Raw genomic sequence first — 112,215 nt, 5'->3', positions numbered from 1 at the left:
ATGAAGATCTTGCAGTTGGGGTTCATGGCGCCGGAGATGAACCACTTGCGGCCGTTGATGACGTACTCGCCGCCGTCGCGGACGATCGAGGTGGCGATGTTGGTGGCGTCGGAGGAGGCCACGTCGGGCTCGGTCATCGCGAAGGCGGAACGGATCTCCCCGTCGAGCAGCGGGCGCAGCCACTCCTCGCGCTGCCACTCGCTGCCGAACATCGACAACACCTCCATGTTGCCGGTGTCGGGGGCGGCGCAGTTGGTGGCAGTGGGGGCGATGCTGGGGCTGCGGCCCATGATCTCGGCCAGCGGGGCGTACTGGAGGTTCGTCAGGCCCGCGCCGTGCGCGCCCGGCAGGAACAGGTTCCACAGGCCGCGCTTTCTCGCCTCGTCCTTGAGGTCGTCGAGCAGCGGCGGCGGGCTCCAGCCGGCGGCCGCGGCCTGCTCCTCGAAGGCGGGCTCGGCCGGGTGGACGCATTCGTCCATGAAGCGGAGCAGGCGCTCGCGCAGGTCCTCGGTGACGGTGTCGAAGGCGAAGTCCATGCCGGTGAGCCTACCGACCGGCCGGTATGGCTGTCGACAGGTGGTCTTTCGCAAAAGGGGCCAGGTGGCAGTCAACGTGCCCCGGCGGCGCGCCCTATCGTGGCGGCATGACCGCCAAGCTGCCCGCGCCCGTGGTGCTGGAGAACGACGTCGTGCGCCTCGAACCGCTCACTCTGGAACACGTTCCGGACCTGTTCGCCGCCGGCGGCGGGGACGACGAGCTCTGGCGCTGGCTGCCGAGTGCCACCCCGCGTACGGAGGACGACCTGGCGAGCACGGCCCGCGCGCTCATCGAGGACGACCGGCACATCCCGTTCGCGGTGATCCCCAAGGAGAGCGGCCGCGCGGGCGGCTGGACGACCTACATCGACGTGCCCGGCTTCGACGAGAGCGTCGAGATCGGCTGGACCTGGTACGGTCGCGCCCACTGGCGTACCGCGGTGAACACCAACTGCAAGCTGCTGCTGCTCGACCACGCCTTCGGGCTCGGCTACAACCGCGTCCTGCTCAAGACCGACGTGCTGAACCTGCGTTCCCAGGCGGCCATCCGGCGCATCGGCGGCGTGCACGAGGGCACGCTGCGCCGCCACCGCAGGAGGTCCGACGGCACCTGGCGCGACACCGTCTGTTTCGGCATCCTCGAAGAGGAGTGGCCGGAGCACCGGGCTCGACTGAACCGCTGAACGGAAGGCGGCATCTAATCCCGCATGACTGATCGGCTGGGAGGCTACTGGCTCGGCGCCCGGCTCGACGGCGGCGGGCGGACCACCGTCCGCGAAGCCTATGACGAGTCGGGGGCCCGCCATGCGCTCCACCTGCCGGGGCCGGGCGCGTACGCGCAGGTCCGGGAGGTGCGTTCGGTGCACGCCGCGCGACTGGTCGAGGCGTGCCCGCAGGGCGACCCGCCGTATCTGGTCAGCGAGTACATCGAGGGGCCGACGCTGCGCCAGGTCGTCGACCGGCACGGCCCCTTCGCCGGCGACGACCTCTACCGCCTGGCCGCCGCCACCGCCACCGCTCTGGCCGCCGTCCACGAGGCGGGGGCGGTGCACGGGTCGCTCACGCCGGGCAAGGTCATCCTGGGCGCCGAGGGGCCGCGTCTGGTGGGGCTGGGGCTCGCCGACGCGGAGGCCGACCCGGCCGGCGACGTCCAGGCGTGGGGGCGCGTCCTGCTGTTCGCCGCCTACGGGCTCACCGAACGATTAGGCAACGGGGAGCGCCTCGACCGGCTGTTACGCGGCCTGGTCGCCGCCGCGCTCCACGACGACCCCGGGCAACGGCCGGACGCCCGCCGCCTGCTCATGTCCCTTCTCGACGCCCCGCAGTCCCAGCTCGGCCGCCTGCTGCCGCCGGAGCCCGTGGACGACCCGCCGCTCGGCGCCCGCGCCGAGGCCCTCTATCTCCAGTTGTGCCGGGCAGACCAGGATCTGGTGCCCGAGGTCTTCCTGCGCCTGGTCGGCCAGGACGACGCCGGCGGCGACACCGTCGCCCCCGCCCGCAGGAACGACCTGGTCGCCGGACGCGCCCCCGACGAGGTGGCCGCGATCGACCGGGTGCTGGAGGCGTACGGGAAGGCCGGGATCCTGACGACCGGCGACCAGGGCCCTCTGACGATCACGTACGCGGCGCTGCTGCGGGCCTGGCCGCGCCTGCACGAGTGGCTGGACAGCGAGCGGGACGGCCTGGCGGTGCACCGGGAACTGGCCCGGGCGGCGCGGGCCTGGGAGGCGGGCGGGCGGCGCGAGTCGGAGTTGTACCGCGGCGAACCCCTCGACCGGGCGCTGGCCTGGGCAGCCGGCGGGCGGCGGCGGGTCACCCTGAGCGCGGACGAGCAGACCTTCCTGGACGAGGGCCTGGCGCGGGCCCGCAGGGGCACGCGCAGGCGGCGCGCGATCATGGCGGGGCTGCTGTCGGTCGCGGTGCTGGCGGCGCTGCTCGCGGTGTGGCAGCGCGGGGCCGCCGACGGGCGGCTGGAGCAGGCGATGGCCAAGGTCGCCGCGTCGCGGGCCGAGGCGCTGCGAGTGGCCGACCCGGTGACCGCCCGGCGGCTGAGCCTGGTGGCCTGGCGGCTGGCCCAGGTACCGCAGGCGCGCCGGGCGCTGGCGGCGGCGGCCGGCGACCCGGCCGTGGACGTGTTCACCGACCCGTACGCCGGGCCGCGCTCCCTGTACGCGGTCAGCGACGACGGCAGCAGGCTGGCCGCCCTGGCCGACGACACGGTACGGATCTACGACGTCCCCGGGCACCGCCAGATCGCCCAGGCGGCGGGGCCCGCGCAGAGCGTACGGGCGATGGCCTGGTCGCCGGACGGGCACACGCTGGCCTTCGTGGGCGTGGACCGGTCGTACCTGTGGGACACCGCCTCGGGGCGGGGTGTGGGGCCGCCGTTCGGCAGGGGGCTGGGGGCGCCGGGCGAGCAGTCGGCGTGGTTCAGTCCGGGCGGCGGGCTGCTGTTCGCCGCGGCCCGGCAGTCGGGCGAACGCTGGGCCTGGGACCTGCGGGCGCACCGGGCGGCCTTCGTCGGCCAGTACGCCGTCGCCGGTCCGGGCGACCGGGTGGCGCTGACGTTCGATGGCCGGCGCTCGGCGATCAGGCGGGCCGGACGCGTCACGCCCGCGCCGTGGCTGGACCGGATGCCGTGGGAGTACACCACGTTCGCGCCGGACGGCGAGCGGGTGGCCATCGCCGAGGAGACCGGCATCCAGATCTACGACCTGGACGGCGTGCCCGTGCTCGGTACCCGCCTGCGCCCCTCGCCCGGCCACCTGCGCTTCAGCCCGGACGGGCGGCTGCTGGCCGGGACGGACAACGACCGGGTGCGGGTGTGGCGCGTGCCCGATCGCACGCTGCTGGCCGAACGCCAGGTGCCGGTGGGGGGCGCGGACCGTCCGGCGCGGGCGGTGCTCGCGGCCGACGGGCGCACCGCGCGCGTGCTGGCCGCCGGCGGGACCGTGCTCACGCTGGACCTGGCCGGGCCGGCAGGGAGGCCGGCCAGAGATCCGGCGGAGGCGGTCTGCGCCCGCTACGGGGGGCTGTCGACGGCCGACTGGGCCCGCCACCTGCCCGAGGTGCCCTACCGCGCCTCGTGCCCCGGCTGATCACGACGTTACGCGAGCTTTTCTCGGCTTCGTTCCGTGGGTCCTCGGCCGATCTTGGCCCGCCCCTCTTGCCGGACGCATGACCGTAGTCATACGGTCACCGTGAGCTGTTGATCGAAGTGAAGGAGAGTCCCCCCGTATGGGCAGGCATGAGGCACCCCCCAAGGACGAGCCGCCGGAGGCCGAGGCCGGCGCGGCCGGCGGCCGTCGGGAGCCTCGCGGCAAACACGCGAGGGACGGCGAGGACGCGGGCGGCGACGAGTAGGCGACGTACAGAACATACGAACCGGCATGCGGGCGCCGGCGGTCCTATCCGCCGGCGCCTTCGTCGTGCAGCATGCCGGTCAGCAGGTCGCGCAGGGCGAGGGTGAGCTCGTCCAGGGTGGGTGTCTGGCCCGCGCCGGCGATCGCGTCGAACATCAGGCCCTCCCCGAAGGCCACGAGCTGCCGGGCGTGGCGGGCCGGGTCCTTGGAGCCGAGGGCGGCCAGCATGGCGGGCGCCGGGTCGCGGAACCGGCGGCCCGCGCGGTCGTAGATCTCGCGCAGCTCGGGACGCCTGGTGGCCTCCAGGGCCAGCTCGTAGCGGGCCAGGGTGCGCCTGCGGTCGTCGAGCTGCACGCGCAGAGCGCCGGCCAGGCGGGCGGGCAGGCCGTCGAGGGTGAGCGGCACCCGTTCGTAGGCCACGGCCATGACCTCCATCTCCAGCTCGGTGAGCCGGGACAGGGTCAGCTCCAGCAGCGCGGCACGGGTACGCGCCAGGTTGGACGTCGATCCGGACGGCAACCCGGCCTCCTCGTCGACGGCGCGATGGGTGAGGCCGCGCATGCCCCGCTCGGCCAGCAGGGTGATGGCCGCGTCCGCGACGGTCTCCGATCGTTTCACGGGCGAATACTACAGGGGTAGTGCCACCGCACTACAGGCGTAGTACGCTGACACTACAGACGTAGTAATCGAGGAGGCGGTCATGTCGAAGGCTGTGGTGATCGGCGGGGGCATCGGGGGGCTGGCCTCCGGTGTGGCGCTGCGCCGCAAGGGGTGGGAGGTGAGCGTGCTGGAACGGGCGGCGGCCATCGAGCCCGTCGGGTCCGGGCTGGCGGTGGCCGCCAACGCCCTGAAGGCGCTCGACACGCTGGGCGTGGGCGACCGGGTGCGCGAGTTGTCCGTCGTCGAGGGGCCGCTCGGGCTGCGCCGGGCGGACGGCCGCTGGCTGACCCGCACCACGGACGACAACGCCGACGCCAGGTACGGCGACTCGGTGGTCGTCCTGCTGCGGGCCACGCTGATGGACGTGCTGGCCGACGCCCTGGGCCCAGGCGTCCTGCGGCTGGACACCACCGTGACCGGTGTGGACGCCGGACGCGGGATCGTCCGGACCGCGGCGGGCGAGATCGAGGCCGACCTCGTCGTGGGCGCCGACGGCATCCACTCGGCGACCCGGCGCACGCTCTTCCCGGGGCATCCGGGGCCGGCGTACGCGGGGGTGACGGCCTGGCGCGGGCTCGTGCCGCGGAACGGGCTGACGATCCCCCGGTCGGAGAGCTGGGGCAGCGGGCAGGTGTTCGGCATCCACCAGCTCACCGACGACCTGGTCTACGTGTACGCGACCGACCTGTCACCCGCCGGCGCCGTCCACGAGGACGAGCGGGAGGAGTTGCTGCGCAGGTTCGGCGGCTGGCACGAGCCGATCCCGGCGCTGCTGCGGGCCGCCGACCCCGCCCGGATCATCCGCAACGACGTCCACTACCTGAAGACGCCGCTGCCCGCCTTCCACAGCGGCCGGGTGGCGCTGGTGGGCGACGCCGCCCACGCGATGACCCCCAACCTGGGCCAGGGGGCCTGCCAGGCGCTGGAGGACGCCGTGGTGCTCGCGCACGTCGCGGACGGCGACCTCGCCGCCTACACCGCCGCCCGGCTGGAGCGCACGTCCGGCATCGTACGGCGGTCGATGACGCTCTGCCGGATGACCATGCTGCGCAACCCGCTGGCGGTACGGCTGCGCAACCTCGGCATGACCGTGGCGAACCGGCTCAGCCCGGACCTGATGCTGCGTTCGATGGACGACGTGCTGTCCTGGCGTCCGCCGGTGGAGGCGGTCACTGACCGGTGACCGCGCCCTCCGACGCGCCCTCCGAGGCGCCCTCGGACGGGCCCGCGGACGCGGCCTCGGCGGCCACCGTGGCGGAGGTGAGCACCGGCGGCACGGGAGCGGGGGTGGGGGCAGGTGTGGAGTGGTCGGGGGTGAGGCGGCCCAGGGTGATCGTGCCGCCGATGGTGAGCGCCCCGGCCAGCAGGGCGGGAATGGCCGTGGACGGGCTGGTCGGCAGCGGCTCGCCGAGCAGGATCGCGCCCGCCAGCACCGACGTGATCGGGTCGATGACCTGCACGCCGGCGTAGGCGATGCCGAAGTAGCCGACCGCGTACGAGCGCTGGAGCAGCACCACCGCGCAGACCAGCAGCACCGGCACGGCCAGCGTGAACCAGTGGATCAGCCGCCCCCACTCCCCCTGCATGCCGCCGCCGACCACCCGGACGAACGTCGACACGCTCGCGGTCACCACGCCCGCGCCCACCGAGAGCAGCAGCGCCCGCGCGGGGCCGTGGAAGCGCCGGGCAAGCACCTGCGCGACCAGCGTGATCGTCGCGATGACGCCCAGGAAGCCGAGGGCGGCGCCGTTGCTCAGCCTGGGGGTGACGTCGTGCTGCGGCACCAGCAGCATGAGCCAGAGCAGGCCCACGGCCACGGCGATCGAGCCGAGGATCTCCGCCCGGTACGGCTTGCGGCCGTACATGAAGGCGGCCAGCGGCACCGCGAACACCAGGGTGGCCACGCTGATCGGCTGCACGGCCACCAGCGGCGCGAAGCTGAGCGCCACGGCGTGCAGGCACGCCCCGGTGAAGCCGATCACGCCGCCGATCCACCAGCGGGGGCGCCGGACCAGTTTGAGCGTGGCGCCGGCGGCCACGGCCTCGTACTGTTGGAGGGCGGCGCCGAGCGCGTACCCCAGCGCTCCGGCCAGCGCGATGAGCAGCCCGACCCAGGTCATCGGCGCCCGCGCAGGGGCAAGGATCCGTCCAGGAGCATTGCTCCAGCTTAGGAGCCAGGCGGAGCACTGCAATCATTCTTTAGGCCGATAAATCACCCAATTACGGCGTCCACCTGCACGAACATGTGGCTCATCCTTGGCCCCCCGCAGGACGGCCCGGCGCCTACGACTGCTCGGGAACCACGCAGAACAGGTGGCCCTCCGGGTCCTGAAGGACGATCCAGCGGGTGCCCTCCTCGGTGACCCCCGGCTGGAACTCCGGCTTGACCGCCCCCAGCGCGATGTACTCCTCGACCGCCTTGTCCAGGTCGGGCACGCGGAAGTCGAAGTGGAACTTCTTGTCCGGGCTGGGCCAGGTGCCCGGCTTGTAACCCGGGACGCGACCGAAGTAGATGCTGGTGGAGCCGTCGCCGATGGCCGCGTACTCCTCCTCCGAATACTGGATCTCGAAGCCGGTCACCTCGTGGTAGAACGCGGCCAGCTTCCGCGGGTCGTCGCAGTCGATGGTGAACGCGATGAGCTTGGCTTTTGTCGTCATGTGTCCATGCTCGCAGGCGTACCTGTCATCTTCTGTCAGGTACGCCCGCGAGTCAGCCGCGTCGTGTGGCGGCGGTGACGCGCTTGAGGATCCGGTCCCATTCGGTGCCGAACGGGTTGTCCTGCACCAGGTACGTCCACGTGGCCGACGGGCGCTTCAGGTCGGGCTCGGGGGACTCGAAGGACTCCAGCGAACGGCGTTCGACCTCGGCCTGGAGCGCCTTGTACTCGGCCACGGCCTCCCGCTGGAACTCGTCGACCGGGCTCATCCGGCCCAGCGCGCGCAGGTGGATGCCCTCGCGCAGGTCGTTGAGGAAGGCCAGGTGCTCGGTCCAGCAGGTGTCGATGGCGTGCAGGACGATCTGGCGGGCCGTCTCGTCCCTGGTGTCCTCGGGCAGTTCGGCCCAGCGCCCGGGGTCGGCCTCGGCCAGCGCCTTGGCGGCGGAGTCGCCGTGGAGGACCTTGTCGCGCCATTCGAGGATCAGCTCGCGCTGGTGCTCAAGGAGCCGGGTGTAGCGCCAGGTGTTGCGGTGGATCTCCAGGTTGACGCCCTCGGCCACCCGCTGGGCGTGGCCCACGATGTACGCGCCGCGGCGGTGGCGTACGAGGCCGTCGGGGTCGGCGGCGGGCGGCCGCTCGTCGGGGACGAACTGGGTGATCAGGTCGTCGGTCATGCTGACGAAGAAGACCGAGCCGCCGGGGTCGCCCTGACGGCCGGCCCGGCCGCGGAGCTGGTCGTCGAGGCGGCTGCTGGCGTGGCGGCCGGAGCCGATCACGTAGAGGCCGCCGAGCTCGGCCACGCCGTCGCCGAGCCGGATGTCGGTGCCGCGGCCGGCCATCTGGGTGGAGACGGTGATCGCGCCGCGCTCGCCCGCCCTGGCGATGATCGCGGCCTCCTCGGCGTCGTTCTTGGCGTTGAGCACGACCGGTTCCATGCCCCGGCGCTGGAGCAGCTTGGCGAGGTTCTCCGACTCGGCCACGTCGAGGGTGCCGATGAGGATCGGCCGGCCCGTCTCGTGGGCCTCCTGGATCTCCTCCACCAGCGCGGCGTCCTTGTCGGGGACGGTCGGGTAGACGCGGTCGGGCTCGTCCTTCCGCACGCACGGCCGGTTGGACGGGATGACCGCGACCTTGAGCCCGTAGAACTCGCCGAGCTGCTCGTTGACCGCGACGGCGGTGCCGGTCATGCCGCAGATCTGCGGGTAGCGGCGGATCAGCCCCTGGAGGGTGATCGAGTCGAGGATCTCGCCCTTCTCGCTCGGCGGCAGCGCCTCCTTGGCCTCCACGGCCGCCTGGAGCCCGTCGGGCCAGCGCTGGAGCAGCGCCACCCGGCCGCGCGAGGGGTTGATGAGCTGGACCCGGCCGTCGCGGACGATGTAGTCGACGTCGCGGGCGAGCAGCGCGTGGGCGTGCAGGGCCAGGTTGAGCTCGATGAGGGTGCCGGGCTCGTGCTCGTCGTAGAGCTCGACGCCGAGGATGTTCTCGACGCTGTCGGCGCCCTTGGGGGTGAGGTAGACGTTGCGCGCCTGCTCGTCGATCTCGTAGTGGTAGCCGCGGACGAGCGTGCGGACCAGCGCCGCCATCTCGGGCACGGCGCTGCCGGGGTCGGCCGCGCCGGCCATCACCAGCGGCACCCTGGCCTCGTCGACGAGCACGGAGTCGGCCTCGTCGATCAGCGCTACCTCGGGCGCGGGCACGATGATCTCGCCGGGGTCCGTACGCAGCCGGTCGCGCAGCACGTCGAACCCGATCTCGCTGACCGGCCCGTACGTGACGTCCTTGGCGTAGGCCGCGCGGCGCTCCTCCGGGCTGGAGTTCTGGTCGATCCAGCCCACGCTGACGCCGAGCGCCTCGTAGAGCGGGCCCATCCACTCGGCGTCGCGCCTGGCCAGGTAGTCGTTGACGGACATCACGTGCACCCGCTTGCCCTGCAACGCGTAGCCGGCGGCGGCCATGGCGCCCGACAGGGTCTTGCCCTCGCCGGTCGCCATCTCGGCCACCTTGCCGTCGAGCAGGGCGAGCGTGCCCAGCAACTGCACGTCGTACGGCCTGAGCCCGAGGGTCCGGTCGGCGGCCTCGCGCACGATGGCACAGAACTCGGCCAGATCGTCCATGGCCGGCTCCGGCAGCTCTTCGAGCTTTCCGATGCGACCGGCGCGCTCATCGGCCGCCTTGACAATCTTCATATAGGGGGTCAGGTTCACCCCGCCTGGACGATCCAGGAGGTTCCTGAATATTCCCTTTATCGAGGCCACAGTTCCTCCAACGCACGTTTCGTCGGCGCCGTTCCCTTATGCCGAAATGAGGGAGCGGAGCGACGATACGGCAAGCGTCGCCGTACCGGACCTTAACTCATCACGGGCCCTTGGCCTCACATCTCCGTTTCCGCTCTCAGCGCGAGCACGGCGACGGCGGCGAGCAGCAACGCGCACCCGCCCCAGGCGAGCGGCGTCAGCCGCTCGCCGAACAGCACGACGCCGATCAGCGCCGCCCCCGCGGCCTCGCCGAGCGAGATGATCGAGACCGTCGTGGCGGGCAGCGCGGTGAGCGCGCGGAAGAACAGGCTGTAGGCCAGGGCGGTGGGCACCGCGCCCAGGTAGAGCAGCAACGCCACCGACGGCACGCTCAGCTCGGGCACCACACCTGCCGGCAGGGCGAAGGGGGCCAGGCACACCGCCCCGACCGCGAAACCGCCGACGGCCGTGCCCTGGGGGTCGGTCCTGTGGTGCCGGGAGAAGAGGGTCACGCCGGCGTACCCGGCGGCCGAGAGGAGGGCGTACCCGATGCCGGCCAGGGACTCGGCCCGGACGACCGACTCCGCCGTGAGCAGGACGAGCCCGGCCGGCGCGGCGGCCAACGCGCCCCGGGCGACCGGGCCGAGCGGTTCGCGCAGCAGGAGGCGGGCGCCGAGAGCGGTGAAGATCGGCGTGGCGCCCATCGTCACGACCGTTGCGACCGCGACGCCGGAGCCGGCGATGGCCGCGAAGTACGCGGTCTGGTAGACGGCCATGCCGGCGCCGACCGGCAACACGCGCCAGGTCAGGTGCCGTACGCGCGGCGGGCGGCGGGTGAGGGCGAGGAGGAAGGCGGCGCCGAGCAGGTAGCGCCAGAACGAGACGCCGACCGGGCCGAGGTGGCCCGACTCGAACAGCAGCGCGCCCGCGGCGCCGCCGGTGCCCCAAGCGGTGGCGGCCACGGACACGTAGACGGCGCCACGACGGGCGGAGACAGGGGTCATGACTGGATCTCTCCGGATGGAGTGGTCGGAATGGGCCCGTATGCGGGCAGCAACCACCCCCGGATCGGTCAGACCCGGAAATTCCTGGAACGCCGCCGCCCGCTAGAGGGCCGGCGGCGGGGAGCAGATGAGGAGACGACGCGGCATGGGCGACACCCTAGCCGCCGCGGGCGCGGGCGGCACCGGGGTTTCACGACCGGCGCACGACACGGGGTCTCACCGGCGCCACCGGCGGGCGGGCGCTTGGTCACGGCGGCGCGGGCGGCGGGTTACGGCTTGCGGGCGACGCCGCCCAGGAGCAGTTCCTCCCAGGGGGCCGGCGGGCCGGGCAGCCGCTCGTCGGGATGCCATTCGGGGAAGTGCACGACGCCGGGCTCGACCAGCACCAGCCCGTCGAAGTACGCCTCGATGTCCGCGCGGTCGCGGAAGTAGCTGGTGCCCATGGTGGCCTGGAGCAGCGTCTCCAGGGCCTTGGCCTTGGGGTTGTCGGAGGCGAGCATGTTCGAGACGGCCAGGTGGCTGCCGGGGGCGAGTTCGGCGACGTACCGGCGGACCAGGCCGTGGGGGTCGTCGGCGTCGGGGAACAGGTGCAGGAGGCCGATGGCCAGCAGGGCCGTGGGCTGGTCGAGGTCGATCAGGCGGGTCAGCTCGGGGTGGCCGAGCACGGCCTCGACGTCGCGGGCGTCGGCGGTGATCGCGGTCGCGCGGGCGTTGCCGCCGAGGATGGCGCGGGCGTGCGGCTCGACCATGGGGTCGAGGTCGACGTAGACGACCCTGGTCCCGGGGTCGGCGAACTGGGCGACCTCGTGCGTGTTCTCGATGGTGGGCAACCCGGCGCCGAGGTCGATGATCTGCCTGATGCCCGCCTCGCGGACCAGGAAGTCGACGATCCGGCCGATGAAGGCCCGGTTGCACCAGACGAGGTCGACCACCTCGGGCACGGCGTCCTTCAGCCGGCGCGCCACCGAGCGGTCGGCGGTGAAGTTCTCCACGCCGCCGAGCAGGCAGTCGTGCACGCGGGCCATGCTGGGGCGCGTGACGTCGACGCCCGGAGGAGCCCACTCCTGCGCTTCGCCGAGAGTCATCCGACCCCTTTCCAGTCCGTGACGCGGATCGTATCCGTCGCCGCCGACGCTTTGTGGGGCGTTTACCGGAGTCTGTCCGGGTAGCAGGAGTCTTGCCCGAGAAAAGACGGAAGAAGAGAGGAAGAGAGCCCGATGGAGCTCTGGAACTATCGTCCTGACGTCTATGACCGGGGTCAGAGTCTGGATCTCGTGGGTTACCACGTCCAGGCGACCGACGGGAAGATCGGGTCCGTCGACGAGGCGACGTACGAGGTCGGCGAGAGCTACATCATCGTCGACACCGGTCCCTGGATCTTCGGCAAGAAGGTCATGCTGCCGGCGCAGGTCGTCACGCGCATCGACCCTCAGGAGCGTGACGTGCACGTCGCGCGTACCAAGGCCGAGATCAAGGACGCGCCCGAGTTCGACGAGGGCGGGTACAAGGAGATCGAGTACCGGACGCGGCTGGGCGACTACTACGGCCGCCACTCCGGGTGACCCTCATGGACTGATCTGAGCAGTCTGCCCTGACACGAAGGGCCGCGTCCGCCCCCGGACGCGGCCCTTCGCCCGTTCCCGAGCGTCCCGTTCTGGGGCGTCCCGGTCAGGGCCACTTGCTCTCGCCCGAGGCCACCACCGGCTCGCTCAGTACGCCCAGCCGCTCCAGCAGCGTGACGAACGTCGTCGCGTACGGCGAGTCGGCCGTCACCGCCACCACCCTCGGCCAGTCGACCTGCTCACGCAGCGCCCGTACCTGGGCCAGCAGCGCGCCGTAGTCGCAGGCGTGCTCCGACAGCGGCAGCAACCACGAGATGACCAGGTCGGTGGCCTCCAGCACGGGTACGATCACCGCCGACGCCTTCAGCGGCTCGGCCCGGTCCAGCAACTCCTCGGTGATCTCGTGGTCCGACACCCGGAAGATCAGGTCGACGAGACGCCCCTCGTCGTACGCCTTGACCAGCCAGTCCTCCGGCGGCTTGGCCGTCTGGAACCCCAGCCCGCGCAGCGCCTCCAGCGCGGCCGGCACGTCATGCTCGGTGAGCACGAAGTCGACGTCGTGCAGCGAGGGGGCGGCGCCTCTGGCGTAGGCCGCACAGCCACCGGCCAGCGCGAACTTCACCCCGGCGTCCTTCAGACCGGAGCTGGCGCGTTTCAACGTGTCAAGGATGGCGTCGGTGACCGCGTGACCATGGCTGCTCATGGTTCCGGGCTACCCGCACGATCGTCATGTAGGCGTTGCGGACAGCGCGTAGGGGCAGGGGCTGAGGGTAGCGCCACACCCTATGACCGAGATGCTGGAGCAGACGGAACGGGCCTACGACAACGGGCACGATCGGCCGCTCGGCGGCTATCTGGGAATCCTCGCCGCGTACGGGGCCGGGGTGGCCGGCGCGGCGGCCGCGGCCGTGCTCACCAAGAGGCGGCTGCCCGAGCGGGTCGGCGTGCTCGACCTCGCCCTCATGGCGGCCTGCACCCACAAGATCTCGCGGCGCCTGGCCAAGGATCCGGTCATGAGCCCACTGCGGGCGCCGTTCACCACGTACGAGGGCCAAGGCGGCCCTTCCGAGGTCCGCGAGGAGCCGCGCGGGCCGATGGGCGAGCTGCTGGCCTGCCCGTTCTGCCTGGCCCAGTGGGCGGCCACCGCGTACGCGGTCGGGCTGGTCTTCGCCCCCAGGGTGACCAGACTGGTCGGCGCGACGATGACGGCGGTGGCGGTCTCGGACTGGCTGCAACTCGGGTACGCCAAGCTGATGAAGGCGGCCGACTAGATGATGGCGGCCGCCCAACGACCTATCCGGAGAAATTACCTCATGTCCGTTACTGCAAAAGAAAACATGTTATGGAGTCATACGTGAGGGCAGTTGCCACCCCATGGCTACTTTGCTTTGGATCATCGCGGTAATCCTCGTCATCTCCGGGATCTACGTGATTCTGGCCCGGCGCGACCTGCTCTGGGGGATCGTTCTCATCGTCCTCGGTTTCCTGGTGGGTCCGGGCGGGGTCAGCATCTTCAATGTCTAGGGCGCACGGCGCCCCGCACACCGTCCCTCGCCTCCAATGGCACCCTCCGCTGGGCCGAACCTCGAGAACGGCCCAGCGGACCACCTAGTTTTTCCGAAATATCATCATTATCAGCCCTCAATCCCGATTGTTCGGGCATGGGGAGCGAGTGAGCAAATTTCCGCCGTTCAGCCGCTTTGAGATGAACGCGGCTTCGGCACGGGTTCGCGAGCAGCTCACTGTCCTGCGTCGGCATCTGCGTACCCAGGCCATCCTCGACGAGGCCACGGCCCGCCTGGCCACCCGGCTCAACATCCGCCCGGGCGAGGCCGCCGAGCAACTCGTCAGGATGGCCCGGCACAGCGGTCTGGAGCTGACCGAGGTCGCCCGGGGCATCGAACGGCCGATCGAGCAGGAGCTCGAACGGCCCGAGGTGCCCGAGTGGGTGAACGGCATGCTGGCGGGCGTGCACGCCTCGGCCCTCTACCTCACCCCCGTCCAGGACGACGCGGGCCGCATCGTCGACTTCCTCGTCGTGGCCGCGAACGAGCACGCCAGGACCCCCGCCGGCCGCTCGGCCGCCGACCTGACCGGATGCCGCCTCCTGACGGTCAGCCCCGGCGTGGGCGGCTCCGGCCTGCTCGACGACTACATCGCCGTGTACGAGTCCGGCGAATCCCTCTACCGCATGCCGATGGAGTTCGTGGAGGCCGCGGACTACCGGCTCTGGCCGGCCACCCTCGCCGTACGCGCCGCGCGCGTGGACCGCGGCCTGCTGGTGAGCTGGCGCATGCTCGACGACGAGGAACTGCTGGTCTCCGGCTGGGAACGCGCCCAGCGCCTGGCCGAGCTGGGCTGGGGCGAGTGGAACCTGGCGACCGAACGCACCCTGTGGACCCCGCAGATGTACGAGATGTTCGGCCGCGACCGCGCGGACGGCCCCATGTCACTGGAGGAGCTGCCCGGCGTGGTGGTCCCCGAGGACCTGCCGGTCGTGGACGAGCAGATCCGCTCCCTGCTGGAGTTCCGGGAAGCCGTGGAGAACGAGTTCCGGATCCAGCACCGGCACGGCGTACGTCACCTGTGCGTCTACAGCGAGCCGCTGCTCGACCCGGAGGGCCTGCCGCTCAAGGTGCGTTTCCTGGTCCAGGACGTGACCAAGAACCGCCGCAGGGAACGGGCGCTGGCCGTGGCGCACGAACGGGCGACCAAGGAGCAGGAGCGGGCCGAGCAGGAGCACCGGGTCACCGTCCAGCTCCAGAACACGATCCTGCCGATCCGCCGGGGCCTCATCAGCCTGCCGGGGCTCGCCGTGGGCGTGCGCTACCTGCCGGGCGGGGAGCTGACCAGGCTCGGGGGCGACTGGTTCAAGGCCCGCCTGATCACCGACGGCCGCGTGCTGCTGGCCATCGGCGACGCCATGGGCCACGGCCTGACCGCCGCGAGCATCATGTTGCAGATGCGCTCGGGGCTGGCCGGCCTGGCCTATACGGGCGCGCCCGCCGGTCAGCTCGCCACCTGGCTGAACGACCTCATCGTGCACTCCAACGAGGACGTCACCGTCACCGGCACGGCGATCATCGGCCACTTCGACCCCGAACGGCGCACGTTCGCCTGGACCAGCGCCGGGCATCCCGCCCCCGTCCTCATCAGGGACGGGACGGGGCGGCTCGTCGAGGGGCCCACCGGTACGCTGCTGGGGGCGTTCGACGCGGCCGAGTTCGACATGACGGTCACACAGCTCGAACCCGGCGACACCCTGCTGATGTACACCGACGGCGTGGTGGAACGCCGCGGCCAGGACCTGGACGCCGGCATCGCCGCGCTCGTCCACGCCTCGCACTCCTGTGTGGGGGACGATCCCGAGCAGACGATCGACTGCCTGCTGCGGCGGCTCGGCGCCGACAGCTCCACCGACGACGTGTGCGTCATCGCCGCCCGCGTGCTCTGAAGGGGGTCAGTCGTCGAACTCGTTGCCCGGGTCCTCCAGGCAGTAGACGCCGTACGCCTTGCCGAGGACGGGCAGGGCGACGTTGCGGACGCGGATGCCGCCGGGGGTCATGCCCTTCTCCGTGCCCTTGTGGGCGTGCCCGTGCAGGATGAGGTCGGCGCCCGCCGTGTCCACCGCCTCGGCCAGCAGGTAGCTGCCGAGGAAGGGGTAGATCTCCAGCGGCTCGCCCTCCAGCGTCTCCTTGATCGGGGAGTAGTGGGACAACACCACGCGCTGGTCGGCCACCAGCTCCTTGAGCCCGATCTTCCACGCCTCGGCGATGTAGCGCGTGTGGGAGATGAAGTTCTTGATCTCGCGCTCGCCGAACTCGCTCGCGCTCTTGCCGGCGAAGCCGCCGCCGAACCCCTTGCCGCCGACCACGCCCAGCTTCCGGTCACCGCAGTGGATGACCGCGCCGTCGTCGTCGAGCACGATGACGCCGGCGTCGCGCAGCTCGCCGGCCAGCTCGTACTGGAGGTCGGAGTGGTAGTCGTGGTTGCCCAGGACGGCCACGGTGGGGATGGGCAGGCCGCGCAGCTCGTCGGCGACGACGCGGCCCTCCTCCAGCGTGCCGTGCCGGGTGAGGTCGCCCGCCAGCATGAACACGTCGGCGCGCTCCTCGATGCCCTCGAGCCTGCGCCGGTACTGGCCCCTCATGTCCTCGCCCAGGTGGATGTCGCCCACCGCCGCTATCCGCAGGTCAGTCAAGGTGCTCGTCCTCCCCCGGCGCTGAGACTTCGACTATCCGGATCTCGTTGTGCAGGTGCAGCTCGGGCGCGGCCTCCCGCGCCACCTCGCCGAGCCTGTCGCGCTGCTCGGCTCCGCTCACCTGGCCACGCAGGAACAACTGGTCGCCGCGGACGTCGACCCGGATGCCGAGCTCGTGCGTGCGTCCGTCCTCGGCCAGCGCCTGTTGGACGCGGGCCGCGACGTACTGCGGAGCTTCCATCGTTCGCCTCCTTCTCTTGTCGCCGCATGCCCCGGGATTAAAGGCTCAAACGGCGCGAATCAGGTCGATAACGGCCCGTTCCACCGTCCCGTGGGTGGCGAGTTGCCGGTAATCGGCGTCCGCCCCGAGCTCTGTCAGCACCGCGCCGATCGTCCTGTCCTGGTCGTACGCCTCCACCACGCGCGGATCCACGTACGACGCCCGCGCCACGGTCGGCGTGTTGCCCAGGTACTCGGCCACCTCCCGCATCACCCGGGTCACGGCCCGCTTCCCGGCGGCGCCGCTCGCGGGGGCGCGCCTGGAGACCGCCAGGCCGACAGCGGCCAGGACGGTCGCGTGCCAGGTGCGGAAGTCCTTGGCGGTGACCTCGCACCCGACCAGTTCGCGCAGGTAGTCGTTGATGTCCTCGCTCCTGACGTCGTCCCAGCCACCTTTCGCGCGGCGGTAGCGGAGCAGCTCGCCCTCCGTGCCGAGCGCCTTGAGCGAACGCAGCGTGATCGAACTTCGCCTTGTCCTGCTGCTCGCGCCACAGGTCGTGGTAGCGGTACTGCCTGCGTCCCGCCGCGTCCGTGCCGACGGCCTGGAGGTGGCCGTACGGGGAGGGGCAGATCCAGACGTCCTTCCACGCCGGGGGGATGACGAGCGACCTGATGCGCCGCAGCGTCGTGCTGTCGCGCACCGGCCGCCCGTCCGGTCCTTCGTAGCCGAAGCCACGCCCGCGGCGACGCCTGACGATCCCCGGCTCACTCTGGTCACTGGGATGCAGCTCGGGCACAGAGGGCGGCTACCCAGGACGTTAGGCGACAAACAGGACGGGCAGGTGAGCGGCATGCCTGAGAACAACGATGACGGTAGATGGTACGAGACAGGTGACCGCAAGGGACATCCCATGGTGCCCGCCACACCGCGCGACGTGGTGCACATCAGGGTGGGCTCGTTCATCCTGGTGTTCCTCTTCGCGTTCGCGGTGCTCGGGCTGATCGCGCAGGCGCCGGTGATGACCGGGATCGCGGTCGTGTTGTTCGTGGTGACGATCGCCGACATCGCCATGGCGGTCCGGCGGCAGAAGCAACGAGGATCGGGAGAGGCAGGCTGAGCATCGACATGGCACCACTTCGAGGACGCGTGGTGGTGGTGACGGGCGCGAGCGGCGGGGTCGGCCGGGCGGTCGTCCGCGAGCTGGGTGCTCGCGGCGCGAGGGTGGCCCTGATCGCGCGTGGAACGGCGGGCCTCGGCGCGGCCGCCGTGGACGTGGGGACGGCGGGCGGCGACGCCAAGGTCTACGAGGCGGACGTGGCCGACTACGAGCAGGTGAGGGCGGCGGCCGAACGCATCGAGGCGGAGATGGGACCGATCTCGGTCTGGATCAACACCGCTTTTTCATCGGTCTTCGCGAAATTTTCCGATATTTCGGCAGATGAGTATGCTCGCACCACTTCGGTGACATACCTCGGCTACGTGTGGGGCACCAAGGTCGCCCTCGACCTCATGACCCCCCGCAACGCCGGAACGATCGTGCAGACCGGCTCCGCCCTGAGCCAGCGCGGCATCCCCCTGCAGTCGGCGTACTGCGGGGCCAAGCACGCCATCAAGGGTTTCACCGAGTCGCTCCGCACCGAACTCCTCGCCGACGGCAGCAACATCGATGTCACGCTGGTCCAGCTCCCGGCGGTCAACACCCCCCAGTTCGAATGGGTCCTGTCCAAGCTGCGCCGGCACCCCCAGCCCGTACCCCCGATCTACCAGCCGGAGGTCGCGGCGCGCGCCATCGTGTACGCCGCCGAGCACCCCGGACGCAAGGAGTACTGGGTCGGCGCCAGCACCGCCGCCACCCTCGTGGCCCAGCGCATCGCCCCCGCCCTGGTGGACCGCTACCTGGCCAGGACCGGCATCGACTCCCAGCAGACCGACGACAAGCGGCCGAGCGGCGTGTCCAACCTCTGGGAACCAGCCGACGAGGACAAGGACTACGGCGCGCACGGCACCTTCGACCGCCGTTCCCACAGCCACAGCCCCCAGGTGTGGCTCTCCCAGCACCGCCGCGCCGTACTGCTGGCCGCGGCCGGCGCGGCGGCCACCCTGACGGCCGCCCGCCGCCTCACCCGCTGACCCCCGACCTGGCCCCCGGCCCCCGGCCTCGTCCCCTACGCGGCGAGATGGCGTCAGGGCCGACTTAAGCGGCCCGCAGGGGGTAGGCGGCGTGAAACTCACTAGGGAGGGTCATGATGCCTGAACGCGATCTCCAGTACTTGACCGAACTGGCCGCACAACTGCGCGTCGACTCCGTACGCGCCGCCGCCGCGGCCGGTTCCGGGCACCCCACCTCGTCCATGTCGGCGGCGGACCTGATGGCCGTGCTGTTCTCCTGTCATCTGCGCTACGACTTCGAGCACCCCGACAACCCCGGCAACGACCATCTGATCTTCTCCAAGGGTCACGCCTCGCCCCTCCTCTACTCGCTCTACAAGGCGGCGAAGGTCATCGACGACGACGAGCTGCTGTCCTTCCGCCGCAGGGGAAGCCTTCTGGAGGGGCACCCCACCCCCCGGCTGCCCTGGGTGGACGTGGCCACCGGCTCGCTCGGGCAGGGGCTGCCGGTCGGCGTGGGCGTGGCGATGGCCGGGCGGCTGGAACGGCTGCCGTACCGGGTGTGGGTGTTGTGCGGTGACAGCGAGCTGGCCGAGGGGTCCATCTGGGAGGCGGCCGAGCACGCGGGCACCGAGGGGCTGGCCAATCTGACGGTGATCGTGGACGTGAACCGGCTGGGCCAGCGCGGCCCCACACGGCATGGATGGGACACGGGGGCGTACGCGCGCAGGTTCGGCGCGTTCGGCTGGCACACGATCGAGATCGACGGGCACGACCCCGGGCAGATCGACTTCGCGCTCGCCGACGCCGGCAACACCCGCCGCCGGCCCACCGTGATCCTGGCCAAGACCCGCAAGGGCGAAGGGGTCGTCGAGGTCGAGAACCGGGAGGGCGCGCACGGCAAGGCGCTCAAGGATCCCGACAAGGCCGTCGACGAGCTGGGCGGGCCGCGCAGCGTGCGGGTGGACGTGCAACGGCCGGAGGGCGAGGCCGAGCCGTACCACTTCGACACCAGCCCGGCGGCGGTGCCGGAGTACCAGGTGGGCGAGCGGGCGGCGACCAGGACCGCGTTCGGCGCGGCGCTGGCGGCGCTCGGCGCGGCCCGCGGCGACGTGGTGGCGCTGGACGGCGAGGTGGCCGACTCGACCAAGACCCAGGAGTTCGCCGAGGCGTTCCCCGAGCGGTTCTTCGAGATGTACATCGCCGAGCAGCAGCTCGTGGCGGCGGCCGTCGGCCTTGCGGTACGCGGCTGGATCCCGTACGCGGCGACCTTCGCGGCGTTCCTGACCAGGGCGCACGACTTCATCAGGATGGCCGGCGTGAGCCAGGCGTCGATCCGGCTGGTCGGCTCGCACGCGGGCGTGTCGATCGGCGAGGACGGCCCCTCGCAGATGGGCCTGGAGGACCTGGCCATGATGCGGTCCGTGTACGGCAGCACGGTGCTCTACCCGTGCGACGCCAACCAGGCGGCGGCACTCACCGTCGAGATGGCGGAGGTGTCAGGGGTGTCCTACCTGCGCACCACCCGAGGGGACACGCCGGTCATCTACCCGCCCGGCGAACGTTTCCCGGTGGGCGGCTCGCGGGTGCTCCGGCGCTCCGACGAGGACCGGGCCACGATCGTGGCGGCGGGGATCACGGTGCACGAGGCGCTGGCGGCGGCCGACGAGCTGAAGGACGCCGGCGTCCCGGTCGGCGTGATCGACCTGTACTCGGTCAAGCCGGTGGACGCGGCGGTGCTGGTGGAGGCGGCCACTACCACGGGCAACCTGATCACCGTCGAGGACCACCGGCTGGAGGGCGGGCTCGGCGACGCCGTGCTCGACGCCGTCAGCGAGCTCGGCCCGCGGGTGGTGAAGCTCGCGGTGACCGGGTTGCCCGGGTCGGCGACCCCGGAGGAACAGCTCGCGGACGCCCGCATAGACCGCCACGCGATCGCCGCGGCGGTCAAGCGGTTGTTGTGAAGGAACTAGCGGGCCTTCGTCGTGGCCTTCTTCGTCGTGGCCTTCGTCGTCGTGGCCTTCTTCGTCGTGGCCTTCGCCATAGCCTTCGGCGTGGCCTTCGCCATGGCCTTCGTAGCGGCCTTCGTCGTGGCCCTCCTGTTGGCCTTCTTGATGGCGTCCACCAGTTCCGTCTTGGTCATCCTGGATCGGCCGACCACCCCGAGCCTGGACGCCACGCCCTGCAAGTGCTCCTTGCTGGCGTTGGCGTCCACGCCTTCGGCGGTCCTGCCGGAGCGGGCGGCGCCCTTGTCGGACGGTCCCTTCTGCTCCTTGGGCTCCCAGTGGTCCCCGACCTTCTCGAAGGAGTGCTTGAGCGCGGCGAACGCGGTCATGTGCGCGCGCCGGCCCTCTCCGTACTCCCGGACGGCGGAGTCATGGGCTTTGACCCACGTGTTCTGTGCCTTCTTCGGCGAACGCTTGATGGTCGACGGCAGCTCGATGACAGCTGGCATGTCGATTCACCTCCTAGATCGGCGGTTCGTCGTAATGGCGGCGCTCCTCGTAGACCGTGGTCCTGCGGGTCTCCGGCTCCTCGTAGACGTCGTGCCGGTGCACCGGCTCGTCGATGGGGCCGACCGCCCTGCGGGTGACGCTGATCCGGTAGATGCCGAACAGCAGCCCCGCCAGGCCACCGAGCATGAGGATGACGCCGACGACGTTGATGTCGAGGCCGGCGAGGTCGAACTCGACGGCCCAGGTGAGGATCGCACCGAGCATGATGAGGATGATGCTTCCGGCGATGGTCATCAGATTTACCTCCTTGACACGAAGGAACCTCTATCCACATGTCGAAAAACAAACCAGTCGTGGTGATCGGGCTGATGGGATCGGGTAAGACGACCGCGGGCCGGCTCATCGCCGCCGCGCTGGGCCTCCCGTTCACCGACAGCGACCCGTTCCTGGAGAAGGAGCACGGCGGCACGGCGGCGCAGATCGCCGGCCGCGAAGGGGCCGACGCGCTCCACCGGTACGAGGCCGAGCACGTGCTGGCGGCGCTGGCGGGCGAGCCGAAGGTGATCGCGGCGGCGGCCAGCACGGTCGAGGACCCCCGGGTGCGTGCGGCGCTGCGCGAGGCGTTCGTGCTCTGGGTGGACGCCGACGACGCCCTCCTGGCCGAACGCATGGAGTCGGGCGCGCACCGCCCGGAGTTCCACCCGGCGGAGATGCGGGCCCGGCGCGAACGCTACTTCCGGCAGGTGGCGGACCTGACCTGCGACGTCGGCGTGCAGACCCCCGAGGAGGTACGCGACGAGGTGTTGCGGAAAATGAGTTTGCCCGGCGGTGACCAGGGCTGATACCCAGAAGGGATGTTCGCTGAGAAACCCACCTTGAAGGGGGAGCGCGTCACGTTGCTCCCCGTTGGCCCTGAGCACGTCGAGGGCCTGTTCACGCTGGTCAGCGATCCGGAGGTGGCCCGCCTGACAGGCTCGCACGGCGAGATCGACCACGAGGCGGCCCGCCAGTGGTACACCACGAGAGGGGACCATGCCGACCGCCTCGACCTGGCGATCATGGCCGACGACGAGTACGTGGGCGAGATCGTGCTCAACGAGCTCAACCGGCACAACCTGTCGTGCAATCTGCGCATCGCGCTGCTCGGCTCCCGGGTCTTCGGCAAGGGCTACGGCACCGAGGCGATCGAGCTGCTCCTCGACCACGCCTTCGCCACGACGCCGCTGCACCGGATCAGCCTCGGCGTCTACGCCTTCAACGACCGGGCCCGGCACGTCTACAAGAAGATCGGCTTCGTCGAGGAGGGCGTGCTGCGGGACGACCTGCTGTGGGACGGCGAGTGGCACGACGCCGTGACGATGTCGGTGCTGCGGCCGGAATGGCAGGCAAGATCCAGGAAGCTGGCATAATGATCATGACGCATGGGTCCCCCGAGGCGCGCGGGGGACCTGTGGTCATTCCCCGCAACCAACGGCCCGTCCGGCGCATCTAAGCATCAGTGACGATGCGCTTGGTGCCTGGTGATCCAGAGAGGTTGGGCGGCTTCTGGCTGGCCGCCCGCCTCGGCGCGGGCGCGCGCGGCGTCGTCTACGACGCCTACGACGACGAGGGCCGCCGTTACGCGGTCAAGGTGCCGCGGGTCGAGGTCGAGCCCGTCGAGCGGCTGACCTGCCCCCATCTGGCCGAGGTGGTCGCCTCCGGGGTCGAGCGCGGCATCCCGTACGTGGTGAGCGAGTTCGTCGACGGGCCCGACCTGCGGCAGGCGGTCGAGCGCCATGGACCGTACCAGGGCGAGGAGCTGGCGGCGCTGGCCGCGGCGCTGGCCGGGGCCCTGCGGGCGCTGCACGCGGCCGGGCTGACCCATCGTGACCTGCGGCCGGAGAGCGTGCTGCTGGCCGCGGGCGGTCCCAAGGTGATCGACCTGGGGGTGGCGGCCGGGGGGCCGCTGGAGGCGACGTGCACGTACCTCGCCCCCGAGATCCTGACCGGGAGCGGGCACGAGCCGGCGACGGACGTGTTCTCCTGGGGGGCCGTGGTGCTCTACGCGGCCACGGGCTGCGATCCGTTCGCCGGCCGGAGCCTGGGCGGGGTGCTGCACCGCCTGCTGACCGTCGACCCCGACCTGAGCGCCCTGCCCGACGGGCTGCGCGACCTGGTCGGGCGCGCGCTGGCCAAGAATCCCGCCGACCGTCCGGCGGCTGAGGAGCTGCTGGTCGAGGCCGACGCCGGCGCGCTGCGCCCGCCGCAGGGCGTGGCCGGGCGCGGGTCGCTCGGCGAGCTGGCCGAGGCGGTCTACGCCGGGCTCACGCCCCGCCAGCAGGAGGCGGTGCCGGGGCTGCTGCTGCGGCTCATGGACGGTGACGAGCCCCACGACGAGGGCGGCGTGCTGGCCCCGCTCATGGAGGCCGGGCTGCTCGTGCGCCGCAGCGTACGGGTGCCGCCGACCGAGACGCCGGTCGGCAAGCTGGTGGCCGTGCGCGACGACCGGGTGGCGCCGGCCAGCGCCGCGCTCTACCGGGCCTGGCCCCGGCTGCGCGGCTGGGTGGCCGACGAGCGCGACGGCCTGCCCGTGCACCGGGAGCTGCGCCTGGCCGCGGCCCGGTGGTCGCGGCGCCGGCGCGGGCATTCCTACCTCTACCGGGGCGACCGGCTCGACACCGTGCTCGGCTGGGCCGCGGCCAAGCGCCGCCACCTGCGCCTCAGCCAGCTCGAACGCGACTTCATCGGCGCGAGCGTGGCCCTGTCCAAGCAGCGCAGGCGGTTGTTGCGGCCCTCGCTGGCGACGCTGGCCGCGGCCCTTGCCGTCGCGGTGTCGATGTCGGCCGTGTCGCTGAGCGGCGAGCAGGAGCTGCGCGGCCGGCTGCTGGAGGCGAACGCGCGGGCCGTGGCCGCCCGCGCCGAGGCGCTGCGTTCCTCCGACCCGCGTACGGCGATGCGGCTGAGCGTGGCCGCCTGGCGGATGTCGCCGGTGTTCGAGGCGCGGGCGGCGTTGCAGGCCTCGCTCGCGCAGCCCGAGCTGGGCGTGTTCACCGACCCGGCGGCCGACGAACGGGCCCGCTACCTGCTGCGCGGCGACGAGCTGGTCAGATGGCAGGCCGGCACGCTGGTCGTCTGGGACGTCCGGAGCGGACGGCAGCTCGCCTCCCGCCCGCTCCCCGAGGGCAGCGCCGCGCTGAGCGAGGACGGCCGGTACGCCGAGGGCCCCGGCGGGCGGCCCGTCGAGGTGACCACCGGCCGGACCCCGGACGCCGGGACGTACACGATCACCGACGGCAACAGGACCAGGGTCTACCGGGGTGGCGAGGTGCTGCTCGACGTGACCGACCGCCGGGTGGCGGTGTCCCGCGACGGTGGCCGGGCCGCGATCTCCACCCTGGACGGCCGGGTCGAGTTGTGGGAGCTGCCGGGCCGTACCAAGGTGCGGGAGATCACCGTACGGCCGCCGGCCGGGCCGGACCGGTCGGCGCCGCCCGTGGCCTTCAGCCCCGACGGCCGCACCCTCGCCGTCGCGGGCCGCGACGGCGTGACCCTCCTCACGCCCGCCGGCGACGGCTCCCGGCCGGCCGCGCCCGCCGACGCCCCCGTCAGCGCGTACGCCGCCACGTCCACCGCGGAGGCGGGCGACGGCCCGAGCCTGGCGGACGCCTCCGCCGGCACGCCCGTGTTCAGCCCCGACGGCAGCCTGCTCGCCCTCCCCGGCCGGGACGAGGTGCGCGTCTGGCGAGTCGCCGACCGGCGGCTGGCCGGCTCCTACCGCTTCCGCGGCGAGCAGCACGGCGGCCTGGCCTTCTCCTCCGACGGCCGCACGCTGCGCTACCTGAGCGGCCTGGGCTCGGTCGTCTCGCTCGACGTCTCCGGCCTGCCCGCCCCCTCCCCCGGCGTCCGCACCGCCGCGTTGTCGAGCGACGGCCGGGTCGCGGCCAAGGAGGTCGGCGACGCCATCCGGCTCACGGACGTGGTGGCGCGCAAGCCCCTGGCCGAGATCGCCGCCACCGGCGACGTGGCCTTCGACGCCGACGGCAGGCTGCTGGCCGTGGCCGGCGACCCGGTCACGGTCTGGGAGGCGTCGGGCGGCAAGCGGGTGGCCGCCATCGACGCGGGCGGGGACGTGCCGGCCGTGGCCCTGTCCCCCGGCGGCGACACGCTGGCCACCGCCCGCGGCAGGCGGCTGGAGACCTGGGACGTGCGCGCGGGCCGCCGGATCAGGGCTTATGAGGGGGCCGGCGACCTGGCGATGGCCTTCAGCCCCGACGGCTCGACCCTCGCCTCGGGCACCAACCTGCTCGACCTGCGTACGGGCCAGGTCACCCCGCTCGTCCCCGGCACGGCCGAGCCCACCGCGCTCGCCTTCTCCCCCGACGGCCGCACGCTGGCCCTCGGGCTCGGCGGCGGGCGCGTGGAGTTGTGGGACGTCCGCGGGCGCCAGCGGGCCGGCGTCGTCGAGACCGGTTCGGCCCCCGTCCGCGACCTGCGGTTCTCCCCCGGTGGCGACCTGCTGGCGGTCGACGCCGAACGCACCTCCCTGTGGGACGCCGGCACGCTGCGCGAGGTCGGCCAGGTCGGATCCGGGGCCGAGGGGGTCGCCTTCAGCCCGGACGGCCGCAGGCTGCGCGGCGTGGCGGCCGACGGCACCGTACGCGAGAGCCCGGTCGATCCGGCGCTCACGGCGCAGGAGGTGTGCGCCCGCGCGGGCGGTGCGCTCAGCCAGGACGAGTGGAGCCGTCTGATCCCGGAGAGCGACTACCAGGACGCCTGCTGAGCCGGTCGGCCGGTCAGGAGGCGGGGTAGGTCTTCAGCACCCGGCCCCGGGCGTCGGCCACCAGGTAGCCCGTGCGGTAGTCGTCGCTCAGGTAGACGAGCAGCACCTGCCTGGTGCTGGTGAACACGAAGTCGGGATCGACGATGATGTAGCGCGATTTGGGCTTGCGCACACCGAGCGTGCTTTCCGCCTTCTTGAACAGGGCGGGGAGGGCGTCCCAGTTGAACTTGGCCAGGTCGACGGTGGGCGTGCGCACCGTGGAGCCGCTGCCGTCGCGGGTGGCGACGCCGTCGCGGTAGGAGTAGCGGTCGTAGACGCCGGGGTCGTTCTTGAGCGGGGCCTCGGCGGAGGCGTACGTCGGGTAGATGACCATCCGTACGACCTTGGTGCCGCCCATGACCGGCTTGAGCGCCTTGATCGCGGCGCGGGCGCCGGCGGCGGTGAGCAGGTTCTCCGGCTGGGGCTCCGGCTCGTCGGGCTGCTCCGAGCCCTGGACGTCGACGGTCTCCCTGGGGGTGACGGGCGGCTCGCCCGTCTGGACGGCCGGGCCCAGGCCGCCGCGCCCGTCCGGGAGCAGCGCCCAGACCAGCACCCCGGTCACCGCCAGCGCGCCCACGGAGGCCGTCACCGCCGCGATCGGCGAACGCCGGGGGCGGCGCGACGACATGGTCCCGGCCTGCGAGTCCGACGGCCCCCACGGCGGCACGGTCGCCCCCTGCATGGGCCCGTGCTGCATCGGCGCGTGCTGCATGGGCCCGTGCTGCACAGGCCCTTGCTGCATCGGCGCGTGCTGGACCGGCGGCCCCTGCATCGGCGCGTGCTGGACGGGTGGGGGAGGTTGCGGGGTGAAGCCGTGGGGGGCGGAGGGCGGGTCGGTGACGCCGGCGAGCATGCGGTCGAGGGTCTCGGCGTCGGGGCGGCCCGCCGGGTCGCGGCGCAGCAGGGCGTTCAGCACGAGACCGAGCGGCCCGGCCCGCTCCGCCGGCGGCACCTCCTGGTTGAGCACCGCGGCCAGCGTCGCCAGCGTGGTGCTCCTGCGCAGCGGGTGGCGGCCCTCGACGGCGACGTACAGCAGCATGCCGAGCGACCACAGGTCGGAGGCCGGGTCGCCCTCGTGGCCGTTGATGCGCTCGGGCGCCATGTACTCGGGCGAGCCGATGAACGACCCGGTCGCCGTCAGGCTGGTCGACTCGCGCACGGCGGCGATGCCGAAGTCGGTGAGCACCGAGCGGCCGTCCTCGCGCAGCAGCACGTTGGCGGGCTTGACGTCGCGGTGCTGGATGCCGACCGTGTGGGCGGCGCGCAGCGCGGACAGCACCTCGCGGCCCAGACGGGCGGCCTCCCAGGGCGACATCGGGCCGCGCGCGAGGCGGTCCTGGAGCGAGCCGCCGGTGACCAGCTCCATGACGATCCACGGGTAGCCCTCGCCGCCCGGATCGACGATGTGGTGGATGGTGGCGACGTGCGGGTGGTTGAGCCGGGCCAGCGCGCGGGCCTCGCGCAGCACCCTGGCCCGCAGCTCCCGGGCGGCCTCCGGATCGTGCTCCTCGAACGCCGGGTCGGGCGGGCGTACCTCCTTCAGCGCGACCTCGCGGTGGAGGGCGGTGTCCCAGGCGCGCCACACCAGGCCCATGCCACCGCCGCCGAGCCTCTCGGTCAGCTCGAAGCGGTTGTCGATCACGCGTCTGTGCATGAAGAGCAGCGTAGAGCCGCGCCGCCGTCGCCGTCATCCGGCAGCCGTACCCACCGCCCGGAAGCCGTTGCGGGCTGGTTAGATGGGCGCCATGAACGCAGGCGATCACCAGCTCGGCATCTACCTGGCGGGCATGCTCGAAGGCCGTACGCCCGAGCTGACCACCGACCTGGCCGCCCTGGAGAACGCGGCCAGGAAGGTGCTCTCACCCGAGGCGCTCGGCTACATCGTGCCCAGCGCGGGCAGCGGCTCGACCGCCCGCGCCAACCTGGAGGCGTTCGAGCGGCGCAGGATCGTGCCTCGGATGTTGCGCGGGGTCGAGCGGCAGCGCGACCTGTCGTGCGAGGTGCTGGGCACCCGGATGCCGGCACCGGTGCTGGTCGCGCCGATGGGCGTGCAGACGCTGGCCCACGAGGAGGGCGAGCTCGCCACCGTACGGGCCGCGGCCGCGGTCGGCGTCCCGTACGTGCACTCGACGGCGGCCGCCCACGACTTCGAGCAGGTGGCGGCGGCGGGCGGGGACGCGCCGCGCTGGTACCAGCTCTACTACCCGACCGACCGCGACGTGTGCGTGAGCTTCCTGCGCCGGGCCAGGGCGACCGGCCACTCGGTGCTGGTGGTCACGCTGGACACGACGCTGCTCGGCTGGCGTCCGGCCGACCTCGACCGCGGCTACCTGCCGTTCCTGGCCGGCACCGGCATCGCCAACTACCTGAGCGCCCCCTCCTTCGCCGGCGTGGACAACCCGGTCACGCATTGGGCGGGCATGTTCCCCAACCCGGGCCTGAGCTGGGACGACCTGCCGTTCCTGCGCGACCACTGGGACGGCCCGATCGTGCTCAAGGGCATCATGAGCACCGAGGACGCCCGCCTGGCCGCCGAGCACGGCATGGACGGGATCGTGGTGTCCAACCACGGCGGCCGCCAGGTGGACGGCGCCCTCGCCGCGCTCGACGCGCTGCCCGGCATCGCCGAGGCGGTCGGCGACCGGCTGACGGTGTTGTTCGACTCGGGCGTGCGCACCGGCGCCGACGTGGTCAAGGCGCTCGCGCTGGGCGCGAAGGCGGTGCTGGTCGGCCGTCCCGTGTTGTACGGCCTGGCCCTCGGCGGGCAGGCGGGCGTCGAGCACGTACTGCGCTGCCTGCTGGGCGAACTGGACATCACGCTCGCCCTGTCCGGCTACTCCGCCCCCGGCGAGCTCGGGCCCGGCGCGCTGGCCGGATGAGCCGCTGTCACGAGGTCATTGCGGTCTGGGACAGGCCGCAATGACCCCTACCTTTGTCCCTATGGATCCCCTCATCTCCCGTCGTGCGCTCAACCGGGCCACGCTCGACCGGCAACTTCTGCTGCGCCGCACCGGCTGGAGCGTGCCCGAGGTCGTCGAGCACGTCGGCGGCCTCCAGGCGCAGACCCCCCACACCTGGTACGTCGGGCTGTGGAACCGTGTCGAGGGGCTCAAGCCCGAGGACGCCTCCGGCCTGCTGGCCGGCCGCGAGCTCGTCCGGATCGCGTTGCAACGGTCCACCATCCACCTGGTCACCGCCCGCGACTGCCTGGCCATGCGGCCGCTGTTGCAGGTCGTCACCGAGCGCATGACCCGTACGACGTTCGGCAAGCGGCTGGCGGGCGTCGATCTTCACGAGCTGGCCGCGACCGGGCGGGCGCTGCTGGAGGAGCGTCCCATGACGTTCGCCGACCTCGGGCGGGCGCTGGCCGAGCGGTGGCCGGACAACGACCCGCACGCGCTCGGCCAGGGCGTGCGCTGGCTGCTGCCGCTGGTGCAGGTGCCGCCGCGCGGGTTGTGGGGCAGGAGCGGGCCGGTCGCGCACACCACCGCCGAGTCGTGGCTGAGCGCCGCCGAGGTGCCGCCGATGACCCCCGCCGAGCTGGTACGCCGCTATCTGGCCGCCTTCGGCCCCGCCTCGGTGCAGGACGCGCAGACCTGGTCGGGGCTGACCCGGCTGGGCGAGGTCGTCGAGTCCATGGACCTGGTCCGGTTCAGGGACGACTCGGGCCGGACGTTGTACGACCTGCCGGACGCGGTCCGGCCGCCGGAGGACGTACCGGCTCCCGTCCGGCTGATGTACGACTTCGACAACCTGTTCCTGTCGCACGCCGACCGCTCCCGGGTGATCAGCGAGCGCGGCGCGGCCGTCATGCAGGAGTCGTTCATGGGCACGAACGTGATCCCCCGGATCATCCTCGTGGACGGCGTCACCGCCGGCGACTGGACGGTGACCAGGGCCAAGGGCGTCTCCACGCTGAACGTCCACCAGTGGACGCCGTTCGGCGCGCTGGACGAGGTCGAGGAGGAGGCGCGGCGGCTGCTGGAGTTCCTGGCCCCCGGCGACAAACACGACGTCTCAGTCCTTGACCGCCCCTCCAAGCCCTGACACGAGCCGCCGCTGCACCGCCACGAAGAAGATCAGCACCGGGATCGTCATCAGCGTCGAGGCCGCCATGATCCCGCCCCAGTCGTTGCCGTCGGGCTTGAAGAAGACGAGCAGCGCCGCGGGCAGGGTCTGGTTGTCCTTGGCCGAGATGATGAACGTCCTGGCGAAGACGAAGTCGTTCCAGGCGGTGATGAAGGAGAACACGCTGGTCGCCACCAGTCCGGGCGCGACCAGCGGGAACAGGATGCGCCACAGGACGGTCGCGCGCCCGGCCCCGTCGATCATCGCCGCCTCCTCCAGCGCCTCTGGCACCCCGGCGACGAACCCGCGCAACATCCAGACCGCGAACGGCATCGTGAACGCGAGCTGCACCACGATCAGCGAGGCCAGCGTGTTGAGCAGCCCCAGGTCCCTGACCACGAAGAACAGCGGGATCGTCAGCGCCTCGACCGGCACCATCTGCGCGATCAGGAACATGATCAGCACGGTGGTCCTGAACCGGAAGGCGAACCTGGTCACGGCCACCGCCGCGAGGAAGGCGATCCCGGCCGACAACACCACCACGACGAGCGCCACGATCGCGCTGTTGAGCAGGTAGCGGGCGAAGTTCTCGCCGGTGAGCACGTGGACGAAGTTGTCCAGCGTCGGGTGCGACGTCCACGGCCTGACCTCCAGCGACTGGATCTCGCCCGCGGGCTTGAACGCCGACAGGACCATCCAGTACAGCGGGAACGCGGTGAGGAGGGCGACCACCAGCGCGACCGTGTTGGGCAGGAGTCGTCGGTTCACAGGCGTTCCCCACTGCGCCGCAGCGCCCGGATGTAGAACAGGGTGATCACGAGCAGGATCAGCGTCATGACGACCGCGATGGCCGAGCCGAGGCCGTACTCGGAGGAGCCGAAGGCGGTCTGGTAGGCGTAGACGTTGAGCACGGTGTTCTGCCCGGCCACGCCGCCGCCGTTGGTCATCACGTAGATCTGGGTGAAGACCTTGAAGTCCCAGATCACCGACTGGATGACCACGATCGTGACCAGGGGCCGCAACATCGGCACGATGATGCGCCGGAAACCCTGCCAGGCCGTGGCTCCGTCGAGCGCGGCGGCCTCCAGCACCGAGGCCGGGATGGCGCGGATGCCGGCGTACAGGGTGATCATCACCAGCGGGAACGAGTGCCACACGATCGTCGCCCCGACCACGCCGAAGGTGACCCACCGGTCGTAGAACCAGTTGAACCCGTCGATGCCGAGCACCTGGTTGACCAGGCCGAGGTCGGCGTCGAAGAGGAACATCCACACGGTCGAGCCGGTCATCGCGGGCGCCGCCCACGCGCCGAGCGCCGCCAGCGACAGGGCCGTCCTGGGCACCGGCCCGGTCCTGGTCAGCAGCACGGCCAGGGCCGCGCCGACCGCCAGCGTCGCGGCGACCAGCGCCGCCGCGAACCCCACGGTCTGGGCCAGCACCTCCCAGAACCGGCCGTCGCCGAGCAGCGCGGCGTAGTTGCCGAACCCGACGAACGTGCTCGGCTGCCCGCCGCTGACCTGCGCCTGCCGGTAGTCGAAGACCGACAGCAGGCCGAGCATGTAGACCGGGTAGCCGAACAGCGGGATCAGCACGGCCGCCGCGGGCAGCAGGTAGAGCCAGGGACGCCCGCGGCGGACGGTCGTACCTCGGCTCACGAGCGGCCGAAGGCGGTCTTGACGGCCGCGGCCGCCTCGGTGGTGGCCTGCTCGACGGTGGACTGCCCGGTCGCGACCTTCTGCAGCATGGTGGGGATGACCTTGCCGTTGTCGATCTTCACCCAGGCGGGGTCGATCGGCACGAACCTGGTGCCCTTGGCCACCGTGTCGAGGAACGGCTTGACGAACGGGTCCTTGGCCGCCAGCTCGTCGCGGGCCGAGGTGAGCGTCGGCAGGTTGCCCATGGCGTCGTACATCTTGGCCTGGTACGCCTCGCCGCCCAAGAGCTTGACGAAGTCGACGGCCAGGGTGCGGTGGCCGGCGTTCTTCAGCACGCCCAGGTTGTTGCCGCCGGCGAAGGCGGGCGCGATCGAGCCCTCGGCCGCGCCGGGCAGCGGGACGACCGCGTACTTGCCGGCGGCGGCGCCCGCGTCCACGGCCGAGCGGCTGAAGTTGCCGAGGATGCCCATCGCGGCCTTGCCACCGGCGAACAGCTCGACGGTCTTGCCACCGGTCAGCGAGACGCACGCCTGCGGCGGGCAGACATCGTCGCTCAGCAGGTCCGTGTACGCCTTGACGCCCGCGCGCGACTGCGGCGAGTCGAGCGAGGTGATGTCGCCGCCGGCGTCCCAGACGAAGGGCAGGGCGCCGAAGGTGTACTCGCCGCCGACGGCGATGCCGTACAGGTCGGGCTTCTTCTTGCGGATCGTGCGGGCGGCCTCGGTCAGGGCGGCCGTGGACGTGGGCGGCTTGAGTCCCAGCTCGTCGAAGACGTCGGTGCGGTAGTAGAGGGCGCGGATGCCGATGAACCAGGGCAGACCGTACTGCTTGCCCTGGACGGAGGCCGACTTGACCAGGTCGGGGGTCAGGTCGAGGCCCTGGAGATCGGCGGAGAGGTCGGCGAAGCCGCCGGCGGCGGCGTACTCGGCGAGGTCGGTGTTGCCGTACTCGGCGACGTCGGGGGAACTGGCCGGGTCGTTGAAGGCGCCCTTGAACTTCTCGTGCCGGGCGGGCGTGGTCGGGATGTAGGTGACCTCGACCTTGACGTCGGCGTGGGCGGCGGTGAACTCCTTGATCGCCTCGTTGACGACCTTGTCCTTGGGTGCGCGGTTGGGTTCGTCGAAGAGCCAGACGCGCAACGTCCCCGTCCTCTCGTCGCCGCCGCTGGAGGGGGGAGCGGTCGAGGGTGCGCAGGCGGCCAGCGTGAGCAGTGCCGTTCCGGCCGCGGCAAAGTAAAGAAACTTCACTATTACCTCCTGAGCGCAGACACTAGGAACCCGTCCAGGAGTCGAGAAGAGTTGTCAGGAGATGTTGTGCAATGCACAACAGCGTGCTGCATTTTGCGAAATTTCATCGAATATGGTTGCGTTCGTGCCCGAACGCAACCAGTCCGCCTCTCTCCGGCGCGCCCTGGCCGTCCTGGACCACGTACGCGGCCACGCGGGGTTGTCGCTCACCCAGCTCGCCGAGGCCGTGGGCCTGTCCAAGAGCACGGTGTTGCGGTTGACCGCCCCGCTCGTGGAGGCCAGGCTGCTCGAACGCGACCGCAGGACCGGGGCCTACCGGCTGGGGCACGGCACCCTCCAGCTCGGGCAGGCGTACCTGGCCACGCTGGATCTGCGCGCGGTCGCCGCCGAGGAGTCGCACCGGCTGATGAGCGAGGTACGCGAGACCGTCCACCTGGTCGTCTACGACCACCCCCACGTCGTCTACATCGACAAGGTGGAGAACGAGACGAACGTGCGCATGGCCTCGCGCATCGGCAGCCGCGGCCCGGTGCACGCCACGGCGGTCGGCAAGGCGATCCTGGCCTGGCAGCCGGAGGAGGCGCTGGCCGGGCTGGCGCTCGAACCGATCACCAAGCACACCATCACCCACCCCGACCGGCTGCGCGCCGAGCTCACCCACATCCGGCGGCGCGGCTACGCGGTGGACGACCGCGAGAACGAGCCCGAGGTGCGCTGCGTGGCCGCGCCGATCTTCAACCACAACGACGCCGTCGTCGCCGCCGTCTCGGTCTCCGGGCTCACCTCGCGCATCACCGCCGCGCGGGTACGGGAGCTGGGGCCGCTGGTGGCCGGCGCGGCGTCACGGATCTCCAGAAAGCTGGGCAGGCCGACCACATGACCGAACTGGTGACCTTCGGTGAGACCATGGCGCTGTTCGCCGCCCGGCGTACCGGGCCGCTGCGCTTCGCCCGCGACTTCGACCTGGGCCTCGGCGGCGCCGAGTCGAACGTGGCCATCGGCGTGGCCAGGCTCGGCCACCGGGCGACGTGGGTGGGCCGGGTGGGCGAGGACGAGTTCGGCGACCTGATCCGGGCCACGCTCACCGGCGAGGGCGTGGACACGCGCGCGATCCCCGACCCGGACGCGCCCACCGGGCTGATGATCAAGGGCAGGCGCACCGCCGACCTCGTGGACGTGCGGTACTACCGCAAGGGCAGCGCCGGGTCCCGGCTGCGGCCCGACGACCTCGACCCGGCGCTGATCTCCTCGGCCCGCGTGCTGCACGTCTCCGCGATCACCCCCGCGCTGTCGCCGTCGGCCCGCGAGAGCGTGGCCCACGCGATCGCCGCGGCGCGGGCGGCCGGCGTGCTCGTCTCGCTGGACGTCAACTACCGCCGGGCCCTGTGGACGCCGCAGGAGGCGGGCGCCTGGCTGCGGGACACGATCGGCGGCGTGGACGTGCTGTTCGCGACCGTGCCGGAGGGCCGCCTGGTCGCCGACGTCGAGGACCCGGCGGAGCTGGCCAAGGCGCTCGCCTCGCTCGGGCCCTCGTACGTGCTGGTCAAGTCGGGGTCGCAGGGTGCGCTTGAGCTGTCGGACGGCGTGCTGCGGCGGGCCCGGCCGTACCGGGTGACCGAGGTGGACCCGGTGGGGGCCGGGGACGCCTTCGCGGCCGGGTGGCTGGCGGACTGGCTGGCCGGGGCCGAGCCCGGACGGCGGCTGGACACCGCCTGCGCGGCGGGCGCGTTCGCGGTGACCTCGCAAGGCGACTGGGAGAGCCTGCCGCGCCGGGCCGACCTGGGCCTGCTGGGCCGGTCCGCCGACGACGTGAGCAGGTAGCCGCCCCGAGGACGAGGCTTTGCCCGTTTCCGATCCGGCCTTGGGGGCAGCCGGGGAAGATCTCGTCCCGGGGAGAGGAACGGTGTGATGACAGACGTTTCCGGCAAAGGTCCGCGGTCGAACGACCAGCGCGAGGTGCTCACCAACCGGCAGGGGCATCCCGTCTACGACAACCAGAACCAGCGGACGGTCGGCCCGCGCGGCCCGGCGACGCTGGAGAACTACCAGTTCCTGGAGAAGATCAGCCACTTCGACCGGGAACGTATCCCCGAACGGGTGGTGCACGCCAGGGGCACGCTCAGCTATGGCTACTTCGAGGCGTACGGCAAGATCGGCGACGAGCCGGTCGGCCGCTACACCAGGGCCAGGCTGTTCCAGGAGGCCGGCAAGCGCACCGACGTGGCGCTGCGCTTCTCCACCGTGATCGGCGGCCGGGACTCCGCCGAGACCGCCCGCGACCCGCGCGGTTTCGCGATCAAGTTCTACACCGAGGACGGCAACTGGGACCTCGTGGGCAACAACCTGGCCGTCTTCTTCATCAGGGACGCCATCAAGTTCCCCGACGTCATCCACTCGCTCAAGCCCGACCCGGTCACCTTCCGCCAGGACCCCAACCGCATCTTCGACTTCATGTCGCAGACGCCCGAGTCGATGCACATGCTGGTCAACCTGTTCAGCCCGCGCGGCATCCCGGCCGACTACCGGCACATGCAGGGATTCGGCGTGAACACCTACAAGTGGGTCAACCAGCAGGGCGAGACGTTCCTGGTGAAGTACCACTGGATGCCCAAGCAGGGCGTACGCAGCATGACCGAGGCCGACGCGGCGGTCGTCCAGGGGGGCGACCTGGGGCACGCCACGAAGGACCTGCGCGAGGCCATCGAACGCGGCGATCACCCCGAGTGGGAGCTGCTGGTCCAGCTCATGAGCGACGAAGAGCACCCCGAGCTGGACTTCGACCCGCTGGACGACACCAAGGTCTGGCCCGAGAACGAGTTCCCGGCCAGGCCGGTCGGCCGCCTGGTGCTGAACAGGAACGTCGACAACCAGTTCGCCGAGAACGAGCAGGCCGCCTTCGGCACCGGCGTACTGGTGGACGGCCTCGACTTCTCCGACGACAAGATGCTGGTCGGCCGGACGTTCTCCTACAGCGACACCCAGCGCCACCGGGTCGGCCCGAACTACCTCCAGCTCCCGGTCAACCAGGCCAGGAACGCGCCCATCAGGACGAACCAGCGCGACGGCCAGATGGCGTACTTCGTGGACACCGGCGGCGAGGACCCGCACATCAACTACGAGCCCTCGCTCCGCGGCGGCCTGCGCGAGGCCGAGTACCCGACCCTGGACGAGGAGGGCCCGGTCATCAACGGCCGGGTCATGCGCAGGCGCATCCCGAGGACCAACGACTACAAGCAGGCGGGCCAGCGCTACCTGCTCATGGAGCAGTGGGAGCGCGACGACCTGGTGCGCAACCTCGTCGACGCGCTCGGCCAGTGCGACCCCCGCGTCCAGGAGCGCATGGTCTGGCACTTCCTGCTCGTGGAGGACGACCTGGGCCTGCGCGTGGGCGAGGGCCTCGGCCTCCGCCCGGACGACGTCTCCCGGCTGGAGCCACTGACCGGCCAGGACCTCACCGACGAGGACCGGGCGCGCCTGGCCAAACTCGGGCACAACGGCCCGCGCGACGTGCAGGGCCTGAAGATGACCCACTGCGTGCCGAACGAGCGGGCCGCCCACGCCGACGGCCTCTGAGCGGCGGCTACAGCAGCCCGGCGGCGGCCAGCAGCTTGCCGATCCGGCCGATCTCGTCGTCGTTCAGCGGGATCTGCGGGAGCGCGGTGAGCGGGCAGTCGATGACGCCCCGCAGGTGCAGGGCGGCCTTGAACGCGCCGAGCCCCGCCGAGCTGCCGCCCATCCGGGCCGCGCCGACGCGGACGATCTCGAAGAGCCTGACCAGGCGTTCCTGCTCGGTCCTGGCCGCCTTCCAGTCGCCGCGGGCGGCGGCCCGGTACAGCTCGGCGTAGCCCCGCGGGTCCACGTTGCCGAGACCGGGCACGACGCCGTCGGCGCCCATCCACAACGCCGAGTCCACGGTCACCTCCGACCCGGTGAGCACGCTGAAGGGCGCGTCGCGGCCCATGATGACCTGGCGCAGCCCGCCGTCGTCGCCGCTGGAGTCCTTCACCCCGGCCAGCACGCCCTCGGCGGCCAGGCCGAGCAGCAGGTCGGCGCTCAGCTTGGTGTGCACGCTGACCGGCAGGTCGTAGGCGTAGACCGGCAGGCCGCCGCGGGCGGCGATCGTCCGGAAGTGGGTGCGGATCTCGTCGGGGTGGGTGCGCGTGTAGAACGGCGCGGTCGCCACCAGCCCGGAGACGCCGGCCTCGACCGCCACGCGGGCGTGTTCGAGCACCCGCGGCGTGGTCATGTCGATCACCCCGGCCAGCACCGGCACCTGGCCGCCCACGTGCCCGGTGACCGTGTCCAGCACCTGCCGCCGCTGCGCGTCGGTCAGGTAGGCCACCTCCGAGGAGGAGCCGAGCACGAACAGCGCGTCCACGCCGCCGTCCAGCAGGTGGTCCACCAGCCGGGTCAGGGAGGCGGCGTCCACCTCGTGGCCGGGGGTCAACGGGGTGCAGACCGGGGGGATCACGCCGGTCAAACTCATGAGTGCTCCTGGATCAGCTCTAGGTCGGTGGCTCCGGCCGCCACCGGGTGGTGGCAGTGGAAGAGATGGTCGTCCCCGGCCCGCGTGGCGGCGGGCATCTCGGCCGCGCACAGGTCGTCGGCCCGCCAGCACCGGGTGCGGAACGGGCAGCCGCTGGGCGGCCTGGTGGCCGACGGCACGGCGCCCACCAGCGGGATCGGGGTGATGGGCGAGATCAGTCCGGGCGTCGCGGAGAACAGCGCCCGCGTGTACGGATGCCTGGCCCGCGACGGCACCGACCCGGCGGGCGTCTGCTCCACGATCCTGCCCAGGTACATGGTGACCACGCGGTCGCTCATCCTGCGTACGGTCTGGATGTCGTGCGAGATGAACACCAGCGACAACCCGAGCCGTTCCTTCAGGTCGAGCAGCAGGTTGAGGATCTGGGCGCGGACCGACACGTCCAGGGCGCTGGTGGGCTCGTCGGCGACGACCAGCCCGGGTTCGAGCGCGAGCGCCCTGGCCACGGCCACCCGCTGCCGCTGGCCGCCGGAGAGCTGGCCGGGCAGCGCGTCCGCCGCTCCGGCGGGCAGGCCGACCAGGTCCAGCAGCTCGCGCACGCGGGCCTCGCGGGCGGCGGGGGCGCCGCGGCGGTGCACGTCGAGCGGGTCGCGCAGGATCCGGCCGACCGGCAGCCGCCGGTTCAGCGCCGTGGACGGGTCCTGGAAGATCATCCCCACGCCGGTGCCGACGAGCGCGCGCCGCTCACCCTCCTTCAGCCCCCACAGGTCGCGGCCGTGCAGGCGTACGCTTCCCGAGGCCGGCCGCTGCAGCCCGACCAGCACCTTGGCCAGCGTGGACTTCCCGCAGCCGGACTCCCCCACGATCCCGACGGTCTCGCCGGGCGCGACGGTCAGCGAGGCGCCGGTCAGGGCGTGCACGCGGTCCCGCGAGAACAGCCCTCCCGACCGGGCCTTGTGCACGACGTGCACGTCGTTCAGCTCAAGCACGTTGCTGCTCACTTCCCACGAGTTCGACCGCCGGGTGATGGCAGGCCACCGCGTGCCGCCTGGCCTCCCCGGCCAGCACGGGCGTCTCCGTACGGCACACGTCGGTGGCCATCGGGCACCGGTCGGCGAACCTGCACCCGGCCGGGAAGTCGGCGGGCGCGGGCACCACGCCGCGGATCTGCGTCAGCCGTTCGGCCCCCGACTCCAGCGACAACACCGCGCCGAGCAGCCCCCGGGCGTAGTGGTGTGCGGGCTCGCCGACCAGGGCGGCCGTGGCGCCGGTCTCGACGATCTGGCCGCCGTACATGACGACGACGCGGTCGGTGACGTCGGCGACCAGGGCCAGGTCGTGCGAGACGAGGATCAGGGCGAACCCCAGCTCCTCGCGCAGCCGCAGCAGCAGCTCGATGACCTGCGCCTGGACGGTCACGTCGAGCGCGGTCGTCGGCTCGTCGGCGACGATCAGCTTCGGGTCGCGCGACAACGCCATCGCGATCAGCACCCGCTGCCGCTGGCCGCCCGACAACTCGTGCGGGTACGCCGACAGGGTACGGCGGGCGTCGAGGCCGACCAGGTCCAGCAGCTCGGCCGGGGTACGCCGGCCGCCCCGGCGGGTGACCTGCTTGAGCTGGGCCTTGATGGTCATGGCCGGGTTCAGCGAGGACAGCGCGTCCTGGTAGACCATCGCCATCTCGTGGCCGAGCAGGCGGCGGCGGGCCCGGCGCGGCAGCGCCAGCAGTTCCTTCTGGTCGAAGCGCACGTGCCCGCTGACGCGGGCCTGCCGCGGTTGCAGGCCCATGACGGTCAGGGCGGTCAGCGACTTGCCGCAGCCGGACTCGCCGACCAGGCCGACGACCTCGCCGGGCCACACCTCGAAGCCGACGCCGTCCACGATGTCGATGCCGGGGTCGAAGCCGATGCGCAGGCGTTCGACGCTGAGGATCGGCTGTCCCTGCGGGAGCGGGCGGGCGCGTTCGGCCAGCCGGCGGGCGGCCTCGGCCAGGCCGGGCAGTTCGAGTGCCTGGCCGGTGCCGGGGGCGGCCTGCTCGAACGCGTCGTGCTTCTTGGGGGCGGCCCTGCGTACCGGGGAGGCCCAGGCGTCGGAGATGCCCTCGGACAGGATGTTCAGGGCGAGCACGGTGAGCAGGATCAGCAGGCCGGGGAAGACCGTGGCCCACCAGCCGCCGAGCAGCACCAGGTTCTTGCCGTCGGCGATGACGCTGCCCCAGGACGGGTTCGGCGGCCGTACGCCGGCGCCGATGAACGACAACGACGCCTCGAACACGATCGCGTCGGCCACCATGACCGTGCAGAACACCAGCACGGGCGCCGCGCAGTTGACGGCGACGTGCCTGACCACGATGTACGGCGTGCGGGCGCCGATGATGCGTTCGGCCGCCACGTAGTCCTCGCCGTACTGGGCGATCACGTTGGCCCGTACGACCCTGGCCACGGACGGCATGTAGAGGAAGGCCATGGCCATGACCAGCACCGGGATGCTGCCGCCGAACACCGCGACCAGCACGGCGGCCAGCGCGATGCCGGGGAAGGCCATGATCACGTCGAGCACCCGCATGACGGTCTCGTCCACTGCCCGGCGCGAGGTGGCCGCGAGCGCGCCGACGAGCGCCCCGGCCACCAGGGCCAGGCCGGTGGCGCCGAGCCCGATGATCAGCGACCAGCGGGCGCCGTACAGGAGCCTGGACAGGATGTCGCGGTTGGCGCTGTCGAGGCCCATCCAGTGCGCGGCCGACGGGCCGCCGCCGGCGGCCTCCTGGAAGTACGGCGAGTGCGGCGCGATCAGCGGCGCGAACAGCGCGGCCAGCACGACCACGGCGACGACGCCGACCGACAACCACGACGTCAGGGGCAGGCGCCGGAAGGCGACGCCGGGCCTGGACAGGCGTTCGGCGAGTCCGCTTCTCATCAGGCGGCACTCCTCAGGCGGGGGTTGACCAGCAGGTAGAGGATGTCGACGACCAGGTTGACCACCATGAAGCCGATCGCGATGGTGAGCACGACGCCCTGCACGACGGCCGGGTCGCCGTCGCGCACCGCGTTGATCATGAGCTGGCCCATCCCAGGCAGGCCGTAGATCGTCTCGATGACCACCGTGCCGCCGATCAGGTAGCCGATGCGCAGGCCGAGCACGGTCAGCGGGTTGATCAGCGCGTTGCGCAACACGTTGCGGCCGACCACGACGATCATCGGCAGGCCGCTGCCGATCGCGGTGCGCACGTAGTCGCGGTCCAGTTCCTCGACCATCGACGTGCGGATGATGCGGGTGAGCTGGGCGGCGATCGGCAACGACAACGACAGCGCGGGCAACGTCATCGACTGCAGCCAGCCGGTGACCGAGTCGGCGGGGTTGATGTAGCCGCCGGTCGGGAACAGCCCTTCGCCGACCGCCAGCCACTGGATCATCAGCAGCGCCAGCCAGAACGCCGGGGCCGCCACGCCGACCAGCGACACGACCCGGATCACCTGGTCGGGCCAGCGGTCGCGGAACAGCGCCGCGGTCACGCCGAACACCAGCGACAACACGACCGCCACGGCCAGGCCGAGGAACGTGAGCTGCAGGGTCAGCGGCAGCGCGGTCGTCACCGACTCGATGACCGGCTGCTTGGTGAGCACGCTGGTGCCCATGTCGCCCTGGGCGAGGTCGGCGACGAAGCGCACGTACCGCAGCGGCAGCGGGTCCAGCAGGCCGTTCTCCACCTGGAAGCGGTGGATCTGCTCGGCGGTGGGGTTCGCGCCCTGGAAGTAGGCGTACTCGGGCTTGACGCCCGAGAAGCGCATCACGACGAACACGAACGCGACCACGCCGAGGACCAGCGGGATCAGGATGAGGAGCCGCCGCAGCAGCATCCTGAGTACGAGCGTCATGTCCTCTTGGCCTGCAGCAGGTTGATGCCGGGGTAGGGCTGGGCGCGGATGCCGGAGAGCTTCTTCGGGTCCCAGGCGGTCATCAGCTCGTTGTGGACGACGGGGTAGAGCACGGCCTGCTCGGCGACCAGGTCCAGATATTTGTGGATCTGGTCGGTCTTCTTGGCCTTGTCCGTCTCCTTGCCGGCCGCGTCCATCATGGCGAACAGCTTCTCGGCGTCCTTGCTGCCGTCCCAGTGGCTGTACTTCATCCACAGGCCGCCGGGCACGTAGTTGTAGTGCAGGATCAGGTCGGCGTCCATGCCGAACTGGTTGGGGTTCGAGGCCGCCGCGACCACCTGGTAGTCCTGGAACTGGTCCATCTTGGTGAACAGCGCGGCCGTGTCCTGCGGCTCCAGCGTGACCTTGATGCCGACGGCCTCCCAGGAGGAGGCGATGGTCGGCAGGCAGTCGACGATCCAGCTCACGTTGACGGCCATGAGGTTGACCGTCAGGTTCGTCACGCCCGCCGCCTTCAGCAGCGCCTTGGCCTTGTCGGGGTCGTAGTCGTAGACGACCGAGGCGCGCTGGTGGTCGGGGTGGCCCTCGTTGAGGAAGGAGCTGGAGGCCGTGCCGTGGCCCTTGAGCGCCACGTCGATCATCTTCTGCTTGTCGATCGCGTAGTGCAGGGCCTGGCGGACGCGTACGTCGTCGAAGGGTTTGGCGGCGGTGTTGAACATCAGGAACATGTGGTTCATGCCCTTGCCGCCCTCGACCGTGAGTCCCTGCTGCTTGAGCTGGTCGACGTTGGCGTACGGGATGTTGTCGGCGATCTGCGCCTCGGCCGAGCCGCCGGAGATCTTGGCCACGCGGGCGGAGGCGTCCACGATGGTCAGCCAGTTCATCTTCTTGACGGTGGCCGGGCGGGGGCCGTTGTAGCCGTCGAACGCCTCGAAGGAGGTGTTGGATTTGGGGTTGTGCGCCGCCTGCTTGTACGGCCCGGAGCCGACCGTCATGCCGCTCTTGGCCTTGTCCCACGCACCCGCCTGGCCGAACACGTGCTTCGGCATGATCTTGGCGATGGTCAGCCTGGGCGCCGCGTCGGGGAAGGGGAACTTGAAGACCAGCTCCACGTTCCGGTCGTCGACCTTCTTCACCTCCTGCAACCAGGACTTGAAGAAGTTGCCGGTCAGCACGTTGTCCGGGCCGAGGATGCGCTCGAAGGTGAAGACCACGTCGTCGGCGGTGACCGGCTGCCCGTCGTGCCACTTGGCGCCCTCGCGCAGGGTGAACGTCCAGGACGTGGCGTTCAGGTCGGCGGGCAGCGCCGTGGCCAGGGCCGGGTACGGCTCCCGGGTGACGGGGTCGGTGTCGAGCAGCCCTTCGTAGATGTGGCTGATCCCGGCCATCGCGAAGGCCGACGCGGTCTGCGTCGGGTCCCAGCTCTGGTCGTTGCCGTAGCCGATGACAGCGGTGATCAGGTCTTTGTTCGATCCCGCGCCGACCGAGCCGGTCGAGGCCGGGCCTCCGGAACAGGCGGAGAGGGTGGCCGCGATGAACGCCGCCGCACCCGTGGCCCCGCTGTAGCGCAGGAAGTCACGGCGGCTGAACTCAGAGCTCACGGATGCCTCCTGGGGGGGAAAGGTAGAACGTAGGACATCCCATGTCCTATCTTGTGCGTAACGTGGACGCTAAACGCCAGGGCGTCTTGAGGTCAACAGAGGATTTCCGGAATGTTACCTACGATGAAAGGAAGCTTCATGACCGCAGTCCCGCGTCCGGCCCGCCCCAGCCGGGCGGTCGAGGCCCAAGAGGGCGTCAAGGACCTCATCGTCAGACGCGGGCTGGTCGCGGGCGATCCGCTGCCCACGGAGTCGGAGCTCATGGAGGAGCTCCAGGTCAGCCGCAACTCGATCAGGGAGGCGCTGAAGGCCCTCCAAGCGGTCGGCATCGTCGACATCCGCCACGGCTTCGGCATGTTCGTGGGCCGGATGTCGCTGTCCGGCCTGGTGGACGAGCTGGCCTTCCACAGCCGCATCACCCTGCAGAACGGCAGGAACCACCTCGCGCACCTCATCGAGATCCGCGAGATCCTGGAGAGCGGGCTCGTACAGCGCCTGATCGACCTCGGACCGGAGGCCGACCTGACCCCGGTGGCCGACGTCATGGCCCGCATGGACCACGAGTCGCAGGTCGGCGAGGTCTCCCCCGAAACCGACCGCCTCTTCCACGACCTGCTATACCGGCCGCTCGGCAACCCGCTGGTCAGCCAGCTGCTCGGCGCGTTCTGGGACGTCTACCACCAGCTCCGCGACCACCTCGGCGCCCCCGACGAGCCGCCCGGCGACGTGGCCAGGCGGCACCGCGACATCTACGCCGCGGTGCTGGCCGGCGACCGGACGGCCGCGGTGGCGGCCGTCTACGCGCACTTCGACGGCGTACGCAACCGGCTGGCCCGGCTGGGGGGCTAACCCGGGTAGCGGGCCACCCGCCGGGACCACGGCTCGCGCCACTCCTCGTACCACCGGGCGAACCAGGGGTGGGGCGCGGCCAGCGGCAGGATGTACGCGACCGTCTCCAGGTAGTAGCGCTTCTGGAACCGCCACGGCATACGCTGCAACTCCTGCACGTTGCTCACCCGGTCGGCCAGCTTCACGAGCACGGCCTGCGCCGGGGCCTCGGCCAGCGTGGCCAGGTGGTCGGACTTCCGGCCGTTCGCAGGCCTGGTCACCCAGCGTACGAGCCCGGTCACGTCCGCGCCGAAGCGCCGCGTGAGCTCCTTCTCGGTGCACGGCGTGTCCTCCAGCACGTCGTGCAGCACGATCGCGGTCAGCACGTCGGGGTCGCGCACCTGCGCCCCGGCCGCCGCCACCTCCAGCGCCTCCAGCAGATGCTCCACGTACGGCCGCCCGGTGGGACGTTGCTGCACGCCGTGCTGCACCCGCGCGAATCGCACCGCCTCACGCACCCTGTTGACGGCCTGCGACGGGAGCACCTCGGCCAGGGGTCCGGCGGCCTGGCCCCACGACATCCAGCTCGTGAAGATCTTCATCAGGCTCCTCTCGACGTCCTAGGCTGAGAATATGACCGAGATCGCCGTTCCTGACGGCTCGTGGACGTTCAACGGAGAGATGCTGCGCGTCGTCCCCGGCGGTGACAAGAGCGTGCACGAGCTCCGCAAGGTGCTCGGCGAGGTCGCGGTGCCGCTGGAGGCCATCGCGAGCTGCGCGTTCGAGCCCGGACGCAAGGGCGGCCAGCTCCGCCTGCGCCTGCGCCGCGGCGCAGACCCCCTGTCCGATCTCGTCGCCGGATCGTTGTCCGCGCCCGCCGACCCGTACCGGCTGGCCGTGCCCAAGGAGCGCGCCGGCGCCGCCCAGTACTTCGCCGACGAGGTCCGCGACACCCTGGAGATCTACCGGACGCCGAGCGGCCCCTGCGAGCACCACCTGCTGCCCGGCCCCGCCGTCCCCGTCTCCGCCACGGCGGGCGACGGCACGGCGAGCTTCGACGGCGAACGAGTACGCCTGGAATGGACGGGGTTCGCCAGCTCGGAGAAGGAGCAGGCGGGGACACAGGAGTTCCCGCTCGCCGACCTGGTGGGCGTGGAGTGGAAGCCACAGTCCGGCCTGGGTTACGGCACGCTGCGGTTCCGGCTCAAGGGCGACGGGCCCGGCGGCTCCCCGCAGAAGGACCCCCGCTGCGTCTCCTGGGGCATCCAGCGTTTCGGCGGCGCGACGGCGCTGGTCGGGGCGGCGGTGCTGGCCCGGCTGCCCCGCGAGCAGCCCGAGGAGCCCGAGCAGCCCGAGGCGCTCGAACCGCCGGCCCCCGCCGGTGACACGCACGACGCGGTGCTGCGCCGCCTGGCCGAACTGGGCGAACTGCACCGCTCCGGCGTGCTGACCGACGAGGAGTTCAGCGCCGCCAAACAGGCCATGATCCGCCGCCTTTAATCGGCTTGGCGGGCATCCGTCTCCTATGGGACGGTTGAGCGGTGTCCGACCAGCTTCCCCGTACCGTGGACGAGGCCGTCGCGGCCGAGCGGAACGGCCGCCGCCTGCGTTACCTCTACTTCTGGGGCCACCGCCCGGCCCGCGACGGCGGCGTCGGCCAGGGTTGCCTGTCGCAGTGGTGGCCGGTGACCTTCACCGAGGACGGCCACACCTTCGCCTCGGCCGAGCACTACATGATGGCCCACAAGGCGTGGTTGTTCGGCGACCACGACAGCGCCGCCGCCGTCCTGCGCGCGGCGAGCCCCGCCGAGGCCAAGAAGCTCGGCCGCGCCGTACGCGGTTTCGAGGAGGCCGTGTGGGACGCCCACCGGCTCGACATCGTCACGCGGGGCTCCCTCGCCAAGTTCGGCGCGCACGCGGACCTGCGGGAGTTCCTGCTCGGGACCCGCGCGCGCGTACTGGTCGAGGCCAGTCCGGTGGACCGCGTGTGGGGCATCGGCCTGGCCGCCGACGACCGGCGCGCCGCGTCACCCTCGACCTGGCGGGGGCTCAACCTGCTCGGCTTCGCCCTGATGGCGGCCCGCGACGCGCTCGACACCTGATCAGGTCAACACCTTGGTGATCTTGGCCAGGTCCAGCCGGCGGAACTCGGCGGACTCGTGGCACCACACGTCCAGGTCGGCGCCGCGTACCTCGGGGGCGCTGACGGTGATCTCCTCGCCGTCGTAGACGATCCGGGCCGTGCCGTGGTACTGCAGCTCCATCGCCACCCGTTCGCGGGGCTTGGGCGGCAGGCCGGTGGCGTACCGGGTGAACACCTCACGCAGGCCATGGAAGACGGGGGCGGGCTCGCCGGCGGTGCGGGCCAGCCAGGCGGCGGCGCGGGCGGCGCCGAGGACCACCGGTTCGCGGCGGGCCGCCGGGCGGGCGGGGGCGCGCCTGGGCGGCGCGGCGGCCACCGCGAGCGAGCCGTCGGCCGCGTGCTCGACCGGGGCGTACCCGGCCTCCCTGAGCAGGGCCAGGGTCTGCGCCGGGTCGAGGGCGCAGGCCAGTACGGTGGGCGCGAGCAGGCGCGGACGCAGCTTCGCCAGCCTGCGGTGCGCGGCCAGCTCGGCCAGCAGCACGGGGTCGTCGCCCACCACGCAGCAACCCACCGGGAGCACGCCGATCTCCCCGTGGCGCCGGTCGACGTCCTGGATCAGGTACGTCAGCGGTTGCGGCAGCGGGCCGGCGGCCACCTCGGCCAGGGCGGTCACGAGGTCGGCGGCGGTGTGGCCGGCGTCCAGGGCGCGGCGTACCGAGGACGGGCCGAACCGCCACGTGCCGCCGGACTCGCGGTCGGCGGCCCGGTCGAGGACCTCGGCGAGGGCGGCGGCGGGCGGTCCGGTGACGACGGCGGTCAGGTCGGTCCCGAACAACGCCTGCTGCCGCGCGACGGCCAGCAACCCCTCGGCCGCCTCCGCCACTCCCCCACCCGCTCCCGCCTCCCGCCTGTCGCCCGGCCCCGCGTCCCCCTTGCCTCCGGGGCGCGGTTCCCCCAGGCCCTCGTGGATGACGGAGGCGGGAAGGGCCGCTTGGAGGGCGAGGCCGGGCGGGCTGAGGGCGTCCGCGCCGACCAGCCCCAGCAGCCTCGACTCCGCCAGGACCGCCAGCACGACCTCCCGGCAGCTCGCCCGCTGCACCAGCGGGAGATGCCAGCTCGCCGCCGCCGCCACCTCCTCGGCGTCCACCACGGCCGCCCCGGCGGGCAGCAGCCCGTACACCACCTCGCGGATGACGCTCGACGGCGTGCCCGAGCCGGCGGGGGCCAGCGGGTTGCGCGGTTTGCCGCCGTACCGCCGGGTCGGGCTGATCGGCAGCCGCCACCACGCCTCGACCAGCGCGGCGTAGCGGCCGGCCGGCGACAACTCCAGCCACCCGTCGTAACCCCTGGTCGGCGAGACCCCCGTACGCCGCGTCTCGGTCGTCCGGCGGGTGCGCACCTGGGTGACCGCGTTGGCGGCCAGCAGCCCGGCGGCGTGCGTGAGGTCCAGCAACAACCGGACCTCGTCCTCGGCGCAGCTGAGCCGGTCGGCCAGGCGGCGCACCTCCTTGACGCCGACGCCGCCGCCCTTCAGCTCGGGCAACGGCTCGGCCGCCGCGGCCTGCAACAGGGCGGCAGCCCGGTCCAGCAGGCGCAGGGCGGCCACGGACGCCTCGTGCGCGACGTGCCCGGCGGCGACCGGCGCCGTACGGACCGGGGGACGCTCGACCGGGAGATCGACCAGGTGGTCGGCCCCGCGCAGCGCGAGCGCGACCTCCATGGGCATCACGTACGTACGCTCCCAGTCGGCGCTCCACACGAGCCCGTGGTCGCGGGCCCACCGGGCCGGGGTCGCAGGGCGCCGCGGCTGATGGTGGCCGCGCGGCGGGAACTCGTCGAGCACCCGCGCGGGCCCGCGCCAGACGAAGTCGTCCAGCAGCTCGCGGGTGCCGCCCGGGGCGCGGGCGACCAGCCGGGCCAGCTTGTCCGGGTCGCCGAGCGCCGCCGCGATCGACTCGACCAGCACCGCCTTGCGCGGCGTGCCCGTGCCGCCCAGCCGCCGGAACACGTCGGTCAGCTCGGAGACGGTGACCTGCGCGAGCACCCCGGCCAGGTCGGGGCCGAGCCCCAAGGGGGTGGGCAGCACCGCGGGCAACCCTGCGGCGAGACGCAGCTCCCCGCCCTCCCCCCGCCGTACGAGCGCGGCGCGTTCGAGCCGGTCGATCAGCGCGGAGCGGTCGATCCCGGGGCCCACGAGGCTGGACAGCGGCCGCCCGCTGCGGGCCGAGACCAGGATCGTCTCGGCGAGCACCAGGCAGGGCAGCGGTGTGCGGGTCAACGCCAGGTGCACCGACTCCGGCGCGTCGAGCCGTTCGGCCACCTCGACCAGCCGCCGCGGCGGCACCGGCCGCAACACGTCGGGCCGCAGGTCCAGCAACCCGGCCAGCCTGTCCTGATCCAGCCCCGTCAGCCACTCCAGCAGCGTCTCGTCCACCCGTCGATTGTCGCAGCGGTGGCGGACGTGCGCCGCGCATGCGAAAACCCCCAGCTCCAGGCCCGGAACTGGGGGTTTCAGGTGGTGCGCCGCCAGGGACTCGAACCCCGGACCCGCTGATTAAGAGTCAGCTGCTCTAACCAACTGAGCTAGCGGCGCAACAGGGATAACTGTATCAGCCGCCGGACAGTGCCCGCGCATCACCCGAGCCGCCGCCCCAGCCGCCCGTACGCCCCCAGCACCAGGTCCCAGAAGCCCTTCACGTCCACGGACGTCGCCACCAGCGCGTTCGCCTCCCGCCCGCGCAGGTTGAAGTCGGTGACGGTCATCCCCCGCGTGTACGTCCCCATGGTCTCCACGTTCACCACGGCCGGCACGCAGGTGAACAACGAGGGGTCGAGCACGTACGCCACCGCGCAGGCGTCGTGGATGGCCGGTCCGCCCTCGGCCGTCACCACGCCGTAGAACTGCGCGGCGGGCACCAGCAGCTCCGACAGCCGGCCGAGGGGGCGCATGCGGTCGAGCACGTCCGTGGTCACCAGGGCCGACAGGGTCACGTCCAGGCCGAGTTGCCGTACCTGCCAGCCGGCCTCGAAGACGATGGCGGCGGCCTCGGGGTCGGCCAGCATGTTGAACTCGGCCGCCGGGTTGTGGTTGCCCCGCGTGTACGAGCCGCCCATGATCACCAGCTCGCGGGCCCACTCCACGACCCGGGGCTCGCGGCGTACGGCGAGGGCGATGTTGGTCAGGGGGCCCACCGCGATCAGCGTGATCTCGCCGGGTGCGGCGCGCAGGGCGTCCATGATGAAGTCGACCGCGTGGCCGTCCGACAGCGGGCGTACCGGGGCGGGCAGGACGACGTCGCCGAGGCCGGTGGCGCCGTGCACGTGGCCGGCGCGGACCGTGCGGTGCAGCAGGGCGCCCGCGCTGCCGGGTGTGACCGGCACGTCGCCGAGGTCGAGGAACTCCCGGAGCGCCAGCGCGTTCGCGGTGGTCAGCTCCAGGTCGACGTTGCCGCCGACGGTGGTGACGCCGACCACGTCCAGGTCGGGGGAGCCGGCCGCGAGGGCCAGGGCGAGCGCGTCGTCGATGCCGGGGTCGCAGTCGATGAGAACTTTCTTCACACCGAAGGACAATACGCACAAATCACGGCGAGGGTGGTTCCTGGACGCAGGCATGGATCGGGGCCGGGCAGTTCCCCCAAATCTGCCCGGCCCCGATCGGTGGCGGTCCAGGCCGACGTCTTCCCCCAAAAACGTCGGCGGTCCCGCACTCGCGGACCGCGGTCCCCCTCCGCGTCCGCATCGGTGAAGGTCTTTCGGCCTCTCGACCTGCTCCAACGCTACCGAGACGAATGCAACGGTCGCGTCATAACGGGGTCGAATAAGCGTTTAATCCGACTACGGAAGTTCCAATCGAACCTCTGTGCCTTCCTGCAACGATCTGCTCACCGTGCAGTACTTCTCGTGCACCCGCCCGGCCACCGCCCGGAACACCTCGTCGGCCTGCTCCGAGGGCAGCTCCACGTCATAGGTGACCGTCACCGGCCCGAGCTTGTTCGGCTCGACCTTCTCCGACTCCACCGTCATGGCCAGGCGCACCAGCCGGTGCCCGCGCTTGGCCGTGAGCGGCTCGACGGTCACGATGTTGCAGCCGCCCACCGCCGCGAGCAGCAGCTCGACGGGCGTGAACACACCCTCCTCGTCGCCGCCGCCGATCTTCACCTCGGCGCCGCGGGCGTTCGTGGCCCGGAATCCGCCGTCTTCTGTCCGCTCAACACGCACGTTAGCCATGTTTCAGACCTTACTCAGAAAGCTCTCATGTTCCTTCAGCATCGTCATAGGCATGGCTAGTGAGGTGAATGCGAGTCACGGTCCCATCCTCTTCTGGTGCGGGGTCGCGGTCGCCGAGTTCGGCGCGATCCAGCCGGGCTTCGGCTACCCCTGGCGGCCCACCGCGTACGCCGCCGCGGCGTTGCTCGTCGCGCTCGGCTTCGTCACCGTCAAGGCCGCCGACCTGCTGCGCACCGAGCAGGCCAGGCAGCGGCTGCGGCTCGGCGGCTACCTGGCCGGCGCGCTGCTGGTGGCCCACGAGCTCAGCTCCAGCGCGTACGTGACCGAACCCAGCCGCGTGGGGTCGCTCCTGCTGTACGCGATGGCGGCGGTCATGGCCGTACGCAGCCACACGGTCGCGCCCGAGACCAGAGGCAGGGTGCTGATCGCGACCGGCATGGACCCGCAGACCCTGCGCTCCAGGCTGACCGGCGACACCGTGGCCGTCTACCGGACCGAGCGCGCCACCACCGAGCTGCGCGACCTGGAGGCCAGGTACGGCCTCATCCTCGTCACCGGCGCCGAGCACGACCCGAGGGCCAAGGAACGGATCAGCGCCTCCGGCCTCGGCCGTGAGATCCCCGACATCGCCGAACGCGAGGTGGTCGTCGAGGGACCGCGCCGGTTCACCCGGTACGTCGGCGGCGCGTTGTCACGCCTCGCGGTCCCAAGATCACAGGTTCATTTCAAAGCCGGGCAAAAGGTTTAGGCTCACATTACGGCCGACGTGAGAGCGTGGGCGGCGGACAAGGAGGCCAGGTGACGATTTTCCCCGGAAGCGCCCGTGTCGACACGGTCATGGGCATGCCCGTCAGCGTGGACATCCGCACGGTTCTGCCGGCCAGAGAGCTCACCCCCCTGATCGACGACGCCTTCTCCTGGTTGCGCTGGGTGGCCGACACCTTCAGCCCGGCCAAGGAGGACAGCCAGATCTGGCGACTCAACCATGGCCTGACCATCAGGCAGATCCCCGAGCTCATCGAGGTCCTCCACCGCTGCGAGGAACTGAGCGAGGCGACGGGCGGCTGGTTCGAGCACCGGATCAACGGCGTGCTCGACCCCTCCGGCTACATCAAGGGCTGGGCGCTGGAACGCCTGTCGCGGGCCCTGTGCAACGCGGGCGCCGGTGACCACCGCATCAACGCGGGCGGCGACATCCGGGTGCGCGGCTCGGCCGCCCCGGGCAAGCCGTGGCGCGTCGGCATCCGCGACCCGCGCACCGACGTCGTCAGGAAGGTCCTGTACGCCCACGACCTCGGCATCGCCACCTCGGGCGGCGCAGCCGTCGTCGACCCGCGCACCGGGGAACGCCAGGAGACGCTGGGCTCGGTCAGCGTGATCGGCCCCGACCTCGGCGTGGCCGACGCCTACGCCACCGCGATGTACGCGATGGGCCCCACCCTGGCCAGGCGTTTCGCGGCCGACCTCGCCGAGGCGGGCGCGTACCAGACGATGATCGTGCTGCGGGACGGCAAGGAGGTCAGCACGCCCGGCATCTCGGGGATCGCCGCGCAGGCGCGCCTGGCCGGCTGAGCGCGGTCAGGCGTCGGGATGCTCGCGCAGGTATTCGAGATAGATCGGGCGCAGCGCCTCGCCGAGCTCACCCTCACCCGCCGCGATCGCATCGCTGAGCAGCGCGGAGACCCGGCTGAGGTCGTTGGCGGTCTCACTCTCATGACCGCTGGCGGCCTCGGCGGCCGGGATCACCTTGAGCAGGTTCCACAGGAAACCCAGATCCCCATGGCGTACGGCGTAACTCACCGCTCGGTCGTGCAACTCCGCCGCGGGCAACGACTCAAGACCATTAGCGTCCATCCCGCTCCCTTTCCCGACTTGAGTCACAGGTAACCGCTGACTACTCTCAGCGATCAGTCGTGATCCTCCTGTCGGCCTATCGCATCGGCGGATCTCAAGTGGGAGGATCAATCAGCGTGAGATTCATCATCAGAACCGTCGCGGCAGCGGCGGCCCTCTGGGTCGCCATGCAGTTCATCGACGGCATCAGGGTCACCGCCCCGGAGAACTCGGCCAAGTACTGGGGAGTCCTGCTCCTCGTGGCCCTGATCTTCGGCATCGTCAACGCCATCGTGAAGCCGATCGTCAAGGCGCTGGGCTGCGCGGTCATCGTGCTGACCCTGGGCCTGTTCCTCCTCGTGATCAACGCGGCCATGCTGCTGCTGACCAGCTGGATCGCCGGCCAGTTCGACATCCCCTTCCACGTCGACAACTTCTACCCCGCCGCCTTCTGGGGCGCGATCATCATCAGCCTGGTCAGCTGGCTGCTCGGCCTGTTCATCCCCGACAACGACTGATCCCCTCTCCATGAAGCTCAACGGCACCGCCCTGACCTGCGCGCAGGTGCACGAAGCCGCGTACGGGCGGACCCGGGTCTCGATCGGTCCCCTCGATCGGGCCCGGGCGTCGTGGGCCACCGCCCAAGGACTGACCGGCCCCGTCTACGGCCGCAGCACCGGCGTGGGCGCCAACCGGGACGTCCGGCTCGACTCCCCCGGCCTCGACCTGCTGCGCAGCCACGCCTGCGGAGCGGGTCCCCTGGTGGAGGCCGAACGTGCCAGGGCCATGCTCGTCGTACGGCTCAACCAGCTCATGGCGGGCGGCTCGGGCATCGATCCGGCCGTACCTGCCGTCCTGGCCGAGGCGGTCAACGACGGGTTCACGCCGCCGGTCCGTACGTACGGCGCGATCGGCACCGGCGACCTCGCGGCGCTCGCGATCACGGCCCTGTGCCTGCTGGGCGAGCTGCCGTGGCGGCGCGACGGGCTTGAGACGGCCGGGCCGCGCTTCGTGTTCGCCTCGGGCGACGCGCTGCCGTTCATCAGCTCGGGCGCGGCCACGCTGGCCGACGCCGCCCTGGCCTGCCACCGCCTGGGCGGGCTGCTCGACGCCGCCGTGGACGTGGCCGCCCTGTCCTTCACCGCCGTGGACGCCTCCGCCGAGCCGCTGGCCGGGGCCGTACAGGAGGCCAGGCCCCACCCGGGCCAGGCGCGCGTGGCCGGACGGCTGCGCGGCCTGCTCACCCACGAGCTGGCCACCCGCGTCCAGGACCCCTACGGCTACCGCGCCTTCGCGCAGGTGCACGGCGCGGCCGTGGAGGCGTTGGAGCGTGCCACCGCGACCGTCGAGACCGACCTGAACGCCGCCACCGAGAACCCGCTCATCACCGGCACCCTGGCCTGGCACAACGGCAACTTCCACTCGGCCCCGGTGGCCCTGGCCCTCGACGCGCTGCGGGCCGCGCTGGCCCAGACCGCCCAGCTCAGCACCGCCCGCCTGGCCACCCTCATGAACCCCGCCTACACCGGCCGGCTGCCCTTCCTCGCCGACCGGCCGGGCGCCTCCGGCCTGATGATCCTTGAGTACGTCGCCCAGGACGCCCTGGCCGAGCTGCGCCACCTCGCGACACCCGTGACGACCGGGACCGCGGTGATCTCCCTGGGCACCGAGGACCACGCCGGTTTCGCCACCCAGGCCGCCCGTCACGCGCTGCGTTGCCTCGAACCCCTGGAGATCGTGCTGGCCTGCGAACGCGCCGCGGCCGTACGGGTCCGGCGCGGGGCGAGCCCCGACCGGCCGCTCACCGACGAGCTGGACGAGGCGCGGGCGGCGCTTGCGCGACCGAGCCACGCTCCCTGAGCGTCGGCTCCTGGACGACGCGGCGGCGGCGGGTGCCGCCGTCGGCCGCGGCCACGATGAGGCGCACCGCGGCCCTGACGATGCCGTCGATGTCCCAGTCGACCGTCGTCAGGCCCGGGGTGAGCAGGCCCGACATGGGATGGTCGTCGTAGCCCATGACCGAGACGTCGCCGGGGATCGACAGGCCCAGCTCCTGGGCCGCGGCGTAGACGCCGTAGGCGATGGAGTCGGCGAAGCAGAAGATCGCGCCGGGCCTGGACGTGGAGAGGATCTCGTGAGCGGCCGAGGTGGCCGCGGCCAGGTCGTGGGGGGCCGTGACGACCTCGATGTCGAGCCCCAGCCGGTCGGCCTCGGCCAGGACGTGCACGTCGGCCGGACGGTCGGGCGTGCTCGCCTGCGTGGGCGTGAGCACGGCGACGCGGCGGTGGCCGAGCCCGGCCAGGTGTTCGAGGGCCAGCGTGACGCCCCGGCGGTTGTCGAAGACGACCTCGCCCGCCGTGCCCGCCAGCGCGTCGCCGATGGCGACGACGGGCAGCGACTCGCACAACTCCGCCCAGAACGGCGCGGCCGGGTCGACCGGCTGCACGATCATGCCGTCGACCCGCTGGTCGCGGAGCTGCTGGGCGAGCACGCGCTCACGGTCGGGGTCGCCGACCGCGTCGAGGATCAGGGCGTAACGGTCCTTCTCCCGCAGGCCCCGGCTGATGCCGACCGCCAGCGACTGCTGCCACAGGTCTTCGAGCGAGCCGCAGAGCAGGCCGATCATGCCCGTGCGGCCGCTGGCCAGGGCCCTGGCGATGGGGTCGGCCTCGTAGCCGAGCTCGGCGGCGGCGGCGCGGACGCGCTCCATCGTCTCCTCGGAGACCTGCATGCCGCGCAGCGCATAGGAGACGGCCGCCGGAGACAGGCCGGTCGCGCGGGCCACTTCCCGAATCGTCGCTCTCTTCCGCGGCATCCAGCCAGCCTATTGCCTGTCACCGACAGAAGCCGGGCGCACTGCCACGCTCGCGGGCTTCTTCTTGGCTCTTCGCAGACAGGAGAACCGTTGACAAATAGGACAGTGAAGCGGTTCACTGAACCGTATCACTGAAACGGTTCACCACCTTGATTTCGCAGGACACTTCGTTTACCTGTAATCTCAGTAGGAAATAGAGGGAGGTGTGATCGTGAGCATCGACGTGCATCAGCATCTGTGGACCGGCTCGTTCGTCGCCGCGCTGCGCGCTCGCACCGTCCCGCCCCGGCTCGACGGCTGGACGCTGCTGCTCGACGGCGAGCCGCCGTACGAGGTCGACCCGGCCGATCACGAGCACCGGGACACGACCGGGCTCGACCTGGCGCTGGTGTCGTTGTCGAGCCCGCTCGGCGTGGAGTTCCTGCCGCCGGAGGAGTCCTGGCCGCTGATCGACGCCTACCACGAGGGCGCGCTCGGGCTCGGCGAGCCCTTCGGCGTCTGGGCGGCGACCTGCCACAGCGAGCCCGACCCCGGGCGGCTGGCCAAGGACCTCGACCGGGGGCTGACGGGGTTGCAGATCCCGGCCACCGCCGTACCCGACGACCGGCTGCTCGACGTGCTCACCGAGCGGGACCTGCCGCTGTTCGTGCACCCGGGGCCGGCCGGGGCGCCGCCGCCGCCGGGGACGCCGCCGTGGTGGCCGGCGCTGGTGCCGTACGTGCAGCAGATGCAGGCGGCCTGGCACTACTTCCACGCCGTGGTCCGGCCCCGGCACCCGAGGTTGCGGGTGTGCTTCGCGTTGCTGGCCGGTCTGGCGCCGCTGCACTCGGAACGGCTCATCGCCAGGGGCGGCACCGGGCGCGGCCTGGTCGACCCCGGCTTCTACGTGGAGACGTCGTCGTACGGGCCGCGTGCCATCGACGCGATCGTCCGCGAACTGGGCATCGACGTCGTCATCAACGGCTCCGACGCCCCGTACGCCGTCGCCCCCGACCCCGGCCTCGGCACAGCCGCCGCCCACGCCATCAGAACCACCAACCCCAACCGCCTCCTGGGCCGCCCCCGCCCTCCCACTCCACAGGTGCGGCCATGAGCCGCGAGGGAGTGCCGGCGCCTGGAGGAGCGGCGGGAGCGAAGCGACCAGAGCGGGGGAAGGCGACGGCATATGGCGACCGAGCCCGCCGCACGAAGTGCGGCCATGAGAGCGCGAGGGAGTGCCGGCGCCTGGAGGAGCGGCGGGAGCGAAGCGACCAGAGCGGGGGAAGGCGACGGCATATGGCGACCGAGCCCGCCGCACGAAGTGCGGCCATGAGATGCAGAAGGGAGACTCGTACGTGAGTGACATCCAGATTCAGGGCGGGGGCGCTTGTGGGCGGCTTCCCGAGCGCGCGCTCGACCGGCGCGAGCTGCGCGGCCTGGTCGACGAGCTGGCCGCCAACCCGCAGGAGTGGCGTGACCTGGTCGACTTCCCGGCCGACGGCGGGCGGCACTACGCCTCGTTGTACCGGGACGCCTACGTGGACGTCTGGGTGTTGTGCTGGCGCCCCGAGGACGACACGGGCTGGCACGACCACGACATCTCCTCGGGCGCGGTGAACGTCGTCCAGGGGGCGTTGAAGGAGTCCAACCCGCGCATCGGCGGCGAGCACCTGGAGACCGTGGTGCCCGCCGGGCAGTCGTTCTCGTTCGGGCCGGACCACATCCACCGGCTCGGCGGCGCGGTCGGCGAGAGCGTGTCGATCCACGCCTACTCGCCGCCGCTGTGGCGGCTCGGCCAGTACTCCATCGACGACAGCGGCGTCATGCGCCGCGTCTCGGTGAGCTACGCCGACGAGCTGCGTCCTATGGACGAGCCTGTCGCTGTGGCCTGAGCACGCAGCAGCTCCCGCACGCCTCGACGTCGGGCAGGGTGATCCACAGGCAGCACGTCCTGCGGAAGTAGCCGTCGTCGGCGGGCTCGACCAGCCCGTCGACCGGCCGGCCGATCTCGGCCAGCAGGGCCATGTAGTCGCCCTCGACGATGGAGACCAGCGGGTGGGCGAACGCCTCGGCGGTCGAGCCCCACAACGTGCGCTCGCCGACCTTGGCGAGCGCGCCGATGGCCCGGACGAGGGGTTGCTGCGCCTCGGCCAGCACCTCGCGGATCGGCTCGACGCCGGTCCCCCAGCTCACCCGGGCGGCGGCGATCGTCACGCCGGCGTCGGAGACCTTGAAGTACGTGTCGGCCAGCCGCATGACCGGGATCCGGCGGTCCAGGGCCCAGCCGAGCGCCATGGGCAGGGTGTGCCAGTAGCCGAAGGTCTTCCAGAACAGCGCCGCGCCGACGTGCCGCGGCGCGTTCCAGCGTTCGGCCGTCTGCGCGATCAGGCCTTCCAGCAGTGTGTACGGCTCCCGTACCAGCTCGGCGGCGGCCGTCCAGCTCTCGTCGGGGTCGATGACGAGGCCCGGCTCGACTCCGATGACGCCGCCGCGGCTGTCGGCCAGACGCTGGAGAGCCTCGGTCAGCACGCTGGGATCCCTTTCTACAGGTTAGCCTTACCTAAGGTAGCAGGGCGTCCGGCGAACCATCCAGCGACCAGCTGGGCCCCGAGTATGCCCAGGCCGACCGTCAGCGGCACGGTCCAGCCGCCCGAGACCTCCCTGAGGTAACCGAAGAGCAGCGGGCCCAGCGCGGCCACCACGTACCCCACCGACTGGGCCACGGCCGACAGCGCGGTCACCCCGGCGGGATCGGCCGGCCGCAGCGCGATGATCAGCAGCGCCAGCGCGAACGAGGCCCCCTGGCCGATGCCGAGCACGACCATCCACAACCACGGCACGGTGGCCGGGGCCAGCAGTACGCCGAGGTAACCGAACACGGTCAGCACGCCGGCGCCCACCACGTACGGGACCTGGGAGTCCCGGCGTCCGGCCAGCACCGGGACGGCGAGCGAGGTCGCGACCTGGACCAGGTTCGTCAGGCTGAGCAGGTAGCCGGCCTGGTCGGCGGGCAGGCCGGCGTCGAGGAAGATCGTCGGCAGCCAGGCCAGCATGACGTAGAAGGTGAGCGACTGCAGACCCATGAGGGCGGTCACGTACCAGGTGACGCGGCTGCGCAGGATGGCGCCGAACGGCCTCGGGCCGTTCTGCTCGGCCGCCTTCCCGCGCATCGCCTGGGGCAGCCAGAGCAGGGCCGCGAGCAGGGCGGGCACGGCGAGCAGGGCCGAGACGCCGCGCCAGTCGAAGCCGGTGGCCCGTTCCAGCGGGATCACCAGGGCCGAGGCCGCGGCCGCGCCGGCGACCACGGCCGCGACGTAGACGCCGGTGAGCAGGTTGACCCGGGTGGGGAAGTGCTGCTTCACGATGCCGGGCATGGCGACGTTCATGACGGCGATGGCCGTCGCGGCCAGCGCGGAGCCCAGGTAGAGCATGGGAGCGCCGTCGAGCCCGCGCAGCAGCTCGCCCGCCGCGACCACGAGCAGGCCGGCCAGCAGGGTCCTGTCCAGGCCGATGCGCCGCGCGAGCAGCGGCGTGAGTGGGCCGAACACGCCCAGGCAGACGACCATGACGGTGGTGATCGCGCCGCCGCCCGACGGGGACAGCCCGACGTCCTTCATGATCTCGTCGAGGAGCGGGGACAGGCCCGCGATGGCGGGTCTCAGGTTGAGCGCGGCCAGCAGGAATCCGGCCACCAGCAAGACGTTTCTCAACGACATAGGGCACCTACTCTGGCACAGGCGTTCTGACAGCGTTGTCCGCCCGGATGGAGTAGGACATGATCCAAGCGTGAGACCGACGATGAAGGACGTCGCGTCGGCGGCGGGCGTGGCGCTCAAGACCGTCTCGCGTGTCGTCAACGGCGAGCCCGGCGTGCATCCGGCGACCGCCGAAAGGGTGCGCGCGGCCATCGACCGGCTGGGCTACAGCCGCAACGAGAGCGCCAGGGGCCTGCGCAGGGGCATGACCGCCACGATCGGGCTGGTCATCGAGGACGTCGCCGACCCGTTCTACGCAGGTCTCAGCAGGGCCGTCGAGGACGTCGTCATCGCGCACGGCTGCCTGCTGCTCAGCGGATCGTCGGGCGAGGAGCCGGGCAGGGAGCGCGAGGTGGTCGAGACGTTCTGCGCGCGCCGCGTGGACGGGCTGATCGTCGTCCCGGCGGGGGACGATCACGCGTACCTGCGGGGGGAGCTGGAGACCGGCACGCCCGTGGTGTTCGCCGACCGGCCGCCGGGGTCCGGGATCGACGTGGACACCGTGCTCGCCGACAACGCGGGCGGGGCCGAGCGGGCCGTACGGCACCTGCTCGCGCACGGGCACCACAGGATCGCGTTCCTGGGGGACGATCCGGCGATCTACACCGCGGCCGAGCGGCTGGCGGGCTACCGCAGGGCGCTGGGCGGGCTGTTCGATCCGCGGCTGGTGGCGATGCGTACGCCGGCGCTGGACGACGTACGGGCCGATCTCGGTCGCATGCTCGCGCTGGACGAGCCGCCGACCGCGCTGTTCACCGGGAACGGCCGGCTCACGGTGACCGCGCTGCGGGCCCTGGAGGGACGGCGGCTGGCGCTCGTGGGGTTCGACGACTTCGAGCTGGCCGATCTGCTGCGGCCGGGGGTGAGCGTGGTGGCCCAGGATCCGGCGTGGATGGGGCGGGTGGCGGCCGAGCTGCTGTTCCGCCGGCTGCGCGGTGACGGCGGGCCGCCGGAGCACGTGGAGCTGCCCGTACGGCTCATCCCGCGCGGCTCCGGCGAACTCCCGACGCCTTAGCCGTACCGGAGGCCGGGGCTGGTGCGGGGGCGGGGGTCGGGGGGCGTAGGGAGCGGAGCAGGGCGAGGGCGGACAGGATGCCCGCGGCGCCCGCCGTGACGATCGCGGGCCCGGGGCCGGCGGTCTCGCCGAGCACGCCGATCAGGGCCGCGCCGGCCGCCTGCCCGGTCATCAGCCCCGCCGACTGCAGCCCGAACGCCTGCCCGCGCGCCTCCTCGGGCACCGCGTCCACGAACCGCCGCTGCAACCCGAGCTGGTACGACAACCCCGCCGCCGCGCACGCCGCCAGCACCGCCGCCCACCCGGCTCCCGGCCCGAGCACGAACCCCAGCCACGGCACCCCGAGCAACACCGCGAGCGGCGCGGACAACCGCTCCCGCAGCGGCGGCGCGGCGAACCTGCCCACGGCGAACTCCCCCACCGCCATCCCGACCGCCGCCGCCGCGAGCACCACGCCCGCCCGCCCCTGACCGCCCAGGTACGGCACGATCATCGCCTCCGCCCCCGCCAGGCACATCGTCGGCACCCACCCGGCCAGCAGCAACCCCCGCACCCCCGGATCGGCCAGCAGCCGCCGATTCACCCGCAACGTCTGCCGCACCGCCCCCTCACCAGTGGCTCCGGGGGCGGAGGCGGGGAGGCGGGGTGGGCGGTTGGGGAGGCCGTACCGGAGGACCGCGGCGCCGGCCAGCGCGAGGCCCGCCGTCGCGGCCAGGGCGCCCTGCGCTCCCGCGAGGGCCAGGAACGCGCCCCCCGCCGCGAGCCCCCCGACCTGCGCCGCGGCCGAGGTGACCCCGAGCACCGACCGCCCGAGCACGAACGCGTCCCCCGGCAGCACGTCCGGCAGCGTCGCCGACCTGGCCGCGCCGAACACCGGCGAGAACAGCCCGCTGACCAGCACCAGCGCCAGCATCCCCCACACCGGCAGCCCGGCGTAGGCGAGCAGCAGGCACACCACCGCCCGGACCAGCTCCCCGGTCACCATCAGCGCCCTGGGCCGCAGCCGGTCGGCCAGCGACAACAGGAACATCCCGCCCACGATGTACGGCAACCACCCCGCCATGTACGCCGCCGCCGACAACCCGGGAGACCCGGTACGCGCGTACACCAGCACGGACAGGGCCAGCATCTTGATCGAGTCCCCGGTGACGAGCAGCGCGAAGCTGCCGAAGAGCACCCGGAACTCCTTGACGGCGAACACATCGCCGTACGTCGCCGCTCTCACACCCCCGATGCTGCGGAACCGGCCGCCATCCGGGCCACAGTTTCGGATATAACCGAAAGATGCCACTAAGGATCCAGGTCAGCCCGCAGGACCTGGTGGCCAGCAGGTTCGCCATCTCGCCGCTGATCGAGACCATGCACGCCCACTGGACGCTCGACGGCCGGAACGACCCGGGCGTGCACCGCCGCTGGGTGGAGCGGTGGCGCGGCCCGTACCTCGACCTGGTCGGACGGCATCCGGCGCTGCGCGCGCTCGCGGCGGTCAGCGGCAACAAGGGCGACGCGAACGTCGACTTCATCGCGCCGCCCCCGGCCGGGATGAGCGTGCCGTTCGAGACCGAGCTGGCCTCGATGCGCCGGACCCCGGTCGCCCAGGCCCACGCGGAGATCACCAGGGTGGTCGCGGGCCTTCCGCCGTTGCCGGGAGAGCTTCGGGACGTGCTGTTCTCGCCGCGGGTGGTGCAGGTGCTGGCGGACGCGTACGAGGCCCTGTGGCGGGAGATCATCTCGGTGGGCTGGCCGCGTTTCCACACGATCCTGGAACGCGACGTGATCCAGCGCGCCGGACGCCTGGCCGCCTACGGCTGGGCCGCCGCGCTCGACGACCTCAGCGACCAGGTGCGCTGGCGTCCGGACGGGCACATCGAGGTGCGCCTGCACACCCGGCACGGCCTGCACGTGCTGGGCGGCAAGGGCCTGCTGTTCCTGCCGACGGCCTTCTCCCGCTCGGTCGGGGCGTACCTGGAGGAGTCGTGGCCCAACGCGCTGGTCTACCCGGCGCGTGGCACCGGCGCCGGGGTCGGCGTGCCGGACGGCGACCTGGCGTTGCTGATCGGGCGTACCCGGGCGCGCATCCTCACCGAGCTGGCCGTGCCCGCGACGACCACACACCTCGCCGCCCTGCTCGGCCAGAGTCTCGGCACCACCGGGGGCCACCTCGCGGCCCTGCGCCGGACGGGTCTCGTCGCGGGCACCCGTACGGGCCGTTCCGTGCTTTATGCGCGTACGCCGCTGGGTGACGCGTTGGTCGGCCGATCCCTGGCGTAGCGGACTAACCTGTCCCTCGCGGCGGAAGGCCGTATAGTCGTTTTCGCATGTGTTCAGCAATTGTGTTCACGCACCATCGAGGGAGCGCGCGCATGAATGCCGCCGACGTCGCACCGGAGGCGCAGGCCAGGTTCCCCCACGAGCTGATGTACGCGGCGGCCCAGCAGTACTACGTGGAGGACGCCACGCAGGGCGACATCGCCAAGCGGCTCGGCGTCAGCAGGGCGACCGTGAGCAGGCTGCTCACCGAGGCCCGCAGGCAGGGGATCGTCGAGATCAAGGTGCACCGCCCGGCCACGCTGGAGGACGGCCCGCTGGCCGCCGAGGTGGCGCGGGCGCTCGACCTGGAGCGCGTCTACCTGGTGCCCAAGGTCAGCGGACCCGCGCTCGGCCCGTGGCTGGCGCCCGGGGTGGCCCGCGCGCTGGCCGCCGTGGGCCTGGAGTCGGGCGACGTGGTGCTGGTCTCCTCGGGCACCACCGTCTACGAGTGCGCCCGCGAGGGCCTGGGCCAGTTCCCCGGGGTCACCATCGCGCCGGCCGTGGGCGGCCAGGAGGAGCCGCAACCCTGGTTCCAGACCAACGAGACCACCCGCATCCTGGCCGAACGCGCCGGCGGCGTGCCCGCCTACCTCTACGCCCCCGCCCTGCCGGGCCCCGAGCTGTTCTACTCGCTCCAGCACGAGCCGTCCGTGCGCCGGGTCATGGACCTGTGGGCGCACGCCAAGTGCGCGATCGTCGGCGTGGGCTCGGCGCCGCTGATGCGGCAGATGGTGCCCGCGCTCATGCCCCGCGACGCCGACTCCCTGCGCCACGCCGTGGGCGACGTCTGCATGCGCGTCTACGACAGGAACGGCGACCCGGTCACGTACGCGGGCAGCGAGCGTCTGGTGGCCACCCGCCCCGAGGAGCTGCGCCGCATCCCGGCCACGATCGCGGTCGCGGTGGGCGCGGAGAAGGTGCTCTCGATCGTCGCGGGCGCCCGGGGCGGCTACTTCAACCAGCTCGTCACCGACACCCCGACCGCGGAGGGCCTGGTGGCGGCCGCTCGCCAGCTCTGAACACTTTTGCTGGACAAATATTCTGACCTCGCGCTAACGTGAGCCGCACCACAGGGCTCGCCCTCCTGTGAGGGCGTGCCCCGGTCTCGGGGGCATCGAGCGTGATGAATGAGCGAGTGAGGAATGAACCCGTGAACAGAGCTCAGACGCGGACGTATGCGTTCGCCGCAATGGCAGTGCTCGCAGGCTCGGTGCTGGCCGCGTGCGGCTCCGGCTCCGGCTCCGGCGGTGATGGGAACACCGGCGGCGGCGGGAGCACCGAGAACGCGAAAGTCGCCTTCCTCATGCCCGACCTCGCCTCCACCCGGTACGAACTGCAGGACAAGCCGCTGTTCGAGGCCAAGATGAAGCAACTCTGCCCGAGCTGCGAGGTCATCTACCAGAACGCCGACTCCGACGCCGCCAAGCAGCAGCAACAGGCCAACTCCGCGCTGGCCCAGGGCGTCAAGGCGATCGTCATCGACCCGGTCGACTCCGCCGCGGCGGCCACCATCGTCAAGACGGCCCAGTCGCAGCAGGTGCCGGTCATCGCCTACGACCGTCCGATCCCGGCCACGCCGGCCGACCACTACATCTCGTTCGACAACGAGAAGATCGGCGCGATGATCGCCCAGTCGCTGGTCGACCACCTCAAGAAGGAGAACGCTGAGGGCGGCATCCTCCAGGTCAACGGCTCGCCCACGGACGCGGCGGCCGGACTGATCAAGAAGGGCATCCACAGCGCGGTCGACCCGAGCGGCTTCAAGCTGCTGGCCGAGTACGACACCCCCGACTGGCAGCCGGAGAAGGCCCAGACCTGGGTCAGCGGCCAGATCACCCAGTTCAAGGACCAGATCGTCGGCGTCGTCGCGGCCAACGACGGCACCGGCGGCGGCTCGATCGCGGCGTTCAAGGCGGCCGGGACCAAGGTGCCGCCGATCACGGGGAACGACGCCGAGATCGCCGCCGCCCAGCGCATCGTCTCGGGCGACCAGTACAACACGATCTCCAAGCCGATCAAGATCGTGGCCGAGGCCGCCGCGGACACGGCGTACCAGTTCATGCAGGGCAAGAAGCCCGCGGGCAAGGACACGCTCTACAACACGCCCTCGCAGTTGTTCGTCCCCACGGTCGTGACCAAGGAGAACATCAAGGAGGTGCTGTTCGACAGCCAGATCATGAAGGCCGCCGACGTCTGCACCGGCGAGTACGCCAAGGGCTGCACCGAGCTCGGCATCAAGTAGGAGGCGCCGATGACCGTCCTGTCCCTGCGGGGCATCAACAAGACCTTCGGTGCGGTGGCCGCCCTCACGGACATCGAGCTCGATGTGGCGGCGAGCCAGGTCGTCGCGGTCGTCGGCGACAACGGCGCGGGCAAGTCCACCCTGGTCAAGATCCTGTCCGGCGTGCACCCGCCGGACTCTGGGACGATCTCGTTCGAGGGCCGGGAGGTCGAGATCCCGACCCCGGCCGCCGCCCACCGGCTCGGCATCGCCACCGTCTTCCAGGACCTGGCGCTCTGCGAGAACCTCAACGTGATCCAGAACCTGTTCCTCGGCCAGGAGATCCGCCCGCTGCGGCTGAACGACGTGGCCATGGAGACCCGCTCGTGGGAGTTGCTCCGGCAGCTCTCCGCCAAGATCCCCAGCGTGCGGGTGCCGGTCGCGGCGTTGTCCGGCGGCCAGCGTCAGACGGTCGCCATCGCACGGTCGCTGCTCGGCGACCCCAAGATCATCATCCTCGACGAGCCCACCGCCGCGCTCGGCGTGGCCCAGACCGCCGAGGTGCTCAACCTGGTCGAACGCCTCCGCGAGAACGGCCTCGGCGTCATCATGATCAGCCACAACATGGCCGACGTACGGGCCGTGGCCGACAAGGTGGCGGTGTTGCGGCTCGGCCGTAACAACGGGGTGTTCGACGTGGGCGACGTCTCCGCCGAGGACATCATCGCCGCGATCACCGGCGCCACGGACAACGCGGTCTCCCGCCGCGCCCAGGCCATGAGCACGAGGGAGGTCACCCCGTGACGACGACCACGGACCGCCAGGACGAGCGGCTGCTCGACCGCCAGGGGCTGCGCGGCGTGCTCGCCGACGTTGTCGAACGGGCTCGCGGCGGCGACCTCGGCGTCATCCCCGTCGTGATCGGCCTCGTCGTCATCTGGACGGTGTTGCAGATCCTCAACCCGATCTTCCTGTCCAGCGCCAACCTGGTGAACCTCACGCTGGAGTCGGCCGCCGTCGGCGTCATCGCGCTCGGCATCGTGTGCGTGCTGCTCGTGGGCCAGATCGACCTGTCGGTCGGCTCGGTCAGCGGACTGTCCGGCGCGGTGCTCGCGGTGCTGTTCGTGGGCAACGGCCTGCCGGTCTGGGTGGCGATCCTGGCCTCGGTGCTCATGGGCGCGGTCATCGGCTGGCTGTACGGGCAGCTCTTCAACCGGTTCGGCGTGCCCAGCTTCGTGATCACGCTGGCCGGACTGCTCGCCTTCCTCGGCCTCCAGCTCTACGTACTGGGCACCAAGGGGTCGATCAACCTGCCGTTCGACTCGGGGCTGGTGAACTTCGCGCAGCTCGACTTCGTGCCCGACTGGTTGTCGTACACGTTCGCGGTGGTCGCGGCCGGGTGGTTGTTCGTCAGCGGGTTCCTGCACGCCGGGGAGCGGCGGCGGGCCGGGTTGTCGGCCAGGAGCGTGCCGCTGCTGGCGGTCAGGAGCCTCGCGCTGCTGGCGGTGCTGGCGTTCGTGGTCTGGTACCTCGGGCAGACGCGCGGCGTGGGCTGGATGTTCGTCTTCTTCGTGGCGCTCGTGCTGGTCATGCACTACCTGCTGTCGCGGACGAAGTGGGGCCGGGCCGTGTACGCCGTCGGCGGCAACGTGGAGGCCGCGCGCCGCGCCGGCATCAACGTCAGGGCCGTCTACACCTCGGTGTTCGTGCTCTGCTCGACGTTCGCGGCGGTGGGCGGCATCCTCGCGGCGGCGCGGCTGGCCGCGGCCAACCAGAGCAGCGGCGCGGGCGACGTCAACCTCAACGCCATCGCGGCGGCGGTCATCGGCGGGACGAGCCTGTTCGGCGGGCGCGGCACGGCCTTCGGCGCGCTGCTCGGCATCGTCGTCATCCAGTCCATCTCCAGCGGCCTGACGCTGCTCAACCTGGACTCCTCGATCCGGTTCGTGGTCACCGGCGCCGTCCTGCTGCTCGCGGTGATCGTCGACTCCGTGTCGCGCCGGTCGAGGACCTCGCACGGCAGGGCCTGATGGCGATCATCTGCGTGGACGCGGGAACCACGGTCATCAAGGCGGTCGGGTACGACGCCACCGGCGCGGAGACCGCCGTCGCCCGGCGTGCCACGACGGTGTCCAGGCCCGCGCCCGGCCACGCCGAACAGGACATGCACGCCGTCTGGGACGCCGTCGCGGACGCCGTACGCGAGGTCGCGGCCACGGTGGAGACCGTCGACTTCGTGGCGGTCACCGCCCAGGGCGACGGCTGCTGGCTCGTGGACCGCGACGGCGAGCCCACCGGCCCGGCCGTCCTGTGGAACGACGGCCGCGCCGCCGCCGTGATCGACGCCTGGACCAGGTCGGGGACGGCCGCGGCCGCCTTCGCCGTGAACGGCTCCTCGGCCGCCTCCGGCCTGCCGCACGCCGTCCTGACCTGGCTGCGCGAGCACCGGCCGGACCGGCTGGAACGCGCCGCCGCCCTGCTGACCTGCGGCGGCTGGCTCTTCTCCCGAATGACGGGCGAGATCGTCGCCGACGAGTCCGACGCCTCGGCCCCCTTCATGGACCTGCGCACCCGCGCCTACTCCCCCGAGCTGCTGACCCTGTTCGGGCTGGAATGGGCCGAGCGGCTGCTGCCCCCGATCCGCTCGGGCCACGTCGCCGCGCTCACCTCGGACGCGCTCGGCCTGCCCCTGGGCACGCCCGTGGTGATGGCGCCGTACGACATCGTCACCACGGCGCTGGGCGCGGGCGCGGTGCTGCCCGGCCAGGCGTGCGGCATCCTCGGCACCACGTTGTGCACCGAGGTGCTGGTGGAGTCGCCGCCGGACGCCGAACCGACCGGCATCACGATCGCGGTGCCCGGCGGCTACCTGCGGGCCTTCCCCACGTTCGCGGGGACCGAGGTCGTCCAGTGGGCCTGCCGGCTGCTGGGCCTGCGCGACCCCGCCGAGCTGGGCGAGCTGGCCCTGCTAGGCGAGCCGGGGGCGGGCGGGCTGGCGTTCCTGCCGTACCTGTCGCCGGCCGGGGAGCGGGCGCCGTTCTCCGACCCGCTGGCCAGGGGCGGGCTGCTGGGCCTGTCGTTCGAGCACGGGCGCGAGCAGGTCGCGCGGGCCGTGCTCGAAGGGCTCACGATGGTGATCCGCGACTGCCTGGCCGCCACCGGCGCCGCGCCCACGGAGTTGCGGGTGTGCGGGGGCGGCTCGGCCAGCGCGGCCTGGCTGCGGCTGATCGCCGACGTCACCGGGCTGCCCGTACGGCGTCCGGCCGACGACGAGGTGGGGGCGCGGGGGGCGTACCTGGTGGGCCTGGCGGCCACGGGCGGCGCGGCGTCCGTCGCGGAGGCGGCGGCCCGGCACGTACGGCTGCGCGCGGCCGTCGAGCCCGACCCCGGCCTGCGCGATCGGTACGACCGGCTGTTCGCCGACTTCCTGACCCTCCGGACGGCCGAGGCCCGATCGTGGCCGCTGCTGGCCGGGATGCGGAGCCGGGCATGAGCGTGTGGATCGGCATCGACCTCGGCACCCAGAGCGTACGGGCGATGGCCGTGGACGCGGACGGCGACGTGCTCGGCTCGGCGAGCCGCCCGCTGACCAGCCACCGCGACGGCCCCCGCCACGAGCAGGACCCCGAGCAGTGGTGGCGTGAGCTGGCCGCCGCCACTCGCGAGGCGCTGCGCGACGTGCCGCCCGAGCGGGTCGAGGGCGTGGCCGTGGACGCCACCTCTGGAACGATCCTGCTCACCGACCGGGACGGCGCCCCGCTGACCCCCGCCCTCATGTACGACGACCGCCGCGCCACGGCCGAGGTCGAGCGGGTCAACGAGACCGGCGGGCCCGTCTGGGAACGGCTCGGCTACCGGCGCATGCAGCCGAACTGGGCCCTGCCCAAGCTGCTGTGGCTGCTGCGCGACGCCCCGCCGCACGTACGCGCCGCGCACCAGAACGACTTCGTCAACCGCCGGCTGGTCGGCCACGACGTGGCCACCGACCTGAGCAACGCCCTCAAGACCGGCGTCGACCTGATCGGCGAACGCTGGCCGGACGACGTGCTGGACGCGCTCGGCGTGCCCGCGGGCACCCTGCCCGACGTGGTGCGGCCGGGCGCCCGGCTCGGCGTGGTCTGCGCCGGGGCCGCCGCCGAGACCGGCATCCCGGCGGGGACGCCGGTGATCGCCGGGACCACCGACGGCTGCGCGGCCCAGCTCGGCGCGGGCGCCCGGCGGGCGGGGAGCTGGAACTCGGTGATCGGCACGACGCTGGTGCTGAAGGGCGTGACCGAGGAGCTGATCCACGACCCGCTGGGCGTGGTCTACTCCCACCGCGCCCCCGACGGCTCGTGGTTGCCCGGCGGCGCCTCCAGCACGGGCGCCGGCGTGCTCTCCCGCGACCTGCCGGGCCGCGACCTCGACGCCCTGAGCAGGCAGGCCGCCGCCCGCTACGGCGGACGGCCCGGCCGGCCTGGGCCGATCACGTACCCGCTGGTCTCGCGCGGGGAGCGGTTCCCGTTCGCCGCCCCCGAGGCCGAGGGGTTCACGATCGGCGGCGACCCGGCCGACGACGTCGAGCGGTACGCCGCCGTCCTGCTCGGCGCCGCCTTCGTCGAACGCCTGTGCTTCGACTACCTCGACCTGCTGGGCGCGTCCGTGGCCGGCGAGGTCATCCTGACCGGCGGCGCGACCAGGAGCGCCTTCTGGAACCAGCTCAGGGCCGACGTCCTGCGGCGTCCCGTGACGTTGCGCGAGAACGCCGAGCCCGCCCTGGGCATGGCCGTGCTGGCGGCTGGCGACCCCGGCCACATGATCAGGACCCGCGCGGTGATCGAGCCGTCGGCCGCCGACCTCCGCGAGCCGTACCTGCGGTTCGTCGGCGAACTGGAACGGCGCGGCTGGCTGCCCGCGAACGCCGCCGGGCACGCCCGGAAGAGGAGCACACCATGACCGACCTCGTCCTGGTCCGCCACGGCGAGACCGTCTGGCACGCCGAGAACCGCTACGCGGGGACCAGCGACGTCGAGCTGACCCCGCTCGGCCGCGAGCAGGCGACCCTGCTGGCGGACTGGGCCGGGCGGGCCGGGCTGGCGGCGGTGTGGTCGTCCACGCTGAGCCGGGCCCGGCTGACCGCCGCGCCGAGCGCCGCCGCGGCCGGCGTGCGGCCGGAGGTGGACGCCCGGCTGCGGGAGCTGGACTTCGGCGCGGGCGAGGGCCTGACCTCGGCGGAGATGCACGACCGGTTCCCCGAGGCACGGGCCGCCTTCGAACGTGACCCGGCCGCCCACCCCCTGCCCGGCGGCGAGGACCCGTACGAGGCCGCCGACCGGTTCGTCGCGGCCCTGCATGACATCGCAGGACGACATCCCGGCGGGCGGGTGCTCGTCGTGGCCCACACGACCGCCATCAGGCTCGCTCTGTGCCGGCTCGTCGGGATCCCGCTCGGCGAGTACCGCCGGCTCTTCCCGCGCCTGGACAACTGCGCCGTGACCGAACTGCGCACCGGCACGGGACGGCCGGCGATCCTGCGGTACAACTCCCCGATTGGAGCCGTTCGTTGACCATCCGAGTCCTCGCCGCAGGCGACCACTTCGTCCAGAACCGCCTGCTCATCGACGCGCTCAGGCAGGCGGTCCCGGGCGAGGTGCACATCAGCGAGCTGACGCTGCCGTGGCCGGTGGAGCCGTTCGGCCGCGTGGGCGAGGTGGACGAGGCGTCGGACGTCGAGGACGCGCTGATCGAGGCGCTGCGCGGCGTCGAGGTCTGCGTGACCCAGATGGCCCCGCTGACCAAGCGCGTCCTGGACGCCTCCCCCGACCTGCGGCTGTTCTGCGTGAGCCGGGGCGGGCCGGTGAACGCCAATCTGGAGGCGGCCGCCGCGGCGGGGGTCGCGGTGACGTACGCGCCGGGCCGCAACGCGGTGGCCACGGCCGAGCACACGCTCGCCATGTTGCTGGCCGCCACCCGCCGCATTCCGCGCACGCACGCCGACCTGGCCGGCGGCGTGTGGCGCGGCGACTACTACATGTACGACAACGTCGGCCCCGAGCTGGAGGGCGGTACGGTCGGCCTGGTCGGCTACGGCGCGATCGGCCGCCGGGTGGCCCGCATGCTGGCCGGCTTCGGCGCCGAGGTGCTGGTCCACGACCCCTACGTCGAGATCCCCGGCCGGGTCGAGCTGGACGAGCTGCTCGAACGTTCCCGCTTCGTGTCGCTGCACGCCCGCGCCACCCCCGAGACCACCGGCATGATCGGCGCTGCGCAGCTCGCCCGCATGCCGGCGGGCTCGGTGCTGGTCAACTGCGCCCGCGGCGCGCTGCTCGACTACGACGCGCTGTGCGACGCGCTGGAGTCCGGCCACCTGTTCGGCGCGGCCATGGACGTCTTCCCCGAGGAGCCCATCCCGCCCGGCTCGCGCCTGCTGACCACGCCGAACCTGGTCATGACCCCGCACCTGGCCGGCGCGAGCAAGGAGACGGCGGCCAAGGCGGCCGGGATCGTCGCCGCGGACGTCGCCAGGTACGTCCGCGGCGAGCCCCTGGCCCACCGGGCCAACTAGCCCTTCAGCGCGCCCGCCATGAGCCCGCGCATGAAGAACCGGCCGAGCAGCACGTAGATCAGCATCGTCGGGATCGAGGCCAGGACCGCCGCGGCCATCTGCTGGCTGTACGGGGTGGCCTGGGCCCCGGCGATGTTGTTGAGCATGACGGTGGTCGGCCAGCTCTGCGGCCCGGTGATGAAGACCGCGAACAGGAAGTCGTTCCACAGCGAGGTGAACTGCCAGATGATCACCACCGCGATCGCCGGCCACGACACCGGCAACACGACCGACCAGTACGTGCGCAACATCCCCGCGCCGTCCACCCGCGAGGCCTCGATCAGCTCGTCGGGGATCGTCACGTAGTAGTTGCGGAAGATCAGCGTGCAGATGGGGATGCCGTAGACGACGTGCGCGAGCACCAGGCCAGGGATGCCGCCGTAGAAGACGCCGTCCAGGCCGGTCTGCTCGTTCAGCCAGACCATGAGCTTGACCAGCGGGATCATCACCCCCTGGTAGGGGATGAACATGCCGAACAGGAACAACGTGAACAGCAGGTCCGCGCCGGGGAAACGCCATTTGGACAGCACGTACCCGTTCATGGAGCCGAACGCGCACGACAGCAGCGAGCCGGGGACGGCCAGCAGCACGCTGTTCCACAACCCGGGGGCCAGCTTCTCCCAGGCCACCCGCCACGCCTCCGTGGTCCACGTCCGCGGCAGGTTCCACGCCTGGCCGGGGTCGGCCTCGGTGAGCGGCTTGAAGCTGGTGGCCAGCAACACGTAGATCGGTATGAGGACGACGACCACGAGGACGATCAGCAACGTGAACCGCACCACGCGGAACCCGGTCCCGCGTCCGCCCGCGACGGCCGTCACGGCCTGCGCTCCTTGCGCACCGACCAGATCAGGTACGGGATCACGAACACCGCCACGCTGAGCACGATGTACGACGCGATCGTGGCCCCCTTGGCCGGGTCGTGGGAGTCGTACACGGCCACCCACATGAACACCGCGGGCACGTCGGTGATGATCTGCTTGCCGGACACCGCCACGATGAGGTCGAACACCTTGAGCGAGATGTGCCCGAGGATGATCAGCGCCGACAGCGTGACCGGCCTGAGCATGGGCAGCACCACGTGCCGGTAGACGCCCCACTCGCCGGCGCCGTCGACGCGGGCGGCCTCGCGCAGTTCCTCGGGGACACCGCGGAACCCCGCCAGGAACAACGCCATGACATATCCAGACATTTGCCATATCGCCGGGAGTGCCATCGCGGCCATCCCCCAGTCCGGATCCCTGAACCACTGCCACTGCGGCAGCCCGATCGCGTCGAACAGCCGGTTCAGCCCGACCGCCCGCTCCTCCGTGCCCGAGTTCATCAGCCACCGCCACACGATGCCGGTCGCGACGAACGACACGGCCATCGGGAACAGGTAGATCGCCCGGAACGTGCCCTCTCCCCAGATCCCCTTCTCCATGAGGAACGCCAGGAACCAGCCCAGCACCAGCGCCCCCACCACGAACGTGATCGTGAACACGATCGCGTGGTTCACGGAGAGACGCCAGCGCGCCTGGTCCCAGATGTCGATGAAGTTCTTCAGCCCCACGAACGTGCCCTCGGACACCTCATCGTGCTGGTCGGTCATGGCCAGGCGGAAGTTCCAGCCCAGCATGCCGTACACGAACACGCCGATCGCCACGATCGACGGCGCGACGAGGAGGAGTCCGGGCAGCCAGGTGCGTGCCCGCCTCACAACCATTTCCCTTCGCGCGGGTACGGCGGGCCTCCCCCGCCGTACCCGCATGCGTCACTGAGCGTTGGCCTTGGCCGCGTCCGCCAGGGCCTGCTGGAGACCCTTGACGTCCTTGCTGCCGATGAACAGCCCGACCGCCTCGTTGATCGAGGCCAGCCACGGCTGGCTCACCGAGACGCCGTGCTGGATGGATCCGGCGAGCTTGTCGCTCGACCAGTCCTTCAGCGCGTCGGCCAGGTAGTCGGTGTAGAGCGCCTGGTCGGCGTCCTTCCGGGCGGGGATGGAGCCCTTCTTCGGGTTGAAGGCGTCCTGGCCCTCCTTGCTCGCCGCGACCTTCAGCCACGCGACGGCCCCGTCCCGGTTCTTGGCGCCCTTGGGCAGGGTGAAGCTGTCCGACAACCACATGTAGGTGCCCTCGGTGCCGGGCGCGGGCGCCCAGTCGAAGTCCGTCTTCGACGTCTTGCCGAGGCCGCCCTCCGGCGGGTTGTGGAAGTAGCCGTAGGCCCAGTCGCCCATGATGTTGAACGCCGCCTCGCCGTCGGCCACCTGCTTGGCCGCGGGCTGCCAGTCGTCCTGCGGGTCGCCCGCGTACGACATGATCTTGGCGAAGTTCTCCAGCGCCTTGGTCATCTGCGGGCCGCTCCAGTCGGCGCCCGGCTTGAACAGCGCGTTGTAGGCGTCGGTGCCGAGCGAGCCGAGCAACACGTTCTCCAGCAGGTGGGTGGCGGTCCACTCCGACCCGACGGAGATCGGGATCTTGCCCTTGGCCTTGACCTTCTCCAGATCGGCGATGAACTCCTCGATCGTCTTGGGCGCGGCCGCGATGCCCGCGTCCTTGAGCACCTTGGGGTTGAACCACAGGACGTTGGACCGGTGGATGTTGACCGGCACCGAATAGATCTTGCCCTCGACGCTGATCTGCTCGACGAGCTGGGCGGGGAAGACGTCCTTGAGCTTCAGTTCGTCATACAGGAACGTCAGGTCCTCCAGGTTGCCCGCCTTGATGTAGCCCTGCAATTCGGCGCCGGCGTGCCCCTGGAAGGTGTCGGGCGGCGTGTTGGCCTGCAACTTCGACTGCAACAGCGCCTTGGCCTTGTCACCCGAGCCGCCCGCCACGGCGGCGTCGAAGAACGTGTAGTTCGGATTCTTCTCCTCGAAGATCTTCTTCATCGCCTGGAGGCCGTCGGCCTCACCGGGGCCCGTCCACCAGGAGAAGACCTCCACCTGCTGCTTGCCGCCGCCACTGCTCGGCGCGGCAGATCGGGAAGCCTCGCCGCCGCTGCCTCCGCCGCAGCCCGCCAGACCGAGAACGCCCGCCATCGTGATCGACACGGCCGCTAACCACCGTCGCATCGCACACCCTTCCCTTCGCGATCCCCCGAAGTAGGTGACTTTTGACAACGTTGTCAACAACGGCTATCAACCCACTTCGCGCGCGCCGACGTCAAGGGCGGAGCAGGTAACAGGTCCGCATACTCAGCCGACGCGCTCCAGCGTGCCGCCGGGCCCGGTGAGCACGGTGACGCCGAAGTCGTAGCTCGTGCCGGGCAGGTCGCCGCAGCCCGCGGCCACGATCAGCGCGCCCTTGGACACCGCGAGGCCGACCAGGGCGGGCAGGTCACGGCCGTTGCCCGGCGACCACGTGCTGAGCACGACGTCGGACTCGGTCAGGCCGACCGGCACGTCGAGCTCGGCCATCCTGGCCAGCAGGTCGGCGTGGGTGAGCCGCCGGCCGCCGGACAACACCAGCGCGTCCTGCCGCTTGGCGTCGAGCGCGGGCAGCGCGGTGGGCTCCAGCACGAGCAGGCCGCGGAAGTCGATCGTGTCGAGCGCCGGGCCGAGCGAGACCACCTGGCGCACGCGGGAGCCGTCGGCCGCCGCGATCGCCGTCTCGGCCAGGTCGGGAGTGGTGATCAGCATGCGCGCGTCGCACTCGCGCAGCAGCGTGGCCACCTCGTCGGCGCCGAGCCCCGGATCGACCGGCGCGGCCACGCCGCCCGCGGCCAGCACGGTGTGCAGGGCCACCGTCTGGGTGCCGGTCGTCGAGACGTGCACCCCCACCACCTGGTCGCGGCGCGCGCCCCTGCGTACCAGCCCGGAGGCCGCCCTCGTCACCTCGGTCACCAGGCTGCGGTAGCCGTAGACGTGGCCGCCGCGCAGATCGACGAGCGCCGGCCGCTCGCCCCGCTCGTAGGCCCGGCAGAACACCTCGTGGATCACGGTGCCGGTGGTCGAGGCGGACGGCTTCATGCCCGCCAACGTACGGCCGCCCGCGCGCCCGCCGCATCCACCGATCTATGTAGAGCCGTGTGCATTTCCCCAGCCCAGGGGGAAGGTGGGCGGGCCCGAGCCCTGCGCGACTCGAGCCCGCTGTCACACGCCCGGGAACCGGGCCCCCACCCCTCCGAGAAGGCCCGGCCCCGTCAGGACGTGTGACGTCCCTCGGTCGATCGGCCGCCGCGCCCCCCGGCGGGAGAGCGGGGAACGCGGGCGCGGCCGATCACATGCAGCAACGGTAGGCGTTCGTACGGCGACCGCACATGCGCTGACATGGCCATTCGAGGATGTAAGCGCCCGGCGGCCACGATGTGTAGAGAAGCCGCCGGGATCAGCGTCCGCCGATCACCCATGCGGCAATCTGTGTACGCGTGGAGAAGCCGAGCTTGCCGAGGATGTTGGCGACGTGCCGCGCGGCCGTGGCCGGGCTGATGATCAGTTCGTCGGCGATGGCCCGGTTGCTCAGCCCGCGGGCCACCAGTTCGGCGATCTCGCGTTCCCTGGCCGTCAGCCTGCTGTCCTGGACGGCCGGGGCGACCGGCGCGGCCGGCAGCTCGGGCAACTGGCCGCCGAGCGCGCAGGAGACCGCCTGGTCGGCCGTCATCGCCAGGCCCTTGGCCCACAGCAGCGCCACCACGGCCTCGCCGAGCCGGTTGCGGGCGGGCCCCAGCAACTCTTCCGTACGGGCGTCCGGACGGCGGCCGCGCAGCCCCAGCGAGGCGGCGGCCAGCAGCACCGCGCGCCGGTCGTCGCCCTCGGCCGCCAGCAGGCGCGCCCAGGCCGCCAGCCGCCTGGCGATGCTGTCCCGCAGGCCCGCGTCGCGGCTGAGCACCAGCGCCTCGGTGAGCCTCGTCCGCGCCTCGGCCAGGTCTCCTTCGTCGAGCGCGACGCGGCCGAGCCCGGCCAGGCAGCTGACGATCTGCTGCCGGGCGTCGATGTGCCGCAGCAGGCGCAGGCCCGCCTCGTAGTGACGGCGGGCGCCGGCCCGGTCGCCGGTGCGCCGGGCGATCTGGGCCAGGCCGACGTGACCGTAGGACTGGCCGAGATGGTTGTCGAGCCGTTCGCTGAGCGTCAGGACCTCCTCGAACGCCCTTCGCGCCTCGTGCAGGCGGCCGGCCCGCAGGCCGAAGTCGGCCCGGGTGCCCTGGGCCAGCGACTCCAGGATCGGGTCGCCGCGCCGCCTGGCCGCCTCCAGGGCGGGAGCCAGCGGCTCCTGGTCGCCGGTCGCCTGGGCCAGCATGATCAGGCCGACGGCCTCGCCGTAGGCGTCACGGGCGTCGACACACAGCGCCAGCCCGATCTGCACGCACCGGGCGGCGAGCCCCTCCTCACCGGCCGCGAGCGCCAGCTCCCCGCGCAGGATCATGGCCTGCCCGCGTAAGCCCTCTGGCACCTCGGGGGCGTCGAGCCCGAGCAGCCGGTCGAGCCGCTCGGCGATGTCGAGCCGCCGCCCGCTGACCATCAGCAGGTAGCGAACGTCGGTCAGCAGCTCCAGCGCGACCTGCGGCGAACCGCTCGCGACGGCCCAGTCGCAGGCCGCGCCCACCTCGGTCTTGAGCCCGTCGAACAGGTTGACGAAGCGTTCGACCACCGGCCACGACGTGCGCGTGCCAGGGGTGAGGACGTCCTTGAACCGCGTGGCCAGCCCGGCCAGGGCCGCCAGGTGGTTGCCGCGCAGGGCCACCTCCTCGCCGGACTCCGCGAGCTGCTCCAGCGCGTATTCGCGCACGGTCTCCAGCAGCCGGTAGCGGGCCTGGCCGGCGATCTCCCCGTCCAGCACGACCAGCGACTTGTCGACCAGGTCGCACAGCCGCGGCAGCACGTCCTCCTCGGGCAGGCCGGCGCCCGTGCACACCCCTTCGGCCAGGTCGAGCGTCCAGCAGGAGCGGAAGGCCGCCACGCGGCGCAGCAGCAGCCGTTCCTGGAAGCTGAGCAGGCGGTAGCTCCAGTCGACGGCGGCGCGGAGCGTACGGTGCCTCGCGTGCGCCGTACGGGCGCCGCCCGCCAGCACCCTGAACCGGTCGTCGAGCCGCTCGACGAGCTGTCTGACCGACAACACCCGCACCATGGCGGCGGCCAGCTCGATCGCCAGCGGCAGCCCGTCCAGCGCCTGGCACAACTCGATCGCCAGCGGCAACGTCTCCTCGGTCAGCTCGAAGTCGGGCCGCGCGGCGGTGGCCCTGGCCACGAACAGGCGCACGGCCTCGCTCTCCTCGCCGACCAGCGAGAGCGGCGGCACCCGCCAGACGGTCTCGCCCGGCACCCGCAGCGGCTCGCGGCTGGTGGCCAGCACGGTGAGCCTCGGGCACGCGCCGAGCAGGTCGCGGCAGAGCTCGGCGCACTCGCCGATCACCGGCTCGCAGTTGTCCAGCACGAGCAGCACGCGCCGGCCGCCGATGGCCTCCGGCAGGTCGTCGGCGATGCCGAGCGCGGCCGAGACCTGCTGTCTCAGCTCGCCCTTCTCCACATCGGCCAGCTCGACCAGCCACACGCCGTCGGGGTGCTCGGGGGCGATCCGGGCGGCCAGGCGCAGGGCGAGGCGCGTCTTGCCGATGCCCCCCGCGCCGCACAGTGTCACCACCCGCGACACGCGGCCGAGGTGCACCAGCTCATCGAGATCGGACTCCCGGCCCACGAACAGGTTCGGCTCGGCCGGCAGGTTGCAGAAATCGGCGGTTCGCAGCATCACTGTGAGTGTGGCACCAACTACCGTTCGCGCCCAGACTCAAATCGGTGGAGAACTCGGCGGTCCGCCGTCAGGCCAGCGCCGCCTCCAGCACCGCGCGGGCGACTCCGGCCACGACGGCGGCGTCGGGGCCCGGGTGCTCCAGCACCACGCCGACCGCCACCTCCGGGGCGCCGGCCGGGGCGAACGCCGTGGCCAGCGCGTGCTCGCCGCCGCTCGCCGCGATCTTGGCGGCCACCTCGACGCCGGGGATCGCCACCGCCGCGCCCGGTCCGCCGGCGCGCGTCGCCGTAGCCATCATCGTGGCCAGGTAGTGGGCCCGCTCGGGCGTCATGGTCGTACGGTACGGCTCGGGCCCGGCCTGGCCGAGGAGCGAGCCGTCCGGCAGGCTCACCTCCTCCACCAGGTACGGCCGCATCAGCACGCCGTCGTTGGCCACGGCCGCCGACAACATCGCGATCATCAGCGGGGTCGCCCGGTCCTGGTCGCGGCCGACGGCCGACAGGGCGGTCCGCGGCCGGTCCATGCCCTGCGGGTACGTGCTGGGCGTCGCCTCCAGCGGCACGCGCAGGTCACCGGCGCCGAACCCGAACGCCTCGGCCTGGTCCCGCAGGATGTCCTGGCCGAGCTGCAGCCCGATCCCGGCGAACGCGGTGTCGCAGGACGTCTCGAACGCGCGCAGCAACGTCGGACGGGACCTGCCGCAGGCGGCGAGCGGCGCGGGCAGCGGCGGCCGTAGGACGGTGTTCACGCGGGCCGTGGGCGTGTACTCGCCGGAGGCCAGCGCCGCCGCGGCCGTCACCAGCTTGAACGTGCCTCCGGGCGGATAGACCTGGTTCAGCGCCCGGTTCAGCAGGGGGCGGGCGGGCGCGTCCCGCAGCCGCGCGAGCGTGGCGTCCAGCCGGGTGGCGTCGAAGGTGGCCAGGGTGTTGGGGTCGTAGGACGGGTAGCTGGCCAGGGCGAGGATCGCGCCGGTCGCCGGGTCGATCGCGACGACCGCGCCGGGCACCCCGGCGGCCTGGAGCGCGTGGTAGGCGGCCCACTGGGTGCGTACGCCGACGGTCAGCCGGATGTCGGCGCCCGCCGCGTCGCCGTCGCTGACCATCGAACGCACCTTGACCTTGGCGTCGTCCCCGGACAGGACGGCGTCCTCGGCCTCCTCGACGCCCGCGGAGTCGAAGAGGGACAGGTAGCCGGTCACGGGGGCGTAGAGCTCGCCGTCGGTGTAGACCCGCTGGAACCGGTACGGGCCGCCGCCGGGCGCCGGGCGGCTCCTCGCGACGGTCGCGCCGTCGTAGGTCAGGATGTCGCCGCGCGGACGGGCGAACCGGGAGATGAGCGAGCGCTCGTTGCGGCGGTCGGCGTTGAGCTCCCGCGCGCCGAACACCTGGACGACCGTGACGTGGGCCAGCAGGAGGAACAACATGGCCGCGCAGAGCACGGCCATCCGGCGCAGCGGGACGTTGAGCCGCCTCGCCCTGATGCCCGCCATGGTCCTTGGTCTAACAACCGGACCACCAAGACAGGGTTACAGAACGCTGCGGTAGTAGGAAATCTTGCGGTGGATGTAGTCCTGCCGCTCGGCCAGCTTGGCGATCTGGGCCTGGACCTGCCGGTCGTGCTCCTCCAGCAGCCTGATGCGGTCGGGGATCGTACGGTCGCCCTCGCGTACGAGCTCGGCGAAGCGCAGCAGCATGGCGATCGGCATGCCGGTGTCGCGCAGGCAGCGGACCATGGCGAGCCAGCCGACGTCCTCCTGGCTGAACCTGCGCTGGCCGGCGGCGTTGCGCTCCACGCGCTCCAGCAGCCCGATCTTCTCGTAGTAGCGGAGAGTGTCGAGGCTGAAGCCGGTCTCCTCGACGACCTCGGCGGGTGTGTACACGCTCACGTGTCCCAGTCTTCCACCTGGAGCGCACTCCAGGTCAACGGCTTGACATGGAGTGCGCTCCAGGCCCGAGGGTCTGCGTCATGAACATCGCACTCGGCACGATCCCGTTCGGCACCACCGTCGGCCTGCGGGAGACCTTCGCCATCCTCGACCGCTTCCACGACGCCGGCGGGACCATGCTGGACACGGCCAACAACTACCCCTTCTGGGACGAGGGCCGCACCGGGGACGAGAGCGAGGAGGCCGTCGGGGCCTGGCTGGCCGCGCGCGGCCACCGGGACCGGATCTTCATCGGCACCAAGGGCGGGGCCCGGCCGACCGTGCCGGGCGACCGTACGCTCGACTCGGCCGAGGGCCTGTCGGCGGCGGCCGTGGCGAGGGCCGCCGAAGGCAGCCTCCGGAGGTTGCGGACGGACTACATCGATCTGTATTGGTCGCACATCGAGGACCGTTCGGTGCCCTTGGCCGAGACGCTGGGCGCCCTGAACACCCTGGCCGAGCAGGGGAAGGTGCGCGCGCTGGGGGCCAGCAACATCGCCGCCTGGCGGCTGGAACGGGCCAGGAACGTCTCGGCCGCGCGCGGCTGGCTGCCGTACACGCAGGTGCAGTTGCGTCACACCTACCTGCGTCCGCGGCCGTTCACCCGGCTCGCGGAAGGCGGCCACATGCTGGCCTCGGACGAGACCCTCGACTACCTGGCCGCCGAGCCGGACCTGACGTTGTGGGCGTACAACACGCTGATGTCGGGGGCGTACACGCGGGCGGACCGGCCGATGCCGGAGATCTACGACCATCCGGGCACCGCCCGCCGCCTGGCCACGCTGCGCGAGGTCGCCGGCGAGCTGGGCGCCACCCCCAACCAGGTCGTGCTGGCGTGGCTGACGGCCGGCGGGCACGTGCCCGTCGTCGGCGTCTCCACGACGGCCCAGCTCGACGAGGTCGTCGCCGCCGCGGACGTCAAGCTGGACCCCGAGCTGCGCGCCCGCCTGGACGCGGTCGCGTAGCGGGATCAGGGCAGGTGGTCGGCGAGGTAGCGGCGGACGAGCTGCTTGCACTCGGCGATCAGCTCGGGGTCGCCGCCGGGATCGGCCCGGAAGGCGAGCTTCAGCACCGCGTCCGTGGCCTCGACGGCCACCACGAGGGCCCGGTCGAGACCGGGGCCGACGGGCGCGTCGAGAAGGGCGAGGGTGAGGGCGCGCAGCCGGTCGGCCACGATGACGTTGTTGTCGAGGGCGCTGTCGAGCGTGCGCTTGGTGCCCTCCAGCGGCGGGCCGCCGGGGGTGGGCAGGACCTCGCCGAAGTCGACCACGGCGAACCCCGGCGTGGTGCGCTTCATGTCGACGAACTCGTCGACGGCCAGGTCGACCAGGTCGGTCCAGTGGCCGAGGTCGGCCGCCGCGATGCGCTCGGTGATGCGCTGGAGGAACGCCTCCAGGTTGCGCAGCGCGAGGGCGCGCACCAGCCCCTGTTTGTCGTGGAAGAACTGGTAGAAGGTGCCGATGGGGACCTCGGCGCGGCGCGCGACCTCCTTCGTGGTCAACGCCTCGTAGCCGACCTCGTCGAGCAGGAGCGCACACTCGTCGAGCATCCGCTCCACCCGCTCCACGCTCCGGCGCTGTGCGGGACGGCGGCGCAAGGTACTCGTCATGTCCTCCATCCTGGCCTATTACCAGCAGGTACAGACCGGCCACTTTGCCGTCCGTTAACATGAGCCATACTCGCATAAAGGGAGCCGAGATGTTCTTATGGGGTACGGCGACGGCCGCGTACCAGATCGAGGGCGCGGTCGCCGAGGACGGCAGGGGCGCGTCCGTCTGGGACACCTTCGCCCACGAACCGGGCCGCACCAGGGACGGCCACACCGGGGACGTGGCCTGCGACCACTACCACCGCTGGCGCGAGGACATCGGGCTCATGTCCGGCCTCGGCGTGAACGCCTACCGTTTCTCCGTCGCCTGGCCGCGCGTGCAGCCCACCGGCGCCGGCGAGGTCAATCCCAAGGGCCTCGACTTCTACGAGCGCCTGACCGACGGCCTGCTGGCGGCCGGCATCCAGCCCGTGCCGACGCTCTTCCACTGGGACCTGCCCCAGGCGCTCCAGGACCAGGGCGGCTGGATGAACCGCGACACGGCCCGGCGCTTCGCCGACTACGCCGCGATCGTGGCCGAGCGCCTGGCCGACCGCATCCCCCTGTGGATCACCCTGAACGAGCCCTTCGTCCACATGGCCTTCGGGCACGCCATGGGCATCCACGCCCCCGGCCAGGCCCTCCTCCTCGACGCCCTCCCCGTGGCCCACCACCAGCTCCTCGGCCACGGCCTGGCCGCCGGGGCCCTGCGGGCGGCGGGCGTACGGGAGGTGGCGATCACCAACAACTGCACCCCGGTCTGGGCCGCCTCGAAGGAGGAGCCGGACGTCAAGGCCGCCGACGCCTACGACATCCTGCACAACCGGCTGTTCAACGACCCCGTACTTCTGGGCAAATATCCCGATTTGTCGGCCTATTCCCCCACGCTCGACTTCATCCACGACGGCGACCTGGAGACCATCTCCGCCCCCCTCGACGCCCTCGGCATCAACTACTACAACCCCACCCGGATCGCCGCCCCACCGCCCGGAGAGGTGTTGCCGTTCACGGACACCGGCATCACCGGGTACCCCACCACCGCCTTCGGCTGGCCGGTCGTCCCCGACGGCCTGCGCGAGCTGCTCACCGGCCTCAAGGCCCGCTACGGCAGCGCGCTCCCGCCGATCCACATCACCGAGAACGGCTGCTCGCAACCGGACGAGCTCACCGGGCACGGCACGGTCGAGGACCAGGCCCGCATCGACTACCTGCGCGCCCACATCGACGCCGTCATGGCCGCGCGGGCCGAGGGCGTGGACGTGCGCGGCTACTTCGTCTGGTCGCTGCTGGACAACTTCGAGTGGGCCGAGGGCTACCACCAGCGCTTCGGCCTGGTGCACGTGGACTTCGCCACCGGCCGCCGCACCCCCAAGGCGTCCTACGAGTGGTTCAGGGAGCGCGTGGCGGCTCAGAACACCGACACGTGAACGTGGTCGTAGTGGTTGGCGGTCACGCCGCCCCGGTCGGACATCGGGTCCCACCCGCCGCCTGACCGGATGTCGTAGTACCGCTGCTTCCAGATGATGTACATGACGCCGATCCGCGCGCCGTTCTTGATCAGCCATTCGGCCAGGGCGTCCCCGCGGTCGGCGTCGGCCCCTGAGGCCATGGTGCCGCCGCGGGACATCATGAAGTCGCAGGCCCGGCCCTTGCCGTGCTCGCCGGGGTCGCCGGGGCGCAGGCAGCCCACGCCGTACTTCATGGGGAAGTTCTGCATGATCTCGGCGCGTACGGCGATCAGCCGCGGGGTCAGGCCCTCGGCGCCGCCGGGCTGCTGGAAGCCGTACTTGGCGAGCAGGCGCTCGATCTCGCGCCGCTTGCCCTGCAGCTCCTTGATCTTCTTCTTCATCTTGCTGATCTTGTCGTTGGCGTTGAGCTTGGCCTCTTTGGACTTCTCGATCAGCTTCTGGATGCTCCGGACACGCTCGGTGCGCTCACCGGCCATGTACGTCAGGTTCGCGGCCTGGCCGAGCGCGTGGATCGGGTCGACGTCCGTGGTGAAGAGCTGGACGCCGTCGAGCGGGCCGGTGATGTAGGTCTGCTGCGCGATGTTCGCCACGTCGGCCTTGGCCGCGGCCAGGCGCGCCGCCAGGTCGCCGGAGGTGTCGGTGGCGTTCTTGGCCTGGACCCTGATCTCCTCCAGGCTCTGGATCTGTCCGCGGTAGAGGTCGTTGAGCCTGCTCGCCTGTTTGGTGAGTCTGCGCAGCTCATCGATGTTGGGATCGGCCGACGCCGGACGCGGGAAGGGAAGCCCGAGCAGCCCGGCGAGGACGACGACGACCGTGACGAGCCGCCAGATCCTCACACCTGTCCCCTCCTCCCACAGACGGACCGAAACTATAGAAGATGATCTTGATTGCTGTCATCTGAACGGCCCAAGTGGCGCACCTTTGGCGAATTTCAGTGCGGTTTGTCGGAAATAAGGAGGACCTAAAAGATTGGGCCTTGTGGAGGGCTTGGTACCGGTCTGAGATGGCGGTCGAACTCGTCTCTGCGAAGGGGCAGACCGTGTCTCGATCCATGACCATCGCCGCAGCCGTGCTCCTCGGCCTGGGCTCCTCACTCGTCGCCGTGACCGCGGCGGCCTCGGTCGATCCGCTGCCGGCCGGCGACCGCATCGAGCTCTACCAGGTGGACAGCAGGCCGGGAACCGCGCAGTCACTCAGGGAGAAGGGCTTCGACGTCGTCCGGCACGAGACCGCCGGCGACAAGGAGCACGTCGAGCTGACCGCCGACCAGGCGGACCTGGCCGGACTGGCCAAGCTCGGCCTCCGGCCCGAGCCCGTACGCAACCCGCAGGGGCAGAGCAACCTCCAGGCCGCCAGGGCCCAGGCGGCCGGCGGCTACACCGTCTGGCGGTCGTACTCGCAGCAGGGCGGCATCGCCGACCAGCTCAAGGCGATCGCGAACGCCAACAGGGACATCGTCCAGCTCCGGTCCATCGGCAAGTCGCTCAAGGGGCAGGACATCCTCGCCGCCAAGGTCACGACGGGGGCCAGGCTGCTGCCCGACGGCGTCAAGCCCGCCACCCTCTACTCGGCCACCCAGCACGCCCGCGAGTGGATCGCCGCCGAGGTGGACCTGCGGCTGCTGAAGTACGTGGTGGCCAACAGGTCCGCGCTGCGCGACCTGCTGAACCGGACCGAGTTGTGGTTCGTACCGGTGGCCAACCCCGACGGCTACGACTTCACCTTCACCGAGGGCAACCGCCTGTGGCGCAAGAACCTGCGTGACAACGACGGCGACGGGAAGATCACCAACGCCGACGGCGTGGACCCGAACCGGAACTTCCCCACGAACTTCCGCTACGACGAGGAGGGCTCTTCGAGCATCCCGAGCAGCGAGACCTTCCGCGGCTCCGGCCCGGCCAGCGAGCCGGAGACCAGGGCCATGGACGGCCTGCTCAACCGCGTCCGGTTCGAGATGAACCTGAACTACCACTCCTTCGGCCCGCTGCTGCTCTACCCGAGCGGGTTCCAGATCGCCACGAAGACCGCGGACAACCCGATCTACGAGGCCCTGACCGGGAACGACGAGGCCCCGGCCGTGCCCGGGTTCGACCCCGACCTCGGCGCGGAGCTCTACACCACCAACGGCGACACCAACGACCACGCCCACGCCCGGTACGGCACCCTGTCCTGGACGCCGGAGCTCGACGAGGGCTGCGACGGCTGCGGGTTCGTCTTCCCCGACGACGAGGCCGCCGTACAGGCGGAGTTCGAGAAGAACCTGCCGTTCGCGCTCGACGTCGCCAGGTCCGCGCTGGACCCGGTCGAGCCGGTCAGCCACCTGGGCAACAGGACACCCGACTTCGTGCTCGACCCGTTCGAGGCCGGCTACGGCACCGACCAGGTCGTCCAGGTCACCGCCAAGCGGAAGCTCGGGCCCGTCCTGCTCAACTACCGGGTCAACGGCGGCCGGACGAGGATCGCGACGACCGGCGAGTGGAAGGGCGGCGAGCGGTACGGCAAGGGCTACGACCGCTATTACCACCGGATGCGCGGCAGGATCACCGGCACCCGGCCGGGCGACAAGGTCAAGGTGTGGTTCAGCGCGATCGGCGGGAAGAGCGGCGACTTCACCTACACCGTGCAGGACGACATCGGCGGCAAGGTGCTGGTCCTGGCCACCGAGGACGTCACCGGCCTCAGCCCGGCCCAGGACGCCACCCAGGCCAGGTACGCCGCCGACTACGTCAAGGCCCTCCAGGACGCCGGGTACACGACCGACGTGTACGACATGGACCGGATGGGCCGCAGGGCCCCACACCCGCTCGGCGTGCTCAGCCACTACAAGGCCGTGGTGTGGGAGACCGGCGACGACATCATCCCGAGATCCCTGGGCCAGGTCGCCGGGACAACGTCGAAGGGCGGCGTGGACACCGAACTCGCGGTGCGCGACTACCTGAACGAAGGCGGCAAGCTGCTGCACGCCGGCAAGTACCCGTCGTACGCGGCCAACAACAACGGCGCGTACTACTACGAGCCCGACCAGCCGGGACACCCCGAGTGCACGGTCCCGGACGACCCGCCGTGCATCCAGGTGTTCAACGACTTCCAGCAGTACTGGCTGGGCGCCTACGTCTTCTTCGACGACGCGGGCACCGACCAGGGAAGCGGGCAGCCGTTCGGCCTGAAGGGCAACGGCGGCCGGTTCGAGGGCTTCTCCGGCACGCTCCAGCCCGGCCACACCAACTCGTACGTGGCCACCTCGGCCATCCTGCCCCCGGAGCGGTTCCCGCTGTTCGCCTCCTCGGCCCAGGTCAAGTGGGAACGTCCGGGCGGTCCCTTCGACCCGCACACCGGCTCCTGGGACGTCTACAGCGGCATCGCCGACGTCTCGTGGAAGCGGCTGACCAGGACCGTCGACCTGACCGGCAGGAGCGCCGGCGACCTGTCGTTCTGGACGTCGTACGACACCGAGGCCGACTGGGACTTCCTGACGGTCGAGGCGCACACCGTCGGCGGCGACGACTGGACCACCCTCCCGGACGCCAACGGCCACACCACGCAGAGCACCGGCGAGAGCTGCAAGTCGGACAACAGCGGCGGCTGGCGGGTGATCCACCCCTTCACCCAGCGCTACCAGGGCCCGGCCTGCGAGCCGACCGGCTCCTCCGGCGCGTGGCACGCCGCCTCGGGCAACTCCGGCGGCTGGCAGCGGTGGAAGATCGACCTGACCCCGTACGCGGGCAAGCGGGTCGAGTTGTCGATCTCGTACGTCAGCGACTGGGCCAACCAGGGCGCGGGCGTCTTCCTCGACGACTTCGCGCTCACCCTGGACGGCGCGGCGGCCGATGAGACCTCCTTCGAGTCCGACCTCGGCGGCTGGGCCGTCGCGGCGCCGCCGGAGGGCTCGACCCCCTCGGTCAACAACTGGTTCCGCACCGACCAGGTCTTCGAGGAGGGCGGCGGCATCGTCACCGCGGACACCGTCTATCTGGGCTTCGGGCTGGAGAGCCTGACCGGCCAGGCCGCGCGTACGGACCTGGTCCGGCGGTCCATGCGGCACCTGCTGGGCGACCCCCGCTAGCGACGCCCCGAGGGGCGCGGCACACCGCTGCCGCGCCCCTCTTGCGTGTACGGACAGAACATGGTTCGGTCGCCTTGAGGCGTACCGACAACAAGCAAGCATTCGGTCAAGCAGGAGGCTCACGACATGCGCCAGCACGACAAGCTGTTCATCGGGGGCGAATGGGTGACCCCCGCGGGCACCGGGACCATCGACGTCATCTCCCCCCACACCGAGGAGGTCGTGGGCCGCGTCCCCGACGGCACGGCCGAGGACATGGAACGCGCGGTGGCCGCCGCCCGGCAGGCGTTCGACCACGGGCCGTGGCCGCGCATGACGTTCGCCGAGCGGGCCGCGGTGATCGAGCGGCTGGCCGGGATCTACAACGAGCGGCAGGGCGAGATGGCCGCGCTGATCACCGAGGAGATGGGCTCGCCGATCACCTTCTCCAACCTCGCGCAGGCGCCGCAGCCGCTCGGCATGCTCCAGTACTACGCCGGGCTGGGCAAGGAGTTCGCGCAGGAGGAGGAGCGTCCGGGGCTGTTCGGGCCGATCACCGTACGGCGCGAGCCGGTCGGCGTCGTCGCGGCCGTCGTCCCGTGGAACGTGCCCCAGTTCGTGACCATGACCAAGGTCGCGCCGGCGCTGCTGGCCGGGTGCACGATCGTGCTCAAGCCGGCGCCCGAGACGCCGCTGGACGCGTACCTGCTGGCCGAGTGGGCGGTCGAGGCCGGGCTCCCGGCGGGCGTGCTCAACATCGTGCCCGCCGGGCGCGAGGTGAGCGAGCACCTGATCTCGCACGCGGGCGTCGACAAGGTCGCCTTCACCGGCTCCACCGCCGCGGGCCGCCGCATCGCCGCCATCTGCGGCGAGCAGCTCAAGCGGGTCAGCCTGGAGCTCGGCGGCAAGTCGGCCGCGATCATCCTGGACGACGCCGACCTCCAGGCCAGCATGGGCTTCCTGTCCATGGCCACGCTGATGAACAACGGCCAGGCGTGCGTGGCCCAGACCCGCATCCTGGCCTCGCGCAGCCGGTACGACGAGGTCGTCGACGCCATCGCGGCCATGGTCAACTCCCAGCCCGTCGGCGACCCGGCCGACCCCGCGACCGGCATCGGCCCCCTGGTGGCCAAGCGCCAGCAGGAGCGCGTCGAGAGCTACATCAAGATCGGCATGGACGAGGGCGCCAAGGTCGTCGTCGGCGGCCTCGACCGTCCCCGCGACCGCGGCTGGTACGTCGCCCCCACCGTCTTCGCCAACGTCGGCAACGACATGCGCATCGCCCGCGAGGAGATCTTCGGCCCGGTCCTGACGGTGATCCCGTACGAGGACGAGGCCGACGCCCTCCGCATCGCCAACGACAGCGACTACGGCCTGGCCGGCACGGTCTGGACGGCCGACACCGAGCACGGCATGGACGTAGCCCGCCAGGTGCGCACCGGCACGTACGGCGTCAACTGCTTCATGCTGGAGTCGAACGCGCCCTTCGGCGGCTTCAAGTCCAGCGGCATCGGCCGCGAGCTCGGCCCCGAGGGCCTGAACGGCTACCTGGAGTACAAGACGATCGCCCGGCTCGGATAGAGGGCGGCGAAGAGGGGCCCCGCGGCGCGGCGGGGCCCCTCTGCCGGGCCCGGAAGGCACCCAGCGTGCCCCCGCGACGCTAGGTGCCGAATCCGCCGCCTACAGTGGGCGACCGCCCGACTACTGAAGTATGTCCCACGTCCACCGCCTGTGCGGTTTCCTTCCCCAGGGACTTGTCTCCCGGCGGATTCTTTCCATCCGCCTTAGGTAGACGCGTATTACTCACGAAAGGTTCGAGGCGATCCATTTACCGATACGCCGGATGAGTTCGGGGCTGGCGGCCGACTCGGCGTGCCCGTAGCCGGGCTCGATCCACAGTTCCTTGGGCTCGCGCGCCCCGGCGTAGAGCTGGTGGGCGTGCTCCAGCGGGAAGAAGGCGTCGGCGTCGCCGTGCACGATCAGCAGCGGCGCGGGCGAGACCAGGGCGGCGGCCTCGTGCGGCGGCATCGGGATCGGGTCCCACGGGCCCCCGGCGATCCTGGTGCGCTTGGCCACCTTGGCGGCGAACCTGCCGAACGGCCGCTCGATGGCCCAGTGCACCTGGCGCATGGGCCGCGTGCCCCGGTAGTACCAGCGGGCCGGGCCGCTGACCGCCGCGACCGCGTCCACGCCGCCGCGCAGCGCCGCGTGCCGTACGGCCACCGCCGCGCCCATGGAGAAGCCCACGACCGCGATCCGGCGGTAGCCGACCACCCGGGCATGCCGTACGGCGGCCTCCACGTCGAGGATCTCCAGGTCGCCCACGGTCGTCCGGCCCGCCGAGCGCCCGTGGCCGCGGAAGTCGAACGCGAGCACGCCGCCGTACCCGCTGAGCACGTGCGCGATGCGGCGGGCGGTGCGCTCGCGCCACGATCCGGTGAAGCCGTGCGCCATCACGATCCCGACGTCGCCGGCGGCCGAGGGGGTGTGGGCGGCGTCGATGCGGAGACCGTCCTCGGTCCTGAGCATCACCGGGAAATTGGGCGCGAAAGGCATGAATACCAGCTTAAGTGGGGTCAGATTCGAGACCGTGCTCGGTGGCCCACACCGCGATCTGGGCACGGGAGGCGAAGCCCAGCTTCTCCATGATGTTGGCGACGTGCCGGGCCACCGTGGCCGGGCTGATCACCAGCCTCAGGGCGATGGCCCGGTTGCTCAGCCCGTGCGTGAGCAGCGCGGCGATCTCCACCTCCCGCCCGGTCAGCCCGCCGTGCCGCACCCCCGGCAGCGGCCCGGTCGTGCACGACGGGACGTCCTGGTCGCGGTCGAGCACCCGCCCGGCCACCTCCTCGGGCGACTGCCGCGCCCCCTTGGCCCACAACGACGCCGCCCGGCCCTCGCCGAGCCCGCCCCTGGCCAGCGCGAGGATCTGCTGGATCCGGCCCGGGACACCGTACTGGCCGATGGCCTCGCGCAGCGCGGTCGCGGCGGCGGCGGCCAGCACCGCGCCCTCCAGGTCGCCCTGCTCGGCCGCCAGGGCCGACACGGCCATGAGCGCGCGCACCACGCCCCTGCGCTGGCCGGTCCGCGTGCTCAGCGCCAGGCTCTCGGCCAGGTGCCGCCGGGCGGCCGGGTAGTCGTGCATCCTGGCCGCCACCCTGCCCAGCTTGGCCTGGCAGCGGGCCAGCTCGACCCGGTTTCCCATGTCCTCCAGCAGGGGCAGGGCCGAGCTGTGGCAGGTCATGGCGGCCTCCAGGTCGCCGGCCGCCTCGGCCACCGCGCCGAGATGGGTCAGCGCCCTGGCCAGCGTCCAGTGGTGGCCGGCCTCCCTGGCCAGGGCCAGCGCCTCCTCGCCGCGCCGCCCGGCCTGGCGGAGCTGGCCGCGGAAGAGCGCCAGGTTGAGCTGGGCGACGCGGACCGTGGCCAGGTTGAACGGGTCGTCGTGCGCGGTGGCCGCCGCCTCCAGCTCCTCCAGGTAACGCAGCGCCTTCTCGCTCTGGCCGGTACGGAAGAACACGGCCAGCGCCACGCTGTAGGTGACCCCCAGCCAATGGGTGTACGGATGCCTCTTCTGCTCCTCGATCCCCTGCACGACCAGCTCCTCGGCGCGGGCCAGCTCGTCGCAGATCTCCAGCCCGTACGCCAGCCCGCCCTTGGCCACGGCGACGACGTCCGAGGGCACCCGTGACAGGTCGAGGGCGAGCAGCCGCTCGTGCCAGCCGACGGTCTCGCCCAGCTCACCGCGTACGGCCAGGATCGCCAGGGCGGCGCGGGCCAGGCGCAGCCCGAGCACCGGGTCGGCCGACTCGACCGCCCGGTCGACCGCGGCCCGGCAGTCGTCCAGCAGCGCGCGGCCCCTGGTGAAGTGGGGGACGCGGGCGGCCCAGGGCAGGCGCGGGTGGAGCGCGCCGGCCTCGTAGCAGTGCTCCATCTCCTCGCAGACCACCCGCAGGTGCCGGTCGCGCAGCCGCGCGGACTCGCCGGCCTCGGCCAGCCGCTCGGCGGCGTACTGCCTGATGGTCTCCAGGAGGCGGTAGCGCCCGTCGAGGTGCAGCACCAGGGACTTGTCCACCAGGCCGCTGAGCAGGTCGAGCAGTTCGGCCCTGCGCACGATGCCGCCGTCGGCGCACACCCGCTCGGCCAGGGCCAGGTCGAACAGCCCGGCGAAGACCGACAACCGGCGCAGCAGCACACGTTCCTTGGGCCGCAGCAGGTCGTGGCTCCACTCGACGGTGGCGAGCAGGGTGCGCTGACGCGCGGGCGCGGTACGGTCGCCCCTGGTCAGCAGGGTGAACCGGTCGCCGATGCGGTCGGCGATGCGCCCGGGGCTGAGCAGGCTCGTACGCGCCGCCGCCAGCTCCAGCGCGAGCGGCAGGCCGTCGAGCGCCCGGCACAGGCGGACGACGTCGTCCATGCTGCCGGTCACCGAGCGGGCCCCCGCCGCCAGCGCCCGTTCCACGAACAGCGACACGGACTCGGCGTCGGGACGGTGGTCGTCGGGCAGTTCGAGCGGCGGCACCCGCCAGACCAGCTCGCCCGGGATGTGCAGCGGCTCCCGGCTGGTGAGCAGGAAACGCAGCTCGGGGCAGTCGGCGATCAGGCCGGCGACCAGCTCGGCGCAGCGGTCGACCAGGTGTTCGCAGTTGTCGAGCACGATCAGCGCCCTGGCCTCGCGCAGCCGTACGCGCAGGCCGTCGAGCAGCCGCGCGGGCGTCTCGTCGCGTACGCCGAGCACCCCGGCCATCTCGCTGACGATCAGCGCGGGGTCGGCGAGGCGGGCCAGTTCGACCAGCCACACGCCGTCGGCGAAGCCCGGCGCGGCCCTGGCCGCCACCCGCAGCGACAGGCGGGTCTTGCCGATGCCGCCGACGCCGCTGAGCGTGATCACCCGTTCCTCGTGGACCAGAGCGCTCAGCTCGGTCACGTCGCGGGCCCGGCCGACGAAACGGTTGGGCTCTGCGGGCAGGTTGTGCGTAAGTGGCGGAGTCATGTCGGTGCCCAGGGTCAGCGGAGGATCACATTTCCGCTAGTCTCCACTGCCGGCCGGCCCGGCGCGGTCACTTTCCGTTGACTGTTCATGACTCTTCGGATACGGATGTCGTCCGCTCAGGTCGGCGACGCTCATCACGATCCGCACCCGCGACTCCTCGGCGGCCTCCAGCGCCGCCGGCACGTCGGAGATCATCACCCGCGCGCCGCTGGCCCTGATGCGCTCGCCGAGCCCGGCGCGGTCGAGGTCGACGGGCACCGGCCACACGACGCCGCCCGCGGCGATCACCGCGTCGGCCGCCACCAGCAGGTCGGGCCCGACCGGCAGGCAGACGAGCACCGTGTCGCCGGCGCGCACGCCTCTGCGCCGCAACTGGACGGTCGCCACCGCCGACCGTTCGTTCAGTTGCTTCTCGGTGAGCTTCAGGCCCGTGCCGAAGTCCACCATGACGATGTGCTCATCCATGACGCCCACGGTAGGGATGGGGGCACGTACGTACATGGGGCGGAATATGCAGATCCTTATGCAGATGCGCCGGGCTGCTCGGCGGCCCACACCGCGATCTGCGCGCGGGAGGTGTACCCCAGCTTCTCCATGATGTTGGCGATGTGCCGGGCGACCGTCGCGGGGCTGATCACCAGTTCCTCGGCGATGGCCCGGTTGGACAGGCCGCGGGTGAGCAGGCCCGCGATCTCCAGCTCGCGGGCGGTCAGCAGCGAGTGCCGTACGGGCTCGGCCGGGGGCGGCGGCGCGGACCGCTCCCCCTCCAGCACCTGGCGGGCGGCGTCGTAGGGGCTCATCGCCCGGCCGCGGGACCACAACGAGGTGGCACGGCCCTCGCCGAGCTTGGCGCGGGCGCGCGAGAGCAGTTCCTCGATCCTGGTCGTGACCGACTGCTGACCGATCGACTCGCGCAACGTGGCCGCGGCCGCGGCGGCCAGCACCGCGCCGTCGAGGTCGCCCTCGTGCTCGGCCAGCACCGACAGGCCCACCAGGCACCGGGCCACGCCCTGCCGCTGGCCGGTCTGGCGGCCCAGCGCGAGGCTCTCGGCCAGCCGTTCCCTGGCGGCGTCGAACTCGCCCAGCATGGCCGCGACCCGCCCGGCCCTGGCCAGGCAGCGTGCCAGCTCCGAATCGCTGCGCAGCTCGCGCAGCCACGGGACGGCCAGCTCGTACTGGGACCTGGCGGTCTCCAGGTCGCCGCGGGCCTCGGCCACCGCGCCGAGCTGGGCGGCCATCCTGGCCATGAGCCAGCGGTGGCCGTGCTCGCACGCCCGGGCCAGGGCCTCGTCGCCGAGCCGCTGGGCCTCGCGCAACCGGCCCCTGGTCAGCGCCACCGCCGACAACCCGGCCAGCCCCGCCGCCTGGTTCCAGGCGTCGCCCGACTCGTCGGCGTCGGCCAGGCCGCGCTCGGCGTGGTGCAGCGCCTCGTCGGCGCGGCCCATGCGCAGCAGCACGATGACCATGAGGCTGTGCATGACGCGGCGGGTGAACGCGTTGCCCTCGCCCAGGCCCGCCAGGCTCTCCTTGGCCACCTCCAGCGAGCGGCCGAGCTCGTCGCGGGCCTCCAGCCCGTAGGCGAGGTACGCCTTGGCCTGCGCGATCTGCTCGTCGGGAACGAGTTCGAGGTCGAGCGAGAGCAGCCGCTCGATCCAGCCGACGATCTCGGTCAGGTTGCCGGCGATCGGCAGCAGGGCGGTGCTGGCGGCGCACAGGCGCAGGCCGAGCTGCACGTTGCCGGACCCGGCGGCCCAGTCGAGGGCGGCCCGCTGGTCGTCGAGCAGCCGTTTGCTCGCCATCAGGCACTCCAGCCGCTCCGGCCAGGGCACGCCGGGCCGTACCGTCTCGGCCGCGAAATGGCGTTCCTGAAGGTCGCACAGGACGGTGAGGTGCCGCTCGCGCAGGACCTCGCGCTCGCCGGCCCGCTCCAGCCGCTTCATCGCGTACCGCTTGATCGTCTCCAGCATCCGGTAGCGCCTGCGTTCCTCGTCGCACAGCACGAGGGACTTGTCGACCAGGCCGCCGAGGAGGTCGACGATCTCGGCCCTCATGATGGGACGTCCGGCGCAGACCTGCTCGGCGAGATCGAGGTCGAAGTCGCGGGCGAAGACCGACAACCGGCGCAGCAGCACCTGCTCCTTGGCCGACAGCAGGTCGTAGCTCCACTCGACGGTGGCCAGCAGCGTGCGCTGCCGCGCCGGAGCCGTACGGCCGCCGGTCGTCAGCAGGGAGAATCGGTCGTCGAGCCGGTCGGCGATCTGCCCGGGACTGAGCAGGCTCGTACGCGCCGCCGCCAGCTCCAGCGCCAGGGGCAGCCCGTCGAGCGCCTGGCACAGGCGGACGACGGCGGGCAGGCTGCCGTCCCCCAGCCTGGTGCCGGCCGCGGCGGCGCGGTCCATGAACAGCTGCACCGACTCGGCGTCGGCGTAGCCCATCTCGGGCAGGTCGAGCGGCGGCACCCGCCAGATCAGCTCGCTCGCGATGCGCAGCGGCTCGCGGCTGGTGGCCAGGATGCTCAGCCGGGGACAGCAGGCGATCAGCTCGGCGGCCAGCTCGGCGCAGCCGTCGACCAGGTGCTCGCAGTTGTCGAGCAGCAGCAGGCAGCGCAGGTCGCGCAGCCTGGCGGTGACGGTGTCGAGCAGCGGCCGGCCGCTCTCCTCGCGCACCCGCAGCACGCGGGCGATCTCCTGGACGATCTGCTCGGGACGGCCGACCCTGGCCAGCTCGACCAGCCAGACCCCGCCGGGATAGGCGCCCACCAGCCCGGCGGCCACCCGCAAGGCCAGCCGGGTCTTGCCGATGCCGCCCACGCCGCACAGCGTGACCACGCGCGTCTCGCCGAACAGCCCGCGCAGGTCGTCGAGGTCGCGTTCGCGGCCCACGAACCGATTGGGCTCTGCCGGAAGATTGTGCCGGGGAGACTCTGGCATGTGTTCACCCTGCGTTGCCGAAGGATCACACTCTCCCACAGAGTCGTGCTTTTCACAGGCCAAGCGAGCTGACGATCGCCCTTTCGTCCACAACGCGCAGAATGGGGTCGCCCAGCAGCCGCCTGGCCACGTCGTACGGCGCCACGACCATCGTGGCCCTGCGTTCGGCGGCCAGCACGCGGCAGCCGATGACGGTCGGCTCGTTGGCCGCGATCACCACGTGGGCGCCCGACATCAGGGCCAGGTCGAGCACCCGTAGCCCTTTGACCAGGTCGCCGGCCGCGTTGACGACGACGTCGTCCTTGCCGATCACCAGCCGGGCGGCCAGGTTGCGCAGGTCGGCGGCCAGCTCGTCGTGGTCGAGGACGCGCCCGGCGCCCAGCGCCAGCGCCGCCCCCGCCAGCGGGCCGAACTCCAGCGGGCTCGCGTTGAGCAGCCCGGCGAACGGGAACGCGCCCGGTGTGGGACGGAAGGCGTAGACCCGGTCCGCGGCGGCCACGTCGGCGTCGTGACGGCCCAGGGTGATCATCATGCGGGCCGGGCCGGCACCTCTCAGCACGGCGATCCCGCCCGCCCAGGCCACCGCGTGGACCGCCACCGGCAGCGCCGCGCCGAGCGGGAGGTCGATGAGGACGCGGTCGCCGGCCGTCAGCCCGTCGCGGCGCAGCCCGGCCGCCGCGCGGGTGACCCGCCTGGCGAACTGCGCGTACGACAGCACCTCGCCGGTCCTGACGTCGCTCACCGCCGGCTGGTCGCCCTTGCTCGGTGCCGAGCCCATAACCAGCTCTGTCCACGTCATGACGACAATGTAGGGATCGGGACGGCTCCTGCCATGCACACAAATGTGCAACCTGCTATGTACGTCCCGGCTCGCGCCCGTACAGCTTCGTCACGCATGCGGGAATCAGACGCGCGGGCCCACGCGTTCCACCCTTAGAGCGCTGTCGTTCGTGCCCGTCCCCGGCAGTGCGATGCCTCTCGGCAACGACGAGGACGCCTGGGCTTACGCCCTCGGTCACCTTGTCCCGCTCTTGCCACGAGAGGGGATCAACTAGACTTGGTGGGTCGCGACTTCGCGCGGCCGCCCCCACGACACAGAGCGAGAAGTCATCATGCCTTTGAACAGCCGCGACGACCTGCGGAACATCGCGATCATCGCGCACGTCGACCATGGCAAGACCACATTGGTCGACGCCATGCTCTGGCAGTCCGGGGCCTTCCGCGCGAACCAGGACGTCGACGACCGGGTCATGGACTCCAACGACCTGGAGCGCGAGAAGGGCATCACCATTCTCGCCAAGAACACCGCCGTCCAGCACGGCGGCATGACCCTGAACATCATCGACACCCCCGGCCACGCCGACTTCGGCGGCGAGGTCGAGCGTGGGCTTTCCATGGTCGACGGTGTGGTGCTGCTGGTCGACGCCTCCGAGGGCCCGCTGCCGCAGACCCGGTTCGTGCTGCGCAAGGCCTTCGCCGCCAAGATGCCGGTCATCCTGTGCATCAACAAGGTCGACCGCCCCGACGCCCGTATCAAGGAGGTCGTCGACGAGGTCTACGAGCTGTTCATGGACCTCGACGCCACCGAGGAGCAGATCGACTTCCCGATCGTCTACGCCTCGGCCAAGGCCGGTCGCGCCTCCCTGAACCGTCCCGAGGACGGCGGCATGCCCGACTCGGAGGACCTCGAGCCGCTGTTCGACATCATCAAGTCGACGATCCCGGCTCCCACGTACGACCCCAACGCGCCGCTCCAGGCGCACGTCACCAACCTCGACGCCTCCTCCTACCTGGGCCGCATCGCGCTGTGCCGGATCCACCAGGGCGTCATGCACAAGGGCCAGCAGGTGGCCTGGTGCCGCACCGACGGCACGATCCAGAAGGTGAAGATCACCGAGCTGCTGATGACGGAGGCGCTGGAGCGCAAGCCCGCCGAGCAGGCCGGCCCCGGCGACATCATCGCGATCGCGGGCATCCCCGAGATCATGATCGGCGAGACGCTGGCCGACCCCGAGGACCCGCGCCCGCTGCCGCTGATCACCGTCGACGAGCCCGCGATCTCGATGACGATCGGCACCAACACCTCGCCGCTGGTCGGCAAGGTGAAGGGCTCGAAGGTCACGGCCCGCATGGTCAAGGACCGGCTCGACAAGGAGCTGGTCGGCAACGTGTCGCTGCGCGTGCTGCCCACCGACCGTCCCGACGCCTGGGAGGTGCAGGGCCGCGGCGAGCTGGCGCTGGCCATCCTCGTCGAGCAGATGCGCCGTGAGGGTTACGAGCTGACCGTGGGCAAGCCGCAGGTGGTCACCAAGACCATCGACGGCAAGGTGCACGAGCCGGTCGAGCGCCTGACGGTCGACTGCCCCGAGGACTACCTCGGCGCGGTCACCCAGCTCCTGGCGGTGCGCAAGGGCCGCATGGAGCACATGACCAACCACGGCACCGGCTGGATCCGCATGGAGTTCGTGGTCCCGGCCCGCGGCCTGATCGGCTTCCGCACCGAGTTCCTGACCGAGACCCGCGGCACCGGCCTGGTCCACCACGTGTTCGACTCCTATGAGCCGTGGTTCGGCGAGCTGCGCACCCGCAACAACGGCTCGCTCGTGGCCGACCGGTCGGGCCCGGTGACCGCGTTCGCCATGCTCAACCTCCAGGAGCGCGGCGTGCTGTTCGTCTCGCCGACCACCGCGGTCTACGAGGGCATGATCATCGGTGAGAACTCGCGTTCCGATGACATGGACGTGAACATCACCAAGGAGAAGAAGCTCACCAACATGCGCTCGTCCACGAGCGAGGAGACCGAGAAGGTCATCCCGCCGCGCACGCTGTCGCTGGAGCAGGCGCTGGAGTTCATCCGCGAGGACGAGTGCGTGGAGATCACGCCCGACGCGGTCCGCATCCGCAAGGTCGTGCTCGACGCCGCCACCCGGGGCCGCGCCGCGGCCCGCGCCAAGCGCGCCTGATTCGTTCTCCGCTCGTTCGGAACCGCGTGTCACTTTTCCGGTGGCACGCGGTTTTCGTGTCAGGGGAGTCTGTCAACGATGGCCCTGCGCACGTGCGATGGAACGTTTCTCCCGTGCCGCGCTGTAAAGAAGGGCTGTTATGGGAGCAGCTGTAATGACACCGTGACCCTACGCCATAGAACATTTCGGCGGTCAAGAGAATCATCCCCATTGTGGGTAAGCTCCGGATGGCAATCTCATTCGGGCTGGCTCTGGTGTCGTTCGGGGCGATTGTTTGGTGCACCATCGCAGCCAGACCCGTGACCGGGTCCGAGAGACCCAAGAGCACCGTCGTGACCAACCCGTGGGCGGCCGCCGCCGCCCGCGCCGATCCCGCCGTCGGCTGGGCCCGTACGGCCACCACCGAGGTCTCGCTCACCCGGGCGCGCACCGCCGATCTCGGCGCCGTGCCCAAGGGGCGCATCGATCCCCGGCAGCGCCAGGTCAGGATCACCGTCAGACATCGGCTGGGCATGCGTCCCGACGATCCGCTGGCCGAGGCGCTGCGCCAGGGCGGCGGCTTCCCCGGCACGCTCCAGCAGGCGACCGACTCCGGGTTCGGCGCGCTGAAGGTGGACGGCCAGAGCCTGGCGCCCACCACCCGGCTCGCGCCGGTCGTCGTCTCCTCGCCGAAGCAGGTCACGGCCGAGTTCACGGTGACGCTGCTGCGCCAGGTCAAGATCGAGGAACTGCTGCGGTTCGACTTCACCGCGCCGACCGCGTTCCCGCTGATCGTCGTGGTCCGTACGGTCACCGTGCTGCCCGGCGAGTGGGCCGTGCTGCGCGTCGAGGGCATCCAGCCGGAGCGGCAGGAGAGCGAGCTGATGCGGTTCTCCGTCGGCGCCTACCCGGTGAGCATGACGCTGGCGCCCGACTCCTACGGGTTCCCGGACGTGGCCGAGGAGGACGACTTCTCGTGGGCCACCGCGCTCGGCGTGCTCACGGCGTGCGCGCTGGCGGTGTTCCTGGTGCGCTCGCTCGGCCTGCGGTGGTGGCAGCGGGTGCCCAACAGGGAGCTGGTCATCGCCCTGGCCATCGCCGCGCCGGCCCTGCTGATCCCGCTGGTCGCCGAGGAGTGGTCGCCGGTCGCGTACGTGATCCTGTTCGTCGCGGTGCCGGTGATGGCGGTGCGGCACGCCGGACGGGTGTTGCCCACCAGCCCGCCGTGGACCGTCCGCGACCTGCTCACGGTGACCGGGCTCGGCGTACTGGTCGGGATCGGCATGCTGAGCTGGTCGTGGCTGCACGGCCAGCTCCCCGGACGCACGCTGCTGACCGGGGCCGCGATCGCGGCCCTGTCGGCGGCGGGCGCGGCGATCGGCTTCAGCCTCGACCTCGGGGTCAGGCCGGTGGTCGTCCGGCTGGCCGCGTTGTGGGCCGAGGCCGCGATCGGGCTGCTGGCCCTGGCCCTGTGGTCGCGGGCGCTGCTGAGCGGCGTCTACCCGCCCGACAGCGTGCGCCTGGTGCTGGCGCTGAGCTGGGCGATGATCCCGGTCGCGGCGGTCGCCGTGGCGACCAGGCGGTGGAGCCGCGGCGCGGTCGTGGGCGCGGTGGTGGTGAGCCTGCTCGTGCAGGGCTGGCCGACGGAGTGGCTGGACGCCGGGTCGTGGAGCCTGGCCGTGCCCCGCGCGGTCGTGCCGACGATCGGGACCCTGCCGCTCGACCCGCTGGTCCGCGGGGTGCTCGGGCTGCTGCTGCTCGGGTTCGTGATGCTGGTGCTGCGGCTCTGGCGGCTGGGTTGCCAGGTGTCGGCCGTGCGCAACCCGGCGGCCGAGTCGACGATGATCGTGGTGCTGATGGTGCTCTACATCACGCCCGGCGGCAGCACGACGCTGGCCGACATCGACGTGCCGCTGCCGTTGCTGGCGATCACCTCGATCGTGGCCTGGGTGACCGCCCGCTGGCTGCTCACCGGGCCGCGTACGGTCGTCGTCGAGCCGGACACGCAGGAGGAGCACCGGCAGTTCATCAGGGCCGCCCTGCACAAACGCCTGCTGCTCCTCGCCGAGCAGGAGTTGTACCGCACGGGACGGACCAGGCTGGGCGCGGACATGTCGATGGAGGAGTTCGACCAGCGGCGGCGGGCTCTGGAGTCGGCGCTGCGCGAGCACGGACGGCACCCCGAGACCGCCTTCGCCACGGCGGCGGGCTGCACGCCGTGGCACAACGGCCTGTCGGCCTTCACCGTCAGCCTGCTGCTGAGCCTGCCCTTCGCGCTGGTCTTCGGCTGGCCGGAGGGCGCGGACCTGACCGGTTTCCTCTTCGACGGCCGCTACCTGCTCACCCTGCCCGCGTTCGGCTTCCTGTTCGGCTACTTCTACCCGCGGGTACGCGGCACCCAGCCGATGACCAAGGCGCTGCACCTGGCCGCCGCGGCCCTGCTGACCAGCCTGGCCGGGTATCTGTCGACGCTGGTCGAACCGGATATCGGGGCCTTCGACAAGGCGCAGGTCGTGGCGATCGTGGTGGGACAGGTGATGATGGTCTGCGTCGGGCTCGGGCTGTTCTGGGAGTGGCGGATCATGCACCTGGCCGACGAGCCGTGGGCCCGGGTGCGCAACCTGCGCAGCGTACGCAGCCTGGCCGCGCCGGCGCTGGCCCTCGTGCTGGCCGCGGGCACGACGGCGGCCAGCTCGGTGGCCGGGCAGACGGTCGACCGCATCCTGAAGGGGGACCAGGTCACGACGGGCCAGCGATGAGCCTCACCGGCGCGGCAGCTCGCTGCCCCTGACGTGCGCGCACTGCCATTCGACCAGCGCCGCGCAGTCGCGCCAGACCCGCTCGACGCGCTCGCGCACCTCTGCCGTGTGCACCCACGGCTCAGGCTCGTGACGCACGCCGGCGAACAGCGACTTGTGGCGCAGCAGCTCGATGCGCGGATGGTCCTCGCCGAAACCGCGCGGCTTGGTCTTCAGGCACTCGCCGCCGATCGTGTATCCGGCGTCGGCGAGCTTGGCGACGATCGACTCCAGCGGCTTGCCGGTCAGGTCCTCGTCCACCGCCGCGCGGTAGCGGGCGACCTGGTCGGGGGCCTGGGTGTAGCGGCCGCCGGCGGCGTACAGGCCGGCCGCGCTGATCTCGACGTAGAAGCCGATGCCGGGCATCAGGTCGACGAAGGCGCCCTGATGCGTCTTGTACGGCGTCTTGTCCTTGGAGAAGCGCACGTCGCGGTAGGGCCGGAAGAGCTGGGCCGGGCCGAACTCGGCCGCCAGCTCGTCGGTGAGCTCCGTCATGGGCGCGCGGACGGCGTCCTCGTACAGGTGCTTGTTGCGGGTGAAGTAGGTCTTGGAATTGTCCGCCTCAAGGCCCTCGTAGAAGATGAACGCCTCGTCGGGGAAGCCGGTGAAACCCATGGCCCAAGAGTGCCATGCCGCTCATCGTGCGGTGTACGTGCGGCCCGGCGCGGGGGTGCGGCCGTACAGCTCCGAGACGGTCACGAACGTGAAGCCCTTCCTGGAGAGCGTGTCGAGCACCTTCGGCACGGCCTCGACCGTCGTGGGGTGGATGTCGTGCATGAGCACGATCGACCCGGCCTTGGCGGTGGCGGCGGCCCTGACCACGGCCTCGGGCCTGCGGTGCAGCCAGTCGAGGGTGTCGACGTCCCACAGGATCTGGGCCAGGCCCTCGCGGCGGGTCTCGGCGGCGACACGGTCGTCGGTGCTGCCGTACGGCGGGCGCATCATCCGCATCCGGACCCCGGTCAGCCGGCGGACCAGCTCTTCGGTCTGGCCCAGTTCGTGCCGCACTCCCTCGGGCGACAGGCCGGTCAGCGCCGGGTGGGACCAGGAGTGGTTGCCGATCTCGTGGCCCTCGTCCACGATCCGGCGGGTGAAGCGCGCGCCCGGGTCGGCGGCCACCATCTGCCCCAGCACGAAGAACGTGGCCCTGACCTCGCGTTTGTGCAGCAGGTCGAGCAGCTTGCCGGTGTAGGGGCCCGGACCGTCGTCGAAGGTCAGGGCCACACACTTGATCCTGCCGCAGTCGTACCTGCGGCGGCGCGGCCAGTCGGCCTGCTGCGCCACCAGCCGTTTGGCCAGGGTCTCGGCGCTGACCCGGGGCCGGACCACGGCGGCCTGCCGGCGTGGCACCGGTTGCGCGGCGCAGCCCGCCAGAACGAACAGAACGATCGGCAAAGCCCAAATGCGCATGTTTTCCCCCGAAACACCGCACGCGGGGGCCTTACGGATAGTCCTGGACCGGTCTCCCCCGTAGTTCCCTGGCCAGGTCGTCCCACCAGGGTGGGATGTCCGCGTGCAGCTCCTTGTAACGGCGCGCCACACGCATGGCACATCCAACCGGATCCGTACCCAGATGACGACGTTTAACCGGACCTTCCTGCCAACGGTAAAAACCATCCCGGTAGTGCACGACGAGACCGATCCAGACCGAGATGGTCGCTCCGTCGCCCACCTCGTACGCGCTGGTGACGCCCAGCCCGTGCAGCTCCGCCTGGAGTTTCTCCGCCGCCGCGCGGGCTTCGGTCACACGCCACCCCCTGCCGACGTTTCCGTACACAAACGATGTACCCAGCAACGGGCATCAGCCGTCCAAGACATGGAGTAATCATGAAACTCCGGGGGGTCATCCGCAGGCCGTTCGACGTTATTGGTCCGGCGCCTCGCGCGGCTCGGCGACCACCATCACCAGCCGGAGCTCCCGCTCGCCCGCGTTGGCGTAACGATGCGGGCGGTCGGCCGTGAACAACACGGCCGACTCCGCGCCGATCACGTGGCTCCTGCCGTGGACGCTGAGCGTCAGCTCGCCCTCCAGCACGGTCAGCATCTCGCGGGTGCCCGGCGGATGGGCGTCACCGTCGTGGTGCTGCCCGGGGCCGAGCCGCCAGTCCCACAACTCCAGGATCATCGGCGAGTCCGCGCCGACCAGCAGCTTGGCCTGTACGCCGCCCTGGTCGAAGGTGACCACGTCGCTCTTGTCCACGACGCGGACCATGGGCACGTCGGAGACCTCCACCAGCCGGGCCACGGTGACGCCGAGCGCGGAGGCGATCCGGGTGAGGGTGGACACGCTGGGGTTCGTCCGCCCCTGCTCGACCTGGACGAGCATGCCCCTGCTCACCCCCGACCTGGCGGCCAGCGCGTCGAGCGTGAGGCCGCGGTGGGAGCGCTGGGCGCGCACGTTGTTCGCGATGGCCCGCGTGATGGTCTCCGGATCTTCCATGCGGTGCAGTGTAGTGAATGGGTTGTGCATTCTGTTGCACCCTATATGTTGTACTAACAGTGCATTCTGTTGAACCAAAGGAGGCGACGTGACCGCGGTGATCCTCGCGACCGCCTGCGCGGTGGTCTACGGCACGGCCGACTTCTTCGGCGGCCTGGCCACCAAGCGTTCGCAGGTGCTCTCGGTCGTCGCCCTCTCCCAGATCGCGGGCCTGGCGCTGATCCTCGTGCTGCTGCCCGTCCTGCCGGGCGTGCTCGGCGGCGCGGCCCTGTTCTGGGGGCTGCTGGCCGGCCTGTCGGGCGCGGCGGGGCTGGCGCTGTTCTACCGCGCGCTGGCCACGGGCGTGATGTCCGTGGTCGCGCCCACGACCGCGGCCACCTCCGCGGCGCTGCCCGTCCTGTACGGCCTGGCCACCGGCGAGCGCCCGCACTTCTGGGCCCTGGCCGGGGTCGTGCTGGCGCTCGGCTCGATCCTGCTGATCAGCCAGGACAACTCGGGCGGCGCGGGCGGCTCGTTCGGGTCGGTGCTGGTCTCCCTGGCCGCGGGGGCCGGTTTCGGCGGGTTCTTCATCCTGCTGGCGTTGGCGCCGTCCGAGGCGGGCCTGTGGCCGCTGGTCGGCGCCCGGCTGTCGTCGGTGACCGTCGTGGCCCTGCTCGCCCTGCTCACGCGCCGCTCGCTGCGGCCCGGCCCGGGGTCGCTGCACATCATCGTGGCGGCCGGCGCGCTCGACATGGCGGCGAACGTGCTCTTCCTCCTGGCCCAGCGGCAGGGCCTGCTGAGCCTGGTCGCCGTACTGGTCTCGCTCTACCCCGCCAGCACCCTGCTGCTGGCCCGGCAGGTGCTCGGCGAACGCCTGCGCGCCGTCCAGGTGGCCGGGGTGGCCTGCGCGCTCGGAGCGGTCACTTTGATAGCCGTTGCACAGCCCGGCTAGCCCTTGCTACGTTTCGGCCGTGCGCCGTGAGCGGGCACAGTCGCTGAAGCACGTCGCGGTACCGTACGACTCGGATCGGGCCTTCCTCGACCTCGTCGTGCCGCGCGTGCGCGCCGCGCTGGACGAAGACCGGCGCGTGCTGGCGATCAACCGTCCCAGCCGCCTGGCGCTGCTGGCCGAGGCCCTCGGCGGCGACGCGCGCCGCATCGACAGCCGCCCCTCCAGCGCCTGGTACGGCCACCCCCACCGGATGCTGGCCGCCTACCACGAGTACACCCGCGGCAGGCCCACGCTCGTCGTCGGCGAACCCGTCTGGACCGGCCTGAGCGAGCCGCGCGTCCAGGACCTCATCCGCTACGACTCGGTCATCAACGCCGCCCTCGCCGCGGCCCCCCTTGTCATGATGTGCCTGTACGACCAGCGCCACGTCCCCGAGCCCGTACGCGAGCTGACCCCCGTGGTCCACCCCCTGCTGCTGGGGGCCGGGGGCGAGACCGCGAGCAGCCTCTTCGTCGAACCCCACGACCTGGTGCTCGACGGCGACCACGCGCCGTTCCCCGAGCCGGGCCCGGGGGCCCACACCGTGCGCTTCACCGCCCGCGAGCTCAAACGCCTGCGCCAGACCGTCGGCGACTACGCCAGGACGGCCGGCATGGACCGCAACCTCATCAGCTCGCTGGTGCTGGGCGTCTCCGAGGTCGCCGCGAACTCCATAGAGCACGGCGCGGGCTTCGGCACGATCACGATGTGGGTGGAGGACCGCGAGCTGGTCTGCGAGATCGCCGATCCCGGCGGCGCCCTCGACGACCCCCTGCCGGGCTACATACCACCGGAGCCCGAGTCCCCACGGGGATACGGGCTCTGGATCAGCAGGCAGCTCTGCGACCGGGTACGGCTGCGCCACGAAGGCGGCGTGTCCCGCGTCCGCCTCCACCTGTCCCTGGACTCGGCGACGGCCTTCTAAGGCCGTCAGGCCGCGGCGCGCGGGGCAGGAAGGCGTACGGCGCCCTCCTCGCGCGCGTAGTCCTCCAGCATGCCGCGGAGCTGGCGGCGGCCGCGGTGGAGGCGGGACATCACGGTGCCGATGGGCGTCCCCATGCGCTCGGCGATCTCCTTGTACGCGAAGCCCTCGACGTCGGCCAGGTAGACGGCCACGCGGAAGTCCTCGGGCAGGGAACGCAGGGCGTTCATCACGACGCTGTCGGGCAGCCGGTCGAGCGCCTCGGTCTCGGCCGAACGCAAGCCCGTGGAGCTGTGGGACTCGGCGGCGTGGAGCTGCCAGTCCTCGATGTCCTCGGCGGCCGACAACTTCGGCGAGCGCTGCTTCTTGCGGTAGTCGTTGATGAAGTTGTTGGTGAGGATCCGGTGGAGCCACGCCTTGAGGTTGGTGCCCTCGCGGAACTGGTGATACGACGTGTACGCCTTGGCGACGGTCTCCTGCACCAGGTCCTCGGCGTCGGCGGCGTTACGGGTCAGGCGCATGGCGGAAGCGAACAGCTGCGACGTCACGGGCACGACATCGCGCTCGAACCAGTCCTGACGCTGCTCATCGGTCATAGTGATCAATTTCATTCCCCCTTGCGCTATCCCCCGTTCGGCACAAGCCGCCTGACAGCATTCCTCATCCTCGCAACTCCCGAGTAAGGGTGGCGTTAGGAGAGTTCACCTAGGTCAGAAGGGGTTTCAGTCCATCTGGCTCGCGGCGTGCGTGGTCACGTCCACGGCCGGACAAGTCTCATTATCATAACACTACCCACCCAATATCACAGGAATAGTGGTCAGAGTCACAGGGGATAGCGTATGGACATGGAGTTTGTGGACCGTCACGACACTGGGACACGCCGTTGGGTGGCGGAGGCCATCCGCAAGGTGGAGGCCGACGCCAACCGGAGTTGTGATACGCACCTGCACGTCTTTCCGCTTCCCTCGCATTGGGGGGTAAACCTCTACCTGAAAGACGAATCGGTGCACCCAACCGGTTCACTCAAACACCGGCTCGCCCGGTCCCTCTTCCTGTACGGCCTCGCCAACGGCTGGATCGGCCCGGCCACCACGATCGTGGAGGCGTCCAGCGGCTCGACCGCGGTCAGCGAGGCGTACTTCGCCCGGCTGCTCGGGCTGCCGTTCATCGCCGTCATGCCCGCGTCCACGTCGCCGGAGAAGTGTCACCTCATCGAGTTCTACGGCGGGAAATGTCATCTCGTCGCCGACCCTGGCGCGATCTATGAGGAATCTCACCGTCTGGCCGCCGAGACCGGAGGCCACTTCATGGACCAGTTCACCTACGCCGAACGCGCGACCGACTGGCGTGGCAACAACAACATCGCCGAGTCGATCTACTCCCAGATGTCCATGGAGCCGCATCCCGAACCCGCCTGGATCGTCGTGGGCGCCGGCACCGGCGGCACGTCCTCCACGATCGGCCGCTACATCCGCTACCGCCGCCACCCCACCCGCCTGGCCGTCGTCGATCCGGAGGGGTCGGCGTTCTATCCGGGCTGGGTCTCCGGCGACCCGTCGGCCACGGCGTCCGGGTCGCGGATCGAGGGCATCGGACGTCCCCGGGTGGAGCCCTCGTTCCTGCCGAGCGTGATCGACCGCATGATCGCCGTGCCCGACGCCCGTTCGATCGCCGCCATGCACTGGACCCGCGAGGTCACCGGCCTCGACGTGGGCGGCTCCACGGGGACGAACATGGCGGCGTGCGTCGATCTCATCAGGGAGATGCGCGAGGCGGGCGACCAGGGCAGCATCGTCACCCTGGTCTGCGACCGCGGCGACCGCTACAAGGGCACCTACGACAACCCGGAATGGCTGGCCGGCCAGGGGCTGGACCTCGAACCCCACCTGGCCGGCCTGCGCGCCTTCCTGCCGCGCTGAGCGCGGGTCAGACGGTGGGCTTGGCCGGGTCGACCGAGAAGATCCCGGCCAGGTCGTCCAGCATGGCGTGGGCGCCCTGGATGCCCACGGCGCTCATCCAGGTCAGGTCGCTGACCTCGTGCTTCTCGCCCTTGAGCCGGCCCCACAGGGGGTTGCCGACGAACTTCTCCTTGGGGCCGTCGCTGGCCGGGTCGGGGTAGGTGGCGACGAAGATGCGGTCGGCGTCCAGGTCGGCGATGCGCTCCTGGCTGACGTCCACGGCGATGGCGTCGTCCTTGGTCGGCTGGCCCTGCGGACGCGGGAAACCGACGTCCTTCAGCACCACGCCGGAGTAGGACTTCTCGACGTAGAGCCGGACCGTGGGCTCACCGGCGAAGCGCACGATCGAGATCGTCGGCAGCGTCCCGCCCTCCTTGGCCTTGATCGCGGCCCCGATCTTGCCCGCGCGCTCCTCGAACGCCTTGATCCTGGACTCGGCCAGCGCCTCCTTGCCCAGGGCCCGGCCCATGAGCCGCAGGTTGTCCTTCCAGATGGCGCCGGTGGTCTCGCTGAAGACCGTGGGAGCGATCTTCGACAGCTTGTCGTACAGGGCCTCGTGCCGGACCTTGGCCGACACGATCAGGTCGGGCTTGAGCGCGGCGATCTTCTCCAGGCTCGGCTGCTCCAGCGTCCCGACGGGGGTCGCCTCCTTGCCGTACTGGGCGGCGACCGGGCCGAGGTAGTCGGGCAGCTTGGTGTCGATCGACCGGTACGTGGTGTAGCCGACCACAGGGGTCTCCAGCGTGAGCACGGCGTCCACGAAGCTCTGGTCGAGGGCCACGACGCGCTTGGGCAGCCCGGAGATCGCGGTCGAGCCCATGGCGTGCTCGATCGTCCTGGAGGCCGCCGCGGACGAGGGTGTGGCCGAGGGCTCCGTCGAGCCGCACGCGGCCACCCCCGCCACCAGCAGTACACCGGCCAGCACCCGCCACGCTCTCATCGGAACCCTTTCTCGAAGTAAGGCGAACCTAAATTAGGTTAGCCCTGCCTAACCTGGCATACTTCACCACGATCGGGCAAACAAGGGGAGGAAAAACACGTGACCGCGCTCGCGCCCCGCCTTCACGGCATCCGGCGCCGGCGGCTCGGCCTCCTGCTCGTCCTGCTCGCCGCCGTCGCGGCCGCGGCGGTGCTGAGCATCACGATCGGCTCGAAGCCCGTACCGCCCGGCGACGCCTGGCAGGCACTCACCGCGCCCATGGGCAGCGAGAACGACATCATCATCCGTTCGCTGCGCGTCCCGCGTACCGTGCTCGGCGTGCTGGCCGGGATCGCGCTCGGCGTCGCGGGCGCGCTCATGCAGGGCCACACGCGCAACCCGCTCGCCGACCCCGGCCTGCTGGGCGTCACGCAGGGCGCGGCGTTCGCCATGGTGGCCTCGATCATCCTGCTCGGCGCCTCCAGCCTGCTCGCCTACATCTGGTTCGGCCTGGCGGGCGCGCTGGTGGCCAGCGTGGCGGTGTTCGCGCTCGGCATGACGGGCGGCAGAGGCGGGCCCACCCCGGTCACGCTGGCCCTGGCCGGCACCGCGGTCAGCGCCCTGCTGTACGCCATGACCTCGGCCATCGTGCTCCTCGACGAGCAGGCCATGGACGTGTTCCGCTTCTGGCAGGCCGGTTCCATCGCCGCCAGGGGCCCGGACGTCGTCTGGCAGGTGCTCCCGTTCATCCTCGTGGGCCTGCTGCTGGCCATGGTCAACGCCCCGGGCCTGAACGCCCTGTCGCTCGGCGAGGACGTCGCCCGTTCGCTCGGCCAGAACATCGCCCTGACCAGGGCGGTCGGCGTCGCCTCCGTCACCCTGCTGTCGGGCGCCGCGGTGGCCGCGTGCGGCTCGCTGGCGTTCGTGGGCCTGATCGTGCCGCACCTGGCCCGTCCGCTGTCGGGCACCGACCACCGGTGGCTGCTGCCGTACTCGGGGCTCGTCGGGGCGGCGTTGCTGCTGGTCGCCGACGTGATCGGCCGCGTGGTCGCCCCTCCGGGCGAGCTGGAGGTGGGCGTGGTCCTCGCGCTGCTCGGCGCCCCCTTCTTCGTCGCCCTGGTCCGCCGCAGGAAGCCGGTACGGCTATGACCGCGCTCTCCCTGCGCCTCGGCGCCCTGTCCTGGCGGCTGCGCCTGCGTGCCGTCACCGTCAGCGTGACCGGCCTGGTGCTCCTGATCCTGCTCATGGCGCTCAACATGCGCATCGGCGACCTCCCGATGAGCCTGCCGGAAGTGCTCCAGGGCACCTTCGACGTCAACAGCGCGGCCCACTTCGTCATCATGGAGTTGCGCCTGCCGCGCGCGCTGACCGGCGCCCTGGTCGGCGCGGCGCTGGCGCTGTCCGGCGCGCTCATCCAGTCCATCGCCCGCAACCCGCTGGCCAGCCCCGAGATCCTCGGCGTCACGACCGGCGCCTCGGTCACCGTCGTGGCCGGCGTGGTGGCCAGCGGCAGCGTCTACGGCGGCACCAGCGGCCTGCTGGCCACCCTCGGCGTCCCCGCGCTGGCCCTGCTCGGCGGCCTGCTCGGCGCGGCCGTCGTCTACGGCCTGGCCTGGCGGCGCGGCCTGGACGGCTACCGCCTGGTCCTGGTCGGCATCGGCGTGGCCGCCGTGTTCACCAACGTGAAGTTCTGGCTGCTGACCGTCGGCGACGTGAACGACACCGGCCGGGCCATGGTCTGGATCAGCGGCTCGCTCAACGGCCGCGGCTGGGAGCACGTCGTCCCGGTGGCGCTGGCGCTGGCCGTGCTCGTCCCGGCCACCCTGCTCGGCACCCGTTCGCTCGACGCGCTGCGGTTCGGCGACGACGTCGTCACCGCGCTCGGCGTACGGATGAACGCGGCCCGCGGGCTGCTGATCCTGGCCGCCGTGCTGCTGGCCGCGGTGGCCACCGCCTCGGCCGGGCCGATCGCGTTCGTGGCGCTGGCCTCGCCGCAGATCGCGCTCAGGCTGGCCCGCTCGGCCCGGCCGCCGCTGCTGTGCTCGGCGGTCACCGGGGCCGTGCTCACCGCGGGCGCCGACCTGATCGCCCGGACCGTCTTCTCGCCGATCGAACTGCCCGTCGGCATCGTCACGGCCGTGCTGGGCGCACCGTACCTGATCCACCTGATCTGGAGGGCACGCAAATGAGGCTGCAGGCCGCGGGCGTCAAGCTCGGCTACGGCGACCGGACCATCGTGGACGGCCTCGACCTGGGCATCGAGGCGGGCACGGTGACCACGATCATCGGCCCGAACGGCTGCGGTAAGTCCACCCTCCTGCGCGCGCTCGGCCGCCTGCTCAAACCCCAGGGCGGCCAGGTGCTGCTGGACGGCAAGCGCATCGACTCCATCCCCACCCGCGAGGTGGCCAAGATCCTCGGCGTGCTGCCCCAGGCGCCCTCGGCCCCCGAGGGACTGACGGTCGCCGACCTGGTGGCCAGGGGCCGGCATCCGCACCAGACGTGGTACCGGCAGTGGTCCTCCGACGACGAGTCGGCGGTCGCCGCGGCGCTGTCCATGACCGGCCTGGCCGACCTCGCCGAACGACCGCTCGACGAGCTGTCGGGTGGCCAGCGGCAGCGCGCCTGGATCTCCATGGCCCTGGCCCAGGGCACCGACCTGCTGCTGCTCGACGAGCCCACCACGTTCCTCGACCTGGCGCACCAGGTGGAGGTGCTGGAGCTCGTACGTCATCTGCACGAGCAGGCCGGGCGCACGGTCGTCATGGTCCTGCACGACCTCAACCTGTCCGCGCGCTACGCCGACCGCCTGGTGGCCATGCGCGCCGGCCGGGTCGTCGCGGCCGGCACCCCGCACGAGGTGCTGACCGAGGAGCTGCTGCGCGAGGTGTTCGAGCTGGACGCCAAGATCATCGAGGACCCCGTGGCCGGAACCCCCCTGGTGGTGCCGATCGGCCCGCTCTCAACACCACGAGCCTGACCCTCACCCCTCAGCACTCAGCCAGCGCCCGTTCGACGTCCTGGTCGTCCGGGGCCAGCTCGGCAGCCCTGAGCAGGTCCTGCCTGGCCTCCTTGGCCCTGCCCAGCTCCCGGTACACCATCGACCGGTTGAACAGCAGCTCCACCGTCTCGGTCAGCTTCAGCGCGCGCGTCAGGTCGGACAGGGCGCCCGCGTGGTCGCCGCGCTCGAAGGCCAGCACGGCCCGGTTCCCCCAGGCGGCGGGCAGGTCGGGGTCGATCTCCAGCGCGGCCTCGAAGGCGGCGTACGCCTCCGGGTGGCGGCCCTGCGCCGTCTCCACCTGGCCGAGCACGCACAGCAGGTGCGCGTCGCGCGGCCGGAGCGCCAGCCCGCGCGCGACGTCCGCCCTGGCCCGCTCGTACTCGCCGTGGAGCGCGAGGATGCCGCACCTGTTCACGTACGCGGCCGCGAAGCCGGGATCGAGCTCCAGCGTACGGTCCAGGTCGGCACGGGCGCCTTCGAGGTCGCCCGCCGCGAACCGCAGCTCCGAACGGTTGTAGTACGCCTCGGGGAAGGGCGGGCTGAGCCGAGTCACCGTCTCGTAGTCGGCCAGGGCCTCGGCCGGTCTGCCGAGCTGGTTGAGCAGATTGCCCCGGTCGAGGTAGTAGTCGGGGTAGCCGGGATCGGCGTCGATCGCCGCGGTGTAGTCGGCCAGCGCCTCCTCGTACCGGCCGGCCTGGGCCAGGAGCTGGGCCCGGTTGGCGCGCAGCACGAGCCGGTGGATCGGGTGCTCGCCGGCCAGGTGCTCATCGGCCAGCGCGATGGCCTGCTCGACCAGCCCGAGCGCGTTGCCCGACCGGCCCGCGCGCAGCTCGACCAGGGCCTTTCCGTTGAGGTCGAACCCGAGGTGGAAGGCCCGTTCGCGGGGGTCGGGCAACAACGAGGTGATCGTGACGGCCTCGTTGATCCAGGCCATCGCCTCGCCGGGGTCGCGGCGGGCCGGGTCGTGGTGGCGTACCAGGATCATGGCGGTGGCGTACGCGATCGTGGCCCGGTGCTTGGGGTCGGTGCTCACGCGCCTGGCCCGGTCGTAGAGGGCGCGGGCCTCCTCCTCGCGTTCCACGGCCTCCAGGGCTGAGGCTACGCGTTGCACGAGGGTCTGCCATTCGTCCGGATCGTCCTCGTACGCCATGCCGCGCAGCGCCTCCAGCCCCGACTCCGCCATGGCGTGGTGGAAGCCCTCGTCGCGGAAGCGGTCGAAGTCGGCGCACAGCGGACCCTCGCCGGGCGCCGACGGCCCTTCCTCGACACGCAGCAGCCCGGGGTCGAGCCGGCGGCGCAGCACCTCGACCAGTTCGGCGTCGGTGTGGTCGGCCTCGCCCAGGTTCGACACGACGAGCGTGAGCGGGCCCGTGAGGGTCAGGAGCTCGCGGACGAACTCGGCCAGCCCGTTGGCGATCCTGAGACTGCGGCGGGCCCCGGGGATGAGGATGCGCTGGGCTCTGGGCAGGTCGTCGGCCAGCGAACGCCTGCGTGCCGGGACGACCGTCCGCAGGCGGGGCGCCGCGACCCGGATCTCCACGTCGTACGCGGCGACCAGCTCGGGCCGGCGGTCGAGTGCCTCGGGAACCAGCAGGTCGAGCAGGGCGGCGGCCAGCGAGTAGGGCCCGGCGATCCTGCGGTCGGCGTCGAGGGCGATCGTCCTCACGACTGCCCACCTCCCAGCGGTCGGCGTTCCCGCGTGGAAACGCCGACCCAGTAACAGGTCAAGGAGTGTGTCGCGGCGAAGCCTGTGTGGACGGTCTGACAGTCCCGGGCCGATGTACGACGATCTTCTTCATGGGCACCCCTCGGTGATCGCGGATAACCCGAACATGTCAGCACAAAGCCAACTAACCACTCAAGACTTTTCTGGTAACGGCCATATCGGCATGAATTAGGACACAACCGATACCGAGGGTCAGTCGCCCAGAATCGCGTCCACGAACACCTCGGGGTCGAACGGCGCCAGGTCGTCAGGCCCCTCGCCGAGCCCCACGAGCTTGACCGGCACACCCAGCTCGCGCTGCACCGAGATCACGATGCCGCCCTTGGCCGTGCCGTCGAGCTTGGTGAGCGCGATGCCGGTGATGTTGACCACCTCGGCGAACACCTGCGCCTGGCGCATGCCGTTCTGGCCGGTGGTCGCGTCGAGCACGAGCAGCACCTCGTCGACCGTGGCCTTCTTCTCGATGACCCGCTTGACCTTGCCCAGCTCGTCCATGAGACCGGTCTTGGTGTGCAGGCGGCCCGCGGTGTCGACGATGACGACGTCGACCTTGT

The 112,215-nt window shown here is 71.7% G+C and carries 103 protein-coding genes, 1 tRNA gene and 1 pseudogene (2 of these 105 only partly in view); 50 read left to right on the top strand and 55 right to left on the bottom strand.

Annotated features, from left to right (window positions below):
* Nucleotides 1-536, bottom strand: the start of a protein-coding gene (locus IEZ27_RS09155; protein WP_189646796.1) for an acyl-CoA dehydrogenase family protein. The gene continues 667 nt to the left of window position 1, outside the view; the window shows 536 of its 1,203 coding nt (coding positions 1-536); the start codon lies at nt 534-536; the stop codon falls past the left edge of the window.
* A 107-nt stretch (nt 537-643) separates the two neighbouring features.
* On the opposite strand from IEZ27_RS09155, the gene IEZ27_RS09150 reads away from it, so the two are divergent.
* From IEZ27_RS09150 to IEZ27_RS54915, 3 genes are all read left to right on the top strand, one after another.
* Nucleotides 644-1,219: a GNAT family N-acetyltransferase gene (locus IEZ27_RS09150; protein ID WP_189646795.1), complete on the top strand. Its 576-nt coding sequence runs from the start codon at nt 644-646 to the stop codon at nt 1,217-1,219.
* A gap of 24 nt (nt 1,220-1,243) precedes the next feature.
* On the top strand, nt 1,244-3,634 hold the full coding sequence (locus IEZ27_RS09145) for an nSTAND1 domain-containing NTPase (protein ID WP_189646794.1): 2,391 nt from the start codon (nt 1,244-1,246) through the stop codon (nt 3,632-3,634).
* A 139-nt stretch (nt 3,635-3,773) separates the two neighbouring features.
* Complete coding sequence (locus IEZ27_RS54915; RefSeq protein WP_260477875.1) at nt 3,774-3,899, top strand: hypothetical protein; 126 nt, start codon at nt 3,774-3,776, stop codon at nt 3,897-3,899.
* 44 nt (nt 3,900-3,943) lie between these two features.
* Here IEZ27_RS54915 and IEZ27_RS09140 read toward each other — a convergent pair whose 3' ends face one another.
* A complete protein-coding gene (locus IEZ27_RS09140; protein WP_229823721.1) occupies nt 3,944-4,516 on the bottom strand; it encodes a TetR/AcrR family transcriptional regulator in 573 nt (190 codons plus the stop codon).
* 82 nt (nt 4,517-4,598) lie between these two features.
* Here IEZ27_RS09140 and IEZ27_RS09135 point away from each other — a divergent pair, with 82 nt between their 5' ends.
* Nucleotides 4,599-5,741, top strand: a complete 1,143-nt coding sequence (locus IEZ27_RS09135) for an FAD-dependent monooxygenase (protein WP_189646793.1) — start codon at nt 4,599-4,601, stop codon at nt 5,739-5,741.
* On the opposite strand, the gene IEZ27_RS09130 is transcribed toward IEZ27_RS09135, so the two are convergent.
* The 5 genes from IEZ27_RS09130 to IEZ27_RS09110 all read right to left on the bottom strand — a co-directional run bounded on the left by IEZ27_RS09130 (nt 5,728) and on the right by IEZ27_RS09110 (nt 11,538).
* Nucleotides 5,728-6,678 carry a DMT family transporter gene (locus tag IEZ27_RS09130; protein ID WP_189646792.1) on the bottom strand — a complete coding sequence of 317 codons (951 nt, stop codon included), beginning with the start codon at nt 6,676-6,678 and terminating at the stop codon, nt 5,728-5,730. The two genes, IEZ27_RS09135 and IEZ27_RS09130, sit on opposite strands and share 14 nt — an antisense overlap.
* A 163-nt stretch (nt 6,679-6,841) precedes the next feature.
* Nucleotides 6,842-7,216, bottom strand: a complete 375-nt coding sequence (locus tag IEZ27_RS09125; RefSeq protein WP_189646791.1) for a VOC family protein — start codon at nt 7,214-7,216, stop codon at nt 6,842-6,844.
* 52 nt (nt 7,217-7,268) lie between these two features.
* Nucleotides 7,269-9,401, bottom strand: coding sequence for an accessory Sec system translocase SecA2 (gene secA2, locus IEZ27_RS09120; RefSeq protein WP_229823719.1), 2,133 nt, complete (start codon nt 9,399-9,401; stop codon nt 7,269-7,271).
* 185 nt (nt 9,402-9,586) lie between these two features.
* The gene (locus IEZ27_RS09115) at nt 9,587-10,453 is read right to left on the bottom strand and encodes a DMT family transporter (RefSeq protein ID WP_189646789.1); all 867 of its coding nucleotides are present in this window, start codon (nt 10,451-10,453) and stop codon (nt 9,587-9,589) included.
* Nucleotides 10,454-10,722: 269 nt separating this feature from the next.
* Nucleotides 10,723-11,538 carry an SAM-dependent methyltransferase gene (locus IEZ27_RS09110; RefSeq protein WP_189646788.1) on the bottom strand — a complete coding sequence of 272 codons (816 nt, stop codon included), beginning with the start codon at nt 11,536-11,538 and terminating at the stop codon, nt 10,723-10,725.
* Nucleotides 11,539-11,670: 132 nt separating this feature from the next.
* Between IEZ27_RS09110 and IEZ27_RS09105 the strand changes: the two genes are divergently transcribed.
* On the top strand, nt 11,671-12,015 hold the full coding sequence (locus tag IEZ27_RS09105) for a PRC-barrel domain containing protein (RefSeq protein WP_189646787.1): 345 nt from the start codon (nt 11,671-11,673) through the stop codon (nt 12,013-12,015).
* A 106-nt stretch (nt 12,016-12,121) separates the two neighbouring features.
* On the opposite strand, the gene IEZ27_RS09100 is transcribed toward IEZ27_RS09105, so the two are convergent.
* On the bottom strand, nt 12,122-12,718 hold the full coding sequence (locus tag IEZ27_RS09100) for a nucleotidyltransferase (protein ID WP_125637056.1): 597 nt from the start codon (nt 12,716-12,718) through the stop codon (nt 12,122-12,124).
* An 82-nt stretch (nt 12,719-12,800) separates the two neighbouring features.
* Between IEZ27_RS09100 and IEZ27_RS09095 the strand changes: the two genes are divergently transcribed.
* From IEZ27_RS09095 to IEZ27_RS09085, 3 genes are all read left to right on the top strand, one after another.
* Nucleotides 12,801-13,286 (top strand): DUF1360 domain-containing protein, encoded by a 486-nt coding sequence (locus IEZ27_RS09095; RefSeq protein ID WP_189646786.1) that lies wholly within the window; start codon nt 12,801-12,803, stop codon nt 13,284-13,286.
* Between the two features lie 103 nt (nt 13,287-13,389).
* Nucleotides 13,390-13,539: a GPGG-motif small membrane protein gene (locus IEZ27_RS09090; RefSeq protein ID WP_165959640.1), complete on the top strand. Its 150-nt coding sequence runs from the start codon at nt 13,390-13,392 to the stop codon at nt 13,537-13,539.
* A 181-nt stretch (nt 13,540-13,720) separates the two neighbouring features.
* On the top strand, nt 13,721-15,469 hold the full coding sequence (locus IEZ27_RS09085) for a PP2C family protein-serine/threonine phosphatase (RefSeq protein WP_189646785.1): 1,749 nt from the start codon (nt 13,721-13,723) through the stop codon (nt 15,467-15,469).
* Nucleotides 15,470-15,475: 6 nt separating this feature from the next.
* Here the strand turns inward: IEZ27_RS09085 and IEZ27_RS09080 are convergent, their stop codons facing one another.
* From IEZ27_RS09080 to IEZ27_RS55460, 4 genes and pseudogenes are all read right to left on the bottom strand, one after another.
* Nucleotides 15,476-16,216: a metallophosphoesterase family protein gene (locus IEZ27_RS09080; RefSeq protein ID WP_189646784.1), complete on the bottom strand. Its 741-nt coding sequence runs from the start codon at nt 16,214-16,216 to the stop codon at nt 15,476-15,478.
* A complete protein-coding gene (locus IEZ27_RS09075; protein WP_125637060.1) occupies nt 16,209-16,457 on the bottom strand; it encodes a BON domain-containing protein in 249 nt (82 codons plus the stop codon). Before IEZ27_RS09075 ends, IEZ27_RS09080 begins: the two co-directional genes overlap by 8 nt.
* Before the next feature lie 45 nt (nt 16,458-16,502).
* The gene (locus IEZ27_RS55465; protein ID WP_379478564.1) at nt 16,503-16,838 is read right to left on the bottom strand and encodes a hypothetical protein; all 336 of its coding nucleotides are present in this window, start codon (nt 16,836-16,838) and stop codon (nt 16,503-16,505) included.
* A 244-nt stretch (nt 16,839-17,082) separates the two neighbouring features.
* Nucleotides 17,083-17,136, bottom strand: a pseudogene (locus IEZ27_RS55460) (hypothetical protein); the annotation flags it as partial.
* Between the two features lie 210 nt (nt 17,137-17,346).
* Here IEZ27_RS55460 and IEZ27_RS09065 point away from each other — a divergent pair.
* The 3 genes from IEZ27_RS09065 (at nt 17,347) to IEZ27_RS09055 (ending at nt 20,509) form a co-directional block, all read left to right on the top strand.
* Nucleotides 17,347-17,553, top strand: a complete 207-nt coding sequence (locus IEZ27_RS09065) for a hypothetical protein (RefSeq protein WP_189646783.1) — start codon at nt 17,347-17,349, stop codon at nt 17,551-17,553.
* Nucleotides 17,554-17,561: 8 nt separating this feature from the next.
* Nucleotides 17,562-18,566, top strand: a complete 1,005-nt coding sequence (locus IEZ27_RS09060; RefSeq protein WP_189646782.1) for an SDR family oxidoreductase — start codon at nt 17,562-17,564, stop codon at nt 18,564-18,566.
* A gap of 116 nt (nt 18,567-18,682) precedes the next feature.
* The gene (locus tag IEZ27_RS09055; protein WP_189646781.1) at nt 18,683-20,509 is read left to right on the top strand and encodes a transketolase; all 1,827 of its coding nucleotides are present in this window, start codon (nt 18,683-18,685) and stop codon (nt 20,507-20,509) included.
* A gap of 5 nt (nt 20,510-20,514) precedes the next feature.
* On the opposite strand, the gene IEZ27_RS09050 is transcribed toward IEZ27_RS09055, so the two are convergent.
* Together IEZ27_RS09050 and IEZ27_RS09045 are read right to left on the bottom strand one after the other, a co-directional pair.
* Nucleotides 20,515-21,000 (bottom strand): ChaB family protein, encoded by a 486-nt coding sequence (locus IEZ27_RS09050; protein WP_189646780.1) that lies wholly within the window; start codon nt 20,998-21,000, stop codon nt 20,515-20,517.
* Between the two features lie 13 nt (nt 21,001-21,013).
* Nucleotides 21,014-21,295 carry a hypothetical protein gene (locus IEZ27_RS09045; RefSeq protein ID WP_189646779.1) on the bottom strand — a complete coding sequence of 94 codons (282 nt, stop codon included), beginning with the start codon at nt 21,293-21,295 and terminating at the stop codon, nt 21,014-21,016.
* Between the two features lie 38 nt (nt 21,296-21,333).
* Between IEZ27_RS09045 and IEZ27_RS09040 the strand changes: the two genes are divergently transcribed.
* The 3 genes from IEZ27_RS09040 (at nt 21,334) to IEZ27_RS09030 (ending at nt 25,760) form a co-directional block, all read left to right on the top strand.
* Nucleotides 21,334-21,843: a shikimate kinase gene (locus IEZ27_RS09040; RefSeq protein WP_229823707.1), complete on the top strand. Its 510-nt coding sequence runs from the start codon at nt 21,334-21,336 to the stop codon at nt 21,841-21,843.
* Between the two features lie 12 nt (nt 21,844-21,855).
* Nucleotides 21,856-22,410 carry a GNAT family N-acetyltransferase gene (locus IEZ27_RS09035; RefSeq protein ID WP_125637065.1) on the top strand — a complete coding sequence of 185 codons (555 nt, stop codon included), beginning with the start codon at nt 21,856-21,858 and terminating at the stop codon, nt 22,408-22,410.
* A gap of 104 nt (nt 22,411-22,514) precedes the next feature.
* The gene (locus IEZ27_RS09030) at nt 22,515-25,760 is read left to right on the top strand and encodes a serine/threonine-protein kinase (RefSeq protein ID WP_189646778.1); all 3,246 of its coding nucleotides are present in this window, start codon (nt 22,515-22,517) and stop codon (nt 25,758-25,760) included.
* Nucleotides 25,761-25,773: 13 nt separating this feature from the next.
* Here IEZ27_RS09030 and IEZ27_RS09025 read toward each other — a convergent pair whose 3' ends face one another.
* Complete coding sequence (locus IEZ27_RS09025) at nt 25,774-27,453, bottom strand: serine/threonine-protein kinase (RefSeq protein WP_189646777.1); 1,680 nt, start codon at nt 27,451-27,453, stop codon at nt 25,774-25,776.
* 91 nt (nt 27,454-27,544) lie between these two features.
* Here IEZ27_RS09025 and IEZ27_RS09020 point away from each other — a divergent pair, with 91 nt between their 5' ends.
* Both IEZ27_RS09020 and IEZ27_RS09015 read left to right on the top strand, forming a co-directional pair.
* Nucleotides 27,545-28,678 carry an alpha-hydroxy-acid oxidizing protein gene (locus tag IEZ27_RS09020; protein WP_189646776.1) on the top strand — a complete coding sequence of 378 codons (1,134 nt, stop codon included), beginning with the start codon at nt 27,545-27,547 and terminating at the stop codon, nt 28,676-28,678.
* Nucleotides 28,679-28,739: 61 nt separating this feature from the next.
* Nucleotides 28,740-29,846 carry a winged helix DNA-binding domain-containing protein gene (locus IEZ27_RS09015; RefSeq protein ID WP_189646775.1) on the top strand — a complete coding sequence of 369 codons (1,107 nt, stop codon included), beginning with the start codon at nt 28,740-28,742 and terminating at the stop codon, nt 29,844-29,846.
* On the opposite strand, the gene IEZ27_RS09010 is transcribed toward IEZ27_RS09015, so the two are convergent.
* Genes IEZ27_RS09010 through IEZ27_RS09000 form a run of 3 tightly spaced genes read right to left on the bottom strand, consistent with a single transcriptional unit; the run spans nt 29,817 to nt 32,769 of the window.
* Entirely contained in the window at nt 29,817-30,635 is an 819-nt protein-coding gene (locus tag IEZ27_RS09010; RefSeq protein ID WP_229823705.1) for a carbohydrate ABC transporter permease, read from the bottom strand. The genes IEZ27_RS09015 and IEZ27_RS09010 overlap by 30 nt on opposite strands.
* Entirely contained in the window at nt 30,632-31,522 is an 891-nt protein-coding gene (locus tag IEZ27_RS09005; protein WP_189646774.1) for a carbohydrate ABC transporter permease, read from the bottom strand. Before IEZ27_RS09005 ends, IEZ27_RS09010 begins: the two co-directional genes overlap by 4 nt.
* Nucleotides 31,519-32,769 carry an extracellular solute-binding protein gene (locus IEZ27_RS09000; protein ID WP_189646773.1) on the bottom strand — a complete coding sequence of 417 codons (1,251 nt, stop codon included), beginning with the start codon at nt 32,767-32,769 and terminating at the stop codon, nt 31,519-31,521. Before IEZ27_RS09000 ends, IEZ27_RS09005 begins: the two co-directional genes overlap by 4 nt.
* A gap of 124 nt (nt 32,770-32,893) precedes the next feature.
* Between IEZ27_RS09000 and IEZ27_RS08995 the strand changes: the two genes are divergently transcribed.
* The 3 genes from IEZ27_RS08995 to IEZ27_RS08985 all read left to right on the top strand — a co-directional run bounded on the left by IEZ27_RS08995 (nt 32,894) and on the right by IEZ27_RS08985 (nt 36,342).
* Entirely contained in the window at nt 32,894-33,649 is a 756-nt protein-coding gene (locus IEZ27_RS08995) for an IclR family transcriptional regulator (protein ID WP_229823703.1), read from the top strand.
* Entirely contained in the window at nt 33,646-34,590 is a 945-nt protein-coding gene (locus IEZ27_RS08990) for a sugar kinase (protein ID WP_189646772.1), read from the top strand. The genes IEZ27_RS08995 and IEZ27_RS08990 overlap by 4 nt, the downstream gene beginning before the upstream one ends.
* Before the next feature lie 87 nt (nt 34,591-34,677).
* Nucleotides 34,678-36,342 carry a catalase gene (locus IEZ27_RS08985; protein ID WP_189646771.1) on the top strand — a complete coding sequence of 555 codons (1,665 nt, stop codon included), beginning with the start codon at nt 34,678-34,680 and terminating at the stop codon, nt 36,340-36,342.
* A gap of 7 nt (nt 36,343-36,349) precedes the next feature.
* On the opposite strand, the gene IEZ27_RS08980 is transcribed toward IEZ27_RS08985, so the two are convergent.
* The 5 genes from IEZ27_RS08980 to IEZ27_RS08960 are packed head-to-tail and all read right to left on the bottom strand — an operon-like array spanning nt 36,350 to nt 42,731.
* Nucleotides 36,350-37,255: a dihydrodipicolinate synthase family protein gene (locus IEZ27_RS08980; RefSeq protein WP_189646770.1), complete on the bottom strand. Its 906-nt coding sequence runs from the start codon at nt 37,253-37,255 to the stop codon at nt 36,350-36,352.
* Nucleotides 37,252-38,244 carry an oligopeptide/dipeptide ABC transporter ATP-binding protein gene (locus tag IEZ27_RS08975; RefSeq protein ID WP_229823701.1) on the bottom strand — a complete coding sequence of 331 codons (993 nt, stop codon included), beginning with the start codon at nt 38,242-38,244 and terminating at the stop codon, nt 37,252-37,254. The genes IEZ27_RS08980 and IEZ27_RS08975 overlap by 4 nt, the downstream gene beginning before the upstream one ends.
* On the bottom strand, nt 38,237-40,171 hold the full coding sequence (locus IEZ27_RS08970; protein WP_189646768.1) for a dipeptide/oligopeptide/nickel ABC transporter permease/ATP-binding protein: 1,935 nt from the start codon (nt 40,169-40,171) through the stop codon (nt 38,237-38,239). Before IEZ27_RS08970 ends, IEZ27_RS08975 begins: the two co-directional genes overlap by 8 nt.
* Nucleotides 40,171-41,130: an ABC transporter permease gene (locus tag IEZ27_RS08965; RefSeq protein WP_189646767.1), complete on the bottom strand. Its 960-nt coding sequence runs from the start codon at nt 41,128-41,130 to the stop codon at nt 40,171-40,173. The genes IEZ27_RS08970 and IEZ27_RS08965 overlap by 1 nt, the downstream gene beginning before the upstream one ends.
* The gene (locus IEZ27_RS08960) at nt 41,127-42,731 is read right to left on the bottom strand and encodes an ABC transporter substrate-binding protein (RefSeq protein WP_125637078.1); all 1,605 of its coding nucleotides are present in this window, start codon (nt 42,729-42,731) and stop codon (nt 41,127-41,129) included. The genes IEZ27_RS08965 and IEZ27_RS08960 overlap by 4 nt, the downstream gene beginning before the upstream one ends.
* Nucleotides 42,732-42,869: 138 nt before the next feature.
* Between IEZ27_RS08960 and IEZ27_RS08955 the strand changes: the two genes are divergently transcribed.
* Nucleotides 42,870-43,580 carry a FadR/GntR family transcriptional regulator gene (locus IEZ27_RS08955; protein WP_189646766.1) on the top strand — a complete coding sequence of 237 codons (711 nt, stop codon included), beginning with the start codon at nt 42,870-42,872 and terminating at the stop codon, nt 43,578-43,580.
* Here IEZ27_RS08955 and IEZ27_RS08950 read toward each other — a convergent pair.
* Nucleotides 43,577-44,161, bottom strand: a complete 585-nt coding sequence (locus IEZ27_RS08950; RefSeq protein WP_189646765.1) for an HD domain-containing protein — start codon at nt 44,159-44,161, stop codon at nt 43,577-43,579. The genes IEZ27_RS08955 and IEZ27_RS08950 overlap by 4 nt on opposite strands.
* Before the next feature lie 31 nt (nt 44,162-44,192).
* Here IEZ27_RS08950 and IEZ27_RS08945 point away from each other — a divergent pair, with 31 nt between their 5' ends.
* Together IEZ27_RS08945 and IEZ27_RS08940 are read left to right on the top strand one after the other, a co-directional pair.
* Nucleotides 44,193-45,059 carry a DUF4429 domain-containing protein gene (locus tag IEZ27_RS08945; protein ID WP_189646764.1) on the top strand — a complete coding sequence of 289 codons (867 nt, stop codon included), beginning with the start codon at nt 44,193-44,195 and terminating at the stop codon, nt 45,057-45,059.
* A gap of 41 nt (nt 45,060-45,100) precedes the next feature.
* A complete protein-coding gene (locus IEZ27_RS08940; protein WP_189646763.1) occupies nt 45,101-45,661 on the top strand; it encodes an NADAR family protein in 561 nt (186 codons plus the stop codon).
* Here the strand turns inward: IEZ27_RS08940 and IEZ27_RS08935 are convergent, their stop codons facing one another.
* The 4 genes from IEZ27_RS08935 to IEZ27_RS08920 form a co-directional block, all read right to left on the bottom strand.
* Nucleotides 45,662-48,076, bottom strand: coding sequence for a helicase-associated domain-containing protein (locus IEZ27_RS08935; protein ID WP_189646762.1), 2,415 nt, complete (start codon nt 48,074-48,076; stop codon nt 45,662-45,664).
* An 82-nt stretch (nt 48,077-48,158) separates the two neighbouring features.
* Nucleotides 48,159-48,235: transfer RNA gene (locus IEZ27_RS08930), tRNA-Lys, on the bottom strand.
* A 41-nt stretch (nt 48,236-48,276) separates the two neighbouring features.
* Complete coding sequence (locus tag IEZ27_RS08925; protein WP_229823700.1) at nt 48,277-49,200, bottom strand: nucleoside hydrolase; 924 nt, start codon at nt 49,198-49,200, stop codon at nt 48,277-48,279.
* Between the two features lie 276 nt (nt 49,201-49,476).
* A complete protein-coding gene (locus tag IEZ27_RS08920) occupies nt 49,477-49,869 on the bottom strand; it encodes an OsmC family protein (protein ID WP_125637085.1) in 393 nt (130 codons plus the stop codon).
* A gap of 52 nt (nt 49,870-49,921) precedes the next feature.
* On the opposite strand from IEZ27_RS08920, the gene IEZ27_RS08915 reads away from it, so the two are divergent.
* Nucleotides 49,922-50,617 (top strand): ferredoxin reductase domain-containing protein, encoded by a 696-nt coding sequence (locus IEZ27_RS08915; RefSeq protein ID WP_125637086.1) that lies wholly within the window; start codon nt 49,922-49,924, stop codon nt 50,615-50,617.
* A 50-nt stretch (nt 50,618-50,667) separates the two neighbouring features.
* Entirely contained in the window at nt 50,668-51,441 is a 774-nt protein-coding gene (locus tag IEZ27_RS08910) for an FAD:protein FMN transferase (RefSeq protein WP_189646760.1), read from the top strand.
* Nucleotides 51,442-51,447: 6 nt separating this feature from the next.
* On the opposite strand, the gene IEZ27_RS08905 is transcribed toward IEZ27_RS08910, so the two are convergent.
* Complete coding sequence (locus IEZ27_RS08905; RefSeq protein ID WP_125637088.1) at nt 51,448-51,723, bottom strand: hypothetical protein; 276 nt, start codon at nt 51,721-51,723, stop codon at nt 51,448-51,450.
* Nucleotides 51,724-51,839: 116 nt separating this feature from the next.
* On the opposite strand from IEZ27_RS08905, the gene IEZ27_RS08900 reads away from it, so the two are divergent.
* A complete protein-coding gene (locus IEZ27_RS08900) occupies nt 51,840-52,220 on the top strand; it encodes a phage holin family protein (RefSeq protein ID WP_125637089.1) in 381 nt (126 codons plus the stop codon).
* 10 nt (nt 52,221-52,230) lie between these two features.
* The gene (locus IEZ27_RS08895; RefSeq protein ID WP_189646759.1) at nt 52,231-53,562 is read left to right on the top strand and encodes an aromatic amino acid ammonia-lyase; all 1,332 of its coding nucleotides are present in this window, start codon (nt 52,231-52,233) and stop codon (nt 53,560-53,562) included.
* Here the strand turns inward: IEZ27_RS08895 and IEZ27_RS08890 are convergent.
* Nucleotides 53,504-54,487 carry a LacI family DNA-binding transcriptional regulator gene (locus IEZ27_RS08890; protein ID WP_229823699.1) on the bottom strand — a complete coding sequence of 328 codons (984 nt, stop codon included), beginning with the start codon at nt 54,485-54,487 and terminating at the stop codon, nt 53,504-53,506. The genes IEZ27_RS08895 and IEZ27_RS08890 overlap by 59 nt on opposite strands.
* A gap of 241 nt (nt 54,488-54,728) precedes the next feature.
* Here IEZ27_RS08890 and IEZ27_RS08885 point away from each other — a divergent pair, with 241 nt between their 5' ends.
* Together IEZ27_RS08885 and IEZ27_RS08880 are read left to right on the top strand one after the other, a co-directional pair.
* Nucleotides 54,729-55,610: an amidohydrolase family protein gene (locus tag IEZ27_RS08885; RefSeq protein WP_189646758.1), complete on the top strand. Its 882-nt coding sequence runs from the start codon at nt 54,729-54,731 to the stop codon at nt 55,608-55,610.
* A gap of 241 nt (nt 55,611-55,851) precedes the next feature.
* Nucleotides 55,852-56,388 carry a cysteine dioxygenase gene (locus IEZ27_RS08880; protein ID WP_229823697.1) on the top strand — a complete coding sequence of 179 codons (537 nt, stop codon included), beginning with the start codon at nt 55,852-55,854 and terminating at the stop codon, nt 56,386-56,388.
* Here IEZ27_RS08880 and IEZ27_RS08875 read toward each other — a convergent pair.
* Nucleotides 56,360-57,025, bottom strand: coding sequence for a (2Fe-2S)-binding protein (locus IEZ27_RS08875; RefSeq protein WP_189646757.1), 666 nt, complete (start codon nt 57,023-57,025; stop codon nt 56,360-56,362). The two genes, IEZ27_RS08880 and IEZ27_RS08875, sit on opposite strands and share 29 nt — an antisense overlap.
* 14 nt (nt 57,026-57,039) lie before the next feature.
* A complete protein-coding gene (locus IEZ27_RS08870; RefSeq protein WP_189646756.1) occupies nt 57,040-58,212 on the bottom strand; it encodes a CynX/NimT family MFS transporter in 1,173 nt (390 codons plus the stop codon).
* A 70-nt stretch (nt 58,213-58,282) separates the two neighbouring features.
* On the opposite strand from IEZ27_RS08870, the gene IEZ27_RS08865 reads away from it, so the two are divergent.
* A complete protein-coding gene (locus IEZ27_RS08865) occupies nt 58,283-59,266 on the top strand; it encodes a LacI family DNA-binding transcriptional regulator (protein ID WP_379478557.1) in 984 nt (327 codons plus the stop codon).
* Here IEZ27_RS08865 and IEZ27_RS08860 read toward each other — a convergent pair.
* Complete coding sequence (locus IEZ27_RS08860) at nt 59,229-60,491, bottom strand: MFS transporter (RefSeq protein WP_229823695.1); 1,263 nt, start codon at nt 60,489-60,491, stop codon at nt 59,229-59,231. The genes IEZ27_RS08865 and IEZ27_RS08860 overlap by 38 nt on opposite strands.
* A 59-nt stretch (nt 60,492-60,550) precedes the next feature.
* Between IEZ27_RS08860 and IEZ27_RS08855 the strand changes: the two genes are divergently transcribed.
* From IEZ27_RS08855 to IEZ27_RS08815, 9 genes are all read left to right on the top strand, one after another.
* Nucleotides 60,551-61,537: an ArsR/SmtB family transcription factor gene (locus IEZ27_RS08855; protein WP_189646755.1), complete on the top strand. Its 987-nt coding sequence runs from the start codon at nt 60,551-60,553 to the stop codon at nt 61,535-61,537.
* Nucleotides 61,538-61,629: 92 nt separating this feature from the next.
* On the top strand, nt 61,630-62,595 hold the full coding sequence (locus tag IEZ27_RS08850; protein WP_189646754.1) for a sugar-binding transcriptional regulator: 966 nt from the start codon (nt 61,630-61,632) through the stop codon (nt 62,593-62,595).
* A gap of 170 nt (nt 62,596-62,765) precedes the next feature.
* Nucleotides 62,766-63,818: an ABC transporter substrate-binding protein gene (locus tag IEZ27_RS08845; RefSeq protein WP_125637098.1), complete on the top strand. Its 1,053-nt coding sequence runs from the start codon at nt 62,766-62,768 to the stop codon at nt 63,816-63,818.
* Nucleotides 63,819-63,827: 9 nt separating this feature from the next.
* Entirely contained in the window at nt 63,828-64,601 is a 774-nt protein-coding gene (locus IEZ27_RS08840; RefSeq protein ID WP_125637099.1) for an ATP-binding cassette domain-containing protein, read from the top strand.
* A complete protein-coding gene (locus IEZ27_RS08835; RefSeq protein WP_189646753.1) occupies nt 64,598-65,827 on the top strand; it encodes a sugar ABC transporter permease in 1,230 nt (409 codons plus the stop codon). Before IEZ27_RS08840 ends, IEZ27_RS08835 begins: the two co-directional genes overlap by 4 nt.
* A complete protein-coding gene (locus tag IEZ27_RS08830) occupies nt 65,827-67,290 on the top strand; it encodes an FGGY-family carbohydrate kinase (RefSeq protein ID WP_189646752.1) in 1,464 nt (487 codons plus the stop codon). Before IEZ27_RS08835 ends, IEZ27_RS08830 begins: the two co-directional genes overlap by 1 nt.
* A complete protein-coding gene (locus IEZ27_RS08825; RefSeq protein ID WP_189646751.1) occupies nt 67,287-68,732 on the top strand; it encodes an FGGY-family carbohydrate kinase in 1,446 nt (481 codons plus the stop codon). The genes IEZ27_RS08830 and IEZ27_RS08825 overlap by 4 nt, the downstream gene beginning before the upstream one ends.
* Nucleotides 68,729-69,343, top strand: a complete 615-nt coding sequence (locus IEZ27_RS08820) for a histidine phosphatase family protein (protein WP_189646750.1) — start codon at nt 68,729-68,731, stop codon at nt 69,341-69,343. The genes IEZ27_RS08825 and IEZ27_RS08820 overlap by 4 nt, the downstream gene beginning before the upstream one ends.
* Nucleotides 69,340-70,341, top strand: coding sequence for a 2-hydroxyacid dehydrogenase (locus tag IEZ27_RS08815; protein WP_189646749.1), 1,002 nt, complete (start codon nt 69,340-69,342; stop codon nt 70,339-70,341). Before IEZ27_RS08820 ends, IEZ27_RS08815 begins: the two co-directional genes overlap by 4 nt.
* On the opposite strand, the gene IEZ27_RS08810 is transcribed toward IEZ27_RS08815, so the two are convergent.
* From IEZ27_RS08810 to IEZ27_RS08780, 7 genes are all read right to left on the bottom strand, one after another.
* Nucleotides 70,338-71,198 carry a carbohydrate ABC transporter permease gene (locus IEZ27_RS08810; protein WP_229823693.1) on the bottom strand — a complete coding sequence of 287 codons (861 nt, stop codon included), beginning with the start codon at nt 71,196-71,198 and terminating at the stop codon, nt 70,338-70,340. The genes IEZ27_RS08815 and IEZ27_RS08810 overlap by 4 nt on opposite strands.
* Complete coding sequence (locus IEZ27_RS08805) at nt 71,195-72,082, bottom strand: carbohydrate ABC transporter permease (protein ID WP_185844822.1); 888 nt, start codon at nt 72,080-72,082, stop codon at nt 71,195-71,197. Before IEZ27_RS08805 ends, IEZ27_RS08810 begins: the two co-directional genes overlap by 4 nt.
* A 48-nt stretch (nt 72,083-72,130) precedes the next feature.
* Entirely contained in the window at nt 72,131-73,429 is a 1,299-nt protein-coding gene (locus tag IEZ27_RS08800) for an ABC transporter substrate-binding protein (protein WP_189646748.1), read from the bottom strand.
* Nucleotides 73,430-73,552: 123 nt separating this feature from the next.
* The gene (locus IEZ27_RS08795; RefSeq protein WP_189646747.1) at nt 73,553-74,326 is read right to left on the bottom strand and encodes an AMP-binding protein; all 774 of its coding nucleotides are present in this window, start codon (nt 74,324-74,326) and stop codon (nt 73,553-73,555) included.
* 358 nt (nt 74,327-74,684) lie between these two features.
* Complete coding sequence (locus tag IEZ27_RS08790; RefSeq protein ID WP_189646746.1) at nt 74,685-77,039, bottom strand: ATP-binding protein; 2,355 nt, start codon at nt 77,037-77,039, stop codon at nt 74,685-74,687.
* 70 nt (nt 77,040-77,109) lie between these two features.
* Nucleotides 77,110-78,531: a penicillin-binding transpeptidase domain-containing protein gene (locus IEZ27_RS08785; RefSeq protein WP_229823690.1), complete on the bottom strand. Its 1,422-nt coding sequence runs from the start codon at nt 78,529-78,531 to the stop codon at nt 77,110-77,112.
* Between the two features lie 36 nt (nt 78,532-78,567).
* Entirely contained in the window at nt 78,568-78,927 is a 360-nt protein-coding gene (locus IEZ27_RS08780) for a MerR family transcriptional regulator (protein WP_189646745.1), read from the bottom strand.
* An 80-nt stretch (nt 78,928-79,007) separates the two neighbouring features.
* Between IEZ27_RS08780 and IEZ27_RS08775 the strand changes: the two genes are divergently transcribed.
* The gene (locus IEZ27_RS08775) at nt 79,008-79,931 is read left to right on the top strand and encodes an aldo/keto reductase (protein WP_189646744.1); all 924 of its coding nucleotides are present in this window, start codon (nt 79,008-79,010) and stop codon (nt 79,929-79,931) included.
* A gap of 5 nt (nt 79,932-79,936) precedes the next feature.
* On the opposite strand, the gene IEZ27_RS08770 is transcribed toward IEZ27_RS08775, so the two are convergent.
* A complete protein-coding gene (locus IEZ27_RS08770; RefSeq protein WP_189646743.1) occupies nt 79,937-80,575 on the bottom strand; it encodes a TetR family transcriptional regulator in 639 nt (212 codons plus the stop codon).
* Nucleotides 80,576-80,664: 89 nt separating this feature from the next.
* Between IEZ27_RS08770 and IEZ27_RS08765 the strand changes: the two genes are divergently transcribed.
* A complete protein-coding gene (locus tag IEZ27_RS08765) occupies nt 80,665-81,981 on the top strand; it encodes a GH1 family beta-glucosidase (RefSeq protein ID WP_189646742.1) in 1,317 nt (438 codons plus the stop codon).
* On the opposite strand, the gene IEZ27_RS08760 is transcribed toward IEZ27_RS08765, so the two are convergent.
* Nucleotides 81,963-82,859 carry a coiled-coil domain-containing protein gene (locus IEZ27_RS08760; protein ID WP_189646741.1) on the bottom strand — a complete coding sequence of 299 codons (897 nt, stop codon included), beginning with the start codon at nt 82,857-82,859 and terminating at the stop codon, nt 81,963-81,965. The two genes, IEZ27_RS08765 and IEZ27_RS08760, sit on opposite strands and share 19 nt — an antisense overlap.
* 215 nt (nt 82,860-83,074) lie before the next feature.
* On the opposite strand from IEZ27_RS08760, the gene IEZ27_RS08755 reads away from it, so the two are divergent.
* Together IEZ27_RS08755 and IEZ27_RS08750 are read left to right on the top strand one after the other, a co-directional pair.
* Nucleotides 83,075-86,086 carry a M14 family metallopeptidase gene (locus IEZ27_RS08755; RefSeq protein WP_189646740.1) on the top strand — a complete coding sequence of 1,004 codons (3,012 nt, stop codon included), beginning with the start codon at nt 83,075-83,077 and terminating at the stop codon, nt 86,084-86,086.
* 126 nt (nt 86,087-86,212) lie between these two features.
* Nucleotides 86,213-87,646, top strand: coding sequence for an aldehyde dehydrogenase (locus tag IEZ27_RS08750; protein ID WP_189646739.1), 1,434 nt, complete (start codon nt 86,213-86,215; stop codon nt 87,644-87,646).
* A 222-nt stretch (nt 87,647-87,868) separates the two neighbouring features.
* Here the strand turns inward: IEZ27_RS08750 and IEZ27_RS08745 are convergent, their stop codons facing one another.
* From IEZ27_RS08745 to IEZ27_RS08725, 5 genes are all read right to left on the bottom strand, one after another.
* Entirely contained in the window at nt 87,869-88,621 is a 753-nt protein-coding gene (locus tag IEZ27_RS08745) for an alpha/beta hydrolase (RefSeq protein WP_229823686.1), read from the bottom strand.
* A 10-nt stretch (nt 88,622-88,631) separates the two neighbouring features.
* A complete protein-coding gene (locus IEZ27_RS08740; RefSeq protein WP_189646738.1) occupies nt 88,632-91,055 on the bottom strand; it encodes a LuxR C-terminal-related transcriptional regulator in 2,424 nt (807 codons plus the stop codon).
* A gap of 36 nt (nt 91,056-91,091) precedes the next feature.
* Nucleotides 91,092-91,520, bottom strand: a complete 429-nt coding sequence (locus tag IEZ27_RS08735; RefSeq protein WP_189646737.1) for an AMP-binding protein — start codon at nt 91,518-91,520, stop codon at nt 91,092-91,094.
* Nucleotides 91,521-91,576: 56 nt separating this feature from the next.
* Complete coding sequence (locus IEZ27_RS08730; RefSeq protein WP_229823684.1) at nt 91,577-93,937, bottom strand: ATP-binding protein; 2,361 nt, start codon at nt 93,935-93,937, stop codon at nt 91,577-91,579.
* A 100-nt stretch (nt 93,938-94,037) separates the two neighbouring features.
* Complete coding sequence (locus IEZ27_RS08725; protein ID WP_189646735.1) at nt 94,038-94,784, bottom strand: AMP-binding protein; 747 nt, start codon at nt 94,782-94,784, stop codon at nt 94,038-94,040.
* A gap of 313 nt (nt 94,785-95,097) precedes the next feature.
* Between IEZ27_RS08725 and typA the strand changes: the two genes are divergently transcribed.
* The gene (gene typA / locus IEZ27_RS08720; protein ID WP_189646734.1) at nt 95,098-96,948 is read left to right on the top strand and encodes a translational GTPase TypA; all 1,851 of its coding nucleotides are present in this window, start codon (nt 95,098-95,100) and stop codon (nt 96,946-96,948) included.
* 332 nt (nt 96,949-97,280) lie between these two features.
* Nucleotides 97,281-99,686 carry a hypothetical protein gene (locus IEZ27_RS08715; RefSeq protein WP_189646733.1) on the top strand — a complete coding sequence of 802 codons (2,406 nt, stop codon included), beginning with the start codon at nt 97,281-97,283 and terminating at the stop codon, nt 99,684-99,686.
* A 3-nt stretch (nt 99,687-99,689) separates the two neighbouring features.
* Here IEZ27_RS08715 and IEZ27_RS08710 read toward each other — a convergent pair whose 3' ends face one another.
* The 4 genes from IEZ27_RS08710 to IEZ27_RS08695 all read right to left on the bottom strand — a co-directional run bounded on the left by IEZ27_RS08710 (nt 99,690) and on the right by IEZ27_RS08695 (nt 102,165).
* Complete coding sequence (locus IEZ27_RS08710) at nt 99,690-100,340, bottom strand: DUF2461 domain-containing protein (protein WP_125637121.1); 651 nt, start codon at nt 100,338-100,340, stop codon at nt 99,690-99,692.
* Nucleotides 100,341-100,361: 21 nt separating this feature from the next.
* Nucleotides 100,362-101,120, bottom strand: a complete 759-nt coding sequence (locus tag IEZ27_RS08705) for a polysaccharide deacetylase family protein (RefSeq protein WP_229823677.1) — start codon at nt 101,118-101,120, stop codon at nt 100,362-100,364.
* A 46-nt stretch (nt 101,121-101,166) separates the two neighbouring features.
* Entirely contained in the window at nt 101,167-101,472 is a 306-nt protein-coding gene (locus tag IEZ27_RS08700; protein WP_125637122.1) for a hypothetical protein, read from the bottom strand.
* Between the two features lie 117 nt (nt 101,473-101,589).
* Nucleotides 101,590-102,165, bottom strand: coding sequence for a helix-turn-helix domain-containing protein (locus IEZ27_RS08695; protein WP_189646731.1), 576 nt, complete (start codon nt 102,163-102,165; stop codon nt 101,590-101,592).
* Between the two features lie 88 nt (nt 102,166-102,253).
* Between IEZ27_RS08695 and IEZ27_RS08690 the strand changes: the two genes are divergently transcribed.
* On the top strand, nt 102,254-103,096 hold the full coding sequence (locus IEZ27_RS08690) for a DMT family transporter (protein ID WP_189646730.1): 843 nt from the start codon (nt 102,254-102,256) through the stop codon (nt 103,094-103,096).
* 19 nt (nt 103,097-103,115) lie between these two features.
* Nucleotides 103,116-104,060, top strand: a complete 945-nt coding sequence (locus IEZ27_RS08685; protein ID WP_189646729.1) for a sensor histidine kinase — start codon at nt 103,116-103,118, stop codon at nt 104,058-104,060.
* Nucleotides 104,061-104,065: 5 nt separating this feature from the next.
* On the opposite strand, the gene IEZ27_RS08680 is transcribed toward IEZ27_RS08685, so the two are convergent.
* Entirely contained in the window at nt 104,066-104,653 is a 588-nt protein-coding gene (locus IEZ27_RS08680) for a sigma-70 family RNA polymerase sigma factor (protein WP_229823670.1), read from the bottom strand.
* A 249-nt stretch (nt 104,654-104,902) separates the two neighbouring features.
* Here IEZ27_RS08680 and IEZ27_RS08675 point away from each other — a divergent pair, with 249 nt between their 5' ends.
* Nucleotides 104,903-105,976, top strand: coding sequence for a PLP-dependent cysteine synthase family protein (locus tag IEZ27_RS08675; protein WP_125637126.1), 1,074 nt, complete (start codon nt 104,903-104,905; stop codon nt 105,974-105,976).
* 7 nt (nt 105,977-105,983) lie between these two features.
* Here the strand turns inward: IEZ27_RS08675 and IEZ27_RS08670 are convergent, their stop codons facing one another.
* On the bottom strand, nt 105,984-106,955 hold the full coding sequence (locus tag IEZ27_RS08670; protein WP_189646728.1) for an ABC transporter substrate-binding protein: 972 nt from the start codon (nt 106,953-106,955) through the stop codon (nt 105,984-105,986).
* 99 nt (nt 106,956-107,054) lie between these two features.
* Between IEZ27_RS08670 and IEZ27_RS08665 the strand changes: the two genes are divergently transcribed.
* From IEZ27_RS08665 to IEZ27_RS08655, 3 genes are read left to right on the top strand one after another with little or no spacing between them, the layout of a single operon-like run.
* Nucleotides 107,055-108,083, top strand: coding sequence for a FecCD family ABC transporter permease (locus tag IEZ27_RS08665; protein ID WP_189646727.1), 1,029 nt, complete (start codon nt 107,055-107,057; stop codon nt 108,081-108,083).
* The gene (locus IEZ27_RS08660; protein WP_189646726.1) at nt 108,080-109,123 is read left to right on the top strand and encodes a FecCD family ABC transporter permease; all 1,044 of its coding nucleotides are present in this window, start codon (nt 108,080-108,082) and stop codon (nt 109,121-109,123) included. Before IEZ27_RS08665 ends, IEZ27_RS08660 begins: the two co-directional genes overlap by 4 nt.
* Nucleotides 109,120-109,914 (top strand): ABC transporter ATP-binding protein, encoded by a 795-nt coding sequence (locus IEZ27_RS08655; RefSeq protein ID WP_125637130.1) that lies wholly within the window; start codon nt 109,120-109,122, stop codon nt 109,912-109,914. Before IEZ27_RS08660 ends, IEZ27_RS08655 begins: the two co-directional genes overlap by 4 nt.
* A 10-nt stretch (nt 109,915-109,924) precedes the next feature.
* On the opposite strand, the gene IEZ27_RS08650 is transcribed toward IEZ27_RS08655, so the two are convergent.
* Both IEZ27_RS08650 and ftsY read right to left on the bottom strand, forming a co-directional pair.
* On the bottom strand, nt 109,925-111,601 hold the full coding sequence (locus IEZ27_RS08650; protein ID WP_189646725.1) for a tetratricopeptide repeat protein: 1,677 nt from the start codon (nt 111,599-111,601) through the stop codon (nt 109,925-109,927).
* Between the two features lie 252 nt (nt 111,602-111,853).
* A protein-coding gene (gene ftsY, locus IEZ27_RS08645) for a signal recognition particle-docking protein FtsY (protein WP_189646724.1) crosses the window boundary here: on the bottom strand, nt 111,854-112,215 show its end. Its footprint extends 814 nt past the window's final position; only the last 362 of its 1,176 coding nucleotides appear in the window; its start codon lies beyond the right edge, outside the window; the stop codon is at nt 111,854-111,856.

The organism is Nonomuraea spiralis (assembly GCF_014648435.1).
Lineage (GTDB): Bacteria > Actinomycetota > Actinomycetes > Streptosporangiales > Streptosporangiaceae > Nonomuraea > Nonomuraea spiralis.
Note: the sequence above shows the minus strand (reverse complement) of the source record. Positions and strands in the feature narration are given on the sequence as shown.

What these genes read in the sequence shown, in the direction of transcription:
- IEZ27_RS08850 (WP_189646754.1), top strand. Translation starts at nt 61,630, where the DNA reads ATGAATGCCGCCGACGTCGCACCGGAGGCGCAGGCCAGGTTCCCCCAC.
- secA2 (WP_229823719.1), bottom strand. Translation starts at nt 9,401, where the DNA reads ATGAAGATTGTCAAGGCGGCCGATGAGCGCGCCGGTCGCATCGGAAAG.
- IEZ27_RS08920 (WP_125637085.1), bottom strand. Translation starts at nt 49,869, where the DNA reads ATGGCTAACGTGCGTGTTGAGCGGACAGAAGACGGCGGATTCCGGGCC.
- IEZ27_RS09025 (WP_189646777.1), bottom strand. Translation starts at nt 27,453, where the DNA reads ATGCACAGACGCGTGATCGACAACCGCTTCGAGCTGACCGAGAGGCTC.
- IEZ27_RS09090 (WP_165959640.1), top strand. Translation starts at nt 13,390, where the DNA reads ATGGCTACTTTGCTTTGGATCATCGCGGTAATCCTCGTCATCTCCGGG.
- IEZ27_RS08755 (WP_189646740.1), top strand. Translation starts at nt 83,075, where the DNA reads ATGACCATCGCCGCAGCCGTGCTCCTCGGCCTGGGCTCCTCACTCGTC.
- IEZ27_RS08675 (WP_125637126.1), top strand. Translation starts at nt 104,903, where the DNA reads ATGGAGTTTGTGGACCGTCACGACACTGGGACACGCCGTTGGGTGGCG.
- IEZ27_RS08805 (WP_185844822.1), bottom strand. Translation starts at nt 72,082, where the DNA reads ATGGTTGTGAGGCGGGCACGCACCTGGCTGCCCGGACTCCTCCTCGTC.
- IEZ27_RS08710 (WP_125637121.1), bottom strand. Translation starts at nt 100,340, where the DNA reads ATGGGTTTCACCGGCTTCCCCGACGAGGCGTTCATCTTCTACGAGGGC.
- IEZ27_RS08680 (WP_229823670.1), bottom strand. Translation starts at nt 104,653, where the DNA reads ATGACCGATGAGCAGCGTCAGGACTGGTTCGAGCGCGATGTCGTGCCC.
- IEZ27_RS08870 (WP_189646756.1), bottom strand. Translation starts at nt 58,212, where the DNA reads ATGTCGTTGAGAAACGTCTTGCTGGTGGCCGGATTCCTGCTGGCCGCG.
- IEZ27_RS08800 (WP_189646748.1), bottom strand. Translation starts at nt 73,429, where the DNA reads ATGCGACGGTGGTTAGCGGCCGTGTCGATCACGATGGCGGGCGTTCTC.
- IEZ27_RS09060 (WP_189646782.1), top strand. Translation starts at nt 17,562, where the DNA reads ATGGCACCACTTCGAGGACGCGTGGTGGTGGTGACGGGCGCGAGCGGC.
- IEZ27_RS08785 (WP_229823690.1), bottom strand. Translation starts at nt 78,531, where the DNA reads ATGGCGGGCATCAGGGCGAGGCGGCTCAACGTCCCGCTGCGCCGGATG.
- IEZ27_RS08950 (WP_189646765.1), bottom strand. Translation starts at nt 44,161, where the DNA reads ATGAAGATCTTCACGAGCTGGATGTCGTGGGGCCAGGCCGCCGGACCC.
- IEZ27_RS08840 (WP_125637099.1), top strand. Translation starts at nt 63,828, where the DNA reads ATGACCGTCCTGTCCCTGCGGGGCATCAACAAGACCTTCGGTGCGGTG.
- IEZ27_RS09065 (WP_189646783.1), top strand. Translation starts at nt 17,347, where the DNA reads ATGGTGCCCGCCACACCGCGCGACGTGGTGCACATCAGGGTGGGCTCG.
- IEZ27_RS08765 (WP_189646742.1), top strand. Translation starts at nt 80,665, where the DNA reads ATGTTCTTATGGGGTACGGCGACGGCCGCGTACCAGATCGAGGGCGCG.
- IEZ27_RS09035 (WP_125637065.1), top strand. Translation starts at nt 21,856, where the DNA reads ATGTTCGCTGAGAAACCCACCTTGAAGGGGGAGCGCGTCACGTTGCTC.
- IEZ27_RS09130 (WP_189646792.1), bottom strand. Translation starts at nt 6,678, where the DNA reads ATGACCTGGGTCGGGCTGCTCATCGCGCTGGCCGGAGCGCTGGGGTAC.
- IEZ27_RS08740 (WP_189646738.1), bottom strand. Translation starts at nt 91,055, where the DNA reads ATGACTCCGCCACTTACGCACAACCTGCCCGCAGAGCCCAACCGTTTC.
- IEZ27_RS08655 (WP_125637130.1), top strand. Translation starts at nt 109,120, where the DNA reads ATGAGGCTGCAGGCCGCGGGCGTCAAGCTCGGCTACGGCGACCGGACC.
- IEZ27_RS09145 (WP_189646794.1), top strand. Translation starts at nt 1,244, where the DNA reads ATGACTGATCGGCTGGGAGGCTACTGGCTCGGCGCCCGGCTCGACGGC.
- IEZ27_RS08725 (WP_189646735.1), bottom strand. Translation starts at nt 94,784, where the DNA reads ATGACGTGGACAGAGCTGGTTATGGGCTCGGCACCGAGCAAGGGCGAC.
- IEZ27_RS08895 (WP_189646759.1), top strand. Translation starts at nt 52,231, where the DNA reads ATGAAGCTCAACGGCACCGCCCTGACCTGCGCGCAGGTGCACGAAGCC.
- IEZ27_RS08955 (WP_189646766.1), top strand. Translation starts at nt 42,870, where the DNA reads ATGACCGCAGTCCCGCGTCCGGCCCGCCCCAGCCGGGCGGTCGAGGCC.
- IEZ27_RS09150 (WP_189646795.1), top strand. Translation starts at nt 644, where the DNA reads ATGACCGCCAAGCTGCCCGCGCCCGTGGTGCTGGAGAACGACGTCGTG.
- IEZ27_RS08945 (WP_189646764.1), top strand. Translation starts at nt 44,193, where the DNA reads ATGACCGAGATCGCCGTTCCTGACGGCTCGTGGACGTTCAACGGAGAG.
- IEZ27_RS08750 (WP_189646739.1), top strand. Translation starts at nt 86,213, where the DNA reads ATGCGCCAGCACGACAAGCTGTTCATCGGGGGCGAATGGGTGACCCCC.
- IEZ27_RS08845 (WP_125637098.1), top strand. Translation starts at nt 62,766, where the DNA reads ATGGCAGTGCTCGCAGGCTCGGTGCTGGCCGCGTGCGGCTCCGGCTCC.
- IEZ27_RS08990 (WP_189646772.1), top strand. Translation starts at nt 33,646, where the DNA reads ATGACCGAACTGGTGACCTTCGGTGAGACCATGGCGCTGTTCGCCGCC.
- IEZ27_RS08790 (WP_189646746.1), bottom strand. Translation starts at nt 77,039, where the DNA reads ATGCTGCGAACCGCCGATTTCTGCAACCTGCCGGCCGAGCCGAACCTG.
- IEZ27_RS09055 (WP_189646781.1), top strand. Translation starts at nt 18,683, where the DNA reads ATGCCTGAACGCGATCTCCAGTACTTGACCGAACTGGCCGCACAACTG.
- IEZ27_RS08855 (WP_189646755.1), top strand. Translation starts at nt 60,551, where the DNA reads ATGCCACTAAGGATCCAGGTCAGCCCGCAGGACCTGGTGGCCAGCAGG.
- IEZ27_RS09135 (WP_189646793.1), top strand. Translation starts at nt 4,599, where the DNA reads ATGTCGAAGGCTGTGGTGATCGGCGGGGGCATCGGGGGGCTGGCCTCC.
- IEZ27_RS08965 (WP_189646767.1), bottom strand. Translation starts at nt 41,130, where the DNA reads ATGACGCTCGTACTCAGGATGCTGCTGCGGCGGCTCCTCATCCTGATC.
- IEZ27_RS08670 (WP_189646728.1), bottom strand. Translation starts at nt 106,955, where the DNA reads ATGAGAGCGTGGCGGGTGCTGGCCGGTGTACTGCTGGTGGCGGGGGTG.
- IEZ27_RS08970 (WP_189646768.1), bottom strand. Translation starts at nt 40,171, where the DNA reads ATGAGAAGCGGACTCGCCGAACGCCTGTCCAGGCCCGGCGTCGCCTTC.
- IEZ27_RS08735 (WP_189646737.1), bottom strand. Translation starts at nt 91,520, where the DNA reads ATGGATGAGCACATCGTCATGGTGGACTTCGGCACGGGCCTGAAGCTC.
- IEZ27_RS09015 (WP_189646775.1), top strand. Translation starts at nt 28,740, where the DNA reads ATGGATCCCCTCATCTCCCGTCGTGCGCTCAACCGGGCCACGCTCGAC.
- IEZ27_RS08660 (WP_189646726.1), top strand. Translation starts at nt 108,080, where the DNA reads ATGACCGCGCTCTCCCTGCGCCTCGGCGCCCTGTCCTGGCGGCTGCGC.
- IEZ27_RS08905 (WP_125637088.1), bottom strand. Translation starts at nt 51,723, where the DNA reads ATGGACGCTAATGGTCTTGAGTCGTTGCCCGCGGCGGAGTTGCACGAC.
- IEZ27_RS09110 (WP_189646788.1), bottom strand. Translation starts at nt 11,538, where the DNA reads ATGACTCTCGGCGAAGCGCAGGAGTGGGCTCCTCCGGGCGTCGACGTC.
- IEZ27_RS09020 (WP_189646776.1), top strand. Translation starts at nt 27,545, where the DNA reads ATGAACGCAGGCGATCACCAGCTCGGCATCTACCTGGCGGGCATGCTC.
- IEZ27_RS08795 (WP_189646747.1), bottom strand. Translation starts at nt 74,326, where the DNA reads ATGAAGCCGTCCGCCTCGACCACCGGCACCGTGATCCACGAGGTGTTC.
- IEZ27_RS09125 (WP_189646791.1), bottom strand. Translation starts at nt 7,216, where the DNA reads ATGACGACAAAAGCCAAGCTCATCGCGTTCACCATCGACTGCGACGAC.
- IEZ27_RS08915 (WP_125637086.1), top strand. Translation starts at nt 49,922, where the DNA reads ATGGCTAGTGAGGTGAATGCGAGTCACGGTCCCATCCTCTTCTGGTGC.
- typA (WP_189646734.1), top strand. Translation starts at nt 95,098, where the DNA reads ATGCCTTTGAACAGCCGCGACGACCTGCGGAACATCGCGATCATCGCG.
- IEZ27_RS09100 (WP_125637056.1), bottom strand. Translation starts at nt 12,718, where the DNA reads ATGAGCAGCCATGGTCACGCGGTCACCGACGCCATCCTTGACACGTTG.
- IEZ27_RS54915 (WP_260477875.1), top strand. Translation starts at nt 3,774, where the DNA reads ATGGGCAGGCATGAGGCACCCCCCAAGGACGAGCCGCCGGAGGCCGAG.
- IEZ27_RS08830 (WP_189646752.1), top strand. Translation starts at nt 65,827, where the DNA reads ATGGCGATCATCTGCGTGGACGCGGGAACCACGGTCATCAAGGCGGTC.
- IEZ27_RS08775 (WP_189646744.1), top strand. Translation starts at nt 79,008, where the DNA reads ATGAACATCGCACTCGGCACGATCCCGTTCGGCACCACCGTCGGCCTG.
- IEZ27_RS08695 (WP_189646731.1), bottom strand. Translation starts at nt 102,165, where the DNA reads ATGGAAGATCCGGAGACCATCACGCGGGCCATCGCGAACAACGTGCGC.
- IEZ27_RS09075 (WP_125637060.1), bottom strand. Translation starts at nt 16,457, where the DNA reads ATGGAAGCTCCGCAGTACGTCGCGGCCCGCGTCCAACAGGCGCTGGCC.
- IEZ27_RS08820 (WP_189646750.1), top strand. Translation starts at nt 68,729, where the DNA reads ATGACCGACCTCGTCCTGGTCCGCCACGGCGAGACCGTCTGGCACGCC.
- IEZ27_RS08825 (WP_189646751.1), top strand. Translation starts at nt 67,287, where the DNA reads ATGAGCGTGTGGATCGGCATCGACCTCGGCACCCAGAGCGTACGGGCG.
- IEZ27_RS09045 (WP_189646779.1), bottom strand. Translation starts at nt 21,295, where the DNA reads ATGACCATCGCCGGAAGCATCATCCTCATCATGCTCGGTGCGATCCTC.
- IEZ27_RS09105 (WP_189646787.1), top strand. Translation starts at nt 11,671, where the DNA reads ATGGAGCTCTGGAACTATCGTCCTGACGTCTATGACCGGGGTCAGAGT.
- IEZ27_RS09115 (WP_189646789.1), bottom strand. Translation starts at nt 10,453, where the DNA reads ATGACCCCTGTCTCCGCCCGTCGTGGCGCCGTCTACGTGTCCGTGGCC.
- IEZ27_RS08980 (WP_189646770.1), bottom strand. Translation starts at nt 37,255, where the DNA reads ATGAGTTTGACCGGCGTGATCCCCCCGGTCTGCACCCCGTTGACCCCC.
- IEZ27_RS09085 (WP_189646785.1), top strand. Translation starts at nt 13,721, where the DNA reads ATGAACGCGGCTTCGGCACGGGTTCGCGAGCAGCTCACTGTCCTGCGT.
- IEZ27_RS08745 (WP_229823686.1), bottom strand. Translation starts at nt 88,621, where the DNA reads ATGCCTTTCGCGCCCAATTTCCCGGTGATGCTCAGGACCGAGGACGGT.
- IEZ27_RS09095 (WP_189646786.1), top strand. Translation starts at nt 12,801, where the DNA reads ATGACCGAGATGCTGGAGCAGACGGAACGGGCCTACGACAACGGGCAC.
- IEZ27_RS09040 (WP_229823707.1), top strand. Translation starts at nt 21,334, where the DNA reads ATGTCGAAAAACAAACCAGTCGTGGTGATCGGGCTGATGGGATCGGGT.
- IEZ27_RS09050 (WP_189646780.1), bottom strand. Translation starts at nt 21,000, where the DNA reads ATGCCAGCTGTCATCGAGCTGCCGTCGACCATCAAGCGTTCGCCGAAG.
- IEZ27_RS08985 (WP_189646771.1), top strand. Translation starts at nt 34,678, where the DNA reads ATGACAGACGTTTCCGGCAAAGGTCCGCGGTCGAACGACCAGCGCGAG.
- IEZ27_RS08770 (WP_189646743.1), bottom strand. Translation starts at nt 80,575, where the DNA reads ATGACGAGTACCTTGCGCCGCCGTCCCGCACAGCGCCGGAGCGTGGAG.